This window comes from Cryobacterium sp. CAN_C2 (assembly GCF_015751745.1).
Classification (GTDB): domain Bacteria; phylum Actinomycetota; class Actinomycetes; order Actinomycetales; family Microbacteriaceae; genus Cryobacterium.
In genome coordinates this window covers 1-115,343 of record NZ_JADOUX010000008.1, presented here as the reverse complement: position 1 = coordinate 115,343, position 115,343 = coordinate 1, and the positions used below count along the sequence as shown (strand labels likewise).

Here is a 115,343-nt window from a genome sequence, read left to right as displayed (position 1 = left end):
GCAAATCGACGAGCTGACCGTGAAGAGCGACGAATTTCGCGCCTGGTGGAGCCAGCACCGGGTCTGGGAGTGCACGTTCGGACTCCAGCGCTTCATGCACCCGATCGTCGGTCGCATCGACGTGGACTACGAGACCTTCCCGGTGCCCGGCGAACCCGATCAACGGCTGTTCGTCTACAGCACTCAACAGGGGTCCGCCTCGAACGACGCCCTGCGCATCCTGGCCTCCTGGCGCACGGATCAGACGGATGACGCCGCCCTCCGCCTGCGCGTACAGGGTCTGTCCAAACAGGTCCGTCTCTGTGCGAGCGGTCGTCTCATCCCAGTCGCGAGTGAGCTTTCCGCGCGCGAGCGGGCTCCACGAGCGGGCTCCACGAACGGGTCAAAGCGATGCACGATGTAGAGGTCCACGTAATCCAGATCGAGGCGACGCAGGCTGTTGTCTATTTCCTGCAGAACAGCCTTGCGTGAGAGGCCGCTCTGGTTGGGGCCATCGCCGACGGACCCATGTACCTTGGTCGCTACGACGACCTCGTCACGGTGGGCGTACTCCCGGAGAGCGCGGCCGAGGATCTCCGCGCTGGAGCCGGCCGAGTAAATGTTGGCCGTGTCAAAGAAGTTGATGCCGGCCTCGAGAGCCCGCCGGATGAAAGGCCGACTGATCTCCTCGTTCAGGGTCCAGGCATGGTTGCCACGCTCCGGCTCGCCGTGACTCATGCAACCCAGGGCGGTTCGTGCCTGGTCTTTATCGACTTGCGGCGCGGACCGCGAGCGTCAGAGCGTCCTACGCGTTGGCGCGGGTCTCATTTGCGAACGTGGCGACGTCGATGACGAAGCGGTAGCGCACGTCACTGCGGATGACCCGCTCGTATGCCTCGTTCACCTGATCGACGGAGATGACCTCGATATCGGCGCCGATACCGTGGGTGGCACAGAAGTCGAGCATCTCCTGGGTCTGGCGGATGCCGCCGATCTTCGAGGCGGCGATGGAGCGACGCTGGGCGGCGAGCCAGAACATCTTGATCTGGTCGGGCTCGGTCGGGATGCCCACGTGAACGAGCGTGCCGTCGAGTGCGAGCAGCTGCAGGTAGCGCTCCATGTCGAGGTTTGCGGCCACGGTGTTCACGATGAGGTCGAAGTGGTTCTCGAGCTCGGTGAACGTGGTCGGGTCGCTCGTGGCGTAATAGTGGTCTGCGCCGAAGCGCAGGCCATCGGCCTGCTTACTCAGGGTCTGGCTGAGCACGGTGACCTCCGCGCCAAGCGCGTGGGCGATCTTCACGCCCATGTGCCCAAGGCCACCCATGCCGAGGATGGCGACCTTCTTGCCGGGGCCGGCCTTCCAGTTCTTGAGCGGGGAGTAGAGGGTGATACCGGCGCAGAGCAGGGGAGCGGCCTCGGAGAGTTCGATACCCTCGGGAATGCCGAGCACAAAGTTCTCGTCGACAACGACGGCGGTACTGTAGCCACCATTGGTTGCCGTACCGTCGTAGAAGCGGTCGTTGTAGGTGCCGACCTCGCCCTTCAGGCAGTACTGCTCCTCGCCGGCCAGGCAGTTGGTGCACTTACGGCAGGAGTCTACGAAGCACCCCACGCCGACGCGGTCGCCCACGCGGTAACGGGTGACGTCGCTGCCGACGGCAGACACGATGCCGGCAATCTCGTGGCCGGGAACCATTGGGAACAGTCCCACGGCCCACTCGTCACGGGCCTGGTGGATGTCGGAGTGGCAGATGCCCGCGAACTTGATGTCGATTGCCACGTCGTGGGCGCCGGGAGTGCGCACCTCGACCGTGGAGCGTACGAGAGGCTGGCCGGCCGCGGGGGCGGCGAGGGCGGGAACGGTGGTTGTCATAAGAAACTCTTCCAGTACCGGTGATGGATGGCGGGGGGAACCCCGTGCCGAGGCACGTGTCGACGGTGACATCCGCTTGCTCAACGCTACGCCGTTACAGTTGCATTGTCAGGAGCCAAGGGTGGCACTGATTGACCCACCCACGGCCTCCGCTTGTCGCAGCGGTCGTGTGATCAGCGTGAGACAGCTACGTGAAATACGGCGACCCGATGACACTGGGGCAGATTGACAAGCTGCTCACCGTGGTGAGGGCCTGATCGTTTCGCGTCACTCACATCGCTCTCGAGCATTCTCGGGTAAGGCCTGTTTTAAAGCGTACGCTGTGCCGCATGAGAGCTGCCGTGTACCGCCACTACGGACCACCGAGCTTTGTGCACGTCGAGGATGCGTCGCGTCCGGTGCCCGAAACCGGCGAGCTGCTCGTGCGGGTATTCGCCAGCACGGTGAACCGTACGGACTGCGGGTTTCTGAGCGGCAAGCCGCGCCTGGTGCGGCTGTTCAGCGGGCTACTGGCCCCACGGGCGACCATTCTGGGTTGTGAATTCGCCGGTGAAGTCGCCGATATCGGTGCCGGGGTTGGTTCTTTCACGGTCGGCCAACGTGTCTTCGGTTATAACGGCGTCAAATTTGGTGGTCACGCTCAATACCTGACCATTTCCGAAACGGGCCTGGTGGCAGAGCTGCCGCCGCGGTTGTCGTACGACGAGGCCGCACCGATCGTGGAGGGTGCCCACTACGCGCTCGCTATGATCCGCGGGGCAAAGGTCACGGTCGGGCAGAGAGTTCTGGTCAACGGCGCGACGGGTGCAATCGGTTCGGCCGCCGTGCAGCTGCTCGTGCACCTCGGGGCTCGCGTCACGGCGGTGTGCGCCGGCGCGCACCGCGCACTGGTGGAATCGTTCGGCGTAGACCGTGTCGTGGATTACACCCACGAGGACTTCACCGCACTCGACGACACGTTCGACGTCGTGCTCGACGCGGTCGGTAAGAGTTCTTTCGGTCGCTGCCGTCGGCTGCTTTCACCGGGCGGAATCTATGTTTCCTCGGAACTCGGCGCTCTGTGGCAGAACCCGGTGCTGGCGCTGATCACGCCGCTGCTGCGCAAGAAACGGGTGCTCTTTCCCATTCCCAAGGACACGCGAGCTGACGTGCTGTTCCTTCAGGGTCTGGTCGAATCGGGCGAGTTTCGGCCGGTGATTGACCGAAGCTACCCACTCGAGCAGATTCGCGAGGCGTACGAGTATGTGGCGGTCGGTCAGAAGATCGGCAACGTCGTCATTCGCGTGCGCGAAGTGACGTAAGTTACGGGCGGGCGTTCCAAAAACCGGCGTGCACTTCGGCGGCCTCAGCGAGCAGGGCGGGGCCAGCCACGGTGACACTGTTGCCGCCGCGGGCAAATACCTCGCGGCACGGCAGGTCCAAGGTTGCTTCGCCATCTTGCCGGGGAACCATCGCGGCAAGCTGTTCTTCCGGTAGCGCGTAGACGACGCGACCGATACCGGCCCAGTAGATCGCTCCGGCACACATCGCGCAGGGTTCCGTGCTGGTGTACAGCGTGCTCGAATGCAGGGCGTCCCGGGCCAGGAGTGTTGCGGCGATGCGCACCAGATTGGTCTCCGCATGCCCGGTGGGGTCACCGAGGGTGACGACCGTGTTCTGACCCTCGATGATGATGTCTTCGCCGGTCACGAGAACCGCTCCGAAGGGATGGTTGCCGACCTCACGCGAGGCGCGGGCCGCCTCGATCGCGTGCCGCAGGTGAGTTTCATCGGTGCGTGAGACAGTGGTGAGGTCAGGCATGATCGTCGCTTTCTCAATGGGGGAAAGATTCAAGCCTAACCGCCCCGTGTTATCGGTCGGCGGACTGGCGCTCCCGGAAGGCGATCATGTTCACGCGGTTGCCACAGCGCACACTGCAGAAACGCTTGGACCCGTTGCGGGACAGGTCAAGAACCAGGCCGGTGCAGGTATTCGCTTCGCAGATTCTCAGGCGCCCCATTTCGTCGCTGCGGATCACGTCGATCAAGGCCAGGGCCGCTTCGACACGCATGCGCTCGCCGAGTGGCGCCTCGGACACAGTCGCGTGCAGATGCCAGTCCGACACGTCGTGGCGCGCGAGCTGGGGCAGCGCTTTGGCGTCGCGCAATATGCGATTGACCTCAACCACGGCGTCGTCGCGGCCCAGGGTCCAGACCCGGCGCAGCAGGGCTCGGGTCTGCTGCACGTCTCGCAACTCGGCATCATCGCCATCGATGCGTCCAGTGAACGGGATCGGAGCGAGGAGTGCCGCGAGGTCGGCAAGCGTTTCGAGTTCGTCACGGCCACTGCGCGAGGCCCCGGGGTCGGTATCGCCGAGCGCCACCACGAATTCAAGCGCCTCCTCGGTGTCAGGGGCAAAATGCAAGTTGACTCCTTGCGAGTTCGGTCGTACTGTCAGTGGCATAGGCCAGTTTAGACCATCACAGGCCCAACCGAAGGGGTCACCATGAAGATGGTATCGATGCCGGGTGGCCTGGTCGTAGCCGTGATCGCGGCGGTCTCATTTGGCACCTCGGGCGCGCTGGTCAAACCGATGCTGGAGGCCGGCTGGTCGCCGACGGCCGCCGTCACCGCCCGCGCCCTCACCGCAGGATTTGTCTTGCTGCCGCTTGCGCTGATCTCGCTGCGCGGACGCTGGGCCGTGCTCTGGCTGGGCCGCTGGCGGGTGCTCGGCATGGGGTTGGTGGGCGTGGCGTGCACGCAGCTGGCGTATTTTGCCGCGCTGCAGACCATTCCGGTTTCTACCGCACTTTTGATTGAATTTCTTGCCCCGCTGATTCTGGTCGCCTTCGTCTGGGTGACGACGAAACGGATGCCGCGACGCACGGTTCTGATCGGCTCGACTCTCGCCGTCGCTGGCCTCGTGCTCGTGATCGGTCCCGGAGCGCTTCAAGCGGTCGACCCGGTCGGTGTTGTGTTCGCCTTTGCCGCCGCTATCGCCTGCGCGGTGTTCTTTGTCGTAGCGGCACGCCCGGCGCAGGGACTGCCGCCGATTGCGCTCGCGGCTTTCGGACTGCTGGTCGGGGGCGCCGCTCTGGGTTTGCTCGGCTCGACCGGTTTGCTGGCGTTCACGGCATCCTTCACGGACTTATCGTTGCTCGGAGCGCAAGTGTCCTGGTGGGTGCCATTGCTGGCGCTCGCAATCATCAGCACCGCGATCGCCTATGCGGCCGGCATCACCGCGGCTGGCGCTCTGGGGTCGAGACTGGCGTCATTCCTGGGGCTGCTCGAGGTGATCTTCGCGTCGCTATTTGCCTGGCTGCTGCTCGGCGAGTTGCTGACACCACTGCAATTGCTCGGTGGTCTACTCATCCTGGGTGGCATTGCAGCCGTGGGAGAAGAGCGGGTGGAGCTGGCCGTCGAGTCGTTGCTCCCGGACGAGCCCCTCGTGCACGAAGCACGAGCGCACGAGCCCCAGCCGACCGAGACATAACTTTGCTGTACAGCGGCCAGACTTCTAAACTTGCAGGCCTGAGCCTCTAGTGAAGGGTTGCTCGTGCCCGACACCGTTGGATCGCCCGCGAAGTCACGCCGCAACCGGTTTCGCGGGGTGTTCGCCTCCCGGGGGCTGCTGCTGGTGGCATTCGCCTTCTCTGTGATGGCAGACCCCGTGTCGTCGGTCGCCTACGCGGTTGAGGCGGCGCTGCGCGCGCTCGGTGGTGATCTCTCGCTGCTGCTGGCGACGATGGGCCTCGTGATGGCGATCATCGCGCTCGTGATCGTAAATTACCGCCAGCTGATCAATCGCTACCCCAAGGGCGGCGGTGCGTCGGCCGCCGTGGGTGAAGCGTTTGGAGACGGTTGGTCCTTCATTCCCATCGGTGCTCTTGTCGTGGACTTCGTACTGACGATCGCCGTGAGCGTTTCGGCTGGAGCATCGGCTGCTATCGCCTACTTTCCTTCGCTTGCTCCGTGGCGAGTCGGCATAGCTATCGCTTTGTTGCTCCTGGTTGCCGGGGTCACGCTGGTCGGGCATCTCGGTCGCGTTATCTTCGCCGGAATGACACTTACCTTCATCGTGCTGGCCGCACTCGTGTTGATTTATGGTCTGGGCGTGGATCCCCAAGACAGCGGAATGATCGCCGACACTGCTCCGCATATGCCGATCCTGGCCGTGCTTCTTGCCTTCCCGGTCGCCATGGCCCTGGCCACCGGGGTGGAGGCACCGTCCACGGCCATCGCCGAGCTCGGCCAACTCGACGATGCCGGCCGGCGGCGGTTCGGAAGGCTCACGCTCTGGCTCACGCTGGGCGTGGTCGGCACCATCACAATAGGGCTCGCCCTGGAGCTGGTTCACCTCCAGATCGGCGTTCCCGGGCCGGACACAACGCAAATCGCTGAACTGGCCCGGGTGGCGGCACCCGCGCCGGTCTTTGCGGCCTTCCAGTTGGCCACCGCCCTGCTCCTGCTCGCTGCGGCGAGTTCCTCCTTTCAGGCTGGGCCGGGGATGCTCAAGGCACTTGCTCGGCATGCCGGAGCGGACGGTGAGCTCGTCGGCATCCTCCCGGCAGCCCTGGCGCGCACCAATGGCCGGCATGCACCGGTGTGGGGAGTGGTGCTCTTTACCGTGTTGGCGGTGATTATCACGATCATTGCCGGCGCAAACGATCAAAATCTGGTTTTGTACTATGCCGTGGCCGTGTTCTTGAGCTTTCTGGGTGGGCTGCTGGCCATGGCCAGGTTTTCATTTCAGGAGGGCCACCGAGCCTCCCTGGTATTGAACCTCGTGGGGGCCGTCGTCGTGCTGTTCACGCTGATCATGAATCTGTCGCGCGGCTTGCCGCTGCTTAGTCTCGGGGCATCCTTGCTGGTCTCGCTCATTGTGCACCAAATTTGGGTGCGGGCGGGAAAGCCCGAGGGCGCGCGCAGCGTTCAGGCATCGAGCAGCCTTAAGCCCTAGATGCGCCAGACTGGGTGCATGCCCGATCTCACTCTGCACGGCGGCGATGGCAGTCGCGTTGATGCCGAAATTGAGGTCAAACGGTCTCGGTTTCTGTGCCGCCTGGTCAGAACAGCGACCGAGGATGCCGCGCGCGCCGTGATCGACGACGCGCGCAAGGACCACTGGAATGCCCGCCACCATTGCTCGGCGTTCGTGCTCGGGCCCTCAGCAGCCCCCGATCAGGTGCGTCGCTCGAATGACGACGGTGAACCGTCGGGCACAGCGGGCCGACCCATGCTTGAGGCGCTGGCCGGACGCGGCTTCGTCGATTGCGTGGCCGTCGTCACCCGCTACTTCGGAGGCACACTCCTCGGTGCCGGAGGCCTCGTGCGCGCTTACTCGGAGGCTGTCCTGACCACGATCGACGAGGCACAAACCCGCGGGCTCGTCGTGGCGCGCGAACGCCGCGAGCTGTTCACGCTCGCGCTCTCCCACACGGATGCCGGACGCATCGAGGCCGAGCTGCGCCAGCGCGGGGTGCTCATCCTGGGTACAGATTACGGGCGCGATGCAGTGCTTCACATTGCAGACGACGACGCCGAGCGGCTGGCCGCGATGGTTGCTCAGGTCACTGCTGGAGGCGCTGTTCTGGCAGCGCTCGGCCACGAATGGGTCGATGTCAAAGCGTAGTACCGTTCTTCCCGACGAGACGGTTGTCGACATCCACTCGATTCCAGAGCCACGAAAAGGGGACCTCGATTCGCGGCAGCCTCGAAGCTACGAGTGAACGCACCGCGCCAAAGTTGGTGGAAACATTTCGGCGCCTCAGGCGTTAGGTCTCACATGAAAACCATTGTGTACCGAGAGACCGGCGACCCGTCCGTACTGCAACTCGTTGATCGGCCGGTGACTGATCCCGGTACCGGCGAGGTGCGCGTGTGCATCGTCGTGAGCGGGGTGAACCCGACCGACTGGAAGTCGCGCCGAGGCTCCGCGCCGGGGGAGGCGCTCCCGTTCGCCGACGTCGTACCGAACCAGGATGGTGCGGGGATCATCGATGCTGTCGGCACCGGAGTCTCGAACGTGGCCGTCGGTGACCGCGTCTGGCTGGCACTCGCCGCGTATCAGTTGGCGCACGGTGGTACCGCCCAGGAGTTCGCGGTGCTCCCGGCAGAACGTGTCTTTCTGCTGCCCTCCGCCGCGAGCTTCGACCAGGGGGCCAGCCTGGGCGTGCCAGCGATCACCGCCTACCGTGCGCTGACGGTGGCTGAGGACGGGCCGCGCCGGTTACATCCGGGGGCTCTGGACGGCAAGTTCGTGCTCGTCGCGGGCGGAGCCGGTGCCGTCGGTCACGCAGCCATTCAATTGGCCCGCTGGGCAGGGGCCACCGTGATCACGACCGTGAGCGGTCCTCAGAAAGCAGCGCTGGCGACGAACGCTGGCGCCCATCACGTGTTCATCTACACCGACTCCGATGTCGTCGCTGAGATTCGACGCATCGCACCGGGCGGCGTGGATCTCATCGTGGAGGTCGCTCCCGCCCAGAACTCGACTCTCGACCTCTCGGTTATTCGCAATCGCGGATCGATCGCGGTCTATGCCAATAACGGCGGCGACCAGATGACGCTTGACGTTCGCAAGCACTTCAGCCTCAACGTGCGGTACCAGTTTGTGCTGCTGTACACGGTGGGCAACGAAGTGGTGCGGCAGGCCGCCGCCAGCATCAATGAAGCGCTCGTGGACGGCGCGCTGGCGGTCGGTGACGATGCGGGACTGCCGCTCCACCGCTTCGATCTCGCTCACACCGGAGATGCCCACGCGGCCGTCGAAAGTGGCGTCACCGGCAAGGTGCTCATCGACGTATCCGCCGGCTGACGAGATGCCAGAGAACACCCCCGTCAGAAAAGACGGGGATGTTCTCTAGCCTGCGGTTCTAGTACTCGCGGCGCGGCGCGCGCGGCGGGCGATCGCCCTGATCGGCGGAGCGCGAGGCGCCGCCCTTGTCGGCGCGCAGTTCGATGAGCTTGCCGCTGATGCGGGTGTTCTCCAGCTTGGAGAACACGTCGCGCGACAGATCAGCGGGCAGTTCGACCAGTGAGAACTCCGGCAGAATCTTGATATGGCCGAAGTCGTCGCGGCTCAGCCCACCCTCATTCGCCAGGGCGCCGACGATCTGGCGGGGCTCCACCTTGTGACGCTTGCCGACCTCGATGCGATACTGCGCCATCGGCTTGCCGCTCGAACGCACCGGGCGTTCGCTGCGCACCGGCCGGTCGTCGCGGGCGCCGTAGCTGCCCCGGTCATCGCGGCTGCCCCGGTCATCGCGCCCAAAGCGCTCTGGGCGGTCCGGGCGGTCTGAACGCCCGCCACGTTCGGGGCGATCGCCGCGCTGCTCCGAACGTTCGACCCGCTCGTCACGTTCGATGCGCTGCTGTGCCCGAACATCCTCGGCGGAGAGCAGTAGGGGAGTCTCGCCCTGGGAAACCACGGCGAGTGCCGCCGCCACATCAACCTCGGGCACGTCGTGGTGGGACACGTAGTGCGCGATGATGTCGCGGAATTTGCTGATGCGATCGGTCTCGTCGAGTGCAGCGGTGATGGCATCGTCGAAACGGGTCAGGCGCGTCACGTTGACGTCTTCCACGCTGGGCAGCTGCATCTGGGTGAGTGGCTGGCGGGTGGCTTTTTCGATCGCGGTGAGCAGGCGACGCTCTCGCGGGGTGACGAAGCTGATCGCTGCGCCGCTTCGGCCGGCGCGGCCGGTGCGGCCGATGCGGTGCACGTAGGACTCGGTGTCGATGGGAATGTCGTAGTTGACCACGTGGCTGATGCGCTCCACGTCGAGGCCGCGAGCGGCGACGTCCGTTGCAACGAGAATGTCGAGCTTGCCGCTCTTGAGCTGGTTGACCGTGCGCTCGCGCTGCACCTGCTGCACGTCGCCGTTGATCGCCATCGCGGAATAGCCGCGCGCACGCAGCTTCTCGGCGAGCAGCTCGGTCTCGTTCTTGGTGCGGGCAAAGATGATCATGCCCTCGAAGTTCTCGACCTCGAGAATGCGGGTGAGGGCGTCGAGCTTCTGAGGGTACGAGACCATCAGGTAGCGCTGGGTCGTGTTCGACGAGGTCGTGGTCTTGGTCTTGACCGTGATCTCGGCGGGGTCGTGCAGGTATTTCTGGGAGATTCGGCGAATCTGCGCCGGCATCGTGGCCGAGAACAGGGCGACCTGCTTGTCGTCGGGGGTGTCGGCGAGAATGGTCTCAACGTCTTCGGCGAAGCCCATTTTGAGCATCTCGTCGGCCTCGTCGAGCACCAGGTACTTGAGCTCCGAGAGGTCGAGGGTTCCCTTTTCGAGGTGGTCCATGATGCGGCCGGGAGTACCGACGACGATGTGCACCCCGCGGCGCAGGGCCGACAGCTGCACGCCGTAACCCTGTCCACCGTAAACCGGCAGCACGTGCACGCCTCGAATGTGTGCGCCGTACTTCTCGAACGCCTCACAGACCTGCAGAGCGAGCTCGCGGGTGGGAGCGAGCACGAGTGCCTGCGGGTTCTTCTGCGACAGGTCGAGACGGTTCAGAATGGGCAGCGCGAACGCGGCCGTCTTGCCGGTACCGGTCTGGGCGAGTCCGACAACGTCGCGACCTTCCAGCAGCGGGGGAATAGTGGCGGCCTGAATGGCCGAGGGGGTTTCGTAGCCGACGACTTTAAGGGCCTTGAGCATGGCGTCATTGAGCCCGAGATCGGCGAATGTCTTGGTTGCAGTGGCATTTTCTGCCTCGTTCTGCGCAGTGGTGTCTGGTGCGGTCATAGTTCAACGGTAGTCGAAGAGTTCGCAGCCGGCGTAAAGGCGCGTTCGGCGACCTTCACAGCGGATGCCTCGGCGATCGTCGCCCGGGCGTGGCGGGTAACGGAAACGACAGACCTGCTCGCGCGCATACATCTTTCACGGACACGTCACCGACCGAAGCGGCGTCATCTTGGGGTCGCGCGCAATCCGGGTTGGCATGACGACGACGGAACCGTTTCGCTCGGCTGACGCCGGGCAACTACGCCTTCAGGAATGCGATCGCCGCTTCTCGGAACGGCCGCGACGTCGGCGCGTTGAAGTGGTTGCGGCTGGGAATCTCGAAGAAACTACCGTTCGGCGTCGCCTCGGCGAGGGCCCGGGACGCGTCGAGAATGCTGTCCTCGCTTCCGGTCGCGAAGAGCAGCGGCTGGGTCGGCGCATTGGCGGCACCGGGCTGTGGGCCGCCGCGCATGCCTTCGACCAGGGCGACGAGCGCCGAGAGGTCGTTGCCCGGCAGTGCCCTGGCCATCTCGAGGTAGACGCCGGTGAGGCGGTCGGTGACGTCGGCGCCGTGCTCGAGGTGGGCGCGGGCATCCGCTATCTGAAAACTTTTGAGCGGATCGCCGTCGGGGATGCCGCCGAGTACCGCCTGCGTGATGCGGCCGCCAAGTTCGCGGGCGGCCTGCCAGCCCACCCGGGCACCGAGTGAGTAGCCGACGTAGCGCACCTCGGTGAGCAGGTAGGCGTCGAGCACCGACTCGACGTCGGCGACGAGCAGTTCCATCGTGTATGCCTCGCCCACGTGCGGTTTGTCGCTCGCGCCGTGGCCGCGCTGGTCGATACCGATCACGTGAAAGCCGGCCCGGGTCAGGTCGCGGGTCCATCCGGTGGCGTGCCAGTTCGCGATCGCGCTCGAGGCGAAGCCGTGCACCACGAAAACGGTCGGATGCTCCGGGTCGCCGAGCTCGTAGGTGGCGAGTTGTACGCCGTCGAGGGACGGGACAAAACGGTGCTCGGGAGCGCTACGGTGCAACATTCACCCATTTCACCACGGATGCCGACCCCCGCCTCGGCGCGCACAGTGGCGCAGCCATCGCCGACCAGTTCGGTCTGCCGCGCATGCGCGAGATCATCGAGTCCTACCCGCGCGCCTGATACCCAAGAAGGGCGCCTCCCGAGTGGGAGGCGCCCCAGCTTTTCGCCGGACTGGTTAGCGGCCGAGTCCGACGCCACCGAGAGCATCGTTGACGATCGAGTCGACGTGATCGTCTTCATGAGAGCTCCTATCCGTTGTTTTGTTCCGGGCCGATGTTTACCCGGGCCGATGTTTACCCGGGCCGATGTTTACCCGGGCCGATGTTTACCCGGGCCGCACTGATGCTCCGGAGCCCTGGCCTGTCCGGTTTGGTAGGACTGCCCCCGATGGGTGTCGAAGGAGGTTGTGGGCGCGGATCGCGCTCGTGGCGCCGCGCGCAGATCACCGCTGTGCGGGGTTTCCACCGGTTGCCAGGTCTAAACCTGAGAAGAGACGGGCAACCCGTGCTCGATGGCACCCGGGCACGCTGAGTCAGACCAGAAGGCTCACGACACGGTCGCGCAGCACATTACTGCGCTCGGTGAAACCGCGCTGGCGACGCACATACTCGGCCTTGCCGGCGGGAGTCTCGATCTCAACCGGCGCGTAGCCCCAGTCACTCAGGTCGTAGGGGGAGGCCTCCATGTCGAGCCGGCGAATGTCGCGTGCGAGCTCGAAGGCGTCGAGCATAACCTCGCCGGGAACCAGCGGGCCGAGCTTGATCACCCACTTGTAGATGTCCATGCCGGCGTGCAGGCAGCCGGGCTGCTCCAGCATCGGCTGATTCTCCCGGGAAGGGTGCAGCTGGTTCAGCCCAATCGCTGCCGGGGTAAAGAATCGAAACGCGTCGAAGTGGCTGCAGGCTATGCGGTTACCGTCGACGACGGCGTCGGTATCAAGCTGGCCGAGCCGCAGCGGCGCGACGTGACGGTGCTCACCCTGGCGGTAGACCATTGCCCACTCGTGCAGTCCGAAGCAGCCGAAATGGGCGGGTCGTTGCCGGGTCGAAGACAGCAGTGAACCGATAAAGCGCAGGAGGCGCTCATTCTTTTCGGAGAAGGCGGCGGCATCCACTTGGCTGTCGCTGCCCACGGTGCGGTACCACTTCCAGCTTGCGCGGGGGTAGTCGGCGGCGCCCTGCAACCGTCCGCCGGCGCCGGGATGCCAGCGGCGCAACAGCCCGGGACGAAACGGATAATAGGTGAACAGAAAATCGTCAACCGGATGCGTCAGTCCGGTTGCCGCGCGCTGCCGGCGGCCACGGGTAAACGTATCGGCGCGGTGTTCATGGGCCTGCTCGAGGCGCCGCCATTCGGTGGCCCCGAGCACCCGGGTCTGCTGGGTAAGGTGCACCCAACGAGGATACCCGCGCACACCGCCGTGACGATTCTCCACACGCCGTGCACTGTGAACGGCGGGGGTGACGACAAGCGCCGACAGGTGAGCACAATGCTCAACGCCAAGCGGTCCGGTTGCGCAGACCGGTAATCAATGTTGCACTTTCACGTGTGCGATGTGCGCCGCCGCCCACCGTCAGGTTTCGAGGGAGAAACTATGGAACCGGTCGACCAGCTCCAGTTCGACCCGGAGATCGCCTACGGTGACCCCCAGCTCGACACGCTTGCCGCGGTCGAGAAACGGGTGCTCTGGCTGGCCACCTCCATCGTGCACCACGCGAACCGCGTGCGCACCAACAGCTCGGGCATCAAGGTCGGTGGCCACCAGGCTTCCAGCGCGTCCATTGTCACGATCATGACCTCCCTCTGGTTCGGCCAGCTGCGCGCCGAAGACCGGGTGTCGGTCAAGCCGCACGCCTCGCCCGTTCTGCACGGCATCAACTACCTGCTGGGCAGTCTCGACCAGAAATACCTCACCACGCTCCGCGAATTCGGCGGTTTGCAAAGCTACCCCAGCCGTTCCAAAGATCCTGACCCGGTCGACTACTCCACCGGATCGGTGGGCATCGGCGCGACAGCCCCGATCTGGGGTGCCATCTCCCGCCGCTACACCGAGAGCCTGACCGGTGTGCTCAACCGTGGCCGCCAATACTCCCTGGTCGGTGACGCGGAACTCGACGAGGGCGCCGTCTGGGAGGCCGTGATCGATTCGAGCGTCGCCGATCTGGGCGAAATTGTCTGGATCGTCGACCTGAACCGGCAGTCTCTCGATCGGGTCGTGCCCAACATCGCCGCCGGCAAGATCGAGGCTCTGTTCGCCGCGGCCGGCTGGCAGGTCATCGTGGTTCGGTTCGGGCGACTGCTCGAGAGTCTGATGGAGCGCGCCGGCGGTGACGTGCTGCGCCGGCGCATCCTGGATATGTCGAATCCGGAGTATCAGCGTCTGATTCGCTGCTCGGCCGTCGAATTGCGCGAACGGCTTCCCGGCGACGGCGAAAGCCGCCAGGCGATCGTTGATATTCTCACGGCCGTCGATGACCACACGCTGGTGCAGGCGATCAAAAACCTCGGCGGGCACGACCTCGGCGCCCTGCGCGCGGCGTACGCGCAAATCGACGACACCAAACCCACCGTCATCATCGCCTACACGGTGAAGGGACACGGGCTGCCAACCGAGGGGCACCCACAGAACCACTCGTCCCTGCTCACGATCGACCAGTACCGCGACCTCGCGGCGCGTATGGGCGAGAATCCGGATGCCCCCTGGCAGCGTTTCGACGCGACGAGCGACGCCGGTCGGCTCTGCACCAGTACGGCGCGAAGCCTTCGCCGGGAGCCTATCGAGGCCGTCGCTCCGCCGGCCATTCCCACGGATTTTGGCCGCACACCGTCTGGAACGGCCACCACGCAGGCCGCCCTCGGCCGGGCCCTGCTCGATCTGACCAGGGCTGCTCCGCAGGCGGCCCGCCGCGTCGTCACGGTCAGTCCCGACGTGAGCTCCAGCACGAACCTGGGTGGGTGGCTCAATAAAGTGGGGGTCTGGTCGACCGAGGAACGCCACGACTGGTTCGGCGATGACGCCGAGACGATCATGCACTGGCGGGAAAACCCCACCGGGCAACACCTTGAGCTCGGCATTGCGGAGGTAAACCTGGTCGGTCTGATCAGCGAACTCGGCGCCACCTGGAGTCGGTGGGGACAGCCGTTATTTCCCATCGGCGTACTCTACGACCCGTTCGTCGAGCGGGCACTCGAGCCATGGTCCTACGGCATCTATGCGGGCGGGCAATCGATTCTGGTCGGCACACCGTCGGGCGTTACGCTCGCACCGGAGGGCGGCGCCCACCAGTCGATCAAAACGCCGTCGATCGGTCTTGAACAGCCCGGCTGCACGAGTTACGAGCCGGCGTTCGCGATTGACGTGGAGTGGACGCTGCTCGCGTCGATGGCGCAAATGGGCCGGGAAGGCGGCAAATCGGCCTACCTTCGGCTGTCGACCAAGCCAATCGACCAGCTGCTGGCGGCGGTTCCCATCGACCCGGCCGCTCGGGAACGTCGTCGTCGCCAGACCGTCGCCGGCGGGTACCTGCTCGCCACAGCCCTACAAGCGGATGCCGTGATCGTCACGATGGGCGCCATGGTGCCCGACGCGCTCGCCGCCGCCGATCGGCTGGCCGCGCTCGGAACGCACGTCGACGTGCTGTGCGTCACGAGCGCCGGCCTGCTCTTTGAGGCTCTGCAGAGCCGGAACGGCCAGGACGATGCGCCCACCTGGATCCTCGACCAGATTCTGCCGGCGGGGCGTGCCGTGCCGATGGTCACCGTTCTCGACGGACACCCGCACACCCTGGCCTTTCTCGCCGGGGTGAACCAGGTGAAAAGCCGCCATCTGGGGGTGAGTCGGTTCGGCCAGGCCGGTGACGTTGAGGACGTCTATCGCTACCACGGCATCGACGTGGACAGCATCATGCGTGCTGTGCTGGACCTGACGGCCTAATCGCCTGCCGGATGGCCCAGCCCGACGGCGGGCAGCACGACCCCGTCGATCAGCCGAATAAAGAAGTCCCGGTTGACTGGTTTCTGCAGCACGAACACCCGGTAGATGGCCATCGACTGGCTCAGCATCGCCAGGTTGTCGATGTCGCAGTCCGCCGAAATCTCACCACGGTCAACGGCCCTCTGCAGCAGAATACGATTAGCGGATGCCCGCGGCTCCACGATCACCGCGCGCGCCGCCTCGGCCAGTTCCGGGTTGCGGGAGATCATCGACATGAGCCCGGCCATGATGCGCATCTTCCGGGCGCCATCTTCAATGGCGTGCGGTTTGATCATGGCCACGAGGTCGCCGCGTAACGTTCCGGTGTCGGGAAGGTGGTCGCGGTCGAAGTCGCCGCGTTTCATGTTGGCGACGGCGTCGATGACGAGTTCGCCCTTCGACGGCCAGCGGCGATAGAGGGTGGCTTTGCCCGCCTTCGCACGGGCAGCCACCATCTCCATGGTCATTCCGTCATAGCCGGTTTCGGCGAGCACTTCGAGGGCGGCGTCGAGAATCTCGGGGTCGCGGGTGTGGTCGCGTTTGCGACCCAGTTTTGGGCTCACTTCAGTGATCGTGTCGAGCTGGCTCGCGTTGAGCGTCATCGCTGGGCCCTTCGGTTCGCGTTTGTGAAATCATCGCATATTCAGGAACTGTTAATATCCGGAACTGTTTAGTTTCGTATAGAGTATCCGACATGTCACAGACCTCCTCCGTCTTGTCGCCCGTGGTCGTCGCTGCACCGCCGACCTCGCGCCGCTGGTGGACCCTCAGCGTCGTCGCCCTCGCCCAACTCATGGTCGTGCTCGATTCGACCGTCGTCAACATCGCCCTGCCGTCGGCTCAGGCCGACCTTGGCTTCTCGAACGGCGACCGCCAGTGGATCGTCACCGCCTACTCGCTCGCTTTCGGCAGCCTGCTTCTGCTGGGCGGTCGTCTCTCCGACCTGATCGGCCGCAAGCGCACCTTTATCATCGGTCTGGTCGGGTTCGCGGCAGCCTCCGCTCTCGGTGGAGCGGCCGACAGCTTCGGTATGCTCGTCGGTGCCCGCGCCCTGCAGGGTGCGTTCGGTGCACTGCTCGCGCCAACCGCACTCGCGGTACTCACGACCACCTTCGTCATTCCGAAGGAACGGGCCCGAGCCTTCGGGGTGTTCGGCGCGATCGCCGGCGCCGGCGGCGCCGTCGGCCTGCTCCTTGGCGGGTACCTCACGGAGAACTTTGACTGGCGCTGGAACCTCGATATCAACGTCGTCATCGCCGTTGTTGCGATCGTCGGCGCGGCGATCTTCGTCAGTCACACCACCCGCACCGGTCCTCGCCCCAAGCTCGACATTCCGGGCACCCTGCTGGTCTCCGGCGCCCTGTTCGGTCTGGTCTACGGATTCTCCACCGCCGAGACCGACGGCTGGGACTCCATTTTGACCTGGGGTTCTCTCTCGGTCGCCGGCATTCTGCTGGTCGCCTTCGTGCTCTGGCAACGCAAGGCGGCGCATCCGCTTCTGCCGTTGGCCATCGTGCTGGATCGTAACCGTGCGGCCGCCTACGTGTCGATTCTCATTGCCGGCGCTGGCATGTTCGGCATTTTTCTGTTCGTGACCTACTACCTGCAGACCTCCCTGCAGTACTCGCCGATGCAAACCGGTGTGTCCTTCTTGCCGATGATCGCCATGCTCGTGCTGGCGGCCCAGCTGTCAACGAACATTTTTGTGCCCCGCTTCGGACCCAAAATTCTGGTACCCCTCGGAATGAGCCTCGGCGCGATCGGCATGATCTATCTCACGCACCTCGATCTGAACAGCGTCTACGTGCTCGACGTGCTACCGCCCCTGATGATTCTCGGGTTGGCGATGGGAACGATCATGCCCGCATCGATGCAGACCGCCACGCTCGGCGTCGACGGCCAATTCGCCGGCGTCGCCTCGGCCATGGTCAACACCAGCCAGCAGGTTGGCGGGTCCATCGGTACCGCGCTGCTCAACACCCTCGCGGCCACCGCGGCAACCAACTATGTCACCGCCCATCTGCCGGCCACGGCAGCGGTCGCCGCCCAGGCCGCCGTGCAGAGTTATGCGGTCGCTTACTGGTGGGGAGCAGGGTTCTTCGTCGTCGGAGCCATTGTGGCCGCGTTCCTGTTTCGCCGCATCGGGCACGGAATCTCGCTCGCGCACTAACCGCCTCAGCAAGCGGATGCCGTCCTCAGCCGTCGAGGCCCAGCTCGTGCAGGGCCGCCTCGAGTTCGCTGCGGGAGACAGGGTCTAGGCCGAGCAGCGGGAGTGGCAGGTTGGGCGACGCCACGAGGTTGAGCGCCTCGGCGGCGGCGGACATGACACGGAGGCTGCCGTGCCGGCGATAGAGCGCCCAGAGCGGCTCGAGCCGGTCGGAGGCTTCGACGGCCGCCGCCGTGTCGCCGACCTGGGCCGCGCGGGTAATCGCCAGGGCGGTCTCGGGAAAAAGCCCGCCGAGCACGCTGTACCAGGCGTCGGCGCCGCCGGTCAGGGCGCCGGCGGCCAGCCAGTCCCCGGAAACGCCGATCGTGACGTGCGCGGGAACGAGTGCGCGGAGGGCGGCGACTCTTGCCGGGGCAGCATCGGTGGCCATGCCCGGAATCTTGATCGAGCCGATGTTCGGCAGCGCGGCAATTCGGCCGTGTAACTCGTCGCTGAACGTGACGTGCGTGGTGCCCGGGTTGTCGTAGACGACGAGCGGAATCGCCAGCTCGGCGGTGACGTCTTCGTAGAGTCCGAAGACTTCATCGTCGGTGAGTGGCTGATAGGTCATGGGCGCGAGCAGCACCGCGGCGGCGCCGGCGGCGTGGGCATCCGCTGCCAGGTGGAGTACCTGCCGGGTGCGGAGCGCGCCGATGCCCACGATGACCGGGGTCGTACCGGCCGCCTCGACCGCGGCCCGTGCCGCCCAGGCACGCTGCTCACGGCTGAGGTAGGCATACCCGCCGGTCGAGCCGAGGGCGCCGATCGAGTCGACACCGGCCGCGGCGAGCCGGGAGACCAGACGCACGAAAGCACGTTCGTCGATGCCGGTCTCGTCGGTCGGGGTGAGGGGAAATGCGCTGAGCCCCGTGAACATGGCTGTGCCCCTTCGTCGGTGAGCGCGCGCATGCGGCGCTCCCACCATCCTCGCGCACGCTGCGACGCCAGAGGGCACCCGGCCGCACGACCCGCAGAGCATACGCGATCGAAGTTGCCAATTCCGCTCACCCGGTGGGGCAGCTACGCAGCCAGGGGAGTGGCGCCGGTTGTCCACCGGATGGCGCGCACGCCGGTCCGGGTGCCGTGTGTGTCGTCATCGTGGCCACGCAGGCGGCGGCATTGAACGAGGTCCTCATTCGGCGTGATGTGCGGGTCACGGCATGCGCTGGCGTAGTCGGTGTAGTCGATTTCAAGTAGGAGTTCGTCGTCGGTCATAGGTGTTGTTCCACTTCAGCCGGAGCACCTCGAGGTGAAATGTCCTGGCGAACGCACGTGCCGGATCACAGTGCTTGCCCCGAATCGATCGTGCGCGAATTGGTACGGCGCGATCTGGTTCGAAGCCCGATGTCACTCTCCGGCGGCGTCGGCGGAGCTGGTCTGTGCCTAAGAGCGTAGGTCGAGGGTTGGCGAAATGCACGATTAAAGCGAAAATGTTTCATTGTGTTACACGGTGGTGATCTGCGGTTGACCGGCGTTGGTCTTCCTGCCGCATGGGTTGCGCGGTTCGGGCGCTTCGTGCCCGGAGTCGGCCGACTGGCTGAACCGGCTGCAGCGCACATCTGAGTTGATCCGCTGAGTTCCTTTCGGGCGCCGGGTAACGATTTGCGCGCGCGTGTGTTGGCCCCAGTATGACTATGCCGCTCTCCATTCTTGACCTCGCCCCGATTGCACCCGGGCAGACCGCCCGGGAGAGTTTCGCGGCGAGTGTCGCGCTCGCGCAGACCGCCGAAAAACACGGGTACGAGCGCGTCTGGTATGCCGAGCACCACAACATGCCCACCATCGGTTCGTCGGCGACGAGCATTCTGATCGGCCACGTCGCCGGGCAGACCAGCACCATTCGGCTCGGTTCCGGCGGCGTCATGCTTCCCAACCACTCGCCGCTGGCGATAGCCGAGCAATACGGCACGCTGGCGGAGCTCTACCCCAACCGCATCGACCTGGGCCTCGGCCGCGCGCCCGGCAGCGATCAGAACACGGCCCGGGCTATGCGCCGTGACCCACGCGCTTCCGACCAGTTTCCGCAGGACGTCATGGAACTGCAGGCCTACCTGCGTGGCCAGTCGATCGTGCCCGGCGTACAGGCCGTGCCCGGTGCAGGCACTGATGTGCCGCTGTACATTCTCGGATCTTCGCTGTTCGGCGCCGGGCTCGCCGCTGCGCTCGGCCTGCCGTACGCCTTTGCGTCGCACTTCGCGCCCGACGCGCTGCACGAAGCCATCGCACTGTACCGCCGCGAATTCACGCCGTCCAAGCAGCTCGATGCGCCGCACCTTATCGTTGCCGCCAATGTGATCGCGGCCGATGAGAAAGCGGACGCCGTGCACCAGTTTGCGACGACCCGCCGCACCCGGGTGCGCGGTATGCTCTCCCGCGGGCCGGCCACCCCCGAGTACAGCGACGACCAAATCGACGTCTTTCTGTCCACGCTGGAGGGCCGTAACATCGCCAACATGATGCGGTATTCGGCGGTCGGTACGGCCGACGAGGTGCGCGACTACCTCGACGAGTTCGCCGCCGCAACCGAGGCCGACGAGCTCATTCTCGCCCACCAGTCACCGTTCATCGAGGGCCGTTTGCGTTCGGTCGAGCTCACGGCCGAGGCGATGAACCTCGTCGCGGCCTAGGTCGGTCAAAGACCCCGCTGGTCGAAACTAGCAACGCTCCCTGCTGCGAACAATCAGTTGTCGAGCGGTTCGCCCAGGGGATCGGCGGCACTGAGGTCGGCGAGGGCCATTCCGCCCACCGGCAGGCCAGCCCAGGACAGCAGGGTCCAGCCCTCCTCGGGGGAACCAATGAGTTCGACCACGCCGGTATTGTCGAGTTCGTTCTCGCCCGCAAAGGTCGCCGGCACGTTCTGCGCGCGCGCCGCCGTCCATATCCGAATGGCCGCACCGTGGCTGAACACCGCAGCGACCTCAGAGCCCGCAGCTGCGACTGCGATGTCGGCGTCGAACCGCCGGAAGAAGTCGTGACCGTCGTGAGCACCCGGCATCCTCTTCTCGAGGTCGCCGGAGCCCCAGGCCACGACAGTCTCCAGGTAGGTGCGAACGGATGCCCGATCGCGCAGCCCCTCGAGCGACCCGGCTTCGATCTCGTGCAACCCGGTCGCGACCTGCAACTCGAGGCCGCGATCGGCGGCGAGCGGATGCGCCGTCAGTTGGGTGCGCAGCAGCGTCGACACGAAGATGGCGTCGATCGGGTCGGAGCGCAGGGCATCGGGAATGGCGGTGGCCTGGCGCAGGCCGAGATGGGTCAGGCCCGGACCGGGATGCGCGGTGTCGAGCCGCCCGAGAACGTTGCCGGGAGTCTGGCCATGGCGGATCAAGAGAAGTCGCATATCCCCTCCAGCATAGGGAACGCGGCCGGGCAACGGGAGAGCGATGCGCCGACCGCGCTGCGGCATTGTGCGGCGGAATGAATGATGGCGCGGCCATGCAGCAGACAGTGGCAGCATGGAGGATATACCTACCTGCGTTCGAACAGAAAGAAGCCCCATGACGATCATTAAAATCAACGCCATCACCGTGCCGAGCGACGGCGGCGACGAGCTGGCCCGCCGGTTCGCCGCCCGCGCCGGCGCCGTCGACGACCGCCCCGGTTTCGAGGGGTTCGAGCTGCTCAAGCCGACCGATGACCGCCTGATCTGGCTCGTCGTGACCCGCTGGGCCGACGAGGAATCGTTCCAGGCGTGGCTGAGCTCCCCGTCCTTCTCTCACGGGCACCGCAGCGAGGCGCCGAAGGAAGGCGAGCCAGCCGCGCGCCCGGTCGGTGTGGGCAGCGAGTTGTGGTCGTACGCGATCGCCGGCGGTACTGCTAGCTAAGCCGAAGTTACGACGGGGTTTGAACCGGTTCGCTGTTGTGATGGGCTCTTCTGGAAGTGTGGTGTGAGCGGTCATGGTCGGTGACCGCACGCACATCCTCGAGTCCAACCGGCCCCCGAACACCACGCGGAAGACGACCCGCAGCTTTCCCGGAACGATTACTCACCCTCGACCTCGATGGTCTCGTCGGAGCTCGGTCGAGCCCCCCGTGGAGGTCGACCAGAAGGTCATCGACCGATTCGATACCCACCGACCGGCGCAGCAATCCCGCGGTGATGCCGAGGCGTTTGTTGAGATCGGGGGCAAACGACGCGTGGGTGGTGGTGTGGGGATGCAGCACCATCGAGCGAGTGTCGACGATGCCGGTCATGCGGCTGAACACCCGCAGACCGTTCGTGACGGCGCGGGCATCCTCGGTGCCGCCCGTTACGGTGATGGCGCAGACCGATCCGGTGTGCCCGTTGTAATATTATTTGCGCGATCGCGTTGTCGACGTGGCGTTCCATGCGCAGCCACCCTGGAGGGACGCAAGCCGCCACTCGGCGACCGCTTTGGTGGGGTTGCTTTGCCGGGAGTAGATGTGTTCGCGTGACCCGCCGTTGAACCGGGCGGCCCCGTCGTCGAAGGAGTCGAAGACGTACCCGGCGCTCAGGGTGAGCGGCGGAATGCGCGCGCCGCGGTTCTCATCGGTGTATTCGCCCACGTGCACCTGCGGGAAGCGAAGCTGACGCCGTTCCGGTCGGTGATCGGCGCCACGACGTCGCGAGCGTCAGCACTGCGCGACGAGCGCCTCGATGCGAATGACGGCATCGCGCAGGGTGTCGGGCGAGCAGGCCAGGTTGAGGCGGGCGAAGCCCCGGCCGCCGAGGCCGAGGCACTCGCCGTTGTTGAGGGCGACGCGGGCGTCGTCGAGAATGCGCTGGTACGGGCTCTCGCCGAGACCCAAATGGCGCAGGTCCAACCAGGCGAGGTAGCTGGCGTGCGGCCGGTGGTAAATCACGGCGGGCAGGTGTTCGCAGGGTAGGGAATGCAACAGAGAATCGTTGTCGACAATTTGGTCGATTGTCTTGTCGAGCCAGTCGGTACACGAGAACGCGGCGATGTTCGCGTGCAGGCCGAGGATGCTGGTGCGACAGGCGACCTCGTCCGGCAGCCGGCCCAGCAGCTCATTGGTGGCATCATCGGCGGCGATGACCAGCGCACACCTGAGCCCGGCCACGTTCCAGCCCTTGCTCGCCGAGGTGACGGTGACCGCGCGGGCGCCGGCGGCCAGGGCCAGCGGTGCGAACGGCGTGAACGCAACGCCCGGGTAGGTGAGCGGCGCGTGGATCTCGTCGGAAATCACGAACACGTCGTACTGCGCGGCGAGGCGGGCGAGCGTCTCGAGCGTCAACGTATCCCAGACGATGCCGTGCAGGTTGTGCGGGTTGCAGAGCAGAAAAGCGTCGATGCCGCGGGCAAAGCTGATCTCGAGCGCGGCGAGGTGATCGCCACCCGACCAGTGGTCGGCACGGCCAGGCGGAGCGCTTCGACGATACCGACGCTCACGTCGGTCGCGAGGTGTACATGGCGCGGCTCGACATGCCAGCCCCACCGGCTCAGCGCAAACTGCGCGACGGCTGGAGCGAGCGGGCCGGGGCCGTCCAGATAGCCGGTGTCGGAGGCCTGCACGCGCTCCCCGAGGGTGGCGACGATGGCCGGAGCGAGGGGGTAGTCCATCTCGGCGACAAACAAGGGAAGTACGTCGGCAAGAAAGCGAGTCCACGTGATGCTGCTGCGCTCGCGCCGGATATGCTCCAGCGGCGCGACCTTGATCACTGACATGACCACAGCTTGTTCCCGCCGCCGATAATAAGCGAACACGTGCGTAAATATTCGACACGTTCGGTACCCGAGCGGATGCGAACGCACAGCAACGCCCACACTGACCGCGACTAAACTAGGGGCTTCGGTTTAAGGGGTGCGTGCGTGATCGACCAGGAGCTTGTTCGGGAACAGAACTATGTCCGGGCGCTGTATGCGCGGCTGGACGCGCTGGCGGAAGAGGCCGAATATCAGCTGATTGCGGTGCGCCGCCTCGACGTCGGCGGCAACCACCAGTCCCGCAGCGAACGCGACACCTTCGCTCGCCTCTATGAGGACCGCATCGTGCAACTGCGCGAAGTCGACGACCGGCTCGCCTTCGGTCGGCTCGAAACCGTGCCCGATGACTCCGGCGACTCGGTCTACCGTTATATCGGCCGGGTCGGCCTGCGCGATGAGGACCACAAGCCGCTGCTGCTGGACTGGCGGGTGCCCCAGGCGAGCGCCTTCTACCAGGCCACCGCCGCCACGCCGCTCGGTGCCCGGGCTCGCCGCCACCTGCTCTCCAAAGGGCGCAGCATCATCCGCATCGAAGACGAGATCCTCGACGCGTCCCTGCTTTCTGAACCGAATGCGATTAAGCACCAGGGCGAGGGCGCCCTGCTCGCAGCGCTCACGGCGCAACGCACGGGGCATATGTCCGACATCGTGTCAACCATTCAGGCGGAGCAGGACCGCATCATCCGCTCTGAGCTGGCCGGTGTTCTCGTCGTGCAGGGCGGCCCCGGCACCGGCAAAACCGCCGTGGCGCTGCACCGCGCCGCCTACCTCCTCTATACCCACCGGGATCGGCTGCGGGACAGTGGCGTGCTCATCATCGGCCCGTCGCGCTCGTTTCTGCAGTACATCGAGGCGGTGCTGCCCTCCCTCGGTGAGACCGGCGTGGTGCTCGCTTCGGTCGGGCAGCTCTTTCCCGGCGTCGAAGCGACTCGAGAGGATGCCCCCGCGGTCGCGGCACTGAAGGGCCAGGCGTTCATGGCCGACGTGATCAAGCGGGCCGTGCATTCCCGGCAGCGCACCCCGGCCGCCCCTAAGCAGCTGGTGGTCAACGGCGACCGCATCGTGTTGCAGCCCGAGCTCGTGTCGCAAGCGATCGCGCGCGCCCGCAGCACCGGTAAAACGCACAACGAGGCCCGGGTCACCTTCGTGAAGACCGCCATCAACGCGCTCTCCCGGGTCTGGCTCGAGCAGCTGCAGAAGCAGGGCCGGTCGATGGACGACACCGACCTGCCGATGCTGTGCGAAGACCTGCGCCTGGCCGACGATGTGCGGGTCGCGCTCAACACCGCCTGGCTGCCGCTTACTCCCGAGAAACTGTTGCAAGACCTGTACGCGCGGCCGCAGTGGTTGGCCGAGCTGACCCCGCGCTGGCGGTATGCCCAACGCAAGCTGCTGGCGCGCCCGCGGACGGCCGAGTTCACGATTGCCGACATTCCGCTGCTCGATGAGGCGGCCGAGCTGCTCGGGGAGTACAACGCGGTCGACCAGGCGAAGAAGCGCGCGCTCAAAGAACAGCGCAAACGCGATGTGGAGAACGCCGAAACGGCCATTGAAAACATGCAGGTGAAGGGCCTCGTCAACGCGAAAGACCTCGCCGCAAGTTTCGGCGAACTCGACGAACGGTCCACGACCAGTGAGCGCGCCGCGAGGGACCGTAGCTGGACCTACGGCCACGTCGTCGTCGACGAAGCGCAGGAGCTGTCCCCGATGCAGTGGCGGCTGGTGTTGCGGCGCGGTCCGCGCCGATCGTTCACGATCGTCGGCGACATTGCGCAGGCGGCGAGCGCTGCAGCATCGGCTAGTTGGAAAGAGGCGTTGCAACCGGTCCTTGACGGCTCGCCCGAAGCCGGTCGCTGGCGCCTTGAAGAGCTCACCGTGAACTATCGCACGCCGAGCCAGATCGCCACGGCGGCCGAGACGGTCGCGATGTCGCACCGCTTGCCGATCACGCGGTCCCGCACGGTGCGGTCGAGTGAATGGCCGGTCGACACGGTAGCGGATGCCGCGGTGGCGGTTCGCCGCGACCGCGCGCTCGGAGTCGGCGGCACCCTCGCCGTGATCGTCGTCGACACCGGCCTCGACGACCTCGAAACCAGACTGCGCGCCGAATTCGGCGACCTGCTCGGTGTCGGAGCGCTCGGCCTCAGCCGCCAGATTGCCCTGCTCACGCCGCAGGACGCCAAGGGACTCGAGTTTGACGCGGTCATCGTCGTTGACCCGACGGCCATTCTCGCGGCCTCCGAGCACGGCGCCGGGGCGCTCTATGTCGCCATGACCCGGGCCACGCAGCGGCTCTACTTGGTCGGAGACGCGCCGCTCGGGGACGCGCTGACCTGACGCTTCGGGTCGGCGCGTACGGGCTGTTTTGCGTGACTGTGGAAACCTTCGCCGTCGCTCCGAATTGACTCTGGAAATGACTGCGCTATTGCGCGGGGATTCAGCCGGGGTCGATGACCTCGTTCAATGTGCCGGTGGCAACATCGAAGACGAAACCGAGCACCGAATCCTTCAGCGGAATGAAGGGGCTCGCCTTGATGCGCCGAATGGACTGCGCGACATCGGCGGCCGGGTCGGTGAAGGCCTCGGCGGCCCACGGCGGGCGAATGCCGGTGTCGGCCACGATGGATTCCTTGAAGACATCGTCGGTGAAGGTGAGCATGCCGCAGTCGGTGTGGTGGATCAGGATGATCTCGGTCGTGCCGAGTAGACGTTGGCTGATCGCGAGCGATCGGATCTCATCTTCGGTGATGACGCCGCCGGCGTTTCGAATCACGTGGGATTCCCCCTCGCCGAGACCGAGCACCCGGTAGACGTCGAGCCGGGCATCCATGCAGGCGACGACCGCGAGATGCTTCGACGGCGGAAGCGGCAGCGGGCCGTGAAAGGTCGCCGCGTAGACGGCATTGTTCTTCAGAAGCTCATCGGTGACAGACATTGTTTACCTTGGGTCGATTGGTCAGGGAACCTGCATGCAGCCAGCGTGCCACGACTTACTCCTGCTATCCAGGGTTGCGTCATCCGTTGTCACATTCGTCCCTGGCTGCCGCCGGGGCCTGAACAGGGAATCCGTCGGTTGCCGTGTCCCGGCCACAGTGCAGTGCGGCGCGCGAACGCTGGCCCTCCGGATCCCCAAAATAGCCGGGGGCGACAGAGTTCCCCGGAGTGCGCACCCCGGTCGGCTAGCGTGGAACCATGACATCGGAGTCGCACCCCACACCCTTTTCCAGCCTCGACGACTACATCGCGCTGCCCCGCGTAGAAAATCTCGCGCTCTCGCCCGACGCTCGACGGGTTGTGCTCACCGTCGCCACCCTCACCCGGGATCGCACCACGTATGAGCGGGCACTCTGGTCGGTGGCCGCCGACGGTACGGGCGTTCCGACCCGCCTGACCCGGTCGGCGATGGGCGAATCCAAAGCGGCCTTCACGGCCGCCGGCGACGTTCTGTTCGTGTCGTCCCGTCCCGACGCCGCTGCCGGCAGGGGCGTCGACAAGGGCGCTGACAAGGACGCCGAAGTCGCCCAACTCTGGCTGCTTCCCGCCGCCGGCGGCGAGGCTCGCGCGATCACTCGCCTCAGTGGGGGAGTATCCGGCATCGCCGCGGTGGCCGCCGCCGCCAACTCGCTCGTGATCAGCGCCGATCTGCTGCCGAGCGCCGCCGACCTCGAAGCGGAAGGCTCGGTCCGCAAGGAGCGCGCCGACAAGAAAGTCGCGGCCATTCTGCACGAGAGCTACCCGGTGCGTTTCTGGGACCACGACCTCGGCCCGGCCGAGCCGCACCTGCTGGCACTCGACCTCGCCGACCTGCACGACACGATTGCCGACCGGAGGGCCGAATCTACTGCCCCATCCACAACGGATACCCCCGCTCCCTACCCCGCCGATCTCCCGCGTCCCCGAGACCTCACGCCGACGCCCGGCCGCACCATGGATACGGCCGGGCAGGCCTTGACTCCCGACGGATCCACGCTGATCGCCGCGCTGCGGGTCGCCGAGCAACGGTCCGGCCGCTACGTTCTGGTGTCGATCGATGTCATGACCGGCAGGCAGACCATCCTGTTCGACGAATCGAAGGTCGACTTCGAGTCGCCGGCGGTGAGCCTCGACGGCCGACAGATCGCCTTCGTGCGCTCCTTCGTCAGTACCCCGGAGGGTCCGGCCGACCAGGAAATCTGGGTCGCCGACCTCGACGGCGGCCACCCGCGTCGTCTTGCCGCCGATTGGGACCGCTGGCCGTCGAGCCTGGTCTTCGACTCCCCGCGCGCTGGCGGCACGAACGCGCTCATCGTCACCGCCGACCACGACGGCCGCGGGCCGATCTTTCGTGTGCCACTCGACGGCGGGGCCCCCGAACAGCTCACCACCGACGACTTCAGTTACACCAACGTCTGTGTCGACGCCCTAACCGGTGACCTCGTGGCGTTGCGCTCCTCCTGGATCGCGCCGGCGCATCCGGTGCGCATCAGTCACACCGGCTCGAGCGTGACAACCCCGCTCGCCTCGCCGGCCGCGCTGCCCGATGTTCCCGGCACGATCACGGAGGTCGAGACCCGGGCCGAGGACGGAGCGCGGGTGCGTGCCTGGCTGCTGCTGCCTGCGGGAGCCTCGGCAGAGCATCCGGCCCCGTTGTTGCTGTGGATTCACGGCGGCCCGCTGAACAGCTGGAACGCCTGGAGCTGGCGGTGGAGCCCGCTGCTCGCCGTGGCCCGCGGCTACGCGGTGCTGCTGCCCGACCCCGCGCTGTCGACCGGCTACGGCCTTGATTTCATCGCGCGCGGCTGGAACGCCTGGGGGGCCAAACCGTACACCGACCTGCTCACGATCACCGATGCCGCCGAAGCCCGCCCCGAGATCGACGAGAGCCGTTCCGCGGCGATGGGCGGATCCTTCGGCGGCTACATGGCCAACTGGGTCGCCGGGCACACCGACCGGTTCCGCGCCATCGTCAGCCACGCGAGCCTGTGGTCGCTCGACCAGTTCAACGGAACGACCGACAACTCCCACTACTGGCAGAGCATTTTCTCGAAACAGGGCATGATCGACAATTCGCCGCACCAGGCAGTGCGCAACATCGTCACGCCGATGCTCGTCATTCACGGTGACCACGACTACCGGGTGCCGATCGGTGAGAGCCTGCGACTGTGGTCGGAGCTCGCTGAACACCACGCCACTGCCGACGGAAGCACCCAGCACAAGTTCCTCTTCTTTCCCGATGAGAACCACTGGATACTCAAGCCGCAGCACGCGGTGCTCTGGTACCAGACCGTGTTCGCTTTTCTCGACCAGCACGTGCACGGCACCGACTGGAAGCGGCCGCGCCTGCTCGGCTGAGCGCGCTCGGGTCACGGGCGGCCCGCGCAGTCCGTTAAAGTGGAGAGCTGGAGAGGAACCAGCGAGTGAGTGATATTGCGGGCGAATTGGCGTGGGTGCGCGAAGCCTTCGACAAACCCACCCTGCGCCTGCTCGACCGCAAATGGGCGCCGTTCGTGCTCGCGGTGTTCAAGAGCTCGTTCAGCCGGGACCGCCGCAGTGTTCCCTGCGAATTGCTGCACACCCAAGTGGATGCCTACCTCGCCGACCTGCGCAGCACCGGCATCGACGCCCCCGAGAAAACCGGCCGGGCCCTCTGCGTGCAGTGGATGAACGATCTCTGGCTGTACCGGGAGATTCGCGACGCTGGCGACGGCAACGAGGAGCACTACTCGCTCACCAGCCACGCGCTCGAAGCGCTGCTGCTCGTCGACGGTCTCGCCCGCGATCGGGCGCTGATCAGCGAATCCCGGCTCAGTACGATCGTCGACACCGTGCGCCACCGGGCGACCGAAGCCAACCCCGATCGTGAGGAGCGGGTGCGCCGCCTCAACCAGCAGATAAGCGAGCTGACCAGTGAACGAGACCGGCTCGCCGGTGGGGGCGACATCGAACCCGCCTCGAACGAGCAGATGCACGAGGGCTACGCGAACCTCACCGACCTCATCCAGCAGCTGCCGAGCGACTTCAAACGGGTCGAAGAGTCGGTCGCGGCCATGCACCGGCAGATCATCAACGACTTTCGCGGCGAGGAACGCCCGATCAGCGAGGTTCTCGACGATTACCTGGCCAAAACGGATGCCCTCATGTCGTCGACCGCAGAGGGTCGCGCCTTCGAGGGGGCGTTCACCCTGCTGCGAAACGACGCGCTCATGCAGGGGCTGAAGGCCGACCTGGAGACGATTCTGCTGCATCCGTTCGCCCTCGAACTGAGCCTGAACGAACGCCGGAGCTTTATGAGCACGGTGACCCTGCTGCGCAAGGGTATCGACGACGTGCTCACCCAGCGCAAGGGGCTCACGACCACCCTGCGCGAGCACATCGTCAACCACGACGTCGTGAAAGACCGCGAGTTGGAGCGGGTACTACGCGACGTCAACCGCGAACTCGCGACTTGGATGCAGACCGCAAGGCCCCGCTCCACGGTTACCGCCGAGCTCATGCCCGGCACCCTCGAGGTGGAACATCTGCGCGAGCGCTTTTACGACCCGGTCGCTCACACGGGGCCGCCCGCGCTGGCCGACGTCTCCGGCGCCGCACCGGCAGCCCCGAGCCTCGGCGACCTGCGCCAACAGGGTGGGCCGCTGCTCGAAGAGCTGCGCGACGCCCTCGTGGCGGCTTTCGGGGCGGGGGAGGCGGCATCCGTTGGCGTCGCGTTCAATGGTTTCGACGCGAGCCTGCGCCGGCCGGTGGAGATTCTCGGCCTCCTGCAGCTCGCCGCCCAGCTGAGCACACCGATCGGCCCGATTGGTCTGGAAAGCTTCACAACGGTGCGACCGGATGGCTCGGTGCGGCTTTTCGACGTGCCGCGCCGCATTCTGACCGACGACGACACGGCGGCCCTGGCCGCCCAGGATTTGGGTTCCCAGCATGATTGACGACGTGACCGACGACCTCCCCGCCGACGATACGGCTATCGACAGCGACCCGGCAAGCCTCTCGCTGTTCGAGGGCGATGAGGGCGGGCTCAGCGTGGAGCAGCGTCGCACCCTCGTGCTGCTGCTGAAGCACCGCTATATCTCGGCGGCCCTGCAGCCGGCGGAATGGCGGACCCTGCTCACGTCGCAGGGCCTGCTCAAATCGCGCCTCAACGATGTCTTTCTCGACCTGCACATTGACCTGCACTACGAGGTCGCCTTCAAAAGGCAGGCCCTCGCCGAGGGCGGCGAACGGTTTCCCACGCTGCTGCACGACGTCGCCTACACCCGCGAAGAGACCATTCTGCTGGTGCTGCTGCGCCAACGCTTTCGCAGCGAACGGGCCAATGGACAGGACATCGTGCTCGTCGATCGCGACAATCTGGTCGAGAACGTCGCGCACTTTCGTCCGGAGCACGCCACCGACCTCTCCGGCGACGCTCGCAAGGCGGCGGCCGCCGTCGACAGCCTCGCCAAGGCGCGGGTGCTTCTCAAAACCAGCGACCCCGACCGCTTTCGCATCTCGGCGGTGATCGAGGTGATGTTATCGGTCGAACGCCTCGGCGAACTGCTCGACTGGCTGCGCGAAGAAAACAGTGAACCGCTCGCCGCCTCGCACCTGGAGCCCCTCGTATGAAAGATTCCCCGCTGTTCTACATCGACGGCGCCACCGAGGGGACCACCCAGTGGCGCGCCGAATCGATGCAGCTGGTCAACTGGGGCGGTTTTCACGGCCACCACGAGATCAACTTTGCCGCGGCGGCCACGCTCGTCTCCGGCGCGTCGGGCACCGGCAAGAGCAGCCTGCTCGACGCCTACCTCGCATTGATGATGCCCTCCGACACCCCGTTCAACGGCGCCTCGAACGACGCCGGCTCCGGCCGGGCCCGCAGCGTCGACCAGCGCAACCTGATGACCTACCTGCGCGGCAAGACCGACGCCAACCGGGAGGCCGGCACCGGGGAATTGACCGATCAGGTTCTGCGCGGCGCGCACGAGGCCACCTGGGGCGCCATCGCCATGACCTTCATCGACGACAACCAGCGCCGGTTCACCGTGCTGCGGGCCTACTTCGTGCCGCGCGGCGCCCACAGGTTCGTCGACGTCAGCATGAAAATGGCCACGACCGACGGGTGCCTTGACCTGCGCGACCTCGCCTCCTGTGCTGACAGCCGGTTCGACAAGCGCGCTCTCAAAGCCCGCTTCGTCGATCTCGATGTGTTCGACACCTACGCGGCGTTCGCCCAAACGCTGTACACCCGCCTTGGGATCGGCGCCAACGGCGAGGGCGGCAAGGCCCTGCGACTGCTGGCCCGCATCCAGGCCGGCCAGCAGGTGAAAACGGTCGACGGACTGTACAAGTCCATGGTCCTCGAAGAACCCGCCACCTTCGCCGCCGCCGACAAAGCGGTCGACCACTTCGAAGACCTCGAACGCTCCTACGGCGCCATGGTCACCGAGGCGCAGAAGGCCCAGGTGCTTGAACGCCTGCCCGATCTGAACGAGGCGTACGAGACCGCCACCGCCACGGCCGACCTGGTCGACACCTTCGGGGTGCACCGGACCGGGGACACCCCGTTCGTGCTCTGGCAGCTGGGCACCGAGCAAGCCCTGCTCGAGCGCGCCGACGACACGAACCGGGCCGCCCGCCGTGCCAACCAGACCGCTGTGACGCAGGCGCGCGACGAGGAAACCGCCCTGAGAATCCGCGTCGCCCAGCTGCAACAGCAGCAGCGCAACAACGGCGGTGACGTGCTCGAACGGCTGCACAACGAACTCGTCCAGCTCGGCGACCAGCACGACGATGTGGCTCGTGAGCGCGCAAACTTCGACAGTCGGGTGCAGACTCTGGCCGCGCCGATCGATTCCGCCGCGTCCTTTTCGGCCGCCCAGCGCGACGCTGATCGCTTTGCAGCCGGGTTCGACGCCGCCGAGATAGCCCTGGAGGGGACCCGCTCGGCACTGCAGCGTGAGTCGTACCCGGTGGAGGAGAGCATCCGCTCACTCAAACAGGAACGCGCGTTCCTGACCGGGCGCGAGAGTCTGGTGCCGCAGCCCCTGCACAATGCCCGGCTGCTGATCGCCGAGGCCGCGGGAATTCCGGCCGAAGAATTGCCGTTCGTGGCCGAACTCATCGACCTCGCCGCCGGTGAAGAACGCTGGAGGCAGGCCGCCGAGGTGACTCTCTCGTCGGTCGTGCGGGTTCTGCTCGTCGACCAGACCAGGCTCGCCCACCTGAGCGCGGCGATCGACCCGTTACAACTGCCCGTGCGCATTCACTTTGAAGGTGTGGCGCTCCAATTGCACCAGGACCTGGCCGGTGACCCCCACTACGTGTCGGGCAAGCTCGACGTGAAGAACTCGCCGTTCAGCAGCTGGGTGCAGGCACGCCTCAGGGCCTCAAACCTCGACGCGCTGTGCGTGGCTACCCCGTCCGAGCTGGTGGGTGACGGTGCACGGGTGACGCCGAGCGGGCAGACCCGTAATGGTTCCCGCGGCGCTCACGGTTGGAACTCCGGCCAGAAGTCGATCATTGGGTTTTCCAGCAGCGCTCGGCTCGGTGACATCACGGCGGAGCTGGCCGTGCAGGGGCGGGTGGCCGACGCGATCGCGGGGCGGGCATCCGCTATCGCAGACAGCCTCACCCAGCTGCGCGAGAAACAGGCCGTTCACCAGCACATTCTTGACACGGACTGGTCGACCATCGACGTCGCCGCGACCGTGACGCGCATTCTGGAGAAGAAATCCGAGCAAGAACGGATGCTGGCCGGCAGCGACATTCTGCGCGCCCTCAGCGACGAGGAGGGCCGGCTCACCCTCGAACTCGACGCAGCGCAAAGGCTCAGGCACACCGCCGACCAGACCGGTGCCGTGCTCGCCGAGGAGCAGGGCAGCATCGTCGACGCGCAAGACACGGTGAATACTCGGCTTGACCAGATCGAACGGGGTGAGGGTCTGACCCTGTCGGAGGAGCATGTTGCACACCTCTCCGAGCAGTTCGCGCTCGTCACCGACCAGAACGACCTCGCCGGCTTCGCCGGAGGCTTGAAACGCCTGCGCGAGCGTCTGATCGCCCGGTCGGCGCAGGATCGCGACAGCGCCGCCCGCGATCGCGCCACCATGATCGGCATCTTCGAGACCTACCAGGGACGCTGGCCCGACCCCAACATCGGCGTCGGGCTCGAGTCGGTCACGAGCTACACCGACATTCTCGACGCAATCCGCACCCTCGGCCTCTCCGAGCGGCGTCAGGAATGGAAACGTCGGCTATCGGCGTGGAGTGGGCAAGACCTCGTGCCGCTGACCGGCGCGTTCAACACGGCGATCGAAGAAATCGAAGACCGACTGCGGCCGATCAACGAGATTCTCGCGACCTTGCCGTTCGGCGCGACCCGCGACCGCCTGCAGATTGCCCTGCGCCGCCTGCACCGCGACGACGCGACGGCGTTTCGCAAAGAGCTCAAGGTGCTCTCCTCGGGTGCAACGGAGCACTTCAGTGATGACGAAACCGAAGACCGCTTCACCCGGCTGCAGCAGTTCATGAGCCTGATCCGCCGGCCCGACGGCACCAACAAATCGCAGCGCGACCTACTGCTCGACGTACGAGCGCACGTCGAGATCACCGCCGTGCGCGTCACGCAGGAGGGCGTCGAAGTCAGTACGTACTCCTCGCTCGGCGGCAAAAGCGGTGGCGAGTCGCAGGAACTCGTGGCCTTCGTCGTCGGTGCCGCCCTACGTTTTCAGCTCGGCGACGAAAGCCGCACACGGCCGCGCTTCGCCCCGGTCTTCCTCGACGAGGGCTTCGTGAAATCCGACGCGGAGTTCGCCGGCCGGGCGGTCGCCGCGTGGAGGGGCCTCGGCTTTCAGCTCGTCGTTGGCGCCCCGCTCGACAAGGTCACCGCCCTCGAACCGAACATGCAGCTCGTGCTGTCGATCACCAAGAACATCGCCACCGGCTACTCCTACATCACGCCGTTAGCGTCTCCGGAGGCCGGCGCTACTGCGGAATCAGCCGCCTAGTTCACCGAAACGGATGCCGCGCGCGGTCACTCAGCGAGCGTGCGGTACCGCGGGGACACCACCCCATCGCCGAACCGGCACCGGTCGACCAGGTGTAGACGTACCCCGCTCGACTCTTCCAGGGCATTGGCGAAGGCGTGCACCTCGTCGGCGAGATAGTCGTCGAGCGGCATGATTCCGGTTCAGATCAGCTGGTCCGTATCAAAAACCATACCGGGCGGCCGCTAACAGTGGTTTGCCGGTGCGTGAGAGTCGGCCGTGCCTTCGCCTCGGGTTGGGCGTAGCATGACTAGAATGATCGTCTTTTGTCCTTCCGAGCAAGCCGGAACGCGCCGGTCGACCGGCCCCGCCGGCTGGCGCTGAGACGTGACCAGAATGCGGCGTCGTCTTCGCAATCCCAGCTTTCGTAACCCGACGTTTTTTTCGACCTGGCTGCTGTGGCTGGTCGGAATTCTTGCTTTTCCGATCGCGGGCCTGGCCGGTACCGCGGTGGGTGGGCGGGTCAGCAACCCGGTGTCGGCCCTCATCGGCGGGGCGGTCTGCGGCGTCGTCATCGGCCTCGGCCAGGTACTGGTCAGCCGGCGACGCCTCGATCCGCTGATGTGGATCCCGTTGTCGGCGATTGGAATGGGTCTGGGGCTGCTCCTGGGCTCGACCGCTGTCAACTACCGAACGACGCTTGGCGAACTGGCCCTGATGGGAGCGATCACCGGGCTCGTGCTCGGCGCGGCGCAGGCCGTCGCGCTGCCGCCGCGCGCCCGGCGACGCTGGCTGTGGGCCCTCGGTGTGGCCGCTTTCTGGGCGCTCGGCTGGACCCTGACGACCCTGGCCGGAGTCAATGTCGAGGCGCAGTTCACGAACTTTGGCGCCATCGGCGCGGTGACGTTCACCGCGTTGTCCGGGCTCCTGCTGCACCTCCTGCTGCCGTTTCACCCCAGGTCGGGCATGTGGTTGCGGTCTCGACCCGTCAGTACGTCGCCGTAGTGTGCGACACCCATCACACGTGCGCTTGCCGCCCAGCGGGACAGCGGCCGTGCGGGACGCAATAGGCTCGAAACAGCGGATGTCCCGAATCAGTGTCGGTATCGGCACGACCAATACGGGTGGCCCGGCGTCGCCAGATCGGAACCACCTGTGGAATTCTCCGCCATGCTCGCCGCAACGACAGGGCTGAAATCTGACATCGTCAGAAATGTCGCTGCGGTCGCCGATGATGTTCTTCAGTTGAGCCGGGCGATCCACGCCGACCCGGAACTGTCCTTTCAGGAGTACCGCGCATCCGCTCTGATTACCACCCGGCTGCACCGGGCAGGATTCACCCTGGAACAACCGGTGGCCGATCTGCCGACAGCCTTCGTGGCGACCGCCGGGACCGGGCCATTGACGGTTGCCATCTGCGTTGAATACGACTCGTTGCCGAACATCGGCCATGCCTGCGGTCACAACATCATCGCCGGCGCGAGTGTCGCGGCCGCCCTCGGCCTGCTTCCGCTTGTCGACGCCCTCGGCATCACGCTCAAGGTGATCGGGACTCCAGCCGAGGAACACGGCGGCGGGAAGGTCCTGCTCATGGAACGCGGCGTGTTCGACGGCGTTGGGGTTGCCCTGATGACCCATCCCGTTCAGGACGGAATGTCCTACAACCCGGCCGGAACAACCTGCCAGGCCGTCGGTCGGTACCGGGCGACGTTCCGGGGAACGGCCGCGCACGCGGCGGCGGCGCCCCATCTCGGTGTCAACGCAGCGGATGCCGCGGTGTTGTCGCAGGTCGCCGTGGGGTTGCTGCGGCAGCAGATTCCTGGAGACCACCGAATTGCCCTGTATGTGTCAGAGGCGGGCTTCGCCACGAACATCATTCCCGACACAGCCGTGGTGGAATTCGAATGCCGCGCCTTTACCCTGCCAAAGTACGAGGCCTTGCTGGTACGGGTGCGTCGGTGTTTTGAGGCCGGCGCGCTGGCGACGGGAACCACGCTGGAGATCGAGCAGACCGAGCCCCTGTACGAGCCGCTGCTGCAGAACGAGGCGTTGTCTGCCCATTGGAACGCCGGCATGGCGTTCTTCGGCCGCAATGTGGCACGTTCGACTGGACTGAGCGGCGGCTCAACGGACATGGGCAACGTCTCCCAGATCATCCCCAGCATTCACCCGTGGGTGGGGATCCCCGGGGCTCACGTTCCCATTCATTCCCACGGCTTTGCGGCCGTCGCCGATACCCCGGAGGCCCACCAGATCATGTTCGAGTCTGCTCTCGCGATGGCGTGGACCGTGCTCGGCGTGACCACCGATGACAACGAGCGGCAGTCATTCATCGACGCCGCGCAGCTGCGCGTGATGTCTGAGGCCACCGGGGCGCCCCAGTGAAGACCAGCGTCACCGCCACCGCGACCAACAGCCGGCCGGCATCCGTTCGCCTGAAACAGGCCGGTCCAATCATCGCGCTGGCGTTCGTCATCGCCGTGGGCTGTCAGGCGATTGGGTCGCTGACCATCGATCTGGGCGTCGGAACGATCATTATTTTCCCGATGGTCTGGGCTATTCTCATCGGTGCCGTTGTGTCGGTGCAGAGGATCAAACCGCTCGGGTTGAACCTGCAAAAGATCGCCAATGCCTTTGTGGGCATCGCCGTGATGTTGCTCGTGGCCCGCCTGGCGTTCTCCATCGGCCCGAGCCTGCCGCTATTGCTCGATGCCGGCCCGGCCCTGCTGGTGCAGGAGATCGGGCACCTACTCGGCACGGTCGCCCTTGCGCTGCCGCTCGCCGTGTTGCTGCGCATGGGTAAGTCCACCGTGGGTGCCACATTCTCGCTCGATCGCGAACCGGCCTTCGCCATGGTCAGTGAGAAGTACGGTCCCGATTCCGACCAATACCGCGGAGTGCTCGCGATGTACGTGTTCGGCACACTTTTCGGTGCGGTCTACATCAGCTTGCTGGCGTCGCTTCTCACCTCGGCCAATATCTTCGACCCGCTTGCCCTTGCCATGGGGGCCGGCGTGGGGTCGGGGTCGATGATGGCCGCCGCCGCAGCGAGTATCGTGGCGCAGTTTCCCGCCCAGGCCGAGCAGATCCTCGCCATGGCGGCGGTGTCCAACCTCATCACGACCGTGCTGGGCGTCTATGTCGGCATCTATATTGCCCTGCCGCTCGCCGACCGGTTCTACCGACTGCTGACCCGCCGCCAGATCGACAAGAAGCCTGCACCGGATGCCGCCACCCTCGACGAAAATCGCCGGTTCCGAGAAGCCACGACGGAGGCCGCAGCCCCGGTGAAACTGCCGATCTGGATGGCGATGTGCGTGCTCTCCGCCATCGGCATCGCGACGGCCTCGGTCGCGGCAAAGTCCTTTTCGTGGGGCATCGTGGGCGGGTACGCCATCATGGTCGCCCTCATCCTGGTGAGTATGTTCCTGGCGAAGGTGTCGCGCAAGATCTCGGCCATTGTCTGGGCAACAACCATCGGCGCGCTTATCTCCAGCCCGTGGTCACCGATCGGGGAGTCGCTGACGGCCCTTGTGACCAGCATCGACTTTCTCTCGCTGGCGACCGTTGTCCTGGTCAGCGCGGGGCTGAGCCTCGGCAAGGATATGCCACTTCTCAAGCGCATCGGGTGGAAGATTATTCCGGTGGGTTTGGTCGCGATCACAGCCTCGTTCGTGCTCGCCACCGTCTTCGCGGAGTTCTCCTTGGGCCTCTGGTAGCTTCTGGTAGCTTCTCTTTACGCCGACCGCCGACTGTGCGCCTCAAACCGTCACCGCGCCAAGTGTCGGTGGGCGCGCCCGTTACCGGTGGGCGCGCCAGCCATAGTGGGCGCGCCGACCGGTAGTGGGCGCGCCGATGACCAGGCCGGCGGCTTAGGTGCGCTGCAGCACCTTTTCGAGCACCTCGAGGTGCAGGTCATCGCGCTTGGGTACACCGAAACGCGTGTCGAAGTGAAAGGGTTTCTGTACTCCCGTTCGCTGATAGCCGCGACGTTCATAGAACGCGATGAGGGAGTCGCGCACGCTGATGACCGTCATCACCATTGCGGTCGAACGCCATTCGGAGACGGCCTGTCGTTCGGCCTCGGCCAGAATACGCTTGCCGTCACCCTGGCTCTGGCCGATCGGACGCACGGCGAACATGCCGAAATAGGCGGTATCACCCACGTCCTTCTCGATGTGGGCGCACCCGACCAGATCGACCCCACGTTCACCAAGAATGACGAAGCTGTGGGCCCGATCGAGGTCGGCACGCAGGATATCGGCGTCGAGGCGCTGGCCGTCGATGAGGTCGGCCTCCGTGGTCCAGCCCTGTCGGCTCGCCTCGCCGCGATAGGCGCTCGTCACCAACTCCAGCAGGGCCGGAACATCGTCGGTGGTCGCGCGGCGGAACGTCAGGGTGTCCATTTTCCCTACGACGTACGCTCGGCCGGAACACGGGTGCGCCAGGCCCGCCACGCACCCGTGGCCCACAGCACCCACAGTACGAGCAGAGGTTGAAAGGCCAAGCGGATACCCCGAGACAGATCCGAATTCAGCCCAAACGAGTCGGTTGCCGTGACGAACTGTGAGATGTTGCCGGGAAAAATCGCCACGAAGAACGCGGCGACAATCCAGCCGACCGGCACCCGCCACCGGTGCAGTGCGAGCAGCGCGATTCCGAGCATGATTTCGACGATTCCCGATAGCACCACGACCGTGTCGGTGCCCAAGGGAACCCAGGCCGGAACCTGCGCCTGAAATGCTTCCCGATTGACGGTGAGATGGCTGATTCCAGCCAGCAGCAGAAAGGCGCCGAGAATCAGCTGGCCGATTAGCCGGGGCAGCGAACGGTGCGAGCGTGCCGCACTTTCACGAGGTGTAGATTCAGCCATTTGTGCTGAGTCTAATGCTGGCAGGGTGCAGTTTTGTGACGGTTTCAGCCGGGTAGACGGCGTGCTGCGAGCACGACTGACCGAGCGTCGAGCAGGTCCACGGCTAACGACCGAGGAGCCGCGCGAAGAACCCGCCCGTGGATTTCTGCCTCACGTGGCCCTCGCAGCGCTGGTTGCGCGGCACATTCTTCATGACCTGATCAACGTGCTGGCCGCACCCGGCCCAGGTGGTCTTCTGACAGGTCTTGCAGGTGACTGCTCTGCACATGGTCGGTGCCTTTCGGTAGGGAATTATCTCAGAGTATACCCGTGGGGGTATCACACAAATTCGTACCCCGTGAACGGATGCTCGCGCCCCAGTGGGTGTATCGTGCCAGCGATGAGCGCTCGGTCGGCCACACGACCCCGGGACTCAGGAACTACAAGGAGAGCGGTGCCGCATGAGCAGTGAAACCCCGATCGACGACGTTACCGACGACGACATCGAGGTCACGCACTCCAAAGCCTGGGCCGCCGGTGTACCGGGCGTGCTGCATTCCATGCAACCGGCGATCACCCAGATGGGCGCCCGGCGAGGAATGCGTGCGCTCCTGGCCATGAACCAGAAAGACGGTTTCGACTGCTTGAGCTGCGCCTGGCCCGACCCGGCACACCGCAAGGCGTTCGAGTTCTGTGAAAACGGCGCCAAGGCCGTGACCTGGGAGGCCACCCCGATTACCATCCCGACGAGTTTCTGGGCCGATCATTCGCTGCACGACCTGCGCGAGAAGAGCGAATACTGGCTCGGCATGCAGGGCCGGCTAGTCGAACCCGTCTACAAGCCGGCCGGCAGCGACCACTACCGCCCGGTCAGCTGGCCCGAGGCCATTCGGGTGATCGCCGCCAAGCTCAACGCCCTCGACTCACCCGACCAGGCCGCCTTCTACACGAGCGGACGCGCTTCCAACGAGGCCGCCTTCGTCTACCAGCTCTTCGCGCGGGCCTACGGCACCAATAACCTGCCGGACTGTTCCAATATGTGCCATGAATCCACGGGCTGGGCCATGGGGCAGACCGTCGGCATCGGCAAGAGCACGATCAGCTACGACGATTTTGCGAAAGCCGACCTGATCATCATCATGGGTCAAAACCCCGGCACGAACCATCCGCGCATGCTCACCGCGCTCGAAGAGGCCAAGGATGCCGGCGCCCAGATCGTCGCCATCAACCCGCTGCCTGAGGCAGGTCTGCGCCGCTACAAGAACCCGCAACGGGTGCGCGGGATCATCGGCCACGGCACCGACATCGCCGACCAATTTCTGCAAATTCGCATCGGGGGCGACATGGCTCTGCTGCAGGCCGTCTCGAAGCGGGTGCTGGACGCCGAAGATGCCGCGCCAGGAACCGCGCTGGATCAATCCTTTCTCGACGAACACTGTCACGGCCTGGCCGAGCTGCGGCAGCATCTCTCCCAGCTCGACGAGCGCGTGGTGCTGGCCGCGACGGGCCTGCGCGCGGCACAAATCGACGAACTCACGCAGCGGTACCTCAAATCTGATCGAGTGATCATCACCTGGGCCATGGGGCTGACGCAGCAGAAGAAGGGCGTCGAGACGATCAAGGAAATCATCAACCTGCTGCTGCTGCGCGGCAATATCGGCAAACCCGGTGCCGGGGCCTCACCGATCCGCGGCCACAGCAACGTACAGGGAGACCGCACCATGGGCATCTGGGAGCAGATGCCGCCGGCCTTCCTCGACGCCCTGCAGCGGGAGTTCGGCTTCGACCCGCCACGAGCGCACGGCGTTGATTCCGTCGACGGGGTGCGCGCCATGCGCGACGGAAGGATGAAGGTGTGGATGGGTCTCGGCGGCAATTTCGTCGCCGCCATGTCCGACACGGGCATTGCCGAGGCCGCAATGCAGCGCACCGAGATGAGCGTTCAGATCTCCACGAAACTCAACCGTTCGCACGCCGTGACGGGCGAGGAGGCCCTAATCCTGCCGACCAGGGGGCGCACTGAAATTGATGAGCAGGCCAGTGGGGTGCAGTTTGTCTCCGTCGAGGATTCGGTCTGCGCTGTGCACCCGTCCTGGGGCAATCTCAAGCCGGTGTCACCGAATCTGCTGTCCGAGGTGGCGATCATTTCGCGACTGGCCAGCGCCGTGCTCAAAAGCACAGTCGCGGTCGACTGGGCCGGTTTCGAGGCCGACTACGACCGCATCCGCGACCACATCGCCCACGTGGTCGACGGGTGCGAAAATTATAACGGGCGCATCCGGGAGGAGGGCGGGTTCGTGCTGGCGAACGGCCCCCGCGATTCACGCACCTTCAACACCCCGATCGGCAAAGCCATGCTGACGACGAACACGCTTGAGCACCTCGAGGTGCCGCCCGGGCGCCTGGTACTGCAGACGCTGCGCAGCCACGATCAGTTCAACACCACCATCTACGGCCTCGATGACCGCTATCGCGGCATTAAAAAGGGTCGGCACGTGGTCTTCATCAACAAGAAAGACCTGATTAACCTCGGTTTCGCCGACGGAGACCTGGTCGATGTGCACAGCGAGTTCAGCGACAATGTCGACCGGGTGCTGCGCGGCTACCGGTTGGTCGCCTACCCGACACCGCGCGGCTGCGCCGCCGCGTACTATCCAGAAGCGAACGTGCTCGTGCCGCTCGACAGCGTCGCCGACGGCAGCAACACGCCGGTGTCGAAGGCCGTCATCATCCGGCTGGAGCGTGCAACGCCCTGATTGAGAAAGCTACTGCGCCGTGTTCACCCAGCCGGTTTCGTTGGGATTCTCACCCGCGGGCTGCTGGCAGACGGCGATGACGACATCCGCTGCCCGAGCGATGGCCGCGTGCGACGCCGTAGCCGAATTGGCTGCGGCCAAGCCGGCGGCATAGCCGACGACGAACGTTGTGATGGGTGCGGCCATCGGACTGATCGCACGAGCGGCCTCATCGGCGACGTTCAGCATGAGGTGGTTGTCCACCTCCAGATCCAAAATTTGGAGGGCCTGGCTGAGGCGGCGGGTCCACTGCTTCAGAATCTCTTCGTCCACGTCGTTGTGTGTCACAGCAACTCCTTCAGTTGTCGGTTAGAACGGATGCCCGGCGACGTTGACGGTACCCTGACGCGAGAAATCGCGTGCAACAAAATGGCTCCGAATTGTTACCAACCCATAGTGCCCGCGGCGCCCTTGAACGGCCCGACAATTTTCTCGGTGATCCAGCCGCCGTAGTAGTCGCCGTCCTGCGCACGCACCGTTTCACCGTCGACGGTGCAGCGCTGCATTGCTCCCGGATAAATGGCGACGCGGTCGGCCAGCGTCTCATACCCCGATGTCGGCGTGGGGTAGAACCAGGCGGCCCGGGCGCTTGAGCCGACGGAGAGGTAGCCGGCTACGCCCTTGTACTCGCAGTAGCTCTGGCCCGGGGCCGGTTGCAGAATTTCCGGGGCGAAGGCGCTCCGCGGCAAGTAGTACACCGGTGGATGGCTGGTCTCGAGCACCCGCACGACGTCGCGCGTGTCGGCGATGGTCACGCCGTCGAGTTCGATGGTGACGTGTTCCTGGGTGTGTTCGACGCGGGGCGGTCTGGGGTAATCCCAAACGGATTCCTGGCCGGGGCGGACGGGGTCGCGGTTCGCTCGCTCAATCATGAACCGATGCTAGGACAGCAACCTGCGAAGAACCGTGATGTTTGCGTCAGCCGGCCCGGCGCGGTTGCAAAAGGGCAACGGTGAGCGCGGCGGCCACCACGGCAAGCCCGGCAACCATGCCGACCATGCCGACCCACCCCCACTGCACAAAGAACTCACCACCGAGCCAGCCGAACAGGCTCGACCCGGTATGGTGCGAGAGGTTGTACAGCGAGGATGCCTGGGCCCGACCGACCGGGGCCTCGGCCCCGGTCCAGCCGGACGCCACGGCGTGTGCGGCAAAGAAGCCCGCCGTGGCCAGCAATACGCCGAGCAGAACGATTGCGAGCACGGTCGACAGGGTCAGCAGCACCCCCGCCGTCATGCAAGCGAGCGAGCTCAGCAGTACCGACCAGCGACCGAATCGGGCGGTGAGAATGCCGGCTTGAGCCGATGACCATGTGCCGGCCACATACGCCACGAAGACGAGACTGATCAGGGCCTGCGGTAGGTTGAACGGGTCGTGGGCCAGCCGAAAACCGAGGTAGTTGTACAGGGCGACGAAACCGCCCATGAGCAGAAACCCCTGCGCATAGAGCGCGAGCAGGCGCGGCGACGTGAGATTGGCCCGCAGCAGCATGACCAGGCTCAGATCGGTGCCGAGCTCGTGCGCCCCGCGTTTGTGACCGACCCGCGGCACGAACGGGCGGGGTACAAAGCCGCGCGGCGCCGGAATCAGCGTAATGAACAGCACGGCCGCGACGGCGCAGAGCGCTCCGACCGTCAAGACGCCGACCCGCCAGTTGGCGAGTTCGGTGATCGGCCCCGCCACGAGACGCCCGAGCAGGCCGCCGATCGAGGTGCCGGCGACGTAGGTGCCGGCCGCACGGGCGGCATGTCGGGGCTCGATCTCCTCACTCAGGTAAGCGATCGCGATCGCCGGAACGCCGCCGAGCATCAGCCCTTCGACCAACCGCCCGGTGAGCAGCAGCGAGAAGGTGGGGGCAAACGGCACGAGCAGTCCGAACACCGTCGCCGCGATCACGGCAATTGACATGGCCCGCACCCGGCCGAGCCGGTCGGCCATGATCGACCAGGGAATCACACCGACGGCTAGGCCGAGCGTCGATGCAGAGATGACGAGGGCGGCATCCGCTGCGCTGACACCGACGTCGTCGGCGATCTGGGCGAGTACTGCCTGAGGCGAGTACAGCTGGGCGAACGTGGCGATGCCAGCGAAGAACAGACCGGCGAGCAGTTTGCGATAGTCGGAACTGCCGTGCGAGTGCCCGCTCCAGCCAGCGGATGCCACCACCCGGCCCGGGTTCGCGATCGTCATCACGCGGCAATCTCGACTCGGGGCACTCGTTCAGCGCACGCGTTCCGGGCCCTACACCCACCCGTGACGAATCTGGCTACAGTGTGCGCATGAGCTCTGATGCGCAGGTTTTGACGGTGGATGGCCCACACGGCGCGCATGACGTGCGCCTGTCGAGCCCGAGCCGGGTGCTCTGGCCCGAACTGGGAATCACCAAACGTGACCTCGCCCAGTACCTGATTGACGTCGGTGAAGCGTTCGTGCGGGCCAACGGTGATCGCCCGGTATCGTTGCAACGGTTCAGCGGCGGAATCGACGGTGAGCAGTTCTTCTCAAAGAACCCGCCCAGGGGCGCGCCCGACTATGTGCGGGCCGTGCCCGTGGTCTACCCGAGCGGGCGTACGCATCCGCAGCTCGTGATCGACGAACCGGCCGCCGCGGTGTGGGCGGTGCAGATGAACACGATCGTGTTCCACCCGTGGCCGTCCAGGGCCGAGCTCTCGGACAATCCCGATGAACTGCGCATCGACCTGGATCCGCAGCCCGGCACGAACTTCGCCGACACCATTCCCGTCGCCGTGGAGCTGAGAGAGCTGCTCGCCGAAGCCGGCCTCGTGGCGTTCGTGAAGACCTCCGGAAATCGGGGGCTGCACGTGTTCGCGCCGATCACCCCGACCCGGGAATTTCTCGACGTGCGGCACGCGGTCATCGCCGCGGCGCGCGAGCTGGAACGACGGATGCCCACCCGGGTGACCACGAACTGGTGGAAGGAAGAGCGCGGCGAGCGCGTCTTCGTCGACTACAACCAGGCCAACCGCGACCGCACCATGGCCGGTGCCTACAGCCCGAGGCCGCTGCCGCACGCCCCGGTCTCCTGCCCGCTGGAGTGGAGCGAACTGGCGCAGGCCAACCCGCGCGCGTTCACGATCCTCACCGTGCCGGATCGGTTACAGAAGCAAGGCGACCCGTGGGCGTCGATGCACGAACAGCCCGGCTCGATCGACGCCCTGTATTCCTGGTGGGAACGCGATCTCGAGGGCGGGCTCGGCGAGTTGCCGTTTCCGCCGGACTTTCCCAAGATGCCAGGGGAGCCGCCGCGCGTGCAGCCCAGCCGCGCCCGCCGTCCGGAGTAGGCCGCGTCGACTAGCCGCGTCGACCGATCAGTTCACGATGCGCTCGGCGGGCACGGGCGCTTCCGGCGGGGTGCCGGTGCCGAATGGACGGCCGCCGAGCTCGGCGCGAGAATGCGGGGCCAGCCAGGTGGCAGCATCCGGCCCCTTCGGCACAATGCCACTGGGATTGATATCGACGTGGGTCACGTAATAGTGCTTCTTGATCTGGCCGAAGTCGATCGTGTCACCAAAACCGGGCGTCTGAAAAAGGTCACGGGCATAGGCCCACAGCACCGGCATCTCGCACAGCTTGTTGCGATTGCATTTGAAGTGACTGTGATACACCGCATCGAAGCGGGCGAGGGTGGTGAACAAGCGGATGTCCGCCTCGGTAATCGTGTCGCCCACAAGATACCGTTGGCCCGCCAAGCGCTCTTCGAGCCAGTCCAGCCGGTCGAACAGGGCGTCGTAGGCCCGTTCATAGGATTTCTGGCTTCCAGCAAAGCCGCACTTGTAGACGCCGTTGTTCACGTCGTGAAAGATCAGTTCGGCCACCTCGTCGATCTCGGCCCGCAAGGTTTTGGGGTAGAGATCAGGGGCACCGGCTCGGTGATACGCGGTCCACTCGGTCTCAAGATCCAGGGTGATCTGCGGTAATTATTGGTAACGACCTGGCCGGTGGGTACATCGATGATTGCCGGCACGGTGATGCCGCGCGGGTAGTCGGGAAATCGGGCAAAGAAGGCCTGCTGCAGGCGTTCAATACCGAGGACCGGGTCGAGCCCGTCCGGGTCGAGGTCGAAGGTCCAGCTGTTCTTGTCGTGCGTGGGGCCGGGTAGGCCCAGCGAGATAACGCCCTCAAGGCCGAGCAGGCGACGCACAATTGTGGTGCGGTTTGCCCACGGGCAGGCTCGGGCCGCGACCAATCGATAGCGGCCCGGTTCCACCGGCCAGCCATCCCGGGCGTCTCGCGTAATGCGATCTTCGATGTAGTTGGTGTCGCGGTTGAAGTCCTGGCCGGGCTGAATGTAACTGGGGTCGAGGCTCATGCCCTTAAGCTACCGGACACGGCCGACACGGGCTTGGGTGGTTCTAGGCTGCGCCGCCGAGTTCGGCGGTGAGTTCGGCGGTGAGCTCGGCGTCGGTACGGGCATCGATGATGCCCCACATCATATGGGTGGGGCCGCTGCTGTCGCCCGGCTCCACCCGCGGCCGACTGGCCCAGCCGCGGGCGACGGCGGCCGCCCCGAGCTGCGCCAGCGAATCACTTATGCGCGTTTTGCGAATCTTGCCGGCCAGCACGCTGCCGTCGGGCGCCTGGCGCCAGCCGCGCTTGTGGGCGATCACCCGACCAATCTCCTCGTCGGTCAACCAGCGCGAAAAACTGCGGGTAGGCGGGTCAATGGCGATCAGCTTCATGCGAATACTGTACTCGCCACCGGTCGGCCCTGGCTCACCGCCCGGTGCTGGATCCTGGTGACTCATGCGAACGACTGATCGGGACGATAATCACTGCACAAACCCGACAAAGAAGGAGATCCAATCATGAGTAGCCGTCTCAATCCGTACCTCGGCTTTCGCGGCAACGCCCGGGAGGCGATGGACTTTTACCAGAGAGTCTTCGGAGGTGAGGTGACCCGCAGCACCTTCGGGGAGTCCAACGCGAGTGACGATCCGGCCGATAAAGACAAGATCATGCACTCGGAACTGACCACCGCGAGCGGATTTTCTCTGATGGCCTCCGATGCGCCGAGCAGTATGCAGGTCGCCACCGGCAGCAGCATCTCGGTCTCCCTCAGCGGTGACGACGAGGCCGAATTGACCGGGTATTGGGAGAAGCTGGTGGAGGGAGGCTCCGTCGCAATGCCGCTGAGCAAGGCACCCTGGGGCGACAGCTTCGGCATGGTGACCGACAAGTTCGGCACGGCCTGGATGATCAATATTGCTGGCACGCCCGGCTGAAGAAGTTCCTGAGCGCGACGGGGTGCGTTGTCCTATGATGGGCCCGTGATAAATGCATCGGCGACACACATCGCTCACGAAGCGAGTAACAGCTCGACTCTGCAACTGCTGGCACGGCTCGGCTTTGCCGTCAATGGACTGCTGCACATTCTCATCGGGTCAATCGCGATCACCGTCGCGGTCGGCGCGGGCGGTGGATCCGCCGATCAGAGCGGTGCGCTCGGCCAACTCGGGTCCAGCCCCGGCGGGGTGTTTCTGCTCTGGACGGTCGTCGTCGGCATGTTCGCACTCGGGCTATGGCTTCTAGTCTCGGCATTCGTGATGCAGGGTGACCCTAAACGCAAGTGGTCGCGTCGTTTTGCAAACCTGGCCAAAGCCGTCGTTTACTTTGCCCTCGGCGTTACCGCGCTCACCTTCGCCCGTGGCGGCTCGGCCAGTTCGGCTAGCAGCACGCAGAGCGCCAGCTCGTCGTTGCTGGCATCGCCCGGTGGCATCATCGTGCTCTTTTTGCTCGGTGTGGCCGTGTTGGGCGTCGCTGGCTACTTTGTCTATAAGGGTGCAGCTCAGAAATTTCGGTCAGACCTCGCCGTGCCGAGCGGAACGGTCGGCCGTGTGGTCATCGCCCTCGGCGTCGTCGGTTACATCGCCAAGGGCGTCGCGCTCGGCGTGGTGGCGATCCTCATCGGGGTCGCTGCGCTCACCCGCGATGCCAGCAAATCCACCGGGCTCGACGGGGCGCTCAAAGCGCTCGCCGCCCTGCCCTTCGGAACGCTCGCTCTGCTCCTGATCGGCAGCGGGCTCATCGCCTATGGCATTTACTGCTTCGTGCGCGCCCGGCGCGCCCAGTTGTAGCACGCGGAGCGAACAGATTGCGACGGCGTTAGTCGACCGCGATGTCGCCTGGAGCCTTGTCCGGGTGCCAGCCCCGCCGAGATGGCTGGCGCAGCCGACCCGTCGCGGTCCACCCGTCGCGGTCCACTCAGCGAATTCCACTCAGCGAATTCCACTCGGCGACGAGGGTGGCCCACGCCCACCCAGATGTTCGTGGAAATCCAGCCCAGGCGCGTCTTCGAGTAAAGCGCTGCGGTGTGACTGGATACCCCGGCTCCCAGTGCGACGATACGAGCCGTTTCAGACCTCACTATCTCAGCGCCTGCGCTGTTCGCCCGACCAAACACTATATACGATAGGGGGTATTTACCAGTTTGGAGGGCTGCTGATGAGCGAGATTGCACGGGAGGTGGCACCATGAGGGTCATGTCAGCACACTCCGAGCAGAATGCCGTGGTGACCGGCGTTATCGAGTTCGCTTCGGGAGACCGGCCTGCCGGTCCATTCACGGTCACCGTACTCGTCGAAGACGTGTCACGAGCGGATGCCCCGAGCGCCATCGTTGGCGGCGCCCGCTTCGAGAACCCGGCGTTCGGGGAGACCGAAGAGGCGCAACTGCCCTTCGCCGTGACCGTGCCCACGAACACGCTCACCGGGGTCCGTCGTCTGAACGTGCGGGTGCACGTGCGCGAGGGACTGCTCGGAAGCCCGAACGTCACGCGCCCGAACGTCACGCGCCCGAACGTCACGCGCCCGAACATCACGCGCCCGAACATTACCGAGGGGGACTTCGTATCGACGCAGTCCCACCCGGTGTTGGCCGACCCTGTGTTGGCCGACCCTGTGTTGGCCGACCCGGTGCTGTCGGGGTCGGCGTCAGTTCGTATCCCGGTTCTGCGTGTCTGAAGCGGTGGCGGCGGCGGCGCTGTCGGCGGCGGCTCGCACCTCGGCCTCATCGAACGACGTGATCACGCCACCGAGGCTTTCGTAGCCGGTGAGCGACGGACCCCAGGCCGCGCCGTTGAACCACTTGTGGAACAGTTCGCTGCTGGTTCCGGTGAGGAACACATCGAGCCGGCCAGGTGCCCAGGAGACCACGCGCGGCTGCGAGGTCGCGATGCCGCCCATGTTCTCGTAGTCGAGCACCGACGGACCCCACGAGTTGCCGTCAAACCACTTGTGGTAGAGCGCACTGTCGGTGCCGATCACAAACAGATCGAGCCGGTTCGGACCCCAGGACACGGCCTCGGGTTCGCCCACGACAATGCCGCCGAGCCGTTCGAAGTCGTTGACCGACGGGCCCCAGGCTGAGCCGTCCCACCACTTGTGGTACAGCGCGCCGTCCGTGCCCGTGACAAAGACGTCGAGTCGGTTCGGGCCCCACGAGACAACGCGCGGCGACGAGGCGCAGACCCCGCCGAGGCGTTCGTACCCGGTGAGGGATGGACCCCAGGCGGAGCCATTCCACCACTTGTGGTAGAGCGCCCGGTCGGTGCCGATCACGAAGACGTCGAGGCGGTTCGGTCCCCAGGAGACGACTTCGGGCTGGCCGACAACGATGCCGCCCATGTTCTCGTAGCCGGCGACCGAGGGACCCCACGCTCCATCGAACCATTTGTGATAGAGCGCGTGGTCACTGCCGACGACGAACACGTCGAGCCGGTTCGGCCCCCAGGCCACCACGCGCGGGTCACCGAGAATGACGCCCCGCATGTTTTCGAAGCCCGTCGCCGATGGCCCCCAGGCGCTGCCGTTCCACCACTTGTGGTACAGCGCGCTGTCGGTTCCGGTGACGAACAGGTCGAGCCGGTTCGGCCCCCACGCAACGGCCTGTGGAACGCTCTCGGCGATGCCGCCCAGATCTTCGAAGCCCGCGACCGACGGCCCCCACGCCCCGTCGAACCATTTGTGGAACACGTCGCGGTTGGTGCCGAGCACGAAGGCGTCGAGACGGTTCGGGCCCCACGACACGACGGGGCTCGAACTGGCCCGGGCCGTTTGCGGGTACATGAAGTTGACCGCGGCAATGTCTCCGGCCGACAAGGCGGCGCGCTGGCCGATCTGAGCTCCGGCCTGCACCGGGGTGATCGTCTCCAGCCCGTTCTTCGAGAATGCGGTGCGCGGGTAGTGCATGATCGAACCGTAGTCATAACCGCCGACATCATCGCCGTCGACGATGTGCTGGTCGAACTGGCTCTCCATGCCCGTTTCGATGTTGGCCACTTGGATCGTCACGAAGGTGTTGCGGTCTTCGCGGCTCTGTTCGTGCCAGAGGCCGACCGCGTGGCCGATCTCATGGATGGCGTTGCCGGTACTGCAGCCGGTACCCAGGCTGATGGTCTGCATACCGTTACCCTGCATGCCCAGCATTGACCAGCATCCGCCGGCATCACTGAACTCAACAAAGTTGGAAAACTGTGCCGCATTGGCCGGGGTGCGTTCCGGAAAGCGGATGGGCGTGCGCGCCTCCCAGTGTGTGATTGCATCGCGTACCCGCTGTTGGTTCGGCAGGGCGGCGTTGATCTGAAACGGAACCTGGGCGTTGGGCCAGCGAAAGCGAGCGCCGGTAATGATGACGCCTCGGGCACGACCGTCGTCCCGGTTTGCCCTGTCCTTGGTCTGCTCCAACTCGGCGACGGTGCCCAGCACGATGTCACCTTCGAAGACGGCCAGATCGTTGACCTTGTAGTAGACCACTTCGGTCGGCCCGAAAGTGACGCCCGAGATGATACCGGATGCCGATTCTCCCGCCTGAAATTCACCCGCACTGACGAATTTCTGGTCCCCGCCTGGGCCGGAATTGTTTTCTGCCATGGAACTGCTCCTTGTGCCCGCTGTTCCACACTGGCACCGTGCCGGAATCAGCACCGTGCCGGAATCAGCACTGTGCCGGAATCAGCACTGTGCCGGAATCAGCACTGTGCCGGAACGGCGGTCACACTACGCCGCCAGGCGTTATCGGAGCGTTACTCGGGGCTTTTTTCCGGGCCTGATCCGCCAACGACGGTCAGCGCGAACCGCCGACCAGCCGTTCGATCGCGGCGAGGGGGATCGGTAGCCAGGTGGGGCGGTTGCGGGTCTCGTAAACGGCCTCGTAGAGAGCCTTGTCGAGTTCGAACGCATCGAGCAGGGCGCTCTGATCGGCCAGCTCAATGCCGGAGCGTTCCGCATAGCCGTCGAGAAACGCCCGCCGGCACGCGGCGGCCCAGTCAGAAATTGAGGGCAGGGTGTCGGCCGTCGGCCCCGCGGTAGCCATCATCGCCCCCGACACGTAGGAGAACGACCTCAGCATGCCGGCGACATCGCGCAGCGGAATGTCGGGCCGGGTGCGCTCGCGCAGGGTGCGCAGCGGTTCCCCCTCGAAGTCGAGCAGCACCCAGCCACGGCCCTGCACATCGAGAACCTGGCCGAGGTGAAAGTCACCATGGATACGTTGCAGCCTCGGCCACGCCGCGGTCTCCGCCCGGGCAAACACCGCCTCGATGGCGTCGCGGTGTCTGGCCAGAACCGGCACTTCACGCAGGGTCAGGCTGCAGCGCAGCCGCATCTTCGCCATTTCCTCGGCAATGACCGCGGGCGTCGCATCGAGGGTCGGCAGGGCGCGGCCGAGGTCCTGGTGCACCTCGGCGGTGGCTTGCCCCAACCGAAAGGAGGGGCCGGTGAAGTCGCTACCGGACGCGGCAGCAACCAGGGCGGTGCGCCAGGCATCCGGGGCACCGGGCAGAAACTCCTGGGCAAAGGCCAGATGACCGACAGCACGGCTACCGGGTTCGGCCGGGTCGTCCCACTGGCCGAGCACGGCGCCGAACGGCAGCGGAATCCGGCCCGATCCGGCGTTGGCCAGCGCGGCCTGCACCGTCACATCCGGATTCTCGCCGGCATGGATGATTCGGAATACTTTGCAGATGATCGGCGTGGTCGGCGCCCCGGTCGCGTCAACGCGCTGAACGATGATCGAGGTATTGGACTGCTCGCCGCTGAGTACGCGACTGGATGCGACCAGGTCCGTCGACGTGGCGGCGGAGCCCGGTCGTAGGTCTTCGCCGCGCGCGTTCGCCGCGGAGCGGTCTGTCGAAGGCGCGGTGGTCGTGGAGGAGACGCCCTGCCGTTCCATGAACGCGAGCAACGCGGCAGCGAAGGCGGGATCGTAGGCTGCGTCGTAGATGAAGCGCGCGTGGTCGGAGCCGGGCTTGCGCACCGTGATCAGGGCGTTGGTCGCACCGGGCAGCTCACCGACCCGCTCCGTGGTCGGCAGCTGGTACAGCGTGAGCCCCAGACTTGCGGTATCCAAGACGAGGTCGACGCGAATGCTAACTCCGGCCTCGGCCGAGGGAAGGGGGAAATGGCCGATGCTGCGCAGGGCCGGCATTCGCCCCTTGTTGCCGAACCAGCGCTGCGTTGACACCCAGGCGTTGACGTAGTCGGGCATCGGGGTGCCCCGATGGGTCGGGACGAGATCGGGATTGGGGGAGCGGTCTGCATTCTGGGCGCGTTCTCCATCGATCATGCCGCCAGCGTAGCGTCCTTGCCCGGATTGCGCGTGACAGTCTGGTGCGCCGTCGCACTACTCAGCGTGCGACGTGCGGGCAGTGCGCCAGGCCCCGAATCGGGATGGCGTGGATCAGACGATATTTTTAGGTACCTGAGCTAGAATTGTAAACAATTGACAGGGCGGTTGAGCTGGGCCGGATGGTCAATGGAATTCTTACACTCACGTAATTCAGATATTTACTCGAGAAAGAACTGTGAAGGGTATGCCCCAGCGATATTCATTGGAACCCGTCATCCAGGAATCCACCCCATCGATCATCGCCCGCAAGCTGCGGTACGCGATCGCCCACGGTGAGGTGGCCCCCGGGTCGCAACTCGGTGAGGCTGAACTCGCCCGCGAACTCGGCGTCAGCCGGGGCCCGCTGCGCGAAGCAATGCAGCGGTTGACGCAGGAAGGTCTATTGGTCAGCATTCGCAACCGCGGCCTCTTCGTGATTGAAATGACGGATGCCGAGATTCGCGACATGTACGTGCTGCGCACCGCGATCGAGTCGGCGGCCTGCAAACTGCTCGTGCGCGCCGACCACGTCACCGCCGGTCAGAATCTGCTCGCCAAGGTGTCCGAGATGGAGAATGCGGCTGCCACCGGCGACCGCGCCGTCATGAGTGACGCCGACATGGCGTTTCACGAACACCTCGTGGCGTTGAGCGGCAGTCGCAGCCTGGCACGCATCCACAACACGCTCATGACCGAGACACGCATGTGCCTGGCCGTGCCGCAGGACTCCTACCGGGTCACCGAGGAATGGCTCGCGGAACACCGCGGTATCGCCGAGGCCGTGTTCGCCGGGGATGGTCCGCTGGCCGAGAGCCGGTTGAACGACCACGAAGACGACGCTCTGGCGCGACTGACGAGCGCGCCGGCATCCGTTTCGGTCGGCTGAGGCTGGTCAAAGGTCACAGCTGAACCGGCGGGGCTGCTCCTCTACAGCGATGAGAGCGGATGTCCCGGGCTGACGCCGGTTGTCCTCGAGGCATTGTTGACAATCATCCGTTTCTGCAGTGTGCGGGCATGATGCACACCGCGCCCCGCAGCACCGCGCCCCGCAGCACCGCGCTCGCCGTTGGCACCGGCGGTAACCGGCTCGATTGCGTCGGCCTCGCTCGACGTCTGTATCGAGGAGCCGCTACCGGCCATGAGCCCGCTCCGGAACACCCCGGGAGTGATCATCTTCGCCCAGATGTCGGGTGATGTGCTGGGCTGGCGGAACGGCCTGGCCCAACATGCACCGACAGTGTGCAGCGTTGGCCAGCGGGGGACGAGCTGAGCAATGTTGTCGACAAGACCCGCGGCTACGTCGCTCGAGCGCACTGATTCCGTTACCTCGCAATCATCACGAAACAAGAACTTCACAGTCAGATCATTGGTGACAATCGTGGGCGCTGCGTAATTACGCGCGCTGGGAGGAATACGTCCAGGCGGGCAGTAACGCCAGAAAGTGTGGCTCACAGCACGAAAAAGCGGATGAGCCGGGAACAGTCGTTCGCGGCTCATCCGCTTCGGTGCATGTCAGGTTCATGGCAGGGTGTCAGATCAACGAATCACCCGAATCGGCACCGCGTGCAGCGCCACCGCACCGAACCGGTCGGTACTCGGCAGATTTTCCGTGGGGTGAAGGCGGCGATCGCTACAACGCACGTACGCGTGGGATTCGCGTCGGCTTCGCATAGGCCGACGGGATGCCGACCGGCCGGCTTAGGCCGTTGCGAGCGTCGTGATTGCCGCGTGCGGAAGCCGCACGGGTTCAACGCGAATACCGGTGCGTTCGCAACCGGTGCACTTGAGAACATAGCGGGGGAGAGTGAGCCGCAGGGCCTGCGCGGGGTTCGGTTTCAGGTCGGCCGGTGACTTGCAAAATGGGCAGGTGATTCGCATCGATTGTTGTCCTTTGGCTTGGTTCTGCGTAACTGATAACTCTCGTTAAATCGACCATAGGGGCAACATTGAATGACCGCGCCCCCTTGAAATTCCAGCAATTTTGTGTGTGCCGAGCATTTGTCTGTTCCTGTTTCAACTGACATGCATCCGCAGATTCGCGTCAGGATCAGTGACTGGATTCAACGGGCCGACCCTGTTTGCCGACTGTGTGTACAAAGTTTCGTTCGACAGGCTCGGAGTCAGACGCCACGTGCGCGCCACCGAGCGCATTTATTTATCGGACATACACTGTGCCCATGAATACTGTGCCCACGAATGCTGTGCCCGGCAGCTCTGAGTCCTCGCCCGCAGGACAACAGACAGCCGTGCCCCAGACAGCCGTGCCCCAGGTTGCGAGCGCGCGCCGCGGGCCCACCATCACTTGGCACCAGCAGCACAAGAAATCCCTGACGACGGGGGAGCGGGCCGCCGACACCCTGCGCAATTCCATGGGCAGCTGGCGGTTCGTTGGCGGCTTCGTGCTGTTCATGATTTTGTGGGCCGCGGCGAATTCTTTCGCTGTGGGCTGGGATCCCTATCCCTTCATCCTGCTCAACCTGTTCCTGAGCATGCTCGCCGGACTTCAGGGCGCCATTCTGCTCATTTCGGCCAAACGGCAGGATTCGATCGCCGCCGCGCTGGCCAAGCATGACTTTGACACGAACGTTGCGGCGAAGATCGATATCGAGGCCCTATTGGAGATCAACAACCGTCAGCTCGTGATGATCAACGATCTGCACGCCATCCTCGAACGGCTTGACCTGTCCCGGCCGACGCCCGCGACGAGTGACTAGGTGTCGGCGGCGGGCGGTGCAAGAGAGTACTTTCCCCAACTAAACGGATGCCGCCAGCAGGCTCACGACGAGGGTGTCACCCTTGGTCGACAGCTGGCCGACCTCAAGAAATCCGAGGCGGTCGTGGAACGCGAGCGAACCCGGGTTCGGAGGTTCGAGGTTGACCTCGCAGAGCACCTCGGCGAGTAGTTCACGGCGGGCCGCACCGAAGATGGCGTCGTAAAGCACCTGGCCAAGGCCCTGCCCGCGAAATCCGTCGGCCACGACGATGCGGTCGACGTAGAGAAAATCGTTGGAACGGCTTGAGAACCAGCGGTAGTTCTCGCTCGCATACTCGGCCCCGGCGACAAACAGAATGGCGAAGCCGAGCGCGACATCGACTGCGTCGTCGGCAACGACAGCGACCGCGAGGTGGCTGTGCTGCACCAACGCGGCCAGGGCTTGGGCATCCAGTTCGCTGACGGCGGGAACGGCGGCGTTGTTGAGCGCGAGCAGGCGCGGCAGATCGGCGGGCACGAGGGTACGAATCGAATGGGTCACCCCATAACGATAGGCCCGCGACCGTGGCTGCCTTGTGTCGCCGTGCCTACTAAGAAAACAAAGGTGACTTTACCCGCGGAAAGCGGGATGAGGTTGGGCTCGTAAACGGCCATCGCGATGACGAGGTCTTCCCACGACATTCCCGTGCTCGTGAAGGTGCGGGGCCGGTGTGAATCAACGCTGACGCTTCCAATCACCATGTAACGCGGCGTCCAGCATTGGCTAGACGCCCTGAATGCGCTCTCGGCCGAGTGCCGGGTTGCCCGGCGCGACCGAGGCCACCGTGATGCCCACGAACTCGCTGGCCACGGTTCGGTCGCACAGGTCATCCCGCCCGGACTTTCGCGGCAGCCTTTCGCGGCAGCCTTTCGCGGCAGCCTTGCGCGGCAGGCTTTCTGGCGCGGGCGATCCTGCAGTCGGCCCGGCGCGGGCCGACCCGCAGTCCTGCCAGAATGAACTGTCGCCGTTTCGCTCTGGCGACTCGTTCGAGGAGACAATGGCGTATGACTCATCAGGTGAGCACGACCAATAAGAGCACGACCAATACGAGCACGACCAATACGAGCACGACCAATACGAGCACGAACAACTACCGGGCCGCACGCGACCAGCTTCTGGCCCTGCGCGACGATCACGCGCGCGCCGCGCAGGAGTTTCGCTGGCCCGATGTGGGGGAGCACTTCAACTGGGCCACCGACTGGTTTGATGTGATCGCGCGCGGCAACGAAAGAATTGCGCTGTGGATCGTCGAAGAAGACGGCAGCGAGCAAAAGTTCAGCTTCGCCGAGATGGCCTACCGGTCCGACCAAGTCGCCACCTGGCTGACGCGGCAGGGCGTGGGGCGCGGCGACCACGTCATGCTCATGCTCGGAAATCAGCGGGAAATCTGGGAGGCGATGCTCGCCATCATGAAGGTCGGCGCCGTCATCATGCCCACGAGCACCGTACTCGCCTCGCACGATCTGACCGACCGGGTGCGTCGCGGCGGCGTCACCCACGTGATTGCCAACTCGGCCGACGCGACCAAATTCGACGACGTTCCCGGCGATTACGTTCGCATCGGCGTCGGCGCCGCTCGCCCCGGGTGGGCTGACTTTGCGGACGCCTACCGAGTCACCCCCGAACCACTCACGACGGTCGTGGCATCCGCTGACCCGTCACTGATCTACTTCACCTCGGGCACGACGAGCAAGCCGAAGATGGTGCTGCACTCGCAGACGTCCTACCCGGTCGGCCACCTGTCGACCATGTACTGGCTGGGCCTGCGCCCCGGGGACGTGCACCTCGCCATCAGTTCGCCCGGCTGGGGCAAACACGCCTGGAGCTGCTTCTTCGCCCCGTGGATCGCCGAGGCGACCGTGTTCGTCTACAACTATTCCAGGTTCGATCCGGCCGCCCTGATTGCCCAGCTGCGCCGCGCCCAGGTCACCACGTTCTGTGCGCCGCCGACGGTCTGGCGCATGCTCATTCAAGCGGATGTCGGCGCCCGCCCGGCCAGCCTGCGCGAGTTGCTCTCCGCCGGAGAACCACTCAACCCCGAGGTCATCCGGCAGATCGACAACGGCTGGAAACTGATCATCCGCGACGGATTCGGCCAGACCGAGACCACCGCCATCGTCGGAAACGGGCCAGGATCCGTGCTGAAAGCAGGGTCGATGGGCCTGCCCCTTCCCGGAGTCTCGATCAAGTTGCTCGACCCGATCACCGAGCTACCCGCAGACGAGGGCGAGATTTGTCTTGACCTCTCGACGAGCCCGGTCAATCTCATGACCGGCTACCACGGCGAACCCGACCTCACTGCTCACGCCATCCGCGGCGGCTTCTTTCACACCGGCGATGTCGCCAAGGTGGATGCCGAGGGTTACCTCACCTTCATCGGCCGCACCGACGACGTGTTCAAGTCGAGCGACTACAAGGTGTCGCCGTTCGAGGTCGAGAGTGTGCTGCTCGAACACCCCGCGGTCGCCGAAGCCGCCGTTGTTCCGGCGCCCGATACAACCCGGCTGAACATTCCCAAGGCCTACATTCACCTCGCACCGGGCTGGGAACCAACGAAAGAGACCGCCGAAGCCGTGCTGCGGCACGCCCGAAACGGGCTGCCCGCCTATATGCGGGTGCGGCGGGTAGAGTTCTCCGACCTGCCCAAGACCATCTCGGGCAAGATTCGCCGGGTCGAGCTGCGCGAGCGTGAAGACGACGCGGCAGCCGCGGGCATCCGTCTGCCGGGCGAATGGCGCGACGACCAGTTTCCGGGATTGAAGCGCTAGCAGCATCCGCTTTGAGGAGGGGACTTTCGGCCCGAGACAGGCCCCGACCCCGTCGCTAGCGTGGAGGTATGACCCTCCTCACTACCCCTCGTTTCACGACCACAGATGACAACGGCTGGGCCGGCTTCACCACCGGGCCGTGGCAGCACGGTATTGACGTGCGTGATTTCATCCAGCGCAACTACACGCCGTTTACGGGCGACGCGAGCTTTCTGACCGGGCCGACCGAACGCACCCTCGGTCTCTGGGCCCGCCTGTCGGCGATGTTCCCCCGGGAACGGGCCCTCGGCGTCTACGACGTCGACGCCACCACCCCGGCATCGATCACTGCGCACGCGCCCGGCTACATCGACCGGTCGAACGAAATCATCGTCGGGCTGCAAACGGATGCCCCGCTCAAGCGAGCGATCATGCCATTCGGCGGCTGGCGCATGGTCGCGACGAGCCTCGAAACCTATGGGTATCCAGTCTCGCCCGAACTCGAAACTATCTTCACGAAGTACCGCAAAACCCACAACGACGGCGTCTTCGATGTGTATCCGCCCGCCGTCAAACGGGCCAGGCACAGCCACCTCATCACGGGGCTTCCGGATGCCTATGGTCGCGGCCGCATCATCGGCGACTACCGCCGCGTTGCGCTCTACGGCGTGAGCGCCCTGATCACGGCGAAGGCGATCGAACGCGCCGCACTCGACGAACAGCGAAGCACCGAGGACGTGATTCGCTCGCGCGAGGAGAACGCCGAGCAGGTGCGCGCACTGAAAGAACTCATTCAGATGGCCGCCGCCTACGGTTTCGACGTGGCCCGGCCCGCGCGGACGGCGACCGAAGCGGTGCAGTGGCTCTACTTTGCCTACCTCGGCGCGGTCAAGGAGCAAAACGGCGCCGCCATGTCGTTCGGCCGCAACAGCGCTTTTCTCGACACCTACCTCGAGCGTGACCTGGCGACGGGAATCCTGACCGAAAGCCAGGCGCAGGAACTCATCGATGACCTTGTGATCAAGCTGCGCATCGTGCGTTTTCTGCGCACCCCCGAATACGACCAGCTGTTTTCCGGCGACCCGACCTGGGTCACCGAATCCCTCGGCGGGATCGGCCTCGACGGGCGCACCCTCGTGGTCAAGACCGCGTTCCGGTTTTTACAGACCCTGTACGACCTGGGCCCGGCTCCCGAGCCAAACCTCACGGTGCTCTGGAGCGACACCCTGCCGGACGGTTTCAAACGTTTCTGCGCGCAGGTCTCCATCGACACCTCGGCCATTCAGTACGAGTCCGACGACCTCATTCGCGAGGCCTGGGGCGACGACGCCGCAATCGCCTGCTGCGTCTCACCGATGGGCGTCGGCAAGCAGATGCAGTTCTTCGGCGCCCGGGTCAACGTCGTCAAGGCGCTGCTCTATGCCATCAACGGCGGCCGCGACGAATTGATCGGCGAGCAGATCGCCCCGGTCACCGCCGCACTGGCCGGCGAGGTGCTCGACTACGACACCGTCTGGACCGCCTACCTCGCCAGCCTCGAGTGGCTTGCCGAAACCTACGTCGACGCGCTCAACTGCATTCACTACATGCACGACAAGTACGCCTACGAACGTCTCGAGATGGCCCTGCACGACGGCACGATTTTGCGCACGATGGCCTGCGGCATTGCCGGCCTCAGCGTCGCCGCCGACTCCCTGGCCGCGATCAAGTACGCCACCGTGCGTCCGGTTCGTGACGACACTGACCTTGTTGTCGACTACTCGATCGACGGCGACTACCCGTCATTCGGCAACGACGACGACCGGGTCGACGCGATCGCGGTCACGATCGTCGAAACGTTCATGGCCATGATTCGCCGGCACCCCACCTACCGGAATGCGGTGCATACCCAGTCGGTGCTCACGATCACATCGAACGTGGTCTACGGCAAGAAGACCGGCAATACGCCCGACGGTCGTCGCGCCGGCGCGCCATTCGCGCCCGGAGCCAACCCGATGAACGGCCGTGACAACCACGGCATGCTCGCCTCGGCGCTGAGCGTGGCGAAACTGCCCTACTCCGCGGCCCGAGACGGCATCTCTCTGACCAACACGGTCGTGCCGACCGGGCTGGGCCATACCCCGGCCGAGCAGGTCACCAACCTGGTCGGCCTGATCGACGCGTACACGCTCGCGAGCGGCTACCACCTCAATATCAACGTGCTGAACCGGGAAACCCTCGAAGACGCCATGGAACACCCGGAGAACTACCCGCAGCTGACCATCCGGGTGTCCGGCTACGCGGTGAACTTCGTGCGCCTCACTCGGGAGCAGCAGCTCGATGTCATCAGCCGAACTTTTCATACGAGCGTGTGAAATGATGGGCGTCTGATGGTCGCGGTGCAGCTGGGCCGGCCCGAATTTCACCACGAGCAGGTGGAAGGACATCGCTCCGGTACCGCGGCGAGTGTGCACTCCTGGGAACTGGTGACGGCCGTCGACGGACCCGGCACCCGGCTGACCTATTTTCTCTCTGGCTGTCTACTGCGTTGCCAGTACTGCCACAACCCGGACACGTGGAAGATGCGCGACGGCGCACTGACGCCGCTTGACGACGTGCTGGAACGCATCCGTCGCTACCGGGGTGTGTTCGCGGCGACGGGCGGCGGAGTGACGCTCTCCGGCGGGGAACCGCTGATGCAACCCGCGTTCGTGGCGCGCGTGTTCGCTGAATGCCGTCAACTCGGCGTGCACACCGCGCTCGACACCTCGGGATACCTTGGCACGAGCGCCTCCGACGATCTGCTCGATCACACCGACCTGGTGCTGCTCGACGTGAAGTCGGGCCTACCCGACACCTACCGCGCGGTGACCGGGCGCGACGTGGCCCCGACCATCGCGTTCGGCGATCGGTTGTGCGAGCGCGGAACAAATGTGTGGGTGCGGTTCGTGCTCGTTCCCGGGCTGACCGACGCGGTCGACAACGTCGACGCGGCCGCCGAGATCGTGGCCCGCTGGCCCAACGTCTCTCGGGTCGAGGTGCTGCCGTTTCACCAGATGGGGGAGGACAAATGGAACCGCCTCGCCATTCCCTACCCGCTCCACGGGGTACCACCGCCCGATGCCGCCCTACTCGAGCGGGTGCGCGACCAGTTTCGCGTCCGCGGCCTCACGACGTTCTAAGAACGACGACGTTCTAACCGCAACTAGTACCGCCCGAGCAGCTCGGTCTTCTTGGCGCGGAATTCGGCATCCGTCACCACACCGGCATCGCGAAGCTGGCCCAGCTGGCACAGCTGGGCCAGGTGCAGGGCGATTCCCGTTGATGTGGCAGGCGCGGCGTGGCCTTCGAGTTCACGGCGCGGGACTGGACCCGGCAGCGCTGCGGCAGCGAGCGCCGCGACCGGCTCCCTGCGCAGCGGCGCCACGGGGACGGCCGCCGGGGGTGTTGCGTGCCCGGCCTGCGACATGCGGTCGATCCAGGCCAGAGCGATCGCCGAGAGAATGAACACCATGTGGATGATGACCTGCCAGAGCACGCCGTCCCAGGCGTAGACATTGCCGGTGATGGTCTCGGTCGGGTTCGAGTCGACCGGGGTGCCGCGGGCGGCCAGATCGCCGACCTCGATGAAGGTCTTGAGCAGGTGAATCGAGGAGATCCCCACGATGGCCATGGCGAGCTTGACCTTGAGAACGTTGGCGTTGACGTGGGACAGCCATTCCGGCTGGTCGGGGTGACCCTCTAAACGAATGCGCGAGACAAACGTCTCGTAGCCGCCGATAATGACCATGATCAGAAGGTTTGCAATCATCACGACGTCGATCACCGGTCGATCTTAGATTGGGGCTGAGTGGGAACCTCCTGTGAGCGAGTGCGCTCAGCTGGTCTTCAGCGCCCGCTCGAGCAGGCGGGAATCGACAATCGCAGCCTCCATGCCGAGCAGCTCGGCGAAATGAGCCGAGGGCTCGAGCCCAAGTTCACGGCCCAGGTGGGCGCGAAAATTGCGATAAACCTGCACCGCTGAGGCATAGTTGTTTTCGGCGAGGTGGCAGCGCACGAGCAGGTGCTGGGTGCTTTCGCGCAGGGGATCAATGACTGCCCCAGCACGCGCCGCACCCAGAGCGCGGCTGAAACTGCCGGCGGCCAAATAGGAGCGAGACAGGGCATCCAGGACATCCACGCGCTGGTTGAGCAGATGGTCCTGCTGCTCGATCACCCATTCCTCGTACCAGCCCGGAAGGAGGTTGGCCTCCTGCAGCAGATCGATGGATTCCGGCGGTACCGTTCGGCCGCCGGTCAGGGTGATTTCGGTGATCAGGTCCCTCACCTCGTGCAGGTCAACGCGCACCGCCGCGTCGAGCTGCAGCGGATCTGTCGCGCTCAACAGTCGCGGCAGTTCATGCGAGATGCGAAAGACGCTCGCCCGCAGGTTTCCAGCCGATTGCCGCTCGGGGCTATCGGGCCAGAGTAGTGCGGCGAGCACGTGCCGGGGCTGGGTGTGCAGCAGGGCGAGTGCCGCGAGCAGTCGCTGCTGCCGTGCGCCGACCTCGACCGGGACGCCGTCGTAACGCAACTGCCAATAGCCCAGTACGCGCAGATTCCAACCCGTTGGCGCCGAAAATCCCATGAGTGCTCGATCCGCAAAAACTTTCAATGAGCACGGCCGCACTGCAACGACCATGCAGTGTTGCTACCGCCCAGAATGGCCAGCACCGGCACGGTTGTCAATGCCGCTACCCCAAAACGGATGCTTCGGCGCACGCGGCCCCGCCGCCCGAGTAACTCGCCGGTAACGCCGACGCCGCTATCCTCAAGTCGCTACCCGCGACGCGCTCCTTGTGCGCGCTACCCGCAACCGCTGCGGGGTGTTCCGCAGCACCTGCAGCATGTGCTTCTGCCGGCTCTTCATGATCGGACAACAATGACTCAATTTGCACTCTGTGTGGGCATCAACCGGTTCGAGAACCTGCCGATGGCCAGCTGGTTGAATGGCTGCGTGCACGATGCCGGCGACGTCAGTGCCTTTCTCGGGAAGGCTTTTGGCTTTGCCGACACGAGCATCACGGTCTTGACCGATCAGGCGGCCACCAAGGATGCCGTGTTCGGGGCGATGACCGAGGCACTTGATCGGGCGAATACCCCGGGGGAGCATCTCGACCACATCGTCTTCACTATGTCGAGCCATGGCACCCAGCTACCCGATACCAGCGGCGACGAAGTCGACCAGGTCGACGAGGCCTTCGCGACCTACGACCTGCGCCAGAAGGGTGCCGCATGGGACCCAGACACCCTGATCGTTGACGACGAGTTGCACGATCTGTTCGTCCGACTTCCGAAGGGAGTGCTGCTCGACGTGATTCTCGACACCTGCCACAGTGGCAGCGGGCTGCGCGCCATGGACCTGCTGCCCACCGTTGAGCATCGGCGGCCACGGTTCGTGCCGCCGCCGACGCCGCTCGGCCGGGACGGTGCCGAGGCGGAGGGAGCCGATACCCGAACGCTGCGTGATTTGGTTCGCTCTTCAAAGGCCGCGGCGAAACCGGTGTTGTTCGCCGCCTGCCGGGCAGATCAGACGGCCGCCGACGCCAACTTTGATGGCCGGTACAACGGTGCGTTTACGCACTTTTTGCTCGATACCCTGCAGTCCGGGGCCGTTTCGAGCCGGGCGGAGGTCATCAAGCAGGTCAACGCGAAACTGCGCGCGCGCAAGTTCGCCCAGCGGGCGCAGCTGGAGGCATCCGCTCCCGGCAAATCGACGGCGTGGGGCACGGCGTTTTGACTTTCAGGGTTGAGGTCATCAGGTTTGAGGTATTCAGGTTTGAGGTATTCAGGGATGAAAGGTCGGTCGACGAGTTGCTGAGACCTCCGGGGCCGGGGCGGTTATCCGGGACGCGCCGGGCTGCGGCGGTTCTCGCGGCTGTTGTGGCTCAGCTGGGTGCGGCGGGGTGACCGGGACCGCAGTATCCGCTGGGCGAGTCGCCAGCTCCTGGGCGGCGAGCTTGGCGCGCTGGCGTTCCGGGTCGAGGATCGGCTTCAGGGCGGCGAAACTGAGGCGTCCGCCCTCGTCGAACCGCAGCTGCCCGCCGCCGCGAATCAACACTGGCGCCCGGGTGGCGAGCCCGAAGCTGCGCGCCTGGGCCGCGCTCAGGCGAAATTCCTGCGTGAAAGTCGCGCCGATCTCCGACACAACGAATCCATCGGGACCGACGCGCAGGGTGGGGCGCACCCGTTCCACCGTAATCGGCCGGGTCGGGTCGATCTTGGCCGCCTCGAGCAATACCGGGTTCTCCCAGAGAAACCGCACGATCTCCTCCGGATCGGAGGCCAGGGCGGCCAGCCGAACCGGATACCGCAGCCCCACAAAGGTCAAGACACCCGAGAGGTCGGTGGGCGTGGGCAGCACGATTCCGGCCTCGGCGAAGGCCGCCACTACGGCGCCACGATAGTCGAGGTCGTCGTCGGGTACGACAGCCGCGTCGGCGGCGAGAATGCCGCGCAGCAGGTCCTCAAAGGTCACATCGACCGGTGCCATATAGCCGAGGCTGCGAATGAGCATGCTCAAGACCTGACGGCCAACGGATGCCCCGGCGCGCGCCACCTGATACAGGCTCGAGCGGCCACCGGGCGCGTCGAGGCGCTTGAGCCACAGCCGGGCGACCACGCGCAGCAGCACCTGCACGATCGCCCCGCCGCGCAGGTGCGGGTCAGGAAGGGTTCGCCAGTGGGCTGCCAAATTCCAGGCGAGGGATGGCCGGGCCGTGCCGCGGTGGAACAGCCCATCACCCAGACGAAACAGTTTGCTGCGCAGCAGATCCTCGTCGAGGGCATCGAGGTCGAGGTCGAGGTCGTCGCCGCTGGTCTGGGTCAGTAATTGCTCGACCAGGGTTTGCGTGGAAAACACCGACAGTAGGGCCACGAGGTCGGCAATGGCTTCGTGCAGGGCGAGTTGGTCGATTTCGGCATGGGAATCGGCCCATTTCGGTCGGTAGCCGTCGACGATCGCGTGGGTGACCTCGTGCGCGACGAGGTCACGAAACAGGGCGAGCGGGACCGCCTTGGTCGTGCGACCATCGCGTTTGTGACCAAACCGAATCAGGCCGTCGTCGCGGTAGTAGCCAGACTCACGGTAGGAGACCCGGTCATAGGCACTGATGGTCAGTCGCCCGCCATTGACCCAGCCCATGCGCCGGCCCAGAGTCGATTCGAACAGCGCGAGAGTGGATGCCGCCACCGCATACACCTGCTGTGCCAGAAACCGGCTGTCCTGCAGCAGGGCAGTGAGATTGTCGGGAGGTTGCTCATCGACGACCATCCAGGGCGGGATCGGGGAGCCGAGGTCGAGGCTGAACGGTTTCTCGCCGGGCCGACGCACGATGACGTCGAACCGGGCACTGCGTGGTCCCGGTCCGATGCGCTCCACCGGAATGCGCAGGGTCGTCGTGAGCAGTGCATCCGGGCCGTCTGCTGGCGAGTGAATCCTCGTGAATGGTCCCTCGGCCAGCACGGTCAGGCTGACCTGCTGGCCGTTGTGTCCCGGATTGCTCGATCCGGGATCGGTACCTGTCGTCATGGTGACCCCCACAGCATCCGTTTGTGCCTGCAATATGCAACCGAACGCGGGGTCTGTCAAGGCCTGCGCCGTAGTAACCGCGCGGCACCGCCGCAGTAACGCCGCGGCACCGCCGCAGTAACGCCGCAGTAATGCCGCAGTAACGCGTGAGCGCCATAATCACAGGGCCGGTCCCTGCGGCATCGCACCTGTTTCAGCAAGATCTGACCGTGAGAGGAACGGCGCCATGCCCGAATCGACGACCCCCGCGAAACCGACCACCGCCACGAAACGGGAGCCGCCGTTGCCGCAGAGCGAACTCGACAAGCTGCGGCCGCACGTGGTCAACCTGAGCGGCGGCAAATTTTCGTCGAACGGTGCGTTCACGACCACGAAGAAAGATGTCGACACCATATTCGCCACGCACTTGCCGGCCTTTGTGGCCGAGCATGACGGCGGTGTTGTGCCGGTGGTCTTTTACGCCCACGGCGGGCTCGTCGATGAGCAATCCGGGCTGCGCATTGCCGCGACCCAGGTGGACTGGTGGAAGTCCAACGGCGTGTACCCCATCCACTTCGTCTGGGAGACGGGCCTCGCCGGGGCCATCACGAGCGCGGTCGGCGACTGGGCGCAGGGCCGCCGCGGCTGGCTCGACGACTCGAAGGACCGGGTGCTCGAACTGGCCGCCCGATTCGGTCAGGGCCAGGCGATTTGGGGGCAGATGAAGCGTTCGGCTGAGGCCGCGTCGGCCGGCGACGGCGGTGCCCGCTACGTGGCCGAGACCCTCGGCGCCTATTGCACGGCCCACGCCGACACGATCAGCGTGCACGCTGTCGGGCACAGCGCCGGGTCGATCTTTCACTCCTTCTTCATTCCCGCCGCGATGAAGGCCGGAGTGCCGGCCTTCGAGACGCTCAGCCTGCTCGCGCCCGCCGTGCGCACCGATGTCTTCGAGAAGCAGATCGTTCCCTTGTGTGGCCACGACGTGAAGTCGCTCGCCATATTCACCATGACCGAAAAGCTCGAACGCGACGATACCTGCCTCGGCGCCTACGGAAAATCCCTGCTCTATCTCGTGCGGGCCTCATTCGAACCCGAAGAGTTTTCGCCGATTCTCGGCCTCGAGGAGTGTTTGCGCGCCGACCCAGTGCTCGCCCGTCTGTTTGGTCTGTCCGGCGCGAGCGGGTCGCCCGGGGTCGGTGGGGCAGCCCACATCGTGTGGTCGAAAACGGCGACCGGCCCATTGACGACCCGCAGCACGTCGACCAGTCACGGCGGATTCGATAACGACATTCCCACGATGGACAGCGTCGCCCGACGGGTCACCGGCAACTCGCGCATCCAATCGTTCCCGGTTACCCGTGACCTGGGTGACGAGCTCTGGCCGGTGCCCGGCCCGGCAGCACCCCGACCGGTGGGCACTAAGCACGCACTGTGTGTGGGCATCAACGCCTATCCGGGCGGCGATGCGCTCTATGGCTGCGTAGCGGATGCCGAGGCGTGGGCCACGCAGTTCACCGCCGCTGGGTTCCGGGTGCGCACGCTGCTCGACGCGGAGGCGACCCGGCAGAACATTCTGCTCGGGCTGCTCGACCTGGTCTCCAGCAGTGTCGCCGGCGATGTGCTGGTCTTTCAATACGCTGGCCACGGCAGCTACGTGGACGACCTCGACGGCGACGAGGCCGAGGCCGGCAATGACGAGAAGAAGTATGACGAAGCGCTCTGCCCGATTGATTTTCGCGACGGTAACCTGATCATCGACGATGACCTGGGGGAGATCTTCGACCAGTTGCCCGACGGCGTCAGCCTCACGGCCTTCTTCGACTCCTGCCATTCCGGGGATGGCCAACGCCGGTTGCAACTGCAGCCGGCCGACGTCGCCGACCTGAGTGCGGCATCCGCTCCCCATGGGCGTCGGGCGCGGTTCATCATTCCCGACGAGGCGACGAGCAAGAACTATCGGGCCAAACGCGGCACGCCCGCCCGGGCCGGAAAGCGGGCGTTGGCGCGGGAGGTACTGTTCAGCGCGTGCAAACCCACCGAGGTCGCTTACGAGACCGGCGGCCACGGCGACTTCACCGTGGCAGCGAGCCTGCTCGTGGTGCCGAGCGCGAATCGGCTGACCAACGCGGAGTTCCTGGCGAAGGTGCGGGAAGCATTTTCGAGCCAGCCGCGACAGAACCCCGACTTCAATGGTCCGCGCGCTGCGAAATCGCGCATTTTTCTGGAGCCGCTGGTGGCTGGCACACCTGCACCGCAACTGATGGAATTGCCGCCGGGCAACGCGGCCAGCACCATTCCCGACGCGATCACGGCACTGCTCGGTGCGGCTGTTGGCGCCGGCCCGGGTGACGGCCCGGGTGACGGCGGTGGCGGCGTCGGTGGTGGTGGCGGGAACGACTCGTATGCAGCACCCGTCGGCGCCGCCGGTCTCGCTGGCTCGGCGGGTACGGCTGGCTCTCGCGAAGCAGATGCCGCCGCGCGCGCCCTCGCGGCCGCCGCGTTCCTGCGTGCTGCCGCCGATTTCATCGACGGGTAGTTGATTGACGGGTATTTCATCAACGGTTCGCCGAGTCGGCATCACTTGCTCCAGTTGGGTTTTTCTGTGGGGGTGGCGGCGCGGTTTTGGCCGGCGGGACGCCAGGTCTGGGTTGGGTCGAAGATGAGAGGTCCGCGCACCCAGGGGCGGCCGTTGACCATATTGATTTTCCAGCCGGAGGTGTCGATGCTGGTGTGGGCGGCGTTGCAGAGTAGTACGCCGTTGTCGATGTTGGTAAGGCCGCCGTTGCGCCAGGGTATGACGTGGTGGGCTTGGGTGAGGTGGGGTGGCACGGTGCAGCCGGGGATGACGCAGCCGCCGTCGCGGGCGGCGAGGGCGCGGCGCTGACTGGCGGTGAAGAACCGGTTGCTGGTGCCGAGGTTCAATATTTGGCCCTGGTGGCCGAACAAGACGGGTTGGTAGCCGCCGGCGCAGATGAGTTTGTCGACTTGTTTGGTGGTGAGGGGGCCGTCGACGCCGTCGATCCAGCCGGCACCGCGTCCGGCGAGGAGGTCGTCGATGTGGATGTGTACGAGTACGGTCGGTGCGGCGCCGCCCATGGTGGGGGTGTCTGATTGTCGGGCGGCGGCTTCGAAGACGGCGCGGAGGATGCCGGCTCGTTTTTCGCGGATGGAGCGGCTGTCGCCGAGTTCTTGCGGGCAGGGGCTGAGCGCGTTGGGCTGGTCGGCGCCGAGCGCTTCGCCGGCCTCGCCCTCCGCCGGCTGCCCGGTGAAGCCTTCGTTATGACCGTTCGGCTCGCTCGCCTCGCACTCCGCTGACTTTTCGTAGAAGCCTTCCGCCCCGTCGTTCTGTTGGTTTTCGCCGTTCGGTTCGGCTCGCCCAGCCCACTCGGCCTGCTCGATGCGTGCGACCGCGGTATCAGGCTCGGCACCATCGAGCGCCTCCTCGAGCGCCTCGTTGAGCTCTGCCTGCTCGACCAGATCGGGGCCAGCACCTGTTCCAAGTGGGTCGGTCGTACGGCTGCTGCTGCACCTGTCTGTGTCTGTGTCTGTGTCTGTGTCTGTGTCCGTGTCTGTCTGGGCGGGTTCGGTGTCGCGGAAGGCGACCGTTGCGCGGGGAATGACTCGGGGAATTGCGCGGGGTGCGGAACTGTGTGTGGCACGGGGTGCGGCTCCGGGCACGGGGTGGGCTGCGGCGGCGGAGAGGTAGGCGTCGAAGACGGTGCCGATGATGGCCCGGTCGAGGGTGGTCAGCCAGCCCGATATGCTGTGGCCGCCGTTGTGCAGGGTACCGAAGTCGAACCAGCTACGTCGTTCGGGTGTGGCCTCGCCGGGGGCGGAGCCGTCGGGCGCGAGGCGTGCCTGCCATTGGATGCCCTGTTGCCGCAGTAGCTCGGGGGCGAATGCGATCCCCGCGCCGGGCAATCCCTCGGTTGCAGGAGTGATCGCACCGGATCCGCTGGCCACGAGGGAGCGTTCGACCCGGTCGAGGTCATCGACCAACACGGAGGAGCGCAGGCCGTCGAGTACGGAGACGATGATGCGGGCCTGATCGACTCCGAGGTCGCCGCCCTGCAAGGCTTCGCCGAGGATGGGATAGGTGGGGGTGAGGGGCCGGCCGAGGAGCATTCGCTCGCCAAGATTTTTGCCGAGCGCGGCGCGCTGCCGTACCTCGCTGCGCGAGAGTCGGGCGAGGGTGGCGACCAGCTCGACGCCACTGCGGCAGCCCAGCCGCCGCGCCATCGACACTGCACCCGCCGCTGTGGCCGTTGCCTTCTCGCCCGACTCGGCACTCGTCGGCTCGGCACTCGTCGGCTCGGCACTCTTGGGCGCGGTCGCATCGAGGTATTCGGAGCGGCGCAGCACGTCGGTTGTGGAGAGGACCCGGGCACCGTCCAGGACCCGGCCAACACTCTCGATGGCGAGCAGCATGTTCAGGGATTCGTCGTCGCCGAGCGACCCGAACGACATTCCACCCAACGCCGCCAGCAATAAGTCTCTGGCCTGCTCTACCGCCGCAATGACGGGGTTCGAGCTGGTGTTACCGGTGTTGCTGTCATCGGGATTCTCCATGAACATGGGCGCCATTGCCTCCTTCACACCGAGTCTACCCTAAATAGAACATAAAAACGATAGAATCTCAGGTAAATTTCCAGCGTACATTTGACATTTTTCCTGGTAAGTCCCATGTTTTTTGCTCGCAGTTTGTGCTTTTTCGCTCGTTTCGGGTTATTTTTCGAAAAGTACCTGCGGCACAGAGCTATCAAGCGTCGCATTAATAAACGAATTAAGTTCATCAAATCAGGAAGAATCATGTGGGCACGGCCCTGTTCCCGATCCACTTGGATCGCTCAGCCGTGCGGGCCCCTGGTATGAAACTGGGCCCATGATTTATCGTGGGCCCAGTTTCCGGACCCGGGCCCGGTCACTGGGGGAGGACGCGAACGCATTGAGTGTCGACATCTTTCGCATCCTGCGCTGTCGCCTGCGAGACTGGGCGCACAACTCTGCGCCGCGGTCGCCTGGCCGGATCGCCGAAACGACGTTCGCGCCTCGCCCCTCGGAAGGACCCCATGCTCGATTTTCTGTTCAGCCCGATCCCCGGGATCATTTTCACGATCGTTGTGGTGCTGCTCGTCGCTTTGATCTATGCCAAGACGATCTATAAGAATGCCGGGCCCGATGAGGCCCTCATCATCACCGGTAAAAAGAGCCGCAAAACCATCGTCGATGGGGCCACGCTCGAGGAATCCGGTCAGCGGGTCGTGCATGGGCAGGGCGTGTTCATCACCCCGTTCTTTCAGAAGGCGTTCAAGATCAGCCTGCGCAGCCGGGCGATCGAGATCACCGCTGTCGCGCAGGACAAGAACGGCATCACGCTTACCGTTGAGGCTGTCGCCATCGTCAAGGTCGGAGACGACCCCGCCGCGATTCGCGCCGCGGCCCAGCGTTTTCTCGGGCAGGACAAGAACATCGATGGCTTCGCACAAGAGGTACTGAGCGGTTCGCTGCGTTCCTCGATCGGCGCGACCGACGTCATGACCGTCATTCAGAAGCGCGACGAGCTCGGCAGTTCGGTGCTCGCCACCGCGCGCGAGTCGCTCGCCAACCAGGGCCTCGACGTTGACTCCTTCGAGATCAAGGGCATCACCGATGAGAACGACTACATCCGTGACATCGGTCGTGCCGAGCAGGCCAAGGTGCGTCGTCAGGCCGAGGTCGCCGAGCACCTCGCCAACCGCGAGTCGCAGGAAGCCGCGATTCTCGCCGAGCAGGCCATCGCCGAGGCGCAGAACACGCTTGCCCTGCGCCGGGCTGCCCTGCAGCTCGACACCGACAAGGCCGCCGCCGAGGCCGCCGCGTCGAGGCCCCTCGCCGAAGCGAAGGCGCAGCAGGCCATCGTGCAGGAGCAGGAACTCACTGCCCAGCGCCGCGCCAGCCTGCGTAAGGCCGAATTGGAGTCCGAGGTGAACGCCATCGCCGACGCGGACGCCTACCGCATTCGGGTGACCGCGATCGCCGCTGCTGAGGCATCCGTCGCCAGGGCCACCGCCGACCGCGACAGCCGTGTTGCCAACGCCGAGGCCACCCGCGCCGAGGGTCAGGCCGAGGCCGACGCCATTCTCGCCCGCGGTACCGCCGAAGCCACAGCCACCCGGCTCTCCGCTGAGGCCGTCGCCCAGCAGTCCGAGGCGCTCATTCAGCTGCGCCTGGTCGAAATGCTTCCGCAGATCGCGCGCGAGCTCGCCGCGCCCATGAGCAACATCGACCAGCTCACCGTCATTTCAACGGATGGCGCCAGCCAGCTCTCCAAAAACGTCGCGTCGGGCTTCAGCGAGGTCGACGCCGTGCTCGGATCCACCATGGGCATTGGCATCAAGGACCTGCTCGGCGGGCTGCTGGGCGGCGCCGCCGGAGCCGCCGGAGCCGCCGGAGCCGCCGGAGCCGCCGGAGCCGCCGGAGCCGCCCAGCGGAACCCCGCGCTCCCGCACGCGGGCGCATCCGCTTCGGCCGCAGGTGCAGCCTCGACAAGTTCAACCACGACCGGCGCTGGCTCGTCGGGCCCTGCGTAGTCGGGCGCTGCGTAGTCGGCTTACGATGCGACGCCGACCTCGGTGTCGGTCGCACCGTCAGTAGTTGTGCCATCAGCGGTGCCGTCAGCCCCGCCGTCAGCCCTGCCATCGGTAGCGTCGGCGACGTTTTCGGTGGCGACGTTTTCGGTGGCGACCGCCATTGCCCGTGCTGCCGCCGCGCGTCTGCCGAAGAAGGCAGCGGACCGCCTCCTCCCGTAAGCGAACGTGTGACCCTGCGGCCGGGTCAGCAGCCGGGGCCGCGGGGGTTGGCGAGGCAGTCTTCGGCAACGAGCACGGTGGACTCTTTCGCTGCGACGACCGTGAACGGGGTTGAGGGTACGGTCACGATTCCTTCGACCGGTCGCCAGCCCTGGTCGCCGAAGCTGTAATCGGCTCGGTAATCGACGGTGAGCACGACGGTGAAGGTACCTGTCGCCGTGTAGACGTGGCTCGTGGCGGTGGCGGAGAATTCGGCCAGGCCGAGGTCCTCCCAGCTGGCCCCGCCGGTTGCGCTCGATGCGGCGCTGCCGTCGCCGTAATTCCAGCGGTATCCGATCGGGGTGAACATGACCTGGGCGGGTTCGCCGAGCAGTAGCCCTTCGCCTATTTGAGCGGATGCTCCGGCCCAGAAATTCGCGGCCAGGCCGACGATGGCCCAGCCGTTGGGCTCCATTCCGCCGGGGGCGGCGGGTGCGGGAAAGTTTTTCAGGTCGGTGACCCTGACGATGGTTTCGGCGGAGCACACCGTGCAGGGCGTGGTGTGCGCGGAGATGGTCGGCGGCCACTCGGGGTGGCGTGAGATTACGGGGAAGTCGCCGGTGCCGCAGAGCGTCCACTCCTGCTCCGAGGTCAGACTGCCATTGGGGTGGGCGCAGATCTCTGCCAATGACGCGCCCGTTCCAGCCCGGCCGCCAGCCCTACCGGACTCGCCCGATCCGCCACCAGAGCTCCTGTTATAACCGGCCGATAGGTCGACGCCCGGGCCAATAACATCAGCCCGTGGTGGGCAAACGAAAAGTGCACCTTCCAATCCGACACACGATTCTGCTTCGATGCCAGCAGTGGCGCTTTGCGTTGGAAAAGGTAGGGCCGCTAAGAGCGCCACGATCAGCAGAAGTTCGAACCGGACCATGAGTCTGATTTCTCTACGAGGAGTCGGTCGGAGGTGGAACCGCGGATCAAGGACACTTGAAGTGGGTAGCGATCAGGGCGGCCGGGCGGCACGACTGTCAGACCGGTTCCGTCAACCACATCTGTGTCGGAGACATCCAGACAGACGTAGGCGACAACGGCACCCGATTCCAAGTCTGCGCTTTGGATAGTAAGTGAGTCGAATGCGAGGTCGCCCACGAGGTGGAGCCCACCTGTCGACAACGTTTCGTAGACTCCGAGTTCCGATTCTCGAACTTTCCCTACTGCAAAATCTGAAATTCGCTGCGGGTCGACGCCCCCTTCATGGGCGATTTTGTTCGACATAGACTGGTATGCCCCGAATGCCGCCGTGGCGGCAGCCAGGGCCTCGTCGTTCGACGCGAAGACCGGGGGAGCCTGGGTGGGCGCGATGCTCGCCCTCGCGACTGGCGCCGACGTGGTGCTCGGGGCGGGGGTGGCCATGCATCCGCTGAGGGTGCCGATCGCGATGGACAGTCCGAGAGCGCTGAGCACAACGGTGTGCACGGGGCGGCGACGCGACAGGTTTCGCATGGGGTCACAGTAGACCGGATTGCTCCAATCCTGTTTAAGTTTTCCACAGGCTGGCGTCGAGGCTCAAATCACGGTAGGAACCCGCCCTATCGCAGCGTGCCAACGAGGATTGCCTCGATCATATGGGCCTGTACCGTGCTCGTGAAGTAGTCCGGGTCGAGGAGGCCCTCGAGTGCCATGATGTTGGTCGCCGACATGATGAGGGGGGCGAGTACGTCCACGCGATGGGCGACCGGGTCGATGCCGAATTGGTCGGCGCGTTCCAGGAACACCGCACCGAGAGCGAGCCGCACGCTCTGCCGGCTCTCCCGATAGAGATCAGCGGCCTGGGGGTTGCGGGCGGCGTGCACGGCCAACTCCATGAGCAGCAGATGCCAGGGGCCGTCGTCGATCAGGGTCTCGGCCAGGCGGCGGGCGATGCGGGCGAGTGCGGCGTCGTCGAGTCGCACTTCGTCGCCGAGAATGGTCGCGAGCCGCCCGCTGAGCAGGGTTGCCAGTCGCTCATTCAGAATGGACCCGAATAGGTCTTGCTTCGACCCGAAGTTGGAGTACACCGCGCCCTTGGTGTACCCGGCCCGGGTTGCCACGTCGTCGAGTTTGGTACCGAGGTAGCCCGATTCGAAGAACTGGTCGGTCGCCGCCCGGAGAATGTCAGCTCGCACGTCGGTGCGCAGGGGACGCTTACGGGGGGTGGGCAGCGTGGTGTTGGGCTTCTCAACCATGAGTGCCTCCGATTGCAGTTGACAAGTGAATACTTTGGGTATTGGATACTCTCGGTACTGAAAATACTACGGCGGCATCGTGCCCCGCACAACCCAGCGTTGGATGGAAATCTGCATGACCCTCGACTCCGCCTTGGTCCCCACTGTCAACTCGACGCAAGACTCCAGCGACCCCGCCATCCAGACACGCAACTTCAGTATCCGCAATGGTCGCCAAACCGTGATTGGTGCCCTGTCCCTCGATATTCCGGTTGGTGCGCTCTTCGTCGTATCGGGTCGGTTCGCCTCGGGCAAGACGGCGCTCCTCCTCGCGCTGGCCGGGCGCCTGCGTGGCTTCTCCGGAACGGCGACCGTGTTCGGGCATTCGCTTCGCAGTGGGGGCGGGCAGGTGCGGCACGTGTCGGCTCTCGCCGAAACACCGATCGTGAACCGTCTGGACGACGACCTCACCGTCGAGCGCCAGATCGCGGCCGCCCTCGTGCTGCGCCAGCCGTGGTGGAAACCGCTGGTCAGCCACAAAGCGGTGGCACTTTGCCTCGTGCGGGTGAATGCGCTGCTTCGCGAGGTCGACGCTCGTGCCGGTGACCTGCTGGGTAAGCGCGCCGCCGGACTGCCGCGATTGATCGGCACCGATCGCATCGTCTGCCTGCAACCGCTCGATCGGGCGGTGCTCGGGGTGGTCGTGGCCCTGATTGGTCGGCCTCGCCTGCTGATCGTCGACGACGTAGACACCCTGCGCGACACGGATGACCGCACTCGCGCCTGGGCCGCTCTGCTCACCCTGCGTATAGCCGGCTGGCACGATCTCACGATCGCGGCGAGCGGGCAGGATCCGAAGGAGCTGTTCGAGATTCTCGAACGGATCGACGACGTGCAGCCGGCGCCGGCCCGCCCGGTCTGCCTGCTCGACCTGGATTCTGCCGAACGAACCCTCACCGCTCTCACCCGGAAGGCCTAGACCGTGGTCCAGAAATTTGCTCGACCCCGTTTGTTCTCGCTGCCCAGCATCGAGTTGTCCCGGTTTCGGTCGTCCCGATTGGCCATTCTGGCGCTCATCATGATTGCCGCCGTCCCCGCCATCTACGGCGGCGTCTACCTCTCGGCCAACTGGAACACGAGCGGCAATATCGGCAAACTCCACGCCGTCATCGTCAACAACGACGTGGCCCAGGTCGTGACCGGCACGGACGGCACCGCGCAGACCATCGACGCCGGCGCCGCACTCGTCGACTCTCTCGTGGGCAGCGACAGCGCCGGATTCACCTGGAGCAGCGCCACGGACGAAACGGATTCCCGCAGCTCGCTCGTCGACAACGAGAACTTCGCCGTGCTCGTCGTTCCCGCCGACTTCTCGAGCGCCCTGGCCTCGACGGCCACGAACCCGGACGCCGCCTCCGCGAGCGCCATCGCAGCATCCGTTTTCGCCCCAAAACAGGCTCGACTGCACGTCTACACCGACGACGCCTCGAATTTCATCGTCGGCCAGGTCACGAAATCGGTTACCGCCGCGATTCGCGCCGAGCTCACGACCTCCATCTCCGAGACCTACCTCGACAACGTGTACCTGGGCTTCACGAGCCTGCACGACAATCTCAAGCAGGCCGCCGACGGCGCGGTAACGCTGAGCGACGGCGCCAGCAGCGCGAGCGACGGGTCGGCAGAACTCGTCATCGGGCTCAGCACCCTCTCCACCGGCGCCGCCACTCTTGCGAGCGGGGTTTCCCAAGTGGATGCCGGCAGCCACACTCTCGCCACCGGCGCGAGCACGCTCGCCACCGGTTCGTCGAGTGTCGCGAGCGGTGCCGCCCGGGTCCAGGCCGGTTCCGCGAGTCTCGCGAGCGGTGCGGCCACCGTCGACGCGAGCGTGACCACCCTGCCGACGGCGACCGCCCAGCTCGCCGAGGGAACCCGCACCGTCTCCAGTACCCTCACGACGATCGCCGCCCTCATGGTGGCGCACCCCGACTGGACTGTGACGCAGCTGAACATGGCCCTCGCCACCGGCGGCGAATCGATCGCGGCCCTCGCGGATGGCGCCGCGAGAGTCGCGGCCGGAGCGAACACCCTCAACCAGAGCGCGACGCCGCTCGTCACCGGCATCGGCGCGCTCGCCGACGGTGCGGCCACCCTCGCCACGGGGGCGTCGAGCGTCTCGTCCGGAGCTCAATCCGTCTCGGCGGGTGCTGCGACGCTCGCGTCCGGCGCCGCCTCGCTCGCAACCGGGGCCGACAGCGCGGCCGCCGGTGCCACAACCCTGGCGTTCGGCGCCACGACGGCCAGCACCGGCGCGCGCACCCTCGCCGATGGTCTCGGCCAACTTGCCACCGGTGCCGAGACGCTGAGCACTTCCCTGCAGTCGGGCGTCACAAAGGTGCCGCGCTACACCGCTGCCCAGGCGAGCGACCTCGCCGCGGTCACCGCCGAACCCGTTGCGGCCGAGCACGTACGGGAGCACGCCGTCGGGTTCTACGGGGAGGGCATCGCGGCCTACTTCATTCCGCTCGCCCTCTGGGTCGGTGGAATCGGCATGTACTTTCTGTTCCGCCCGCTGTCACCGCAGGCTGTCGCATCCACTGCCCGGCCGGTGCGCGTGGCCCTGACCGGCCTCGCCCCCGGACTGCTGTTCGGCCTGTTGCAGGCCGGGCTGCTGCTCGCGGTGCTGCACTTTCTGGTGGGGCTCGAAGCGGCCAACTTTGCGGCCCTCGCGGCCTTCACGGTCATCGTCGCGCTCGTCTTCACCGCCATTCACCACAGCCTGATCGCCCTGCTCGGCGGTCGCGGTCGCCTGGTGGCCCTGCTGCTGCTCATTGTGCAGCTGGCCTCGGCCGGAGGCACCTACCCGGTTCAGACGTCGCCGGGCTTCTTCCAGTGGATCAGCCCGGCCCTGCCGATGACCTACGCGGTCGATGGCGTACGGCGGCTCGTCGCTGAGGGGTGGACGAGCGCCATCGTGGTTGACGTTCTTGCCCTGCTTGCCTTCGGAATCGGCGCGTTCACGGTCTCGGTTTTCGCCAGTCGCTCCATGAAAATCTGGTCGATCGCCAAGCTGCACCCATCCCTGAAGATCTGACGCCTATGAGTCGTGCTCCGTCAGTCGTGTCGAGTTGACCGGCCCGGGCCCGCAGCGCAACGATGTGGTGGCGGTTTCCGACCTCGTCGATGGCGTCGCCGGCTTGAGAAAGATGAATTCCTCTTCAATGCCGAACATTCACATTCATAACCTCCAGCCCTTAGCGGATAGTACTTAGAAACCGGTATCAAGCCGATACATTTTCGTTACGGTCAGCCGATTACATGAGCGCCCGCACATGACTAACATGACACTCATTACGAACCGATGTGCAGGCGTGGGCGCTGGCACTGATGGACTCAGTTGGGGGTAAACGTGGTGCAGGTAACCGAGGTTCCAACCGGCGCGGCCCAATCAGTGCGGCGCACCTTTCACGGCGCTCTCGGCGGGCTGCTCGGTTTTGTCACCATGAGCGCGGTGGCCGGCGTTCTCGTGACCGTGTCGGTGACCCCGGTTGTGGCGCTCTCGGGCATAGCCACCACCAACACGATCTCGGTGTTCGAGAATCTGCCGGGCTACGTCAATATCGAGCCTCTGTCGCAGAAGAGCGATATCTTCGCCACTCGCAGTGACGGAACCTTCGAATTGCTCGCCTCGTTCTACGATCAAAACCGCATCGAGGTGGGCTGGGATGCGATCAGCCCGTTCGCGAAGGATGCGGCGGTGTCGGGAGAAGATCCGCGGTTCTACGAGCACGGCGGGATCGATTTGCAGGGCACTCTGCGGGCCACGGCGACGACCGTGGCCGGCGGAAACACCCAGGGTGGGTCATCCATCACACAGCAATACGTGAAGAACGTGCTCGTGCAGAAGTGCGAGCTGCTCACCGACACGAGCGCGCACGACGCCTGCTACAACGCGGCGACCGAAACCACGCCCGACCGCAAACTCAAGGAAATGCGGCTCGCCATCGGGGTCGAGAAGAAGTACGGCAAGCGCGACATTTTGCAGCAATACTTCAATATCACGGGCTTCGGCGGCACCGTCTACGGTATCGAAGCCGCCGCCAACTATTACTTCAACACCACCGCCGCCAATCTCACCCTGCCGCAGGCGGCGAGCCTCGTCGCGATCGTGAACAACCCGGTCAAGTTTCAGCTCGACAGGCCCGCGAGCGAGACCAACGGGGCCGCCAACGGCTATGCCGCCAACAAGCAACGCCGCGACTACATTCTGCGCGAAATGCTGCGCTACAAAAAGATCACGCAGGCCGACTACGACGCCGCGGTGGCGGCACCGGTCGAACCCGTCATCACCGAACCGAGCACCGGCTGCCAGACCGCGATGGCCAACGCGTTCTTCTGCGACTATGTGACCAAGATTCTGCAGACCGATGCCACCTTCGGCGCCGACGCCGCCACCCGCATGCTCAACTTTCGTCGCGGCGGCTACGACGTGTACACGACCCTCGACCTCGACGTGCAGAACGCAGCCGTGACCACCATCAACCAGCAGGTTCCCAAGGTCTACGCCGGCGGCGACGTGGGCGCGGTCATCACGAGCGTGCAGGTCGGCACCGGTCGGGTGCTCGCCATGACGCAGAACAAGGACTACAGCCAAGACCCGACGGTGCAGGCAACCGGGGCCAACTACACCGGAATCAACTACGCCACCGACTATGCCGAGGGTGGGTCGAGCGGGTTTCAACCCGGATCGACCTACAAGGTCTTCACCCTGGCCGAGTGGCTCAAGGAAGGCCACTCGCTCAATGACCGCGTTGACTCCCGGCGCAAAGCCAACTGGGGCGCCTTTCAGGACAGCTGCCTCGGCCCCCAGAACTACGACAAGCAGAGCTGGAACCCGCGCAACGATGCCAACGAGTCCGGTGCCAACTACACCGCGCTGCAATCCACCGTCGGCTCGATCAACACCGGCTTCATCGGAATGGCCAAGCGGCTCGACCTCTGCGGTATTCGCAGAACGGCGGAAGCGTTCGGCGTGCACCGGGCCAACGGTAACCCGCTCTCGCAGACCGCGGCATCCGTGATCGGAACCAATGAGATCGCGCCGCTCACCATGGCGGTCGCCTTCGCTGGCATCGCGAACAAGGGGGTAACCTGCTCGCCGATCGCCATCGACCGCATCGTCGGCCCGAGCGGGGTGGAGATTCCGGTGCCGCCGTCAGTCTGCACGCAGTCGGTCGATTCGACGGTGGCTGCCGGTATGGCTTACGCCATGCGCCGGGTGATGACGAGCGGAACCGGTCGGCAGTCCAACGTGAATACGGTGCCGTCGGTGCCGATGATCGGCAAAACCGGAACCACGGATGGTGCCAAAGACACCTGGATGAGTGGCGCGAGCACCAAGGTGGCCACGGTGGTCGCTGTGGTGAGCCTGACCGGAGTGCTCAGTCAGCGGCGGCAGTTCTTTGGGAGGGACCAGATTGCGACGGCACGTCACCGCATGTGGCCGGTTGTGATGTCGGTCGTCAATGCCAAGTACGGCGGTGACGCCTTCGATGAACTTGCCCCCAAGTACATTCCGCCGCCGGTGGTCGTCGCCCCGCGGGTGACCCCGCCGGTCGCACCGCCGGTCGCACCGCCGGTGACTCCACCGGACGCACCGCCGGTGATTCCACCGGACGCACCGCCGGTGACTCCACCGGACGCTCCCGCGCCGCCCGACGCGGAGCCGGCACCGCCGGGCCAGTAGTGCCGGCTCACGCGCTCTGCGCCGCATTGAGGTGGTGCAGGGCGCCACCGGCGCGCGATGATGATCGCTGCACCGACGAATGCGCGGCGAGTTCGGCCGCGTAGGCGGCCGCGCTTTCTGCTTCCTCCGCGGCGGCGCGTTCAACGGCGTGCCGCTCCTTCACCTGGCGGGCCACATCGAACAGGTTCCACAGGTTCTCCCCGGTCACCGAAACGCCCCGGGCACCCGAGCGCCGGGTGCGACCGCGCACGAGCATGTAGTTGGTCTGAAACACCTGCCCGCCCACGCGCTCCTGCGCGTCGTGAAAGAACACGACGTTCGCGACCGGGCCGGTGCCGTCGTCGAGGCTGATGAACACCACCCGTCGGCCGCCGCGCATCGGCGGCGTGTTCGTGGCCCGTCGCACCCCGGCGAGCAGCACCTCGGTTCCACCGGGCAGGTTGCCGAGCTCGCTCGCCGGGGTCACCCCCAACTCCTTGAACAGGGCGTGAAAGCGCGTCATCTGGTGGGTCCCGACGGCGAGGTTCAGATCGAGTAATTCCAGATCGGTCTGGGTGCGGCCGCGTAGCTCGAGTGAGGTGATGGCGCCCGCGCGATCACCGGAATACCGCGGCACCGGAAGCTCCACCTCGAACGCGAGTTGGTCGGCGCGAATCACCACGGCCGTGCCGCGCAGCGACTGAATGTGCGCGAGCAGTTCGTGCCGCCGGGTGCGGTCGTAGCCGATGAACGTGTCGAGGGCGCCCACTCGGGCGAGCGCCTCGAAGGTGCGCCTTCGGGGGTGCACCCGGTCACGAAAGTCCTGCAGCGACCCAAACGGCTGGTGCCGGGCAATGCGCGCCCGCTCCGTCTCCGTGCTGCCAACCAGTTCGGGCAGCGCCAAACGGATGCCCTGGCTCCCGTCGGCGAGGTCTTCCACCCGATAATCCAGCGCGCTGGACTGCACGTCGAGGGGGAGTACCGGCACCCCGAGCACCCGGGCTTCGGCGACGATGAGGTCTTTCGGCCACATGCCCGGGTCGTGGGTGAGCAGTCCGGCCAGAAAGGCGGCCGGATGGTGGGTTTTCAGCCAGGCGGACTGGTAGGTGGGCAGCGCGAAGGCGGCGCCGTGCGCCTTGGCGAAGCCGAAGCTGCCAAAGCCCGCCAACACCGTCCAGATCTGGTCGATGACCTTCACGCTGAAGCCGCGGGCGAGCGCCCGTTCGCGCAGGTACTCCTCGATCTGGGGGAGTTGCTCTGGCTTACCCAGGTGCCGGCGAAAGACATCCGCTTTTCCGAGGCCGCAGCCGGTGAGTTCGTCGAACAGTCGCATGACCTGTTCGTGAAAAATGACGACGCCGTTGGTTTCGCGCAGGATCGGTTCGAACCGGGGGTGAATGTAGTCGGGGGCGACCTCGCCGTGCCGAGCCTGCAAATATTTGAGCGGCATGTTGTTTTTCATCGGGCCGGGTCGAAACAGTGAGATCTCGACCGTGAGGTCGTTGAAGACCTCCGGTTGCAGCTTGCCGACGAGCTCCATCTGGCCGGGTGATTCGATCTGAAAGATGCCCAGGGTGCGGGTGGAGCGAATGAGCTCGAACGTTTTCGGGTCATCGAGTGGCACCTGGTCGAGGTCGATGCTCTCGCCGGTGAGCCGGTGGTGCTCTTCAACGGCGTGGGCCATCGCCGACTGCATGCGCACGCCGAGAATGTCGAGTTTGATGAGTCCCATCGGGTCCATGTCGTGCTTGTCGTACTGCGACATCGGCAGGCCCATGCCGCTCACCTGCACCGGCGTGCGGTCGAGCAGGCTCGCGTCGGAGAGAATAACGCCGCAGGGGTGCACCGAGATGTGCCGGGGGAGCCGGTCGAGCCTGGCGGTGAGGTCGACCAGCAGATCGAGCTGCTGCGACTCGCGCACCTCGGTAGCGAGGGCCTCGAGTTCGGGCTTCTCCTCGAGGGCGCGACGAAAGTCGCGGGCGTTGAACCGCCACATCTGCTTGGCGATCACGTTGATCTGGGCGTCGGGCAGACCGAGGGCGAGGCCGGCGTCGCGCACGGCACCGCGGCCCCGGTAGGCGTTGGTCATCGACATGAGCGAGACCCGGTCGCTGCCGAAGGCACGAAAGACCTCGCGGTAGATGTCGTGCCGCCTGGCCGACTCCACGTCGATGTCGATATCGGGCAGCGTCTGGCGTTCGGGGGAGAGAAAGCGTTCCCAGAGCAGCCCGTTCGCGATGGGTTCGACCGAGGAGGTGCGCAGCGCATAGTTGAGCACCGAGCCGACCCCCGAACCGCGCGCCTGAATGCGAATTCCCATGCCGCGAATAATGTCGGCCACGCGGGACACCGTGAGAAAGTAGCTGGCAAAGCCGAGGTGTTCGACCGTTTTCATCTCGTGGGCGAGCTGGGCGTGGGCGGCTTCGACCGCGCGCGAGCCGCTCGCGGAGTACAGATCGGCGATGCCGCTGCGAGCGCGCCGCCACAGTTCGGTGACCGGGTCGCCGGTGACCCCAATGATGCGTGCCTCCGGCATGCGGGGGCGGCCCAGCCCAATATCGAGGATCGGGTCGAGAGCGCAGCGGTCGGCGAGTTGCTCGGTGTCACGCAGCAGCCGTTCGAGGGCACCCGCGTCGTGCAGGCCGGCGTCGACGACCATGCGGGCCACCTGGCGCATCGCTCCGGCCGGTTTGAGCCAGGCCTGGCCGTTGGTTTGGGGGGTCTCGATTTCGGCGAGCGGCAGCAGATAGCGTGCAGCGTCGGCGAGGTCGGCCGTGACGGCCTCTTCGGGGGTGCCGTACCGTACGGCATTGCTGAGCACTGCGGGCAGCCCGGCGTTTTCGGCGAGGGCGAGCATGCGCGTGGCCGGGGTCACACTGCCGACGGTGCCGCTTTCGGCGAGGTGACAGACGATTTCGAGTACGACGGCGTCGGCGGGCAGGGCGCGTTGCCAGTGGGTGAGCCGTGCCGCGGCATCCGTATTGTCACGCCTGCCGATCGCGAGACCGACGTCGGAGTCAGGGCCGAGCAGCACGGTGAGCGAGGAGAGCCCAGCCAGGTCGGCCAGCCGGGCGCGCGAAATGCTCGGCCCGGCGCTCGTGCTGTGGCCGGCAGCGGATGCCCTCGCCTCGCGCAGCAGACCGCTGCCACCGTCGTGGGCGGCACTGACCGCGCGGCAGAGCGCGGCGTAGCCGCGACCGGTTGTGTTGCCGTGGGCGAGCACGACCACCCGGCCGAGCGGACGATGCTCCTGGTCATGCACGGCAAGTTCGGCGCCGAGCCCGGGGCGGATGCCCGCGGCGGCGCAGGCGCGCACGTGCTTGACGGCGCCGTAGAGTCCGTCACGGTCGGTGACGGCCAGAAAGCTCGCGCCCTGCGCGGCCGCCTGCTCGGCCAGGGCTTCGGGGAGCGTCACCCCATAGTGGGTCGAGTAGGCGCTCGCGACGTGCAGGTGCGCGAAGTCCATCCCCGGTGCACTGGTCATCCCCAGTCCAGTGCTAACACCCAGGACCCGTCCGCGCCGCGGCGCAGGTCGTAACGGTGCTGTTCTTCGCCGCCGCGGCTGGCGTCGAGTCGCCACAGCTCGGTGTCGATGCGGGTGGGGGTTCCCTCGTCTTCCCACCAGCGGGTGCGTTTGAACACGGCCTGCGGTTGCCCGATCACGGTGTGTTCGAACCGGTTCCAGATGAACGCGCGCGGGTCGCCGTCGGCAGAGAGCTCAACGTCAACCGGTGCGTCAATGATGTGGGGCAAGGCGGGCTCCCTGGTGGCGAGAAGGGCGGGTCGTGCGGCGAACACGAGTTGGTTGTTGATGATGCTGATGAAAATGCTGATGAACGAAGAAGAAAGAACTCACCTAAAAAGTTCGAACATAATATTTTGTAGGTCGAAATTTATAGAATACATCTTCTATATGAAAAGTGTATGTCAAGCCACCGACATACGCCATGGGTGAATGCCCCAGACCCGGCTGGAGGCCTGCGACCTACGATGGACAAATGAGTGCACGCACCGATACAGCACTGCCCGATACAGCACTGCCCGATACAGCACTGCCAGCACCGCGCAGATCACCCGGCCGGGCGCAATGAACGCACAAACGGCGCTGAAGCCGCTGACAATAGTCATCGCGCCGGATTCGTTCAAGGGAAGCCTCAGCGCCGCTGAAGCTACCGCCGCCATGGCTCATGGAGCCCGCGACGCCAGCCTCGCGCTCGGCCGGCCCGACGCCCACCTCACGCTGTGCCCAATGGCCGACGGCGGGGAGGGAACGCTTGCTGCCATCGCCGCCGTCTGGGGCGTCGAACCCCGCACCATGCTCACCGTCGACGCGCTCGGGCGCAGCCGCCAGGCTCGCTACGCCAGCTCTGCCGACGGTCGCACCGGGCTCATCGAAGCGGCCGAATCCAACGGGCTTCCCCTCGTCGCCGATGTTCCGCCCCAGCCCCAGCGTGCCGACAGCTTTGGGGTCGGCCTACTGGCCCGGGAGCTGCTTGACCAGCACGTCGACGAAATTTTGCTCTGTGTCGGTGGCTCCGCCAGCACCGACGGCGGAACCGGCCTGCTCGCCGGGCTCGGCGTGCGTTTTCTTGACTCTGCCGGGGTGAAGATTGCTCCCGGCGGGGCCGGCCTGGCCCACCTCGCGTCCATCGACCTGACGGGGCTGCACCCGCGCGCCCGCGCGGTACGCTGGCGGGTCGCGGTCGACGTGAACAACCCGCTCTGCGGGCCCACCGGTGCCGCAGCCGTGTTCGGACCGCAAAAGGGCGCGCAGCCGACCGATGTCGCCCAGCTCGACGCCGGCCTGGCCCACCTGGCCGCGATCGTGCTCGGTGAAACCGGCGAGAACATGCGCGACCGACCCGGTGCCGGAGCGGCCGGCGGTATGCCGGCCACTCTTGTGCCGTTGCTGCACGCCGAGCTGGTTCCCGGCTCCACCCTGGTAGCGGATGCCGTGGGCCTCGCCCACAGAATGGCCTCCGCTGCTCTCGTGCTCACCGGTGAAGGCAGCTTCGACTCCCAATCCCTCGGCGGCAAGGTGGTCGTGGCCGTCGCACGTCTGGCCCCGGCAGGATGCCCGGTCGTCGTTATCGCCGGGCGTGTGGCCTTGTCGCCGGCCGACACCGCGGCATCCGGTGTCACCGCCGCCTTCTCAATCGCCGGGGGTCCGGCGACCCTCGACGACCTGCAGAAACACGCCGCCGAACGCGTGCGTGAGACCACCGCGCACGCCGTCGCCCTTTTTCTCCGCTCCCGCTAGGTTGCTCGCCCGGCCGCACCGAGCGTTCATGTTCGGTTCACCCACGAGACACCGGGTGGACTTGAACCGGAGAGAAAACGGCGGGAGGGTGGGTCCATCCCCAGTTCGGGGCACACATCGACCACGAGGAGCGCTCGCATGCTGCGCAACGAATACACCGGCCCCCGCCAGCACGCCCCCACTCAGGGCCGGCCGTTACTGCCGTTGCTGCCCATGGAGGGACACACCCTCGGCAAGCGCAGCGCCGTCACCTGCCACCTCAAATGTGCGGATGCCTGCTTTCACCCGGTGCCCAACGAGAGTGCGAACGACTACTTTCGTGACATCGTCGGCGCGGCGCTGAGCCGCCGCTCCCTGCTCATGGGGGTGGGCGTTGGCGCTGCAGCAATCGTTCTCGGGTCCGGCCAGAGCGCTCCCGCGCTGGCCGCACCGAATGGCCCGGCCGGCGGCCTCGCTTTCACACCGATCGCCCCGGTTCCGGCCGCCGTCGACGAGTTGGTGGTGCCGACCGGATACTCGTGGAATCCCATCATCCGCTGGGGTGACCCGCTATTCGCCGCCACCGACACGTTCGATCCCGAGCACCAGACGGCCGCGTCGCAGGCCCTTCAGTTCGGCTACAACAACGACTACCTCGACATTCTCGAGGGCTCGGGCCGCAAGGGTCGCGAGGGCATCCTCGTCAGCAACCACGAGTACACCAACGAGGGCATCATGTTTGCGCCGGCCACGACACCGGCCGAAGCGGATGAGCAGCGTCGCGTCGCCATGATGGCCCACGGCATGTCCGTGGTTGCCCTCGAACGGACCGGCGCCGGCCAACCCTGGACCTACCGGGTGGGCGACCGGCTCAACCGCCGCATCACCGCGAGCACCCCGTTCACCGTCACCGGACCGGCCGCCGGTAGCGCCCTGCTGAAGACCAAGGCCGACCCTACCGGCCGGACCGTGCTCGGTACCCTCGGCAACTGCGCCGGCGGCACCACTCCCTGGGGCACGGTGCTCTCCGGTGAGGAGAACTTCAACGGGTACTTCCGCACGACAGGCACCAGCGCAGCGGATGCCCGCTACGGCCTCGCCAACCGCCCGACCGGCCGCCTCTGGGAGCAGGTCGACGACCGGTTCGACGCCACCGTGGCCGGTAATGAGAACGAGCCGAACCGGTTCGGCTGGATCGTGGAGATCGACCCGGAGACACCGAACGAGCCGCCGGTCAAGCACACAGCCCTCGGCCGGTTCAAACACGAGGGCGCCAACGTGATCGTCGGCAAGACCGGCCATGTGGCCGCCTACATGGGCGACGACGAGCGCTTCGACTACCTCTACAAGTTCGTCTCCTATGACCGTTTCAACACGAAGAAGGGCTCGAAGGCTCGCAGCCACAACAAGACCCTGCTCACCCGGGGCTCGCTCTACGTGGCCCGCTTCACCGGCAACTCGCCGGCCGGCGAGATCACCGGCACCGGCCAGCTACCCGCCGACGGTCTCTTCGACGGCACCGGCCAGTGGGTGGCGCTCGTCATCGACGGTGTCTGCCAAGTGCCCGGCTTCAGCACCGATGATGCGCTCGTGAACACCCGACTGGTAGCGGATGCTGTCGGCGCCACCAAGATGGATCGCTGCGAAGACGTCCAGCCGAGTTCGGTGACCGGCAAGATCTATGTCGCCTGCACCAACAACACCGATCGTGGCCTGCCCGGCAAGCAGGGTGCCACCGAGCCCAACCCCCGGGTGGCCAACCGCGACGGCCATATCGTGGAGATCACCGAAACCGGCTCCGATGCGACCGCAGTGACGTTCGACTGGAACCTGCTGCTGGTCTGCGGTGACCCCAAGACGAATACGTCCACCTATTTTGCCGGCTTTCCGAGCGAGAAGGTGTCGCCCATCTCCTGCCCCGACAACCTGGCCTTCGACGCCGAGGGAAACCTGTGGATCTCCACCGACGGCGCACCGAGCACGATCGGCTTCTGCGACGGACTGTTCAAGGTTCCGCTCACCGGCCCCGAGCGCGGGCGGGTTCAGCAGTTCCTCTCCGTGCCGCGGCAGGCGGAGACCTGCGGGCCGGTCATCCGCTCCGAGCAATCGATGGTCTACGTTGCCGTGCAGCACCCGGGGGAGAACGGGAGCTGGTCGGCCCAGGCGAGCCGGTTCCCGGACTATGTTCCGCTGGGCGTCGCCGCCCCGGCTGGCGCGTGGGCCGGACCGCGGCCATCCGTCGTGCAGGTCTGGAAAATCCAGTAACGGGCTGAATCGTATTGATGGCTGGGAATTGACTGATTGTAATTTCTGGGATCCGTGGTGGAGTGAAAGGGCTGCAGTCGTACCACGCAGCGTTCATCCACTGCGGGTCAGGTCGGTTTCGATCGTGCCCGCGAAGAAAATGAGGAGGGTAGTTCATGACGGGGAACAGAGCAGTTGCCTACAAGAGCCCGGGTGTCGTTGAGGTCATCGATATCGATTACCCGGGCTTTGAACTGAAAGACGGACCGGGCGTCAACCCGGCCAACGTCGGCCGCAAGGTGCCTCACGGCGTCATTCTCAAGACCGTGACCACCAACATCTGCGGCTCGGACCAGCACATGGTGCGTGGTCGCACGACCGCCCCGAGCAACCTGGTGCTGGGTCACGAAATCACCGGCGAAGTGGTCGAAGCTGGCCCCGACGTCGAATTCATCAAGGTCGGCGACATCGTGTCGGTGCCGTTCAACATCAGTTGCGGTCGCTGTCGCAACTGTAAGGAACGCAAGACCGGCATTTGCCTCAACGTCAACCCGGACCGTCCGGGTAGCGCCTACGGCTACGTCGATATGGGCGGTTGGGTCGGCGGACAGGCTGAGTACGTGCTCGTTCCCTACGCCGACTGGAACCTGCTGAAGTTCCCCGACCGGGACCAGGCACTGGAGAAGATCATGGACCTCACCATGCTCTCCGACATCTTTCCGACCGGTTTCCACGGGGCCTACATGGCCGGTGCCGGCGTCGGATCGACCGTGTATGTGGCCGGAGCCGGCCCGGTCGGCCTCGCGGCCGCTGTCTCGGCGCAGCTGCTCGGTGCCGCCGTCGTCATCGTCGGCGACATGAACGCGGAGCGTCTCGCGCAGGCCCGCAGCTTCGGCTGCGAGACCATCGACCTCAGCAAGGGCGAGCCGGGGGAGCAGATCGAGCAGATCCTGGGCGTTCCCGAGGTCGACGCCGGTGTCGACGCCGTCGGGTTTGAAGCGCGCGGCCACGGTAAGGACGCCGATCACGAGGCTCCGGCCACCGTGCTGAACTCGCTGATGACCGTGACCGCAGCCGGTGGTGCCCTGGGCATCCCCGGCCTGTACGTCACGGGCGACCCGGGCGCCAAGGAAAAGTCCGCGCAGGTCGGTTCGCTGTCGATCCGGCTCGGCCTCGGCTGGGCGAAGTCGCTGTCCTTCACGACCGGGCAGACCCCGGTGATGAAGTACAACCGCCAGCTGATGATGGCTATCCTGCACGACAGGGTACAGATCGCCAAGGCCGTCAACGCCAAGGCCATCAGCCTCGAGGACGCCCCACGCGGCTACGCCGAATTCGACGCCGGTGCGGCAACGAAGTACGTGCTCAACCCGAACGGCTACGTCAAGGCGTAGGCGTAGGGGTCGGTTGACGGATGCCCGGGGTCGGTGAAAACTGGCCCCGGGCATCCGTCTGCTGAATTTTTTCGCGCCGGGGCCGGTATGGTACCGGCGAAAGCAAGCGAGGTTTAGGCTGGAACGATGACCGGCGGCAATAATATCGAACCAGCCCAGCGGTTCTTCCGCGCGCTGGCAGACATTCCTACCGAAACAGAGCAACCCACTGGCTCGGTGACCGATCATCGTAACCGGCCCCTGCAGGATCTGCGCATCTCGGTGACAGACCGGTGCAATTTCCGCTGCGTGTACTGCATGCCGAAGGAGATCTTCGGCAAGGACTTTGCGTTCATGGAACGCGACGAGATGATGACCTTCGAGGAAATCACCCGCTTGGCGCGCATCTGCGTCGCCCACGGCGTGGAGAAGATTCGCCTTACCGGCGGCGAGCCGCTGCTGCGCAAGGGCCTCGAGGAGCTCATCGCAATGCTCGCCGCGCTGCGCACCCCGGACGGGCGCGAAATCGACATCGCCCTGACCACCAACGGCTCCGTACTGGCGCTCAAGGCGCAGGCCCTCAAGGATGCCGGCCTGAAGCGGGTCACGGTGTCGCTCGACTCGCTCGACGACGCCACCTTCCAGGAGATGAACGATGTGAAGTTCCCGGTCTCGAAGGTGCTGCACGCCATCGACGTGGCCCACGCGGTGGGCCTGGGACCGGTGAAGATCAACATGGTCATGCAGCGGGGTAAGAACGATCAGGACATCGTAGCCATGGCGCGTCATTTCAAGGGAACCCCGCACATTCTGAGGTTCATCGAGTTCATGGACGTAGGCTCCAGCAATGGCTGGGAGATGGGCGCCGTGATCCCCTCGGCCGAGGTGGTACGCCGCATCAACGAGGAACTTCCGCTCGAGGAGGTCGCTCCCAATTACAGCGGCGAGACCAGCCGCCGCTGGCGCTACCGGGACGGCGAGGGCGAGATCGGCGTGATCTCCAGTGTCACCCAGTCGTTCTGCCACTCCTGTTCCCGGGCCCGGGTGTCCACCGACGGCAAACTGTTCACCTGCCTGTTCGCGACCGATGGCCACGACCTGCGGGCGCTCATGCGCGGCGGGTGTACCGACGAGCAGCTCTCCACCGTGATGGCACACATCTGGCGTGAGCGCACGGACCGCTACTCGGAGCTGCGCAGCTCCAAGACCCGCGAACTGCGGGCATCCGGCCGGAAGAAAATCGAGATGTCCTACATTGGTGGGTGAGTGCTATGAGCAGAATCGCAGCGCGACGTAAGGTCGTGCGTCTGACCGTGGGTGAACGCCCGATCACACGTGAGGACATGCTCGCGGTGGAGGAACCCCTCGAGATTCGAGTGAACGGGCGGTCCCTCGCCGTAACGATGCGCACCCCGGGGCACGACTTCGACCTCGCGGCCGGCTTTCTGGTCTCGGAGGGCATCATCGCCGAGGGCGCACATTTCAGCGCTGCGCGCTACTGTGCCGGAGCCACTGTCGACGGCGTGAACACCTACAACGTGCTCGACGTCACCCTGGCGCAGGGCGTCGCGGCGCCTGACCCGAGCCTGGAACGCAACTTCCTCACCACGAGCTCCTGCGGGCTGTGCGGCAAGGCGAGCATCGATGCGGTGCGCACCAAGAGCCGGTTCAACGTCGCGGCCGACGAACTGCGGGTCGACGCCGAACTGCTGGCCAGTCTGCCCGACCGGCTGCGTGAGCACCAGGCGGTGTTCGAGAAGACCGGCGGCCTGCACGCCGCTGCCCTGTTCGACGGCGCCACCGGTGAGCTGCTCGTGGCCCGGGAAGACGTGGGCCGCCACAACGCGGTCGACAAGGTCATTGGTTGGGCCGTGAAGGAGAACCTTCTGCCGTTATCCGGCACCGTTCTGATGGTCTCCAGCCGGGGCAGCTTCGAACTGGCGCAGAAGGCGATGATGGCCGGCATCCCGGTGCTGGCCGCGGTGTCCGCCCCGTCATCCCTCGCCGCCGAATTTGCGTCCGAGGTCGGCATGACCCTGATCGGCTTCCTGCGCGGACGCTCCATGGTGATCTACTCCGGCGCAGAGCGTATAGTCAACACCCTGGTCAGCGTCTGAGTCCAGTCTCGGGGGCGGGCACCCCCGGGGAAGTGGAGCGTCTCCCACGCAGCCGACGGGCGGCCGCCAGCTGCTACACCAGGGCGGCCTCCTCGACGTGGGCGACCTCCTCGACGTGGGCGACAAAGCGCACCGTCATGGCCTTGTAACCGGGGGTGTTCGACTCCCGCGCCACGAGCTCGCGGTGCATGAGCGCGTTTGCCTCGGGGAAGTATGCGGCCGCGCAGCCCTTGGGCGTGGGGTATATCACGAGCCGGAAAGTGTTCGCCCGCTTCTCGACACCCTGGAAGGTGCTGATGACGTCGACCATGTCTTGGTCCTGGAAGCCGAGTTCCACGACGTCTTCTTCGTTGATCAGGATCACGCGTCGGCCGCCGGAGATGCCGCGATAGCGGTCATCGAGCCCGTAGAACGTGGTGTTGTACTGGTCGTGGCTGCGCATCGTCTGCAGAATCAGATGACCCTCCGGTGCCTCCAGGTACTCGAGCGGGCTGACGGAGAACCTGGCCAAGCCAATGTCGGTGGCAAAGGTGCGGGTATCACGCGGCGGGTTGGGCAGCACGAAACCGTTCTTGGTCTTGAGCCGGGCATTGAAATCGTCGAAGCCGGGGATGACGCGGGAGATGCGGTCTCGGATGACGTCGTAGTCCTCGGCCATCGCCTTCCAGTCAATTGCATGGTCGGCGCCGAGCGTGGCACGGGCCATGCGGGCAATGATCACGGGCTCCGCGAGCAGATGCTCGCTCACGGGTTCCAGGCGGCCCTGCGTGGTGCGCACCACCGACATGGAGTCCTCGACCGAGAGCACCTGGCGGCCGCCGGGATGCTTGTCGTCGGTGTCGGTACGGCCAAGCGTGGGCAGGATCAGCGAGGTCTGCCCGTGCATGATGTGCGAACGGTTGGGCTTGGTCGACACGTGTACCGTGAGGCCGACACGTTGCATTGCACTCTCGAGCAGGGTGGTGTCCGAGCAGGCGAGGGCGAAGTTGCCGCCCATCGACACGAACACGTCGACGCGATCGTGCACGAAGGCATCCACGGTGTCAACGGAGTCGAGGCCGTGCTCACGCGGCGACACGATGGAGAACTCGGCGTCGAGGGCGGCCAGCATGGCCTCCTTCGGCTTCTCCCAGACGCCCATCGTGCGGTCGCCCTGCACGTTGGAATGTCCGCGCACCGGGCACGCGCCGGCACCGGGCTTGCCGAAGTTGCCCTGGAGCAGCAGCAGGTTGATGATCTCCTTGAGCGTGTTCACCGAGTGCGGCTGCTGGGTCAGTCCGAGCGCCCAGCAGATGATGGTGGCCTTGCTCTTCACCAGCATCTGCGCGACCGTCTCGATGCCGGCCCGGTCGAGGCCGGTGGCCCGCCTCGTCTCATCCCAGTCGATCTCGCTGCGGGCGGCACGGTAGGCATCGATGCCGTGCGTGTTCGCAGCCACGAACTCCTGGTCGACGACGGAACCGGGAACGCGTGCCTCCTCGGCGAGCAGCAGGTGGCCGAGCGCCTGGAACAGGGCGAGGTCGCCACCGACCTTGATCTGCAGGTACTCGTCGGCCAGGTTCACCCCGTGGCCAATCAGCCCGGTGGGGGTCTGCGGGTCCTTGAAGTTGAACAGTCCGGCCTCGGGCAGGGGATTGACGGCGACGATCTTGCCGCCGTTGGACTTACAGTCGGCCAGGGCCGACAGCATCCGCGGATGGTTCGTGCCGGGGTTCTGGCCGACGACCAGGATGAGCTCCGCCTGGTGGATGTCCTCCAGGGAGACCGTGCCCTTGCCAATACCGATGGTGGGGTTCAGCGCGGAGCCGGAGGACTCGTGGCACATATTGGAGCAGTCCGGCAGGTTGTTGGTGCCGATGGAACGGGCGAACAGCTGGTAGAGAAAGGCGGACTCGTTGGCGGTGCGGCCCGAGGTGTAGAACACGGTGCGGTCCGCGACGGTGGCGCGGATCTGCTCACCGATCAGCTCGAAAGCGTCGTCCCAGCTGATCTGCGAGTAGTGAGTGTCCCCGGGGCGAATGACGACCGGATGCGTAATGCGCCCCTGGTTGCCAAGCCAGTACTCGGTCTTGGTGGCCAATTCTGCAATCGAATGTTCAGCCCAGAATTCCGGCGTCACCGTGCGCAGGGTGCTCTCCTCGGCGACGGCCTTGGCGCCGTTCTCACAGAACTCGGCAGTCTTGCGGTGACCCTGCGACTCGGGCCACGCGCAGCCGGGGCAGTCAGTCCCGTCGCGCTGGTTCAGCCGCAGCAGCGAACGCACCGTGCGGGAGAGGCCGGCCTGAGCGATGCCCCGGTCCAGTGCGACGACGACGGCGGTCAGTCCGGCGGCATGCGTCTTGGGCTTTTTGACGACCAGATCGTCTTCGTTGATGTCTTCGACCGGTGCTCCACGTTTCATACTCACATCCTGTCATGATTAAAAACGAGGATTTGCCCCGACCAGCCAGAGAAAAAAATCCCAGTGGATACGTTCATATAGTCTTGAAAGACACGGTCTCGTCATCTCGAACCGGCAGCAATGTGGCTACGGCGCCGTTCAGGCAGCAAGGAAACATACCTATGAGTTGGCTCGATCGAGACCGCACCATCGCCCCACCGGGATTCAATCGCTGGCTTATCCCGCCGGCCGCACTCGCCGTGCACCTCTGTATCGGCCAGGCCTATGCCACGAGCGTGTACAAGACGGCGCTCGTGGCGCACTTCGACGCCAGCCTGGTTCAGATCGGGGTGATCTTCTCGATTGCCATCGTGATGCTCGGCCTGTCTGCGGCCATCATGGGCACCTGGGTCGATACCAGCGGGCCGCGCAAGGCCATGTTCGTCGCGGCCCTGTTCTGGACCGGGGGATTCCTCATCGGTTCACTTGGAATCTTCAGCAGTCAGCTCTGGCTGGTCTATGTCGGGTACGGCTTCATCGGCGGGATCGGGCTGGGGATCGGCTACATTTCCCCGGTCTCCACACTCATCAAATGGTTCCCGGACCGCCCGGGCCTCGCAACCGGTATGGCGATCATGGGCTTTGGCGGGGGCGCGCTCATCGCCAGCCCAGTATCGACGGCGTTGCTCGGCCTCTACGACCCGAACTCCGGCGCAGCGAACTGGGTCGCCAGCGGCGATTCCGTCGGCAAACTCTTTCTCACCCTGGCCGTGATCTATTTCGCCTACATGATGTTCGGCGCCTTCACGATCAAGGTTCCGGCCCCCGGGTGGGTGCCGGCCGGATACGATCCGTCCCGGGTACGGGCCCAGGCCCTCGTCTCGAGCAACCACGTCTCGGCCAGAAATGCCATCCGAACCCGCCAGTTCTGGCTCCTCTGGATTGTGCTGTTCTGCAACGTCACGGCCGGTATCGGCATTCTCGAGCAGGCAGCACCGATGATTCAGGACTTTTTTCGGCAGAACGACGGTAACTCACTGGTCTCGGCCGCTGTGGCCGGCGGCTTTGTCGGCCTATTGTCGCTCGCGAACATGGGCGGACGTTTCATCTGGTCGGCCACTTCGGACAAGACTGGGCGCAAAAACATCTACATGGTGTACCTCGGCGTCGGCACGGTGTTGTACCTGCTGCTGGCGCTCGTCGGCTCGAGTACGACGGCACTCTACGTCGTTCTGGCCTTCATCATCATCTCGTTCTACGGCGGCGGTTTCGCCACGGTACCGGCCTACCTGCGCGACCTGTTCGGAACCTTCCAGGTCGGCGCCATCCACGGTCGGCTCCTGACCGCCTGGTCGGCTGCCGGCATCGCGGGGCCGCTCATCGTGAACTCGTTCCTGGACGCCCAGGGCGCTCCGGGTGAGTTGACCGCTGCTGCCTATCAGCCGGCCCTGCTCACCATGGTCGGGCTGCTCATCGTCGGCTTCGTGGCGAACCTGTTCGTGCGACCGGTTCACTCCGATTACCACGAACCAGAGAAACCGCTCGTCGGATCAACAGCGGGGGAGGTGCGCGCATGAAGGCTTTACAACTCAGTGTTGGTTGGGCGCTGGTGGGGATTCCGCTCTTGTTTGGCATCTATCAAACGCTTACGAAAGTGACGGCCCTGTTCAGTTAGGCCCACAGGGCAGCTGCAAAACAAATATAGAGTCACACCCCAGTCACTGGGGTGTGACTCTATTTGTCTATCGGGCCGGTGGCAGCAATAGCGGAGGTCTCCCAGCCTGACCTCTATTATTCGTGCAATGATGACGACTGGGGAAGTGGCTAGCTCAGCTAGCTAAGTTCGATCCAGACACACCCGTGTTCGGTGCCTCGCACACTCTCTCGGCGTAGACCGGCCGATATCAACCTAGATTCACCCGCGTCGAGCCCAAATCGCTGCGGTCGATCCGCGGAGACTTTCGCGGGGAGGAGACGCCCGTGGCCACCCACACCGCCCTGGACGCGCAGCGCGATTCCGCCACCATTCTGGGCGGCATTCACCGGGCCGACGACCTCACGGTCGCGGCCGCCCGCGACGGGGGCGTCCGGGCGGTGCGGCTACTGGCCCAAGCGGCGACGGACCCGAGTGACCAACTCACCGCCATCGCGGCGGTGCACGCGCTCGCCCAGGTCTTCGACGATTCCGCCGATGAGGTCCTCGTTGCCCTGCTGCACCACGACTCGGCGTTCCTGCGCGAGCATGCGGCGTGGGCGCTCGGCACCCGGCTGCCTCGCCACGACGCGATAGCGGGGCTGGTCACGCTCGTGCGGGAGGGCGGTTTCACCGGCATGCTCGCCCAACGCACCCTGCAGCAGTGGGGCTCCTCGGCTGCCGATCCGGTGGGCCTGTTCCTCGAAGGCTCCCTGTTGGGCATCAGCGAAGCGGATGCCCGCGCCCGTCTCGTCGAGACCATCGGCCTCATTCCCGGCCGCGTTCCCGAGCGCCTGCTGCGCCGCGTGGCCACCGACCGCGCCGAGAATCTGCACGCTCGCGTCGCCGCGATCGCGGCATTGGGCGACCGTGCCCCGAGCACGGCCGTGATCGCGCTCCTGAGCGTTCTCTCCCAAGCTGACGCCGTCGGGCCGAGCGACTCCGCCGGTGACGTTTCCAGCGACGACACCCGTGAACTCGCTGCGGTCGCCCGACTGGCCCTGTTCGACCTCACGGCGACGACCGCCCCCCGCGCGCCGTGGCAGCAGGGCCCTCAGCAGGGCACCACGATCGCCCAGTTGTTTTTGCACGCCGACATCGATGGCGAGCTCTCCCAGGTGGGCGCCGGAGACAACGGCGGCATCGCCACCCTGCTCGTGCGCCTCGGCGACGCCCTCGTGGCCGGCCCGGCTGGACAAGCCGGGATAAACCGTGTCGTCACAATCTCGCGTGGCACCCACGAGTGCGCCCTCGATGCCCTCGCCGATCTCGGATCCACCCTGCCGGGGCACTCATTCGCAGCCGTGCCTTTCGTCGGCGGTTCGGTGCCGTCGATCGACGCCTGGCCGCGTCGGGTCGCCGCGCAGCGCGGTATCCGACGCATTCTGCGCTCGGCTGGCGTGGTTGACGCAATTCACCTGCGCATGGCCGACGTCGGTAGCCTCGCCACGGCGACCGTCGCCCGCGACCTCGACATTCCGGTGGTGTTCACCGTGGCGCCCGACCCGCACGGCGTCATCGACTCGCTCGAATCGAGCGGCGCCCTCACACGGGCGAACTTCGGCACCGTGGATGCGGTCGAACACTTTTGGTTTCGAGCCCGTCTCGTGCAGCGGCTCGCCGCCGATGCCGCCCACACCGTTCTGTTTCCGCGCCCGCAACTGCAGCAGGACATCGAACGGCTGATCGGCATCGACATCGACGCGCACCCGGAACGGCACTCCGTCATTCCCGAGGGCATTGACCTCGCGGTGATCGAACGCTCCCGCACCGATGCGCTCGCATCGCTCGGCCTGACCGGCGGGAGCCTGCTGGTCCCCACAGGCGCCCACGCCCGGGCAGCGACCGAACCCGCCGCTCTGGCGTTCGACCAACTCGACGCCCTGCTCGGAACGCTTCCGCCCGAGCGGCGCGGCCTGCCGCTTCTGATCAGCGTTGGCCGTCTGCACCGCGTCAAGGGTATGGCGGCCCTGGTCGAGGCGTGGAACAACAACACGACCCTGCGGGCTCGTTGTAATCTGCTCATTGTGGGCGGTGACCTGAAGCATCCGTCAGGTGATGAGGGCCGTGAGCTGCAGCGTATTGCCGGGGCCCTCGCCGGCGGTAACCTGGGCGACGCTGCGGCCCAGGGCCTGTTGCTGGCCGGTCATCGTGCCAACGACACCGTTGCCCGCTGGCTGGCCGCTGCCCACTACGGCCGGCCGGGCCTCGCGGCACCGTTCGGTGTGTATGTGTGCGCGAGCATGAAAGAGGAGTTCGGCATCGCGCTGCTCGAGGCGATGGCCTCCGGGCTCACCGTCGTCGCCCCGAACGGCGGCGGACCGGCCACCTATGTCGAGCACGGTGTGACCGGTTTTCTCGTCGATACGGGTGACGGTGCCGCGCTGACTCGCTCCATCGCCGACGCCCTCGCGTTGGCGGCCGGAGTGCGGGGAGGGGCCAACGCGGCGCGGGCCCGCAGCATGGTCGCGGACAAGTTCACGATTGAGGCCATGGCGACCACCCTTGCCGAGGTGTACCGCGACGTCGCCGTAGCGATCGATCCGGTCGCCTGGGAATTGAGCGTCTCGTGACCCTGCTGATCATCAGCCCGGACTACGCCTCGCACCTCTACCCGCTGGCAACTCTCGGCACCGCCTGGGCGCAGGCCGGCGAACGCGTCGTGGTGGCGAGCGGACCGGCAACGGCCGACATCGTGGCCGCCTTCGGCTTCGAACGGGAGAATCTGCAACTGGGTCGCGGCTCCAACCCGGGCACCATCCGAGTCGACCAACAGCCCGCGGGTGAGGACGACGCCCTCCGCGGCTTCTTCGACGCCACCCGCCGTGGTATGGTCCCGACCCTGCGCTTTCAAGCCCAGGCGCGCAGCAGCGACCTGCTCTACAACCCCGTGTCGATCGCCCACGAGGTGCAACGGATTGTCGCCCGGGTACGACCAGACCACGTGATCGTCGACCACCTCGCCTTCAGCGCCCGGCTCGGACTGCTCAGCGCGGGCGTCGCGCACGCCGATATTGTGCTCGGACACCCGTCGGCGCTGCCCGTGGGCGCGGAGGTCTACGGCTACCCGCCCGACTGGCCGGCCGTGTTCTCGCCGGAACCCAACGAATTAGCCCTGCTCGAACTGCAGTGCAAGGCCGTGCGCGATGCGTTCACCGACCAGTGGAACGACGCCCTGCGGGAGCTCGACCCGGCCTTGGAGCCGAGCCGGGACGCCTTCCAGGAGTGCGGCGACGTGCTGCTGCTGAACTATCCGGAGGAACTGCACGCCCCGGCACGCACGAGTGCGCTGCCGCCGCACGTGTTTCTCGGCTCGGCCGTGCGCTCCGAGGCCGTCGATCCCGGGGTCGAAGCCTGGTTGGCGCGAAGTTCACTTCCCGTGGTCTACGTCAGTTTCGGAAGCTTTCTCTCGGTGCGCGGTGACGTGCTCACGCGCGTCGCCGCGGCCCTGAGGGGCCTGCCGGTGCGGGTCGCCATCGCTGTCGGGACGACCGACCCCACGGCGCTCGGGCCCATACCGGACTCCTGGCTGGTGCGCGGATTCCTCCCCCAGGTGCGCCTGCTGCGAGATGCCGCCCTCGCCGTGACCCACGGTGGCAACAATTCGGTCACCGAGGCGATGACCGCGGGCGTGCCGCTCGTCGTGCTGCCGTTCTCGACCGACCAGTTCGCCGGCGCGGCCGCACTCGACGCGGCGGGCTTCGGCACCTCATTGCCGCCCAACACTGCCACCATTCTTGACCTGCGGGGCGCTTGCGAGCGGATGCTGCGCCTGGCCGGTGACCCGCGCGCCCGCCTCGACGCGCTCGCGCTGTCGCTGACCCTGCAGTCAGGAGCGTCGCGCGCCCATGAGGCGCTCACCCGGGTGCCGGCGCGGGGGTAGTGTGCCCAGCCAGCTTGTCCAGCCAGCTTGTCCAGCCAGCTTGCCCAGTTCGTTTGCCCAGCCAGTGGGGCCGGTGGGAGTCAGTTGGGCCGGTCGATGTCGATACCCGTGCCCAGATCGCCGCATTCGATCGCCTCGACCTCGTGCGCGCGCAGGTACGGACCGGCACCGGTGTCACCGGCCGCAGTGGCGATCAGGGGCGTCCAGTGCGCGCGGCCGATCACGACGGGATGGCCCGGTTGGCCGGCAAACCGGGCCTGGCGCAGTGTGCCGTCACTGTCGTTGTTCGCACCGCTTATTCTCGTGCCGCTTATTCTCGTGCCGATGACCCGCGCGACCGTTTCCGCGTTCAGATCGGGCACGTCCACCGGAATGACCGCGACGGCCGTAACCGCGGGAAGGGCGGCAGCGCAGCGCAGTCCGGCACGCAGGGAGGCCGAGAGCCCGTCGGCCCAGTCGGCAGCCTCCACGACGAGAACGGATGCCGTCGGTTCGAGCAGGGCCGCGGCCTCGGCCCCGCGGGCGCCGAGCACCACGATCACGGGGGAGCACCCGCCGGCTGTCAGTACCTCGACGGCGTGCTGCAGCCAGGAGTGCCCGGCAGCGTCGTACACGAGCGCTTTCGGCCGGCCGTAGCGCGAACCGGCCCCGGCGGCGAGCACGAGCCCGGCGGTACGGCTGGGTGGCGGCGGCATCTGCATGCCTGCCATCGTATGGTTTTCGAGCTGTACCCGCTCGCGCGGCGGGGGATTCCGCTCGCGCGGATCGCCGACTCCTCGGCCCGAAGGCACGCCGACGGCGCGGCCGTCTGGCTGGAATGCCCGATCGACAGCGCCTCCGCCTTTGACGGCTATGCCATCAGGAGCGTGTATGAAGATCTCGAGGAACTCGAGGCTCCCTGGTGACTGCCGACCAGAATTCGGCACCCGTCGGCCGTGCTGCCCGCCGGCCGTGCTGACCACCGACTGTGCTGATTACCGACTGTGCTGACCACCGACTGTGCCGGGCACCGACTGTGCCGAGCACCACGACGTGCCGCTGCCGCTCGCCCCGTTCGCCTACTCCACCTCACGCGGCAGCTGAGCCTATTCCACCCTGACGCGACGGCCGCGCACGTAGACGCCGGTGATCGCGGGCTCCCGCAGGGCGAGCAGCAGCGCGAAGAGGGTCTGTTCGGCGGCCAGCGCGGCGTCGTCGGCATGCACGGCGTTCTCCAACACGAGTGCGAACGGCTCCCAGCGGTCGGGGTCGATGAGCAGAAAATCCGCGTCCTTGCCGAGGTCAAAGTTTCCGAATCGGTCCTCCATATCGAGGGCGCGGGCTCCGGCGAGCGTTCCGGTGAACAGCAGAGCGGCCGGATCGAGTGCCACGCCGGCGTCGCCGGGTTCCGACAGGTGCCCCTTGTAGCAGTCGTTGAGCACCCGTGCGACGAGCCATTCGTCGCCGCCGCCGATATCCGTTCCGATCGCGACGTTCACGCCGAACGCGGTCGTGCGCCGCCACGGCATGGTACCCGAGCCGAGAAACGCCTGCGACGTCGGGCAGTGCGCGATCGACGTGCCGGTGTCGGCGAGGCGGGCCAGCTCGCTGTCCTGGCAGTGCACGGCGTGGGCGAGGATGCTGCGGGGGCCGAGCAGGCTCGTGCCACCTTGAACCGAGCCAGGCAGAAAGCATCCATCATAGGTATCAAGGTAGGTCTTGGTACCGAATACCGAACGCACCACGTCGATCTCGCCGGTTCCCGGCCGGTCATTCTCGTTGAGGTGGCTGTGAAAGTACACGCCGCGGTCGCGCACCGCGTCGTAGAGCTCGCCGAGCCCGGCCAGGGTCGTCGGCGTCACCGAGAGGCTGAACCGCGGCACGATAGCGACCTGCAGCAGCGCGGTCCGGGCGTCGCCGGTGTCGACGGCGTGCCAGCGGTCGATCTCGGCGGCCGTGAGCTCGATCGCCGCCTGCTCGCTCGTGAGCAGTGCCCGGGCTGAGTCGGTGCCGACGGTCTGAATGCCGCGTCCGCTCACCAACCGCAGGCCGGACGCTTGCGTTTCTTCGAACAGGGCGTCCTGCGCGGGCGCAAACGCCGACCCGAACACGAGCGCGCTGGTCGTGCCGACGGATGCCCGTCTTCGGGTGAAATCACGCGCGATCTGCCGTGCAAACCCCGGGTCCACCAGCCTGGACTCAGCCGGAAAGACACACTCGTCGAGCCATTCGAGTAGCTGGCCGCCGCCGTAGGCATCCGTCGTGTAGGTCTGGGGAAAATGCAGGTGGGTGTCGACAAACCCCGGCACGATGAACCCGGTTCGGGTCACCGGCAGCCCCGCGAACGCCGCCGGGAGGTCGGCGAACGGGCCGACCCAGACAATCGTGCCGTCGGCGGCGGTGACGAGGGCGCCGTCGGGCACCGACACGAGGTGTTCGCGGGCCGCGGCGACAGTCGGAGCGCCGGCAACGTGAAAAATATGGCCGCGAAAGACTTCGTGAAAAACGGTCCTGTTCACATCAACGCAGATTACCGGCTCCTCGCCTCACACTCGGCATTGCGGCTCCGTCTGGCCGAGAATCTGCGCAGCTGGGTACCGAACGGCCACCAGACCTGCGCCGGGGGTTCGCACACCCGCTCAACCGTGCAGCAGACGCCAGATTCGGTCGCGCGACATCGGCAACTCCGTCGGACGGATACCGATCGCGTCGCGCACCGCATTGGCCAGCGCCGGTGCGACCGGGTTGTAGGTCGACTCACTCATCGACTTTGCGCCGTAGGGCCCGAGCACGTCGTGGCTCCGTGCAAAATAGACCTCGGTGACCGGCAGATCCACGAGCTGGGGCACGTGGTAGTTACGCAGCACCCGCGTCGTCACGGCCCCGGCGCCGTCGAGCACGACCTCCTCGAACAGGGCGGTGCCGAGCGCCTGCGCGACGCCGCCCTCGATCTGTCCGCGGCACTGTTCGGGATTCATGACGAAGCCGGCATCCGCAGCCTGAATGGACTGCAAAATGCGCACCTCACCGGTGGCGGTGTTCACGGCGACCCGAAACGCGTGCACGTTGAAGGCGAGTGAGCGGAGCGCCCCGTCTTCTTTGCGCGTAGCGGTCAGATCGACGTCATTGGCTGCGGCCCAGCGCGCCAGGGAGGCGAGCGATACGACCATTCCTGCCGTGCGCAGCCCGTCGCGCTCCAACTGCCAGGTCGCGTCGGCGTCGGCAGCCGACCCGCTGCACGACACCGCCGCTTCGACGAGGGTCTCGGCCAGCGCGGTCGCCGCGGCGAGTACCGCCTTGCCCGCCACAACGACACCGGACGAGCCGAACGCGCCGGAATCGTAACCGGCCGCGTCCGTGTCGGAGTGCACCAGATCGATGCGGTCCACGGTCGTCTGCAGCGCCGTCGCGGCGATCTGCGCGTGCACGGTCGTGGTGCCGTTGCCGAACTCGGTCGTGCCCACCCGCACCAGATACCGGCCGCCCGTCGTGAGCGCAACGGATGCCTCCGAGCGGTGCCCGCGCGGCGGCGTGGTCGCGATCATCGACGATGCCATGCCGGTGCCGACCCGCCACTCGGCCCCGGTCGGAACGACGGACCGATTGCCCCGTTTCAGCGCCGCCTCGGCGAGGTCGAGGCACTGGTCGAGGCCGTAGCTGCCGAACACGAGGTCGGGGCCCTCCTCGTGCGTGACGACGAGCGGGTCGCCGGGCTGCACCGAGTTCAGCCGGCGCAGTTCAAACGGATCCACGCCGAGTTCGCGGGCCAGCTCGTCGAGCGCGCACTCAATCGCGAAGATGATCTGGCCGAGGCCGTAACCGCGAAAAGCGCCCGACGGAGGATTATTGGTGTAAACGCTCTGGGCATCCACTCTCTTGTTGGGCACGTTGTAAAGCGCGACGGATTCACTCGTGCCATGGAACATCACGCCGGGAGCGTGGTTGCCGTAGGCGCCGGTGTCGGCGAGCACGCCGAGTTTCAGCGCGGTGAGGCGGCCGTCGCCGTGCGCGCCGAGGGTGACGTCGATCGTCATCGGGTGACGTACCGGGGCGATGGTGAGCTCGTCGGTGCGGGTGAATTCGTACTGCACCGGGCGCCCGGTTTCGAGCACGGCGAGGGTGACGAGGTCTTCGGTGAGCAGCTCCTGCTTGCCGCCGAAACCGCCGCCGACGCGTTTGGTGAAGACCCGCACGTCGGCCGGGTCGAGGTCGAACAGACGGCAGATCTCTTTCTGCACCAAGAATGGAACCTGCGAGCTCGTGCGGAGCACCAGCCGGTCTTTGTCACGCCAGCCGATCGTGGCGTGGGTTTCGATGTGGGTATGGGAGATACGCTGGGTCTGCCAGCGACCGGAAACGATGGTGGTCGCCTGCGCGAGGCCGGCCTCGACGGAGCCGAATTCGCCGTGCAGCTCGGCGACGAGGTTGCGCCCAGGGTCGGCCAGGCGCGAGACGACCGGGTCCTTATCGCCGTGCACGAGTGGAGCGCCGGGCTGCCCCGACAGCTGCGGGTCGAACACGGCGTCGAGCAGGTCGTACTCGACATGGATGAGTCGGCAGGCCGCCTCGGCGATCGCCACGGAGTCGGCCACGACCGCCGCGACGCGCTGCCCGCGAAAGCGCAGGGTCTCGTCGAAGACCAGGGTGTCGTCGGGGTCGTCGAACCGGCTCTCGTGCCGCGCCGTCGAAAACAGGGTCGTGGGGGAATCGGCGTGGGTGAGCACGCGGTGCACGCCGGGCAACGCGGCCGCTCGTGCCGCATTGAGAGAGCGGATGCGTGCGTGCGCGTGCGGACTCCCCAGCACGGCGAGGTGCAGCAACCCGGGGATGGTCACGTCGAGGGTGTAGGGTTCCATCCCGCTCACGACCCGTTCGCCCGCGATGGCGCCGGGGGAGGTGCCGACCGGCCCGGCGGGGGGCCCGGTCACAGGCCGACCGGTCGCCCGCACCGGTCCGAGACGCGATGCTGTTGAGCGTTCGAGCTCCGGCGCGCTGTGGCAGGAGCCTTCCGGCGGAGTGTGCTGGCCGTGAATCGCGTCGCTGATCGAGCGGTAGCCGGTACAGCGGCACAGGTTTCCCGTGAGCAGTCGCGGTAAATCATCGAGATTGGTGGCGGCATCCGACGCACTGTCAGCTGAGGTAATCGCTGCGGCGGTGACGACCATTCCGGGTGTGCAGAAACCGCACTGAAAGCCTGCGGCGTCGACGAAGCGCTGCTGCACCGGGGCGAGGTTGCCCGGCTGACCGAGGCCGGCCGCCGTTGTGATCTGCTTTCCGGCGGCGCGAAACGCCGGATAGATGCAGGAGTGCACGGGCGTGCCATCGACCTGCACCGTGCAGGCGCCGCAATCGCCGGTATCGCAGCCCTTTTTGACGTCGAAGTGCTCGTGCTCACGCAGCAGGGTGCGCAGGCACTGGCCGGGTGCCGGCGTCGCCTCGACCGGGCATCCGTTGATGTCGAAGTTCATGGTTTCCGTGGTCACCCGCATCTGCTCGATCGTCACGAGTGCCTTCCGGCCTCGGTCGCGGTGCCGGCGAGTTCGGCGCGAATCTCTTCGCCCAGGAGCAGGCCCATTGCGCGTCGCCAGTCGGCCGCGCCATGGGCATCCGTGAACCAGCAGTCGATCGCGCTGATATCGCGGGCGAGAACCTCGGCGGCGGGTAGTGCCGGGTAGCGCAACTGCACCGGGTGCAGCGTCGCCGCCGTCACCGTGAGCACGAAGGTGCCATCGATCAAAAGCAGCCCGGCGAGTACCGCGCCCGAGCGCCCGAGCGGCGACAGGGCAATCTTGCGATACGCCGTGCGCGCCTGCAGCGAGGCCAGCGGCACGTGGATGGAGCGCAGCACATCATTCGGCGCGAGCACGTTGGTCATGTCTCCCGTGACGAACTCGCGGGCCGGTACGACCTCGTCGCTGCCGTCGCCGCGCCAGACCAGCAGCTCGGCGTCGAGTGCGACGGCGAGGGTGATCATGGGACCGGCCGGCAGCGAGGTGGCGAGGTTGCCACCGACGGTCGCGACGTTCCACACCTTGAACGAGCCAAACAGGGCCGTGCAGCAGTGATAGAACAGCGGATGCGCCGCCCAGCCCGCCCGCATCGGCAGCCGGGATAGTTCAGCGATGGTGCAGGTCGCGGCAATTGAGAGGCCGTCCCCGGTTACGGTCAGGGCGGGCCAGCCAAAGCTGTGCAGATCGACAAGACCGGTGAGGTGGGCCCGCGGGTACGCGAACAGCTCGGATCCTCCGGCCAGCGGTACCACGGTCGGCCCGAGCGCGGCGAGGTCGCTCCGCTGTCGAGCGGCGGTGACGTGTGTCACAGTGCTGAGGTCCATGGGTCTCCATCGCGGGCCAAGTCGAGCCGTGCGTGCGACCTTGAGCACACGGTGGTTGTGGTTCCACAGAGTAGGGTACCGCACACGCTGCCCACCAAACTGACAGCACGATGATGAGAAGTTTTCGCACCGGTGACGGCGAGAGTTCGCGTAGAAACGGAGTGTCGTCATCTCTGGCCTGAGGCCAACGGGGAGATCTGCAGCCACTCGGGCACCGGCATATTCACAGCCGACGCTGTCAGGATCTGGGTACCTGTCGACGGTGGGAGACCGAGATGACCACTGCCCCAATCGTCGCGCACGCGATGCCAGCCGCCAATTCGGCACACGATTCGAGCGGTCTCGTTCGCGACCATTTCGACGTGGTCGTGATCGGTGCCGGCCCGGCTGGAGCCGCTGCAGCCCTGCGCGCCGCCGAACTCGGCGCATCCGTCGCCGTCTGCGAGGCTGATCGCCTTGGCGGCACGTGCGTGAACACCGGATGCGTGCCCACCCGCGTGCTGGCCAAAACAGCGAGACTCATGCGAGAGATTCGAACGGCCGACACGTATGGCATCTCGGTGACGGAGCGCCCCATCGACTGGCCTGCCACTGTTGCCCGGGTTCGGGAGACCGTGGACCGGGTGCGTTCCATGAAAAACGAGGCCACCCGATTTGCCGATGCCGGCGTTCACCTCATCCTTGAGGGGCGCGCCCGCTTTGTGGATGCCTTCACACTCATGCTCGAGACGGGGCGCACGATTTCGGCCGGCGCAATCCTGGTCTGCGTGGGCGGTCATTCCCGCCGCCTGCCGGTGCCGGGAGCTGAGCTGGCGGTGGTGCCCGAACACGTGCTCGACCTGCCTCGGGTTCCCGGGCGGCTGGCTGTTATCGGCGGCGGGAACACCGGCGCGCAACTGGTCACCGTGTTCAATTCTTTCGGTTCAGCCGTGACCCTGCTCGACGTGGCCGACCGGGTGCTCGCCACATCCGATGAGTCCGTCTCGCACGCCGTCGCCGAGGCCTTCGTCGAACAGGGCGTCGCCCTCCGCCTCGGTATTCAGGGTGTCGCCGGACTAGACCGTGCCACCGACGGCTCGATCACCCTGACCTGGCGCGAGGACGGGCAGGACGTGTCAGGCAGCTTCGACGCCGTGATCATGGCAACCGGCTGGCCAGCGGACGTCGACGACCTCGGTCTCGACTCAGCCGGCGTGGTCACGAGTCGTTCCACTATTCCTGTCGATGCGTATTTTCGCAGTTCGGTGCCGCACATCTTCGCCGTCGGTGATGCCAACGGCCGGGACATGCTGGTGCAAGCGGCACAGTTCGAGGGAGAGGCCGCAGCCGAGAACGCCGTTCTGGATGCCAACCGGCGAACCCCGCACCACTTGCTTCCGGCGGGTGGCTTCACGGATCCCGACTACGCCGGCGTTGGCCTGACCGAGGTTGAGGCCCGGCGTCGCGACGAGCTCTGCGTGGTGGAGGTGGTGCCGTTCTCGCGGCTGGATCGTGCGGTGATCGACGATCGCCAACGAGGATTTTTCAAACTCATCACCGATCGCCGGCGTGAGCTCATTCTCGGAGCCCACGCGGTCGGTGAGAACGCCGTGGAGGTCATTCAGTCGGTCACTACGGCGATGGCCGCCGGCATCGACGTGGCCACGCTGGCCAACGTGCGCTTCGCCTACCCCACTTACAGCGCCGTGATCGGTGTTGCTGCCCGAGGTCTGCTGGCCGAGTACGCCGATGGGTCAGCTCGTCGCCGCGGTCACACGTCGATCGTGTAGACGAGTTCCTCCTGCAGCATGCCCAGCCAGTCGTAGAGTTCGCCCAGAAAACGCGCGTCGTCACCGACGAGGTGCACGACTCCGTCGGGAGAGATCTGCAACCGGTCGGCGAGCGTCAGCCGCAGGTCGGTGAGGCTGCGCAGCCAGGCTTGCACGGCGTCGGCGTCGAGACTGATGGTGACCGGCTGGCGATCCTCGGTGTCGAGGCCGGCCGTATCCCCCTCGCTGGCTGCGTCTGCTGCGCTGGCAGGGTCCGTTCCCAGAGAGCCCAGCACGATCTGGGCGTTCTGCGCCTTGCGTTTGAGCAGGTCGGTCGCCGTGAAGCGACGAAAATCCGCCGCCGCGGCGGCGTCGTCAGGGTAGGCGACGGGCAGCAGGCGGCCGAAGACGCCGTCGCTCGCGGCGAGCTGCGGGTCGGCGGCGCCGGCGTCGAGCATGTCCACGAGCTGGCTGGTGGCCAGGCGCAGTAGGTCAACCTCGATTGGTTCGAACCGGCCGAGCAGGGCACCGGACTCGTGCAGCGTGAACCGTCGCAGGCCGCTCACTCGTCGGCCTTGGCGAGGGTTGCCCAGAGACCGTAGCCGTGCATGGCTTCGACGTGGCGTTCCATCGATTCGCGATTACCGGTGGCCACGACGGCCCGGCCGTTGTTGTGCACCTGCAGCATCAGCCGTTCGGCTTGCTTCGGGGTGACCCCGAAGTAGCTGCGAAAAACGTAGGCGACGTAGGACATGAGATTGACCGGGTCGTCCCAGACCAGCGTCACCCACGGTCGGTCGAGTGACACCTCCTCGCGGAGCTCGGTGTGTTCGGCAGTCTTGGTCACCCCTCAAGCCTCACACGCTGCCGCCGGGTTTTCCACCGCCCTCTCAGACTTCCCCGCGCAGACTTCCCCGTTCGGTGCTCGCGTTCGGGGGGAGGGAATATCCTTGAGTATGACGTCTTTTGCATCATCGTCCGCCGTTACCCCATCTCGAACCATCGCACGCGGTTCCCAGCGCACTGAGTCGGCCCCGCTGACCAACATCGACGTTGAACGCATTCGCAACGACTTTCCTGTGCTGCACCAGCTGGTGAACGGGCATCCGCTCACCTATCTCGACTCGGGCGCGACCTCGCAGAACCCGATCAGCGTGATGGAAGCCGAGCAGGAATACTACGAGCAGCGCAACGCTGCCGTGCACCGCGGCGCACACACGCTCGCCGTCGAAGCGACCGAGGTGTTCGAAGCCGCCCGCGAGAAAGTCGCAGCGTTCGTCGGCGCCCAGACCGACGAGATCGTCTGGACCTCCAACGCCACCGAGGCCATCAACCTTCTCGCCTACAGCTTCTCCAACGCCTCGCTCGGCCTCGGCGGCCCGGCCGCACGCCGGTTCAGCCTCGGCACCGGCGACGAGATCGTGGTCACCGAGATGGAACACCACGCCAACCTCATTCCGTGGCAGCAGCTCGCGCTGCGCACCGGCGCCACCCTGCGCTTCATTCCCGTACTCGATGACGGCACCCTCGACCTCGACGCGGCAGCGGATGTTGTCGGCCAGCACACGAGACTGCTCGCCTTCACGCACGGTTCGAACGTCACCGGAACCATTGCTCCGGTCGCCGAACTCGTGGCCCTCGCTCGCAGAGTCGATGCCCTCACAGTGCTGGACGCGTGCCAGACCGTGCCGCACCTGCCGGTCGACGTCGCGGCGCTCGATGTGGACTTTGCCGTCTTCTCCGGCCACAAGATGCTCGGCCCGACGGGTATCGGCGCGCTCTACGGCCGGGCCGAACTGCTCGCCGACATGCCGCCATTTCTCACCGGTGGGTCGATGATTACGACCGTTGACATGGAGAAAGCTGAGTTCTTGGCGCCGCCGCAGCGCTTCGAAGCCGGCACCCAACGCATCTCGCAGGCCATCGCGCTGGCCGCAGCCGTCGACTACCTGCGCGAAACCGGCATGGATCGGGTAGCAGCCTGGGAGGCCCAGCTCGGCCAGCGTCTGGTCGCGGGGCTCGCCGAAATTCCCGGCGTGCGGCTCCTCGGCCCCGGCCTCGGGGTGGAACGGCTCGGCCTCGCCGCCGTTGATGTCGCTGGTGTGCACGCGCACGACGTTGGCCAGTTTCTCGACGACGCCGGCATCGCCGTGCGGGTGGGACATCACTGTGCCCAGCCGCTGCACCGCCGGCTCGGCGTGACCGCCTCCACTCGGGCGAGCACCTACCTCTACAACACCACCGACGAGGTCGACCTGTTTCTGGCCACCCTGGCCGAGATCGCCCCCTTCTTCGGAGTGCGTCGATGAGCGACCTGCAGAGCCTGTACCAGACGATCATTCTGGAGCACTCGAAAGCCCGGCACGGAGCAGTCGCCCTCACCCCGCTGGCCGAGGCCGCAACGCTTGGCGCCGCGAGCGGTCTGCGGGTGGCTGAATCGCATCAGATCAACACCACCTGCGGCGACGAGGTCACCCTGCGCGTCTCGCTCAGCGCCCGTGAAAGAGCGGATGCCGCCGTGACCGACCTGGTCTGGACCGGCGTGGGCTGCTCGATCTCGCAGGCATCCGCTTCGATTCTCACCGACACCCTGCGCGGCCTCAGCACGACCGAGGCACGCGCCCTGCTCGACAACTTTCGCGAGATGCTGCGTTCCCGCGGAAGAATTGAACCCGACGAAGAGATTCTTGGCGACGCCGCTGCCTTCGGGGGGGTCTCGCGCTACCCCGCTCGGGTCAAGTGCGCCATGCTGTCCTGGGTCGCCTTCGAGGTAGCCCTGATCGAGGCCGAATCGCACTAGTTGCCCGCAGCCTCTGAACCCCAGCGGCGGAGGGAACTATCTGCCGCCGGTGCCGAGTTCGGCGTGCAGCGGCCAGTCCTGGTCGTCCAGAATGAACTGAGCGCAGGCGCCCGTGCCGGCGTTGACCACGATGGGAGCCATGAGGTTGACCGTCGTCGTGGTTTCGCCGGGGTTGACGACCACGAGAACGAGGGCGTCGACGGGCGTGGTGATCTCGATCGCGGCGGATTGGTCATTCGAGAGGACCGGCTTATAGTCGGGCAGGTGAACCCCGGCGTCGAGCACGAACAGGCGGGTTTTCGACGTCTCGTCGGCCTGAAGCGAGTACAGCCCGTCGGCTCCGTCGATCGTGTTGAGCGTGAAAACCGTCAGCGGCGCCAACCCGGGTGGGGGAGTGACAAAGGTCAGAGTCGGGCTGGACAACGGGCTCATCTAAGGAAATCCATCAGTGTGGGCTGTAACACCTTGGCGGTTACGGCGAGGGCGGACTGGTACGAGATCTCCTGCAGCTTGAGCTGCAGAACGACCTCGGTGAGGTTGAGATCTTCGAGTCCGGCGCGCTGGTTCTCGAGCGCCCCGGTCTTGGAGAGCAGATTGTCTTGGGCACGTTCGACCTGCACCTGGCGCGAACCGATCGTCGCCCACTGGTTCGTCATGGCGTTCATCCTCGTATCAATCGCGCTGAGGTGAGAAGAAACCGCGGGCGCCGTTCCGCTGGTGTCGCGCAGGCTCGCGATGAGGCCGTCGAGCTCCGCGAAGACGGTCTGCGGTTTCGCAGTGCTACCACCGAACACGGCGGCCCCGTCGGCATCAACCCGAACCGTCGCATCCGCGCTGATCCGCCGCTCAACCGAGCCCGCGCTGGCGTTGTAAACATAGGCGCCTGAAACATCCATCGTGTACGCAGCCGCCGCATCAGAGTTACCCGCGAACACACTGCGGCCGAGATACTTCGTGTTGGCCTGGCCGAGCAGTTCGGCCTTGAGCCCCTCGAGCTCGACGGCGATGGCTTCTTTGGCGGTCGGGCTCACCGTGCCGTTGGAGCCCTGCACGGTGAGGTAGCGCACCCGATTCATGATGTCACTCGTGGCCGACATCGCCGAATCCAGTGTGGTCAGCCAATTGTTACCGTCGTCGGCATTGCGGGCGTACTGCGCGGTGGCGGCCTGCTCGGCCCGCACCGACATGGCGGCGGTAGTGGCGGTCGGGTCGTCCGACGGACGGTTGAGCCCCTTGAGCGTGCTCGCCTGCTCCTGCAGCTTCGACAGCTGCGCCATATTCTCTTGAAGGTTGCGCTGGGCCGTGCGCATCTGGGTCTGGCCGGTCACTCGGGAGATCATGACTTACCTTCCTACCAGGCCGGTGCGGTTGATGAGGGTGTCGAGCATCTCATCGACGGCCGTCATCACGCGAGCCGCGCCCTGATACGCGGTTTGAAACATGAGCAGGTTGACGTTCTCTTCATCCAGGTCGACGGATGCGTTCGCCAGCTGCTGGCTCACCGCAAACGTGGCCGTCGAGCTGGCCAGGTTCGCCTGCTGCAGGTGTGACTGCGTAGCCACGGCAATGGTCGATACGAAGTCCGACCAAACGGTGTTGGGGGTTGCGATCGCGCCGGCCGTATTCGTTGCCTTGCCGGCACCGAGCTGGGCGAGGCGATCGGCGATCGAGCCGTCGAACGCGCCCAATCCACTGTTGCCGGCAACAACGTCGGAGCCTGCTGTCGGCACCACTCCGAGTGTCTGCGCGGCGTTTCCAAGAACAAACGAGAAGAACGGCCCGGATTGGCCACCGACCACATTCGTGCCCGTCGCATAGATCGCGTTGACCTTGTCGGCGAGATCTATCGCAAAGGAGTCGTATGCCTTGGCCGCTTTGTTGAGTTCGCCGTCGCCACCCAGCAGCGACAACGCCCCCGCCATCTCGCCGCCCTCAATCGAGACAGCGGACTTCGTGGTATCCGTCCACTTCAGGGTCACCGTCGCGCCGACTGCTGCACCGCCCGCCGCACCGCCCGCCGCACCGACCGAAACCGCCATTGCGTTCGCGGTCCCACCCGTTACCAGCGCATTGCCGCTGACCAACACGTCAACCGTGCCGTCACTCTTCGCCACAACGGATGCCCCGGTCAACGCCGAAATCGTCGTCGTCAAAACACTGCGCTGGTCGAGAAGTTCGTTGGCGTTACCGCCACCGGCCACGGTCTGGCGAATCTGCACGTTGAGATCGGCGACCTGCTGGGCGGCGCCATTGAGCTCGGTGACCATGTGTCCGAGGTCGCTGCGCACCGACGCCCATTCATCGGTAACGGCCTGATAGCCCTGGGCGATCTGCGTCACGAGCTCGCCGGCGGTGGAGAGCACGAGGGCGGCGGGAGTTGTCGTGTCTGAACTGTTGGCGAGGCCCTGCCAGCTGGCCCAAAAGGCATCCAGTTTGGCTGAAATGCCGTCTTCGCCCGGCTCGTGTAGCGACGTCTCTATAGAGCTGAGTGAATTGGCGCGAACGGCGGTGTAGCCGGCGGCGGCGGCAGCCCCGCGAACCTGAGCGTCGAGCTGGGCGCTGCCGAGGCGTGCGATGCCGTCCACCGAGACGCCCTGGCCGATGCGCTGACCGTTCGAGAGAATGCCGGTCGAGGCGACACCGCCGATGGCTGACGTCGTGACGCGCTGCCGGGTGTAGCCGACCGTGTTGGCGTTGGCGATGTTCTGCCCGACCACGTCGAGGCCTTGGCGGGCCGCGACCAGACCGGTATACGCGGTGTTCAATCCGCTGAAGGTGCTCACGGCTACAGGTTCCGGTCGAAGATCCGGGCGTCGGCGATCGTGGCGCCGGTGAATCCGCTGGCATCGTAGGTCTTCGGGTGGGAGGTGGCCATGGCCATGGTTTCCTGCAGGGAGCGAGCCGCAGCGCGAATGAATCGCTCGTTGGTGTCGCGCAGCTCTTTGATCTGCGCGGTCAGGTCGCCCATCGCCGTGAGGTGAGCAGAGAAGATCTCGCTCCACGGGCCCTCCGGGGCGTTGGCAACGAGCTCGCGCAGCGTGGCATCCTCCGCGGTGCCCCACTGGGTGGCCAGGGCCGCAACCTCGACCGAGCGGCCGAGTCCGGCTTCACGCACGAGGTTGAGCACCTGTTCGACCTCGCGGGTGGCGTGCTGCAACCAGCGTGATTTGCCGCCCTGCAGTAACAGCTGTTCTTCTTCGAGCTTGAAGACGAGTAGCTCAAGAAGCTCACGTTCGCGCCAGAGCAGAGCAGAAAGTTCATTGGCGCCCATGAGTCCTCCAATCACTTTTTCGTATCGTGGAGCACAGGCTGTCGCGTGTGCAGTGTCTCGTTATCAGTCACTATCGGTCCGAATGCGAGCAAGGTAAGTGGCCCCGACTGAATATCTGTTCAATTTATTGGAGGCCTGGCCCATAAGAGAAGCCCGCGAAGGCCCCAAAACGGGTGCCTCGCAGCACGATAAGCCCCATAAAGGGGGGTTCCCATTCTCTAATATAGACACAAACGCTCTACCCACTTACCCCTGAGTGCGGTACTTTTTAAAAAAAACAGGCATTGAGGGCTCCTACGGGGGCGTAAGGGTCCTCCTGTTTCACGAACAATCGTGATTTATTTCTCTTGGGGGACGGCTTGTGAATCGCAGTGACCGCAATGCCCTCGTGGTTGAAAATCTCCCACTCGTCGGCTACCTCGTCTCCGAGGTCTGGGCCAAGGCCCGCCACCTCTCGCGTGATGATCTGGCCTCAGCCGGCGCCGTGGCTCTGATTACTTCAGCGGATGCCTTCAAACCCGACCTCGGCGTTCCCTTCGGCGCCTTCGCCCGTCGTCGAATAATCGGTGCCTTCGCCGATGAAATGCGCTCCAACGACTGGGCAACGCGCACCGCACGCCGTCGTATCAAAGAGACCATGGCCGTGCAGGAGACGTTGTCGGCGGCACTGGGGCGCACCCCCAACGTCGACGAGATCGCGGCGGCGCTCGGTGTTGACCGCGAGAGCGCATCCGCTGGCATGTCAGACGCCCAACGCACGCTGTCGACGCTCGATGACACCACGGCTGAGTTTCTCATCGCTGACACCGCAATGCCCGAAGAGTCGCTACTCTCGGCCGAGCGTCTCACCTACCTGCACGCCGCCATTGCGGCGCTGCCCGAGAAGATGCGCGAGATCGTCGAACAGATCTACTTCGACGATCGCCCGGTCAAAGAGATCGCGGCCGACCTCGGCATTACGCACTCGGCCGTGTCGCAGACCCGGGCAGAAGCCATCCGCTTGTTGCGTGACGGGCTCAGCACTCACTACTCCGATGACGCCGAGGCCGCACACGAGCCGGAGTCGCGCATTGCGCCGGCCCGCCGCAGCGCCTACCTCGCCCGCCTGGCCGACCTCGCAACCGTGGGCATGTCTCACGCTGCGCGGGTTCCGCTCCTCGCAGAAGAACTCGTCGCTTCCTGACCCCTCTGAGGGAGTCTCTCAATCGTTCCCGGTCTTCTCGCTGCACCGGTGCCACGATCAGTCACATCTTCGGCCCAGGGAAGGACCAGGGCACCCGCACCACCTCATGGAAGAAACCATAATGGGCATGCAAATCAATACCTCCAGCACCGGAGCCTCCGACGCGCTGCGCAAGCTGGCCGCAGTTCAAGGCGGCCCGGCTCAGCCGACGGTTGCACGCTCCAGCGGCACTCGCAGCAGTACACCGGAGCCGACCGCCCTGCTCGACACGGTCGAGTCCAACGGTAGGGCTGCAGCCGTCGCCACCGAGAACCGCGTTGCGGCCGCCTCGACGCTGCGCGACAGCGACCTGGCCGCCAAGATGGTCGAGCAGACCAGCACCAAGATTCTGGCCGAGCCCGGCATCGCCGTGTCGGCTCAGGCGAACCAGGCCAACTCCAACGTGGCCCAGCTGCTCGAGCCCGCCCGCGCCGAGTAGTTTCTTTTCAGCTCTCCCAGCCAAGCGGATTTTCATTCGCTCGGCCGAGCCAACTGGTCACCACGGCATCAAGGTCTAGGTGCGCCAGTGGGGTTTTGGGCTGGGCGTATTCGCGCGGTGGCTGTGGGCGGGTCGCCAGGTTTGGGTGGGGTCCCAGAGGAGGGGGCCGAGGAGTTGGGGTCTTCCGTTGGTTATGCGGATTTTCCAGCCGTTGCTG

At 65.8% G+C, this 115,343-nt stretch carries 95 protein-coding genes and 3 pseudogenes (1 of these 98 running past the window's edge); 50 read left to right on the top strand and 48 right to left on the bottom strand.

Features of this window, described 5'->3' with window-relative positions; all coding sequences use genetic code 11:
- Positions 1–403, top strand: partial view of a helix-turn-helix transcriptional regulator gene (locus tag IWX77_RS17090; RefSeq protein ID WP_442784450.1) — the 3' portion only. The gene continues 602 nt to the left of window position 1, outside the view; only the last 403 of its 1,005 coding nucleotides appear in the window; the start codon falls outside the window, past its left edge; the stop codon is at positions 401–403.
- Between the two features lie 29 nt (positions 404–432).
- On the opposite strand, the pseudogene IWX77_RS17430 reads toward IWX77_RS17090, so the two are convergent.
- Positions 433–717, bottom strand: a pseudogene (locus IWX77_RS17430) (aldo/keto reductase); the annotation flags it as partial.
- A 67-nt stretch (positions 718–784) separates the two neighbouring features.
- Positions 785–1,852 carry an NAD(P)-dependent alcohol dehydrogenase gene (locus IWX77_RS08585; protein WP_196844096.1) on the bottom strand — a complete coding sequence of 356 codons (1,068 nt, stop codon included), beginning with the start codon at positions 1,850–1,852 and terminating at the stop codon, positions 785–787.
- A gap of 329 nt (positions 1,853–2,181) precedes the next feature.
- On the opposite strand from IWX77_RS08585, the gene IWX77_RS08580 reads away from it, so the two are divergent.
- On the top strand, positions 2,182–3,153 hold the full coding sequence (locus IWX77_RS08580) for an NAD(P)-dependent alcohol dehydrogenase (protein ID WP_196844095.1): 972 nt from the start codon (positions 2,182–2,184) through the stop codon (positions 3,151–3,153).
- A 1-nt stretch (position 3,154) separates the two neighbouring features.
- On the opposite strand, the gene IWX77_RS08575 is transcribed toward IWX77_RS08580, so the two are convergent.
- Positions 3,155–3,652, bottom strand: a complete 498-nt coding sequence (locus IWX77_RS08575) for a nucleoside deaminase (RefSeq protein ID WP_196844094.1) — start codon at positions 3,650–3,652, stop codon at positions 3,155–3,157.
- Between the two features lie 49 nt (positions 3,653–3,701).
- Complete coding sequence (locus IWX77_RS08570) at positions 3,702–4,256, bottom strand: CGNR zinc finger domain-containing protein (RefSeq protein WP_196844093.1); 555 nt, start codon at positions 4,254–4,256, stop codon at positions 3,702–3,704.
- A gap of 81 nt (positions 4,257–4,337) precedes the next feature.
- Here IWX77_RS08570 and IWX77_RS08565 point away from each other — a divergent pair, with 81 nt between their 5' ends.
- From IWX77_RS08565 to IWX77_RS08550, 4 genes are all read left to right on the top strand, one after another.
- Positions 4,338–5,324 carry an EamA family transporter gene (locus IWX77_RS08565; RefSeq protein WP_196844092.1) on the top strand — a complete coding sequence of 329 codons (987 nt, stop codon included), beginning with the start codon at positions 4,338–4,340 and terminating at the stop codon, positions 5,322–5,324.
- A 63-nt stretch (positions 5,325–5,387) separates the two neighbouring features.
- Positions 5,388–6,791, top strand: coding sequence for an APC family permease (locus tag IWX77_RS08560; RefSeq protein ID WP_196844091.1), 1,404 nt, complete (start codon positions 5,388–5,390; stop codon positions 6,789–6,791).
- An 18-nt stretch (positions 6,792–6,809) separates the two neighbouring features.
- Entirely contained in the window at positions 6,810–7,463 is a 654-nt protein-coding gene (locus IWX77_RS08555) for an IMPACT family protein (RefSeq protein ID WP_196844090.1), read from the top strand.
- A 153-nt stretch (positions 7,464–7,616) separates the two neighbouring features.
- Positions 7,617–8,648: an NADPH:quinone reductase gene (locus IWX77_RS08550; RefSeq protein ID WP_196844089.1), complete on the top strand. Its 1,032-nt coding sequence runs from the start codon at positions 7,617–7,619 to the stop codon at positions 8,646–8,648.
- A gap of 58 nt (positions 8,649–8,706) precedes the next feature.
- Here IWX77_RS08550 and IWX77_RS08545 read toward each other — a convergent pair whose 3' ends face one another.
- The 3 genes from IWX77_RS08545 to IWX77_RS08535 form a co-directional block, all read right to left on the bottom strand.
- A complete protein-coding gene (locus IWX77_RS08545) occupies positions 8,707–10,581 on the bottom strand; it encodes a DEAD/DEAH box helicase (protein ID WP_196844088.1) in 1,875 nt (624 codons plus the stop codon).
- 238 nt (positions 10,582–10,819) lie between these two features.
- On the bottom strand, positions 10,820–11,596 hold the full coding sequence (locus tag IWX77_RS08540; protein ID WP_196844087.1) for an alpha/beta fold hydrolase: 777 nt from the start codon (positions 11,594–11,596) through the stop codon (positions 10,820–10,822).
- 531 nt (positions 11,597–12,127) lie between these two features.
- The gene (locus IWX77_RS08535) at positions 12,128–12,988 is read right to left on the bottom strand and encodes a 3-methyladenine DNA glycosylase (protein WP_327012138.1); all 861 of its coding nucleotides are present in this window, start codon (positions 12,986–12,988) and stop codon (positions 12,128–12,130) included.
- Positions 12,989–13,189: 201 nt separating this feature from the next.
- Here IWX77_RS08535 and IWX77_RS08530 point away from each other — a divergent pair, with 201 nt between their 5' ends.
- Positions 13,190–15,529: a transketolase-like TK C-terminal-containing protein gene (locus IWX77_RS08530; RefSeq protein ID WP_196844086.1), complete on the top strand. Its 2,340-nt coding sequence runs from the start codon at positions 13,190–13,192 to the stop codon at positions 15,527–15,529.
- Here the strand turns inward: IWX77_RS08530 and IWX77_RS08525 are convergent.
- On the bottom strand, positions 15,526–16,170 hold the full coding sequence (locus IWX77_RS08525; RefSeq protein WP_196844085.1) for a TetR/AcrR family transcriptional regulator: 645 nt from the start codon (positions 16,168–16,170) through the stop codon (positions 15,526–15,528). The genes IWX77_RS08530 and IWX77_RS08525 overlap by 4 nt on opposite strands.
- Positions 16,171–16,262: 92 nt before the next feature.
- Between IWX77_RS08525 and IWX77_RS08520 the strand changes: the two genes are divergently transcribed.
- Positions 16,263–17,738, top strand: a complete 1,476-nt coding sequence (locus IWX77_RS08520) for an MFS transporter (protein ID WP_196844084.1) — start codon at positions 16,263–16,265, stop codon at positions 17,736–17,738.
- Between the two features lie 25 nt (positions 17,739–17,763).
- On the opposite strand, the gene IWX77_RS08515 is transcribed toward IWX77_RS08520, so the two are convergent.
- Together IWX77_RS08515 and IWX77_RS08510 are read right to left on the bottom strand one after the other, a co-directional pair.
- On the bottom strand, positions 17,764–18,651 hold the full coding sequence (locus tag IWX77_RS08515) for a dihydrodipicolinate synthase family protein (protein WP_196844083.1): 888 nt from the start codon (positions 18,649–18,651) through the stop codon (positions 17,764–17,766).
- A gap of 143 nt (positions 18,652–18,794) precedes the next feature.
- Positions 18,795–18,989 (bottom strand): hypothetical protein, encoded by a 195-nt coding sequence (locus IWX77_RS08510; RefSeq protein ID WP_196844082.1) that lies wholly within the window; start codon positions 18,987–18,989, stop codon positions 18,795–18,797.
- A gap of 413 nt (positions 18,990–19,402) precedes the next feature.
- Between IWX77_RS08510 and IWX77_RS08505 the strand changes: the two genes are divergently transcribed.
- Complete coding sequence (locus tag IWX77_RS08505; RefSeq protein ID WP_196844081.1) at positions 19,403–20,401, top strand: LLM class flavin-dependent oxidoreductase; 999 nt, start codon at positions 19,403–19,405, stop codon at positions 20,399–20,401.
- Between the two features lie 53 nt (positions 20,402–20,454).
- Here IWX77_RS08505 and IWX77_RS08500 read toward each other — a convergent pair whose 3' ends face one another.
- On the bottom strand, positions 20,455–21,114 hold the full coding sequence (locus IWX77_RS08500) for a histidine phosphatase family protein (RefSeq protein WP_196844080.1): 660 nt from the start codon (positions 21,112–21,114) through the stop codon (positions 20,455–20,457).
- 157 nt (positions 21,115–21,271) lie between these two features.
- Here IWX77_RS08500 and IWX77_RS08495 point away from each other — a divergent pair, with 157 nt between their 5' ends.
- Positions 21,272–21,598: an antibiotic biosynthesis monooxygenase family protein gene (locus IWX77_RS08495; protein ID WP_196844079.1), complete on the top strand. Its 327-nt coding sequence runs from the start codon at positions 21,272–21,274 to the stop codon at positions 21,596–21,598.
- 7 nt (positions 21,599–21,605) lie between these two features.
- Here the strand turns inward: IWX77_RS08495 and IWX77_RS08490 are convergent.
- The 4 genes and pseudogenes from IWX77_RS08490 to IWX77_RS17075 all read right to left on the bottom strand — a co-directional run.
- Positions 21,606–22,040 (bottom strand): annotated as a pseudogene (locus IWX77_RS08490) (PLP-dependent transferase); the annotation flags it as partial.
- A gap of 27 nt (positions 22,041–22,067) precedes the next feature.
- Positions 22,068–22,301: a PLP-dependent transferase gene (locus tag IWX77_RS08485; protein ID WP_196844078.1), complete on the bottom strand. Its 234-nt coding sequence runs from the start codon at positions 22,299–22,301 to the stop codon at positions 22,068–22,070.
- 66 nt (positions 22,302–22,367) lie between these two features.
- A complete protein-coding gene (locus tag IWX77_RS17080; protein WP_297413095.1) occupies positions 22,368–22,991 on the bottom strand; it encodes an aminotransferase class I/II-fold pyridoxal phosphate-dependent enzyme in 624 nt (207 codons plus the stop codon).
- A complete protein-coding gene (locus tag IWX77_RS17075; protein ID WP_297413096.1) occupies positions 22,988–23,422 on the bottom strand; it encodes a hypothetical protein in 435 nt (144 codons plus the stop codon). The genes IWX77_RS17080 and IWX77_RS17075 overlap by 4 nt, the downstream gene beginning before the upstream one ends.
- A 144-nt stretch (positions 23,423–23,566) precedes the next feature.
- Between IWX77_RS17075 and IWX77_RS08475 the strand changes: the two genes are divergently transcribed.
- Entirely contained in the window at positions 23,567–25,798 is a 2,232-nt protein-coding gene (locus tag IWX77_RS08475; protein ID WP_196844077.1) for a UvrD-helicase domain-containing protein, read from the top strand.
- Between the two features lie 100 nt (positions 25,799–25,898).
- On the opposite strand, the gene IWX77_RS08470 is transcribed toward IWX77_RS08475, so the two are convergent.
- A complete protein-coding gene (locus IWX77_RS08470; RefSeq protein ID WP_196844076.1) occupies positions 25,899–26,396 on the bottom strand; it encodes a beta-class carbonic anhydrase in 498 nt (165 codons plus the stop codon).
- Positions 26,397–26,653: 257 nt separating this feature from the next.
- Between IWX77_RS08470 and IWX77_RS08465 the strand changes: the two genes are divergently transcribed.
- The 4 genes from IWX77_RS08465 to IWX77_RS08450 all read left to right on the top strand — a co-directional run bounded on the left by IWX77_RS08465 (position 26,654) and on the right by IWX77_RS08450 (position 34,428).
- Positions 26,654–28,792, top strand: a complete 2,139-nt coding sequence (locus IWX77_RS08465) for a S9 family peptidase (protein ID WP_196844075.1) — start codon at positions 26,654–26,656, stop codon at positions 28,790–28,792.
- A gap of 65 nt (positions 28,793–28,857) precedes the next feature.
- Positions 28,858–30,369, top strand: coding sequence for a DUF3375 domain-containing protein (locus tag IWX77_RS08460; protein ID WP_196844074.1), 1,512 nt, complete (start codon positions 28,858–28,860; stop codon positions 30,367–30,369).
- Positions 30,362–31,045 (top strand): DUF4194 domain-containing protein, encoded by a 684-nt coding sequence (locus IWX77_RS08455; RefSeq protein WP_196844073.1) that lies wholly within the window; start codon positions 30,362–30,364, stop codon positions 31,043–31,045. Before IWX77_RS08460 ends, IWX77_RS08455 begins: the two co-directional genes overlap by 8 nt.
- Complete coding sequence (locus IWX77_RS08450; protein ID WP_196844072.1) at positions 31,042–34,428, top strand: ATP-binding protein; 3,387 nt, start codon at positions 31,042–31,044, stop codon at positions 34,426–34,428. Before IWX77_RS08455 ends, IWX77_RS08450 begins: the two co-directional genes overlap by 4 nt.
- A gap of 26 nt (positions 34,429–34,454) precedes the next feature.
- Here the strand turns inward: IWX77_RS08450 and IWX77_RS08445 are convergent, their stop codons facing one another.
- Positions 34,455–34,601, bottom strand: a complete 147-nt coding sequence (locus tag IWX77_RS08445; RefSeq protein WP_196844071.1) for a hypothetical protein — start codon at positions 34,599–34,601, stop codon at positions 34,455–34,457.
- Between the two features lie 202 nt (positions 34,602–34,803).
- Between IWX77_RS08445 and IWX77_RS08440 the strand changes: the two genes are divergently transcribed.
- The 3 genes from IWX77_RS08440 to IWX77_RS08430 all read left to right on the top strand — a co-directional run bounded on the left by IWX77_RS08440 (position 34,804) and on the right by IWX77_RS08430 (position 38,126).
- Entirely contained in the window at positions 34,804–35,412 is a 609-nt protein-coding gene (locus IWX77_RS08440) for a hypothetical protein (RefSeq protein ID WP_196844070.1), read from the top strand.
- Between the two features lie 150 nt (positions 35,413–35,562).
- Positions 35,563–36,792, top strand: coding sequence for a M20 family metallopeptidase (locus IWX77_RS08435; protein WP_297413102.1), 1,230 nt, complete (start codon positions 35,563–35,565; stop codon positions 36,790–36,792).
- A complete protein-coding gene (locus tag IWX77_RS08430) occupies positions 36,789–38,126 on the top strand; it encodes a DUF3100 domain-containing protein (protein WP_442784451.1) in 1,338 nt (445 codons plus the stop codon). Before IWX77_RS08435 ends, IWX77_RS08430 begins: the two co-directional genes overlap by 4 nt.
- A 153-nt stretch (positions 38,127–38,279) precedes the next feature.
- On the opposite strand, the gene IWX77_RS08425 is transcribed toward IWX77_RS08430, so the two are convergent.
- Both IWX77_RS08425 and IWX77_RS08420 read right to left on the bottom strand, forming a co-directional pair.
- A complete protein-coding gene (locus IWX77_RS08425; protein ID WP_196844069.1) occupies positions 38,280–38,813 on the bottom strand; it encodes a GNAT family N-acetyltransferase in 534 nt (177 codons plus the stop codon).
- Between the two features lie 5 nt (positions 38,814–38,818).
- Entirely contained in the window at positions 38,819–39,280 is a 462-nt protein-coding gene (locus IWX77_RS08420) for a DoxX family protein (protein ID WP_196844068.1), read from the bottom strand.
- A gap of 440 nt (positions 39,281–39,720) precedes the next feature.
- On the opposite strand from IWX77_RS08420, the gene IWX77_RS08415 reads away from it, so the two are divergent.
- The gene (locus IWX77_RS08415; RefSeq protein WP_196844067.1) at positions 39,721–42,015 is read left to right on the top strand and encodes an FdhF/YdeP family oxidoreductase; all 2,295 of its coding nucleotides are present in this window, start codon (positions 39,721–39,723) and stop codon (positions 42,013–42,015) included.
- A 9-nt stretch (positions 42,016–42,024) separates the two neighbouring features.
- Here IWX77_RS08415 and IWX77_RS08410 read toward each other — a convergent pair whose 3' ends face one another.
- The 3 genes from IWX77_RS08410 to IWX77_RS08400 form a co-directional block, all read right to left on the bottom strand.
- Positions 42,025–42,342, bottom strand: a complete 318-nt coding sequence (locus IWX77_RS08410) for a DUF6457 domain-containing protein (RefSeq protein ID WP_196844066.1) — start codon at positions 42,340–42,342, stop codon at positions 42,025–42,027.
- Between the two features lie 95 nt (positions 42,343–42,437).
- Positions 42,438–42,926: a DUF427 domain-containing protein gene (locus tag IWX77_RS08405; protein ID WP_196844065.1), complete on the bottom strand. Its 489-nt coding sequence runs from the start codon at positions 42,924–42,926 to the stop codon at positions 42,438–42,440.
- A gap of 46 nt (positions 42,927–42,972) precedes the next feature.
- Positions 42,973–44,244, bottom strand: coding sequence for an MFS transporter (locus tag IWX77_RS08400; RefSeq protein ID WP_196844130.1), 1,272 nt, complete (start codon positions 44,242–44,244; stop codon positions 42,973–42,975).
- An 89-nt stretch (positions 44,245–44,333) separates the two neighbouring features.
- On the opposite strand from IWX77_RS08400, the gene ligD reads away from it, so the two are divergent.
- Entirely contained in the window at positions 44,334–45,356 is a 1,023-nt protein-coding gene (ligD, locus tag IWX77_RS08395; RefSeq protein ID WP_196844064.1) for a non-homologous end-joining DNA ligase, read from the top strand.
- A 27-nt stretch (positions 45,357–45,383) separates the two neighbouring features.
- Here ligD and IWX77_RS08390 read toward each other — a convergent pair.
- A pseudogene (locus tag IWX77_RS08390) lies at positions 45,384–46,384 on the bottom strand (glutathione S-transferase family protein).
- A gap of 43 nt (positions 46,385–46,427) precedes the next feature.
- Positions 46,428–46,754, bottom strand: coding sequence for a hypothetical protein (locus IWX77_RS08385; protein WP_196844063.1), 327 nt, complete (start codon positions 46,752–46,754; stop codon positions 46,428–46,430).
- Positions 46,755–46,880: 126 nt separating this feature from the next.
- Between IWX77_RS08385 and IWX77_RS08380 the strand changes: the two genes are divergently transcribed.
- The 3 genes from IWX77_RS08380 to IWX77_RS08370 all read left to right on the top strand — a co-directional run bounded on the left by IWX77_RS08380 (position 46,881) and on the right by IWX77_RS08370 (position 49,034).
- Positions 46,881–47,297 (top strand): VOC family protein, encoded by a 417-nt coding sequence (locus IWX77_RS08380; protein WP_196844062.1) that lies wholly within the window; start codon positions 46,881–46,883, stop codon positions 47,295–47,297.
- A 45-nt stretch (positions 47,298–47,342) separates the two neighbouring features.
- A complete protein-coding gene (locus IWX77_RS08375; RefSeq protein WP_297413107.1) occupies positions 47,343–48,149 on the top strand; it encodes a DUF1206 domain-containing protein in 807 nt (268 codons plus the stop codon).
- A 405-nt stretch (positions 48,150–48,554) separates the two neighbouring features.
- Positions 48,555–49,034, top strand: coding sequence for a hypothetical protein (locus tag IWX77_RS08370; protein WP_196844061.1), 480 nt, complete (start codon positions 48,555–48,557; stop codon positions 49,032–49,034).
- Here IWX77_RS08370 and legP read toward each other — a convergent pair.
- Both legP and IWX77_RS08360 read right to left on the bottom strand, forming a co-directional pair.
- Positions 49,005–50,942 carry a Dot/Icm T4SS effector Zinc-dependent metalloprotease LegP gene (legP, locus tag IWX77_RS08365; RefSeq protein WP_196844060.1) on the bottom strand — a complete coding sequence of 646 codons (1,938 nt, stop codon included), beginning with the start codon at positions 50,940–50,942 and terminating at the stop codon, positions 49,005–49,007. The two genes, IWX77_RS08370 and legP, sit on opposite strands and share 30 nt — an antisense overlap.
- Positions 50,943–51,135: 193 nt before the next feature.
- On the bottom strand, positions 51,136–52,635 hold the full coding sequence (locus IWX77_RS08360; protein WP_196844059.1) for a maltokinase N-terminal cap-like domain-containing protein: 1,500 nt from the start codon (positions 52,633–52,635) through the stop codon (positions 51,136–51,138).
- Between the two features lie 265 nt (positions 52,636–52,900).
- On the opposite strand from IWX77_RS08360, the gene IWX77_RS08355 reads away from it, so the two are divergent.
- The gene (locus tag IWX77_RS08355; protein ID WP_327012139.1) at positions 52,901–53,563 is read left to right on the top strand and encodes a GntR family transcriptional regulator; all 663 of its coding nucleotides are present in this window, start codon (positions 52,901–52,903) and stop codon (positions 53,561–53,563) included.
- A 41-nt stretch (positions 53,564–53,604) separates the two neighbouring features.
- Here the strand turns inward: IWX77_RS08355 and IWX77_RS08350 are convergent, their stop codons facing one another.
- Positions 53,605–54,033, bottom strand: a complete 429-nt coding sequence (locus IWX77_RS08350; protein ID WP_196844057.1) for a hypothetical protein — start codon at positions 54,031–54,033, stop codon at positions 53,605–53,607.
- 821 nt (positions 54,034–54,854) lie between these two features.
- Between IWX77_RS08350 and IWX77_RS17070 the strand changes: the two genes are divergently transcribed.
- Complete coding sequence (locus IWX77_RS17070) at positions 54,855–55,391, top strand: DUF1003 domain-containing protein (RefSeq protein WP_327012140.1); 537 nt, start codon at positions 54,855–54,857, stop codon at positions 55,389–55,391.
- 39 nt (positions 55,392–55,430) lie between these two features.
- Here IWX77_RS17070 and IWX77_RS08340 read toward each other — a convergent pair whose 3' ends face one another.
- Entirely contained in the window at positions 55,431–55,931 is a 501-nt protein-coding gene (locus tag IWX77_RS08340) for a GNAT family N-acetyltransferase (protein WP_196844056.1), read from the bottom strand.
- A gap of 515 nt (positions 55,932–56,446) precedes the next feature.
- Here IWX77_RS08340 and IWX77_RS08335 point away from each other — a divergent pair.
- The 3 genes from IWX77_RS08335 (at position 56,447) to pflA (ending at position 61,338) form a co-directional block, all read left to right on the top strand.
- Positions 56,447–58,198 carry an AMP-binding protein gene (locus IWX77_RS08335; protein WP_327012141.1) on the top strand — a complete coding sequence of 584 codons (1,752 nt, stop codon included), beginning with the start codon at positions 56,447–56,449 and terminating at the stop codon, positions 58,196–58,198.
- Between the two features lie 68 nt (positions 58,199–58,266).
- Positions 58,267–60,531 (top strand): formate C-acetyltransferase, encoded by a 2,265-nt coding sequence (pflB, locus tag IWX77_RS08330; protein WP_196844054.1) that lies wholly within the window; start codon positions 58,267–58,269, stop codon positions 60,529–60,531.
- A 15-nt stretch (positions 60,532–60,546) separates the two neighbouring features.
- Positions 60,547–61,338 (top strand): pyruvate formate-lyase-activating protein, encoded by a 792-nt coding sequence (gene pflA, locus IWX77_RS08325; RefSeq protein ID WP_196844053.1) that lies wholly within the window; start codon positions 60,547–60,549, stop codon positions 61,336–61,338.
- Between the two features lie 23 nt (positions 61,339–61,361).
- On the opposite strand, the gene IWX77_RS08320 is transcribed toward pflA, so the two are convergent.
- Both IWX77_RS08320 and IWX77_RS08315 read right to left on the bottom strand, forming a co-directional pair.
- Complete coding sequence (locus tag IWX77_RS08320) at positions 61,362–61,982, bottom strand: YqhA family protein (RefSeq protein WP_297414564.1); 621 nt, start codon at positions 61,980–61,982, stop codon at positions 61,362–61,364.
- A gap of 51 nt (positions 61,983–62,033) precedes the next feature.
- Positions 62,034–62,783, bottom strand: a complete 750-nt coding sequence (locus IWX77_RS08315) for an AfsR/SARP family transcriptional regulator (RefSeq protein ID WP_196844052.1) — start codon at positions 62,781–62,783, stop codon at positions 62,034–62,036.
- A gap of 294 nt (positions 62,784–63,077) precedes the next feature.
- Here IWX77_RS08315 and IWX77_RS08310 point away from each other — a divergent pair, with 294 nt between their 5' ends.
- On the top strand, positions 63,078–63,935 hold the full coding sequence (locus IWX77_RS08310) for a caspase family protein (protein WP_196844051.1): 858 nt from the start codon (positions 63,078–63,080) through the stop codon (positions 63,933–63,935).
- Positions 63,936–63,983: 48 nt separating this feature from the next.
- On the opposite strand, the gene IWX77_RS08305 is transcribed toward IWX77_RS08310, so the two are convergent.
- Positions 63,984–65,726: a hypothetical protein gene (locus IWX77_RS08305; RefSeq protein ID WP_196844050.1), complete on the bottom strand. Its 1,743-nt coding sequence runs from the start codon at positions 65,724–65,726 to the stop codon at positions 63,984–63,986.
- A gap of 226 nt (positions 65,727–65,952) precedes the next feature.
- Here IWX77_RS08305 and IWX77_RS08300 point away from each other — a divergent pair, with 226 nt between their 5' ends.
- The gene (locus IWX77_RS08300; RefSeq protein WP_196844049.1) at positions 65,953–68,244 is read left to right on the top strand and encodes a caspase family protein; all 2,292 of its coding nucleotides are present in this window, start codon (positions 65,953–65,955) and stop codon (positions 68,242–68,244) included.
- Positions 68,245–68,285: 41 nt separating this feature from the next.
- Here IWX77_RS08300 and IWX77_RS08295 read toward each other — a convergent pair whose 3' ends face one another.
- On the bottom strand, positions 68,286–70,283 hold the full coding sequence (locus IWX77_RS08295) for an HNH endonuclease signature motif containing protein (protein ID WP_196844048.1): 1,998 nt from the start codon (positions 70,281–70,283) through the stop codon (positions 68,286–68,288).
- A 494-nt stretch (positions 70,284–70,777) separates the two neighbouring features.
- On the opposite strand from IWX77_RS08295, the gene IWX77_RS08290 reads away from it, so the two are divergent.
- Entirely contained in the window at positions 70,778–72,277 is a 1,500-nt protein-coding gene (locus IWX77_RS08290) for a flotillin family protein (RefSeq protein WP_196844047.1), read from the top strand.
- Between the two features lie 20 nt (positions 72,278–72,297).
- Here IWX77_RS08290 and IWX77_RS08285 read toward each other — a convergent pair whose 3' ends face one another.
- The gene (locus IWX77_RS08285; protein WP_196844046.1) at positions 72,298–72,438 is read right to left on the bottom strand and encodes a hypothetical protein; all 141 of its coding nucleotides are present in this window, start codon (positions 72,436–72,438) and stop codon (positions 72,298–72,300) included.
- A gap of 83 nt (positions 72,439–72,521) precedes the next feature.
- On the bottom strand, positions 72,522–73,163 hold the full coding sequence (locus tag IWX77_RS08280) for a PKD domain-containing protein (protein ID WP_196844045.1): 642 nt from the start codon (positions 73,161–73,163) through the stop codon (positions 72,522–72,524).
- Positions 73,164–73,778: 615 nt separating this feature from the next.
- Here IWX77_RS08280 and IWX77_RS08275 point away from each other — a divergent pair.
- The gene (locus IWX77_RS08275) at positions 73,779–73,994 is read left to right on the top strand and encodes a hypothetical protein (protein ID WP_196844044.1); all 216 of its coding nucleotides are present in this window, start codon (positions 73,779–73,781) and stop codon (positions 73,992–73,994) included.
- A gap of 73 nt (positions 73,995–74,067) precedes the next feature.
- Here the strand turns inward: IWX77_RS08275 and IWX77_RS08270 are convergent, their stop codons facing one another.
- Positions 74,068–74,703: a TetR/AcrR family transcriptional regulator gene (locus IWX77_RS08270; protein WP_196844043.1), complete on the bottom strand. Its 636-nt coding sequence runs from the start codon at positions 74,701–74,703 to the stop codon at positions 74,068–74,070.
- A 115-nt stretch (positions 74,704–74,818) separates the two neighbouring features.
- Between IWX77_RS08270 and IWX77_RS08265 the strand changes: the two genes are divergently transcribed.
- The 3 genes from IWX77_RS08265 (at position 74,819) to IWX77_RS08255 (ending at position 80,425) form a co-directional block, all read left to right on the top strand.
- Positions 74,819–75,661 carry a hypothetical protein gene (locus IWX77_RS08265; RefSeq protein ID WP_196844042.1) on the top strand — a complete coding sequence of 281 codons (843 nt, stop codon included), beginning with the start codon at positions 74,819–74,821 and terminating at the stop codon, positions 75,659–75,661.
- Between the two features lie 3 nt (positions 75,662–75,664).
- Positions 75,665–77,773, top strand: a complete 2,109-nt coding sequence (locus IWX77_RS08260; protein WP_196844041.1) for a YhgE/Pip family protein — start codon at positions 75,665–75,667, stop codon at positions 77,771–77,773.
- A 315-nt stretch (positions 77,774–78,088) separates the two neighbouring features.
- Positions 78,089–80,425, top strand: a complete 2,337-nt coding sequence (locus tag IWX77_RS08255) for a transglycosylase domain-containing protein (RefSeq protein WP_196844040.1) — start codon at positions 78,089–78,091, stop codon at positions 80,423–80,425.
- Between the two features lie 7 nt (positions 80,426–80,432).
- Here IWX77_RS08255 and IWX77_RS08250 read toward each other — a convergent pair whose 3' ends face one another.
- Together IWX77_RS08250 and IWX77_RS08245 are read right to left on the bottom strand one after the other, a co-directional pair.
- Positions 80,433–83,888, bottom strand: a complete 3,456-nt coding sequence (locus tag IWX77_RS08250) for a DNA polymerase III subunit alpha (RefSeq protein WP_327012142.1) — start codon at positions 83,886–83,888, stop codon at positions 80,433–80,435.
- Positions 83,885–84,157 carry a hypothetical protein gene (locus IWX77_RS08245; protein ID WP_196844039.1) on the bottom strand — a complete coding sequence of 91 codons (273 nt, stop codon included), beginning with the start codon at positions 84,155–84,157 and terminating at the stop codon, positions 83,885–83,887. The genes IWX77_RS08250 and IWX77_RS08245 overlap by 4 nt, the downstream gene beginning before the upstream one ends.
- Before the next feature lie 334 nt (positions 84,158–84,491).
- On the opposite strand from IWX77_RS08245, the gene IWX77_RS08240 reads away from it, so the two are divergent.
- The 5 genes from IWX77_RS08240 to fdhD all read left to right on the top strand — a co-directional run bounded on the left by IWX77_RS08240 (position 84,492) and on the right by fdhD (position 91,377).
- The gene (locus IWX77_RS08240) at positions 84,492–85,664 is read left to right on the top strand and encodes a glycerate kinase (RefSeq protein ID WP_196844038.1); all 1,173 of its coding nucleotides are present in this window, start codon (positions 84,492–84,494) and stop codon (positions 85,662–85,664) included.
- Positions 85,665–85,802: 138 nt separating this feature from the next.
- Positions 85,803–87,908 (top strand): PhoX family protein, encoded by a 2,106-nt coding sequence (locus IWX77_RS08235; protein ID WP_196844037.1) that lies wholly within the window; start codon positions 85,803–85,805, stop codon positions 87,906–87,908.
- Positions 87,909–88,063: 155 nt separating this feature from the next.
- Positions 88,064–89,281, top strand: coding sequence for a formaldehyde dehydrogenase, glutathione-independent (gene fdhA / locus IWX77_RS08230; RefSeq protein ID WP_196844036.1), 1,218 nt, complete (start codon positions 88,064–88,066; stop codon positions 89,279–89,281).
- Between the two features lie 126 nt (positions 89,282–89,407).
- Complete coding sequence (gene moaA / locus IWX77_RS08225; RefSeq protein ID WP_196844035.1) at positions 89,408–90,526, top strand: GTP 3',8-cyclase MoaA; 1,119 nt, start codon at positions 89,408–89,410, stop codon at positions 90,524–90,526.
- A gap of 5 nt (positions 90,527–90,531) precedes the next feature.
- Positions 90,532–91,377, top strand: coding sequence for a formate dehydrogenase accessory sulfurtransferase FdhD (gene fdhD / locus IWX77_RS08220; protein WP_196844034.1), 846 nt, complete (start codon positions 90,532–90,534; stop codon positions 91,375–91,377).
- 73 nt (positions 91,378–91,450) lie between these two features.
- Here fdhD and IWX77_RS08215 read toward each other — a convergent pair whose 3' ends face one another.
- Positions 91,451–93,778 (bottom strand): FdhF/YdeP family oxidoreductase, encoded by a 2,328-nt coding sequence (locus tag IWX77_RS08215; protein ID WP_196844033.1) that lies wholly within the window; start codon positions 93,776–93,778, stop codon positions 91,451–91,453.
- A 161-nt stretch (positions 93,779–93,939) separates the two neighbouring features.
- On the opposite strand from IWX77_RS08215, the gene IWX77_RS08210 reads away from it, so the two are divergent.
- From IWX77_RS08210 to IWX77_RS08200, 4 genes are all read left to right on the top strand, one after another.
- Positions 93,940–95,334 (top strand): OFA family MFS transporter, encoded by a 1,395-nt coding sequence (locus IWX77_RS08210; RefSeq protein ID WP_196844032.1) that lies wholly within the window; start codon positions 93,940–93,942, stop codon positions 95,332–95,334.
- Positions 95,331–95,432: an MFS transporter small subunit gene (locus IWX77_RS17425; RefSeq protein WP_442784452.1), complete on the top strand. Its 102-nt coding sequence runs from the start codon at positions 95,331–95,333 to the stop codon at positions 95,430–95,432. The genes IWX77_RS08210 and IWX77_RS17425 overlap by 4 nt, the downstream gene beginning before the upstream one ends.
- 305 nt (positions 95,433–95,737) lie before the next feature.
- Positions 95,738–98,023 (top strand): glycosyltransferase, encoded by a 2,286-nt coding sequence (locus tag IWX77_RS08205; protein ID WP_196844031.1) that lies wholly within the window; start codon positions 95,738–95,740, stop codon positions 98,021–98,023.
- Entirely contained in the window at positions 98,020–99,333 is a 1,314-nt protein-coding gene (locus IWX77_RS08200; RefSeq protein WP_196844030.1) for a nucleotide disphospho-sugar-binding domain-containing protein, read from the top strand. Before IWX77_RS08205 ends, IWX77_RS08200 begins: the two co-directional genes overlap by 4 nt.
- Positions 99,334–99,413: 80 nt before the next feature.
- Here IWX77_RS08200 and IWX77_RS08195 read toward each other — a convergent pair whose 3' ends face one another.
- Positions 99,414–100,034: a nucleotidyltransferase family protein gene (locus tag IWX77_RS08195; protein WP_327012143.1), complete on the bottom strand. Its 621-nt coding sequence runs from the start codon at positions 100,032–100,034 to the stop codon at positions 99,414–99,416.
- 12 nt (positions 100,035–100,046) lie between these two features.
- On the opposite strand from IWX77_RS08195, the gene IWX77_RS08190 reads away from it, so the two are divergent.
- Positions 100,047–100,238: a hypothetical protein gene (locus IWX77_RS08190; RefSeq protein WP_196844029.1), complete on the top strand. Its 192-nt coding sequence runs from the start codon at positions 100,047–100,049 to the stop codon at positions 100,236–100,238.
- Between the two features lie 180 nt (positions 100,239–100,418).
- Here the strand turns inward: IWX77_RS08190 and IWX77_RS08185 are convergent, their stop codons facing one another.
- From IWX77_RS08185 to IWX77_RS08175, 3 genes are all read right to left on the bottom strand, one after another.
- A complete protein-coding gene (locus tag IWX77_RS08185) occupies positions 100,419–101,831 on the bottom strand; it encodes an amidohydrolase family protein (protein WP_327012144.1) in 1,413 nt (470 codons plus the stop codon).
- A gap of 120 nt (positions 101,832–101,951) precedes the next feature.
- Positions 101,952–104,780, bottom strand: coding sequence for a molybdopterin-dependent oxidoreductase (locus IWX77_RS08180; RefSeq protein WP_196844123.1), 2,829 nt, complete (start codon positions 104,778–104,780; stop codon positions 101,952–101,954).
- 32 nt (positions 104,781–104,812) lie between these two features.
- The gene (locus IWX77_RS08175) at positions 104,813–105,646 is read right to left on the bottom strand and encodes an FAD binding domain-containing protein (protein ID WP_196844028.1); all 834 of its coding nucleotides are present in this window, start codon (positions 105,644–105,646) and stop codon (positions 104,813–104,815) included.
- Between the two features lie 275 nt (positions 105,647–105,921).
- Between IWX77_RS08175 and IWX77_RS08170 the strand changes: the two genes are divergently transcribed.
- A complete protein-coding gene (locus IWX77_RS08170) occupies positions 105,922–107,415 on the top strand; it encodes a dihydrolipoyl dehydrogenase family protein (protein ID WP_327012145.1) in 1,494 nt (497 codons plus the stop codon).
- Here the strand turns inward: IWX77_RS08170 and IWX77_RS08165 are convergent.
- The gene (locus tag IWX77_RS08165) at positions 107,397–107,960 is read right to left on the bottom strand and encodes a DUF2017 family protein (RefSeq protein ID WP_297412703.1); all 564 of its coding nucleotides are present in this window, start codon (positions 107,958–107,960) and stop codon (positions 107,397–107,399) included. The two genes, IWX77_RS08170 and IWX77_RS08165, sit on opposite strands and share 19 nt — an antisense overlap.
- Entirely contained in the window at positions 107,957–108,241 is a 285-nt protein-coding gene (gene clpS / locus IWX77_RS08160) for an ATP-dependent Clp protease adapter ClpS (protein WP_297412704.1), read from the bottom strand. Before clpS ends, IWX77_RS08165 begins: the two co-directional genes overlap by 4 nt.
- 109 nt (positions 108,242–108,350) lie before the next feature.
- Here clpS and IWX77_RS08155 point away from each other — a divergent pair, with 109 nt between their 5' ends.
- A complete protein-coding gene (locus IWX77_RS08155) occupies positions 108,351–109,703 on the top strand; it encodes a cysteine desulfurase (RefSeq protein WP_196844027.1) in 1,353 nt (450 codons plus the stop codon).
- Complete coding sequence (sufU, locus tag IWX77_RS08150) at positions 109,700–110,194, top strand: Fe-S cluster assembly sulfur transfer protein SufU (RefSeq protein ID WP_196844026.1); 495 nt, start codon at positions 109,700–109,702, stop codon at positions 110,192–110,194. The genes IWX77_RS08155 and sufU overlap by 4 nt, the downstream gene beginning before the upstream one ends.
- Positions 110,195–110,230: 36 nt before the next feature.
- Here sufU and IWX77_RS08145 read toward each other — a convergent pair whose 3' ends face one another.
- Genes IWX77_RS08145 through IWX77_RS08130 form a run of 4 tightly spaced genes read right to left on the bottom strand, consistent with a single transcriptional unit; the run spans position 110,231 to position 113,465 of the window.
- The gene (locus IWX77_RS08145) at positions 110,231–110,626 is read right to left on the bottom strand and encodes a flagellar assembly protein FliW (protein WP_196844025.1); all 396 of its coding nucleotides are present in this window, start codon (positions 110,624–110,626) and stop codon (positions 110,231–110,233) included.
- A complete protein-coding gene (gene flgL, locus IWX77_RS08140) occupies positions 110,623–111,534 on the bottom strand; it encodes a flagellar hook-associated protein FlgL (RefSeq protein ID WP_196844024.1) in 912 nt (303 codons plus the stop codon). Before flgL ends, IWX77_RS08145 begins: the two co-directional genes overlap by 4 nt.
- A gap of 3 nt (positions 111,535–111,537) precedes the next feature.
- Positions 111,538–112,977, bottom strand: a complete 1,440-nt coding sequence (gene flgK / locus IWX77_RS08135; RefSeq protein ID WP_196844023.1) for a flagellar hook-associated protein FlgK — start codon at positions 112,975–112,977, stop codon at positions 111,538–111,540.
- Between the two features lie 2 nt (positions 112,978–112,979).
- Positions 112,980–113,465: a flagellar protein FlgN gene (locus IWX77_RS08130; RefSeq protein WP_196844022.1), complete on the bottom strand. Its 486-nt coding sequence runs from the start codon at positions 113,463–113,465 to the stop codon at positions 112,980–112,982.
- A gap of 361 nt (positions 113,466–113,826) precedes the next feature.
- On the opposite strand from IWX77_RS08130, the gene IWX77_RS08125 reads away from it, so the two are divergent.
- Together IWX77_RS08125 and IWX77_RS08120 are read left to right on the top strand one after the other, a co-directional pair.
- Positions 113,827–114,648, top strand: coding sequence for a sigma-70 family RNA polymerase sigma factor (locus tag IWX77_RS08125; RefSeq protein WP_196844021.1), 822 nt, complete (start codon positions 113,827–113,829; stop codon positions 114,646–114,648).
- 106 nt (positions 114,649–114,754) lie between these two features.
- A complete protein-coding gene (locus tag IWX77_RS08120; RefSeq protein ID WP_196844020.1) occupies positions 114,755–115,126 on the top strand; it encodes a flagellin in 372 nt (123 codons plus the stop codon).
- The last annotated feature ends 217 nt before the right edge of the window (positions 115,127–115,343 follow it).

Bases quoted from the DNA above. Each gene is read 5' to 3' on its own strand.
- IWX77_RS08585 (WP_196844096.1), bottom strand. From the start codon at position 1,852: ATGACAACCACCGTTCCCGCCCTCGCCGCCCCCGCGGCCGGCCAGCCT.
- IWX77_RS08580 (WP_196844095.1), top strand. From the start codon at position 2,182: ATGAGAGCTGCCGTGTACCGCCACTACGGACCACCGAGCTTTGTGCAC.
- IWX77_RS08575 (WP_196844094.1), bottom strand. From the start codon at position 3,652: ATGCCTGACCTCACCACTGTCTCACGCACCGATGAAACTCACCTGCGG.
- IWX77_RS08565 (WP_196844092.1), top strand. From the start codon at position 4,338: ATGAAGATGGTATCGATGCCGGGTGGCCTGGTCGTAGCCGTGATCGCG.
- IWX77_RS08555 (WP_196844090.1), top strand. From the start codon at position 6,810: ATGCCCGATCTCACTCTGCACGGCGGCGATGGCAGTCGCGTTGATGCC.
- IWX77_RS08550 (WP_196844089.1), top strand. From the start codon at position 7,617: ATGAAAACCATTGTGTACCGAGAGACCGGCGACCCGTCCGTACTGCAA.
- IWX77_RS08545 (WP_196844088.1), bottom strand. From the start codon at position 10,581: ATGACCGCACCAGACACCACTGCGCAGAACGAGGCAGAAAATGCCACT.
- IWX77_RS08540 (WP_196844087.1), bottom strand. From the start codon at position 11,596: ATGTTGCACCGTAGCGCTCCCGAGCACCGTTTTGTCCCGTCCCTCGAC.
- IWX77_RS08530 (WP_196844086.1), top strand. From the start codon at position 13,190: ATGGAACCGGTCGACCAGCTCCAGTTCGACCCGGAGATCGCCTACGGT.
- IWX77_RS08525 (WP_196844085.1), bottom strand. From the start codon at position 16,170: ATGACGCTCAACGCGAGCCAGCTCGACACGATCACTGAAGTGAGCCCA.
- IWX77_RS08520 (WP_196844084.1), top strand. From the start codon at position 16,263: ATGTCACAGACCTCCTCCGTCTTGTCGCCCGTGGTCGTCGCTGCACCG.
- IWX77_RS08515 (WP_196844083.1), bottom strand. From the start codon at position 18,651: ATGTTCACGGGGCTCAGCGCATTTCCCCTCACCCCGACCGACGAGACC.
- IWX77_RS08510 (WP_196844082.1), bottom strand. From the start codon at position 18,989: ATGACCGACGACGAACTCCTACTTGAAATCGACTACACCGACTACGCC.
- IWX77_RS08505 (WP_196844081.1), top strand. From the start codon at position 19,403: ATGACTATGCCGCTCTCCATTCTTGACCTCGCCCCGATTGCACCCGGG.
- IWX77_RS08500 (WP_196844080.1), bottom strand. From the start codon at position 21,114: ATGCGACTTCTCTTGATCCGCCATGGCCAGACTCCCGGCAACGTTCTC.
- IWX77_RS08495 (WP_196844079.1), top strand. From the start codon at position 21,272: ATGACGATCATTAAAATCAACGCCATCACCGTGCCGAGCGACGGCGGC.
- IWX77_RS17075 (WP_297413096.1), bottom strand. From the start codon at position 23,422: ATGTCAGTGATCAAGGTCGCGCCGCTGGAGCATATCCGGCGCGAGCGC.
- IWX77_RS08470 (WP_196844076.1), bottom strand. From the start codon at position 26,396: ATGTCTGTCACCGATGAGCTTCTGAAGAACAATGCCGTCTACGCGGCG.
- IWX77_RS08465 (WP_196844075.1), top strand. From the start codon at position 26,654: ATGACATCGGAGTCGCACCCCACACCCTTTTCCAGCCTCGACGACTAC.
- IWX77_RS08455 (WP_196844073.1), top strand. From the start codon at position 30,362: ATGATTGACGACGTGACCGACGACCTCCCCGCCGACGATACGGCTATC.
- IWX77_RS08450 (WP_196844072.1), top strand. From the start codon at position 31,042: ATGAAAGATTCCCCGCTGTTCTACATCGACGGCGCCACCGAGGGGACC.
- IWX77_RS08445 (WP_196844071.1), bottom strand. From the start codon at position 34,601: ATGCCGCTCGACGACTATCTCGCCGACGAGGTGCACGCCTTCGCCAAT.
- IWX77_RS08440 (WP_196844070.1), top strand. From the start codon at position 34,804: ATGCGGCGTCGTCTTCGCAATCCCAGCTTTCGTAACCCGACGTTTTTT.
- IWX77_RS08425 (WP_196844069.1), bottom strand. From the start codon at position 38,813: ATGGACACCCTGACGTTCCGCCGCGCGACCACCGACGATGTTCCGGCC.
- IWX77_RS08420 (WP_196844068.1), bottom strand. From the start codon at position 39,280: ATGGCTGAATCTACACCTCGTGAAAGTGCGGCACGCTCGCACCGTTCG.
- IWX77_RS08415 (WP_196844067.1), top strand. From the start codon at position 39,721: ATGAGCAGTGAAACCCCGATCGACGACGTTACCGACGACGACATCGAG.
- IWX77_RS08405 (WP_196844065.1), bottom strand. From the start codon at position 42,926: ATGATTGAGCGAGCGAACCGCGACCCCGTCCGCCCCGGCCAGGAATCC.
- IWX77_RS08400 (WP_196844130.1), bottom strand. From the start codon at position 44,244: ATGACGATCGCGAACCCGGGCCGGGTGGTGGCATCCGCTGGCTGGAGC.
- ligD (WP_196844064.1), top strand. From the start codon at position 44,334: ATGAGCTCTGATGCGCAGGTTTTGACGGTGGATGGCCCACACGGCGCG.
- IWX77_RS08385 (WP_196844063.1), bottom strand. From the start codon at position 46,754: ATGAAGCTGATCGCCATTGACCCGCCTACCCGCAGTTTTTCGCGCTGG.
- IWX77_RS08380 (WP_196844062.1), top strand. From the start codon at position 46,881: ATGAGTAGCCGTCTCAATCCGTACCTCGGCTTTCGCGGCAACGCCCGG.
- IWX77_RS08370 (WP_196844061.1), top strand. From the start codon at position 48,555: ATGTCAGCACACTCCGAGCAGAATGCCGTGGTGACCGGCGTTATCGAG.
- legP (WP_196844060.1), bottom strand. From the start codon at position 50,942: ATGGCAGAAAACAATTCCGGCCCAGGCGGGGACCAGAAATTCGTCAGT.
- IWX77_RS08360 (WP_196844059.1), bottom strand. From the start codon at position 52,635: ATGATCGATGGAGAACGCGCCCAGAATGCAGACCGCTCCCCCAATCCC.
- IWX77_RS17070 (WP_327012140.1), top strand. From the start codon at position 54,855: ATGAATACTGTGCCCACGAATGCTGTGCCCGGCAGCTCTGAGTCCTCG.
- pflB (WP_196844054.1), top strand. From the start codon at position 58,267: ATGACCCTCCTCACTACCCCTCGTTTCACGACCACAGATGACAACGGC.
- pflA (WP_196844053.1), top strand. From the start codon at position 60,547: ATGGTCGCGGTGCAGCTGGGCCGGCCCGAATTTCACCACGAGCAGGTG.
- IWX77_RS08315 (WP_196844052.1), bottom strand. From the start codon at position 62,783: ATGGGATTTTCGGCGCCAACGGGTTGGAATCTGCGCGTACTGGGCTAT.
- IWX77_RS08310 (WP_196844051.1), top strand. From the start codon at position 63,078: ATGACTCAATTTGCACTCTGTGTGGGCATCAACCGGTTCGAGAACCTG.
- IWX77_RS08305 (WP_196844050.1), bottom strand. From the start codon at position 65,726: ATGACGACAGGTACCGATCCCGGATCGAGCAATCCGGGACACAACGGC.
- IWX77_RS08300 (WP_196844049.1), top strand. From the start codon at position 65,953: ATGCCCGAATCGACGACCCCCGCGAAACCGACCACCGCCACGAAACGG.
- IWX77_RS08295 (WP_196844048.1), bottom strand. From the start codon at position 70,283: ATGTTCATGGAGAATCCCGATGACAGCAACACCGGTAACACCAGCTCG.
- IWX77_RS08290 (WP_196844047.1), top strand. From the start codon at position 70,778: ATGCTCGATTTTCTGTTCAGCCCGATCCCCGGGATCATTTTCACGATC.
- IWX77_RS08285 (WP_196844046.1), bottom strand. From the start codon at position 72,438: ATGGCGGTCGCCACCGAAAACGTCGCCACCGAAAACGTCGCCGACGCT.
- IWX77_RS08270 (WP_196844043.1), bottom strand. From the start codon at position 74,703: ATGGTTGAGAAGCCCAACACCACGCTGCCCACCCCCCGTAAGCGTCCC.
- IWX77_RS08265 (WP_196844042.1), top strand. From the start codon at position 74,819: ATGACCCTCGACTCCGCCTTGGTCCCCACTGTCAACTCGACGCAAGAC.
- IWX77_RS08250 (WP_327012142.1), bottom strand. From the start codon at position 83,888: ATGACCAGTGCACCGGGGATGGACTTCGCGCACCTGCACGTCGCGAGC.
- IWX77_RS08240 (WP_196844038.1), top strand. From the start codon at position 84,492: ATGAACGCACAAACGGCGCTGAAGCCGCTGACAATAGTCATCGCGCCG.
- IWX77_RS08235 (WP_196844037.1), top strand. From the start codon at position 85,803: ATGCTGCGCAACGAATACACCGGCCCCCGCCAGCACGCCCCCACTCAG.
- fdhA (WP_196844036.1), top strand. From the start codon at position 88,064: ATGACGGGGAACAGAGCAGTTGCCTACAAGAGCCCGGGTGTCGTTGAG.
- moaA (WP_196844035.1), top strand. From the start codon at position 89,408: ATGACCGGCGGCAATAATATCGAACCAGCCCAGCGGTTCTTCCGCGCG.
- fdhD (WP_196844034.1), top strand. From the start codon at position 90,532: ATGAGCAGAATCGCAGCGCGACGTAAGGTCGTGCGTCTGACCGTGGGT.
- IWX77_RS08215 (WP_196844033.1), bottom strand. From the start codon at position 93,778: ATGAAACGTGGAGCACCGGTCGAAGACATCAACGAAGACGATCTGGTC.
- IWX77_RS08210 (WP_196844032.1), top strand. From the start codon at position 93,940: ATGAGTTGGCTCGATCGAGACCGCACCATCGCCCCACCGGGATTCAAT.
- IWX77_RS17425 (WP_442784452.1), top strand. From the start codon at position 95,331: ATGAAGGCTTTACAACTCAGTGTTGGTTGGGCGCTGGTGGGGATTCCG.
- IWX77_RS08195 (WP_327012143.1), bottom strand. From the start codon at position 100,034: ATGCAGATGCCGCCGCCACCCAGCCGTACCGCCGGGCTCGTGCTCGCC.
- IWX77_RS08190 (WP_196844029.1), top strand. From the start codon at position 100,047: ATGGTTTTCGAGCTGTACCCGCTCGCGCGGCGGGGGATTCCGCTCGCG.
- IWX77_RS08180 (WP_196844123.1), bottom strand. From the start codon at position 104,780: ATGAACTTCGACATCAACGGATGCCCGGTCGAGGCGACGCCGGCACCC.
- IWX77_RS08175 (WP_196844028.1), bottom strand. From the start codon at position 105,646: ATGGACCTCAGCACTGTGACACACGTCACCGCCGCTCGACAGCGGAGC.
- IWX77_RS08170 (WP_327012145.1), top strand. From the start codon at position 105,922: ATGACCACTGCCCCAATCGTCGCGCACGCGATGCCAGCCGCCAATTCG.
- IWX77_RS08155 (WP_196844027.1), top strand. From the start codon at position 108,351: ATGACGTCTTTTGCATCATCGTCCGCCGTTACCCCATCTCGAACCATC.
- sufU (WP_196844026.1), top strand. From the start codon at position 109,700: ATGAGCGACCTGCAGAGCCTGTACCAGACGATCATTCTGGAGCACTCG.
- IWX77_RS08145 (WP_196844025.1), bottom strand. From the start codon at position 110,626: ATGAGCCCGTTGTCCAGCCCGACTCTGACCTTTGTCACTCCCCCACCC.
- flgL (WP_196844024.1), bottom strand. From the start codon at position 111,534: ATGATCTCCCGAGTGACCGGCCAGACCCAGATGCGCACGGCCCAGCGC.
- IWX77_RS08130 (WP_196844022.1), bottom strand. From the start codon at position 113,465: ATGGGCGCCAATGAACTTTCTGCTCTGCTCTGGCGCGAACGTGAGCTT.
- IWX77_RS08120 (WP_196844020.1), top strand. From the start codon at position 114,755: ATGGAAGAAACCATAATGGGCATGCAAATCAATACCTCCAGCACCGGA.